This is a genomic window from Bradyrhizobium sp. Ken64 (assembly GCF_055807555.1).
Window position 1 is genome coordinate 56,619 of record NZ_JBVVPA010000009.1, and the last position, 111,577, is coordinate 168,195.

Below are 111,577 nucleotides of genomic sequence, written 5' to 3' on the forward strand. Positions count from 1 at the left end.
CCATTGAAACCCGACTGCCGACCGTCCATCTCGACGATATCGCCGCGGCCGCGGAATTGCTGCTGCGCGCGGCGATGCCGGTCGAGGAAGCGGTCGCGAAAAGCGCTGCGATGCGTTGACGAGGCACCATGGCGCAGTTGTCGGACGATTGTTTTGCCTTCGGCGGACCAATGATGTCGGTCGACGAGGCCGTTGGCCTGATCACGACGCGCGTCAACGCGATTGTCGATCTCGAAACTGTGGCGCTCATCGACGCTGATGGGCGCGTGCTGGCCCGCGATATCGCGGCGCCGCTGCCGTTGCCGCCCTTCACCAATTCCGCTGTTGACGGCTACGCCGTGCGCAGCGCCGATCTTCCGGATAGCGTCGAGCGGGCGCTGCCGCTCGACGGCCGCATCCAGGCCGGCGGTCTGGCACTGGCGCCGATCAAGGCCGGCCACGCCGCGCGCATCTTCACCGGCGCGCCGGTGCCGCCGGATGCCGAAACGGTCTTCATGCAGGAAGATGTCCGCCTCGACGATGCCGGCCGAATTGTGCTGCCGCCGGGGCTGAAGCCGGGCGCGAACGTCCGCCCTGCGGGAGAGGACATTCCCCAGGGCCACATTGCGTTGCGCGCAGGCCAGCGCTTGCTGCCGCAGCATGTCGCGCTCGCGGCGGCGTTCGGCCTTGTCGGGCTCGACGTCGTCAGGCGCATCCGCGTCGCGGTGTTCTCGACCGGTGATGAACTGGCCTCTCCCGGCGAGCCGCGCGCGGCCTCGCAGCTGTTCGACTCGAACCGCTTCATGCTGATGGCGATGCTGCGTCGGCTCGGCTGCGACGTCAGCGATCTCGGCATTTTGCGCGACGAACGTATCTCGCTTGCGAATGGCCTGAAGCAAGTCGCAGGCACGCACGATCTGATCCTCACCACCGGCGGCGTCTCGACCGGAGAGGAGGACCACGTCAAGGCGGCGGTCGAGAGCATCGGCTCGCTGGTGTTGTGGCGGATGGCGATCAAGCCGGGACGGCCCGTGGCGATGGGCATCATCGACGGCACGCCGCTGATCGGATTGCCGGGCAATCCCGTCGCGAGTTTCGTCACCTTCGTGCATGTGGTGCGGCCGACGGTGCTGGCGCTTGCGGGCAGCCTGCCGGAGCAGCCGTTGCCGATCCCGGTGCGCGCGGCATTCACCTACAAGAAGAAGGCGGGCCGACGGGAATATGTTCGCGCCTCCTTGCGGCGCATGCAGGACGGCGCACTCGAGGCAATCAAGTTTCCACGCGAGGGAGCGGGGCTGTTGTCCTCTCTCGTCGACACCGACGGCCTCATCGAGCTCGGTGAGGAGGTCACGCGTGTCGAGCCGGGGCAGAGCGTGGGTTTCTTATCCTATGCCGATCTGCTCTGAGTCTGGATGTTGTGTTGGCGTTGACGTCATCGACCCCTCCCGCCATGTTGCGCCGATGACCAGAACGACGCTCGATCTCACCGGACTGAAATGCCCGTTGCCCGCCCTGAAGACGCGCAAAGCGCTGAAGCCGCTGCAGCCGGGCGATCAGCTCGAAGTGTACTGCACCGATCCCCTGTCGGTGATTGACATTCCAAACCTGATCCGAGAGACCGGCGACACGGTAGAGATCACCGAGCGCAACGACGCGCGCATCGTGTTCTTGATAGAGAAGGCCGATCGCTCGATAGAAAATATCAATGGTGCGCCGCCCACTTAGTCGGCGGTCACTCGGTTGATACCTACCTTTTGTCTATCGACATCGATCTTCACTTCTGCCCCAATCGAGTTCCTCCGCCGAGACGCGGAGGTCGAGTCTTGCCTGCGATATGCGGAGCAAATGGGCCATCGAAAGAAGCCCGGCCGTGGCGTCGGGCATAGCCCCCAAGGTTAGGGGGTTTAACGTCTCGGATGCGCGTGACGATCCTGGCGCGCGTCGATCATTGTGCGGAGCAGCAGGGACAAAGGCTGCGCTGCAACGGCTGAGGAACAGGACCGTCGTGGCAGGCCGCTCAGAAGGGCGGCTTTAGGGGAGGAATGCATGTCTACCATCGAGAGCGCTGGAACACTTTCGGGTGCCGGCGCAGGTTTTCTGGATCGCGAGCGGACCATCGCAACCGCCGGGTTCAATCGCTGGCTGGTGCCGCCGGCCGCGCTGTGCATCCATCTCTGCATCGGCATGGCCTACGGCTTCTCGGTGTTCTGGCTGCCGCTGTCGCGCGCGATCGGAGTGACCGCGCCGAAGGCGTGCGCAGAGATGTCGCTGCTTCAAGAGCTGTTCACGACCAGCTGCGACTGGAAGGTCGCCAGCATGGGATGGATGTACACGCTCTTTTTCGTGCTGCTCGGTATCGCGGCTGCAGTCTGGGGCGGCTGGCTGGAGCGCGTAGGCCCGCGCAAGGCCGGCTTCGTCTCGGCGCTGTGCTGGTGCGGCGGCCTCTTCCTCGGTGCGATCGGGATTTACACCCATCAGCTCTGGCTGTTGTGGCTCGGTTCGGGTGTGATCGGCGGCATCGGTCTCGGCCTTGGCTATATCTCGCCGGTCTCGACGCTCGTGAAGTGGTTCCCGGACCGTCGCGGCATGGCGACCGGCATGGCCATCATGGGCTTCGGCGGCGGCGCCATGATCGGCGCGCCGCTGGCGAACCTCTTGATGAACTACTTCAAGACCCCGACCTCGGTCGGCGTCTGGGAGACCTTCGTCACGATGGGCGTCATCTACTTCGTGTTCATGATGATCGGCGCGTTCCGCTATCGTTTGCCGCCGCCCGGCTGGCAGCCCGAGGGCTGGACCGCGCCGTCGAAGGCCAACGCGATGATCTCAAAGGCCAACGTCCATCTCAACGACGCGCACAAGACGCCGCAATTCTGGCTGATCTGGTGGGTGCTGTGCCTGAACGTCTCGGCCGGCATCGGCGTGATCGGCATGGCCTCGCCGATGCTCCAGGAGATCTTCGCCGGCAAGCTGATCGGCCTGCCTAACGTCGGCTTCAACGCGCTTGATGCGGGACAGAAGGCGCAGATCGCCGCGATCGCCGCGGGCTTCGCCGGATTGCTGTCGCTGTTCAACATCGGCGGCCGCTTCTTCTGGGCATCGCTGTCGGACAAGATCGGGCGCAAGAACACCTATTATACGTTCTTCATCCTCGGCATCGTGCTCTACGCGCTGGCGCCGACTTTTGCGGCGATGGGTTCGAAGCTGCTGTTCGTGCTTGGCTTCGGCATCATCCTGTCGATGTATGGCGGCGGCTTCGCCACCGTGCCGGCCTACCTCGCCGACATGTTCGGAACCCAGTTCGTCGGCGCCATCCATGGCCGGCTGCTGACGGCGTGGTCTACCGCGGGCATCATCGGCCCGGTCGTCGTCAACTACATCCGCGAGTTCCAGCTCGCGGCGGGCGTGCCGCGCGACCAGCTCTACAACACGACGATGTACATCCTGTGTGCGATGCTGATCGCGGGCCTGATCTGCAACTATCTGATCAAGCCGGTCGATTCGAAATGGCACATGAAGGAGGCCGATGTCGCGAAGTTGCAGGCGGCAAGCGCCAGCGCCGCCGCCGCGGGACCACACGGCTCCTACGGCATCGGATTTGGCGGGCTTGACGCCAAGGCGGCGATGTTCTGGGCCTTCGTCGGCGTCCCCCTGCTTTGGGGTGTTTGGAAGACATTGGAGAGCGCGGTCAAGATCTTCTGACCGCCGTCGAGACGGAAGCGGGATGCTCATCAGGCGTCCCGCTTCGTTGGCCTTTCAGACATCATCAAGAATGGGACTTAGGGGATTGAAATGATTCGCAACCGAACTTGCCTTCGAATTTGCCTTGCGGCCGTGTTGGTCGTCGCTGGCCTTCCTGCCGCATCCGCGCAGACGACAACGACACCTGCAGCGCCTGCTGCAACGACCGAAGCCAAGCCTGGCAAGATGAAGCTCACCATGCAGAAGCTGAAAGACATGAAGGCGAAGTGGGCGGCCAACAAGCCGAAGCTCAAGGCCTGTCGCGCCGACGTGAAAGCCAAGGGCCTCGCCGGCGATGACCGCTGGTTCTACATCGAAGAGTGCATGAGCAAGACCTGAGATCAGGTTCCGTCCGACGCTTGCATAAAAGGGGCATGGCGGGCGACCGCCTGCCTCCTAAATCATTCTAGAGACGCTCTAAATTGTCTTGCATCTGGCATGCCAGAGATTAGAGTTGCGTTAAATTTGGCTTGGTCGGCGGGACGCGGGAACCGGTGGTTCCGCTGATCGAGTCAGGAAATGAAGACTGATCGCCTTGGCGGTCCGGTCCAAACTCACCACGCATTTGAAGAGAACGCGACGTCTCCATGAGCAGCAACGACGACGTTCACAAGGTTCGCGAGTTCGAACATCCCGGCCAGGGACGGAAGCGCGCCAAATCCACGCCCAAGGGACGGCAGGTCGACCCCACCGCCGCGCACGAGATCGCGCAGTTGCTCGGCGACAGACCGCGGCGTCGCGACCTCTTGATCGAATATCTGCATCTGATCCAGGACAAGTATCGCCAGATCTCGGCTGCGCATCTCGCCGCGCTCGCAGACGAGATGAAGCTCGCGTTCGCCGAAGTGTTCGAGACCGCAACCTTCTACGCGCATTTCGACGTGGTGAAGGAAGGCGAGCCTAACATCGCCCCGCTGACGATCCGCGTCTGCGATTCGCTGACCTGCGCGATGCTGGGCGGAGAGAAGCTGCTCGCCGATTTGCAAGATGCGTCCGGTCCCGGCATTCGCGTCGTGCGCGCGCCCTGCGTCGGCCGCTGCGATACGGCGCCTGCCGCGGAAGTCGGACACAACTTTGTTGACCACGCGACGGTCGCCAATGTCATGGCGGCGGCGAATGCTGGCGACACCCACGCGCATCTGCCCAAATATATCGGCTATGAGGCCTATGTCGCCGACGGCGGCTACAAGCTGCTCAATCGCCTGCGCTCGGGCGAGCTGCCGACGGACGACCTGCTGAAGGCACTCGACGAGGCCTCGTTGCGCGGTCTCGGCGGCGCCGGCTTCCCGACGGGGCGCAAATGGCGCGCGGTGCTTGGTGAACCCGGCCCGCGGCTGATGGCGATCAACGGCGACGAGGGCGAGCCCGGCACGTTCAAGGATCGCGTCTATCTCGAGAGCGATCCGCACCGCTTCATCGAGGGCATGCTGATCGGTGCGCATGTGGTGCAGGCCTCCGATATCTACATCTACCTGCGCGACGAATATCCGGCCTCACGCGAAATCCTCGAACGCGAGATCGCGAAGCTGCAGCCGGGCGGTCCGACGCTGCACATGCGCCGCGGCGCCGGCGCCTATATCTGCGGCGAGGAATCCTCGCTGCTCGAGAGCATAGAGGGCAAGCGCGGCCTGCCCAGGCACAAGCCGCCTTATCCATTCCAGGTCGGCCTGTTCGGGCGGCCGACGTTGATCAATAACATCGAGACCTTGTGGTGGGTGCGCGATATCGTCGAGAAAGGCGCTGACTGGTGGAAGGGCCACGGCCGCCATGAGCGGCACGGCCTGCGCAGTTTCTCGGTCTCGGGCCGCGTCAAGAATCCGGGCATGAAGCTCGCGCCTGCTGGCATCACCGTGCGCGAACTGATCGACGAATATTGCGGCGGCATGGCCGATGGCCATCAGTTCTACGCGTACCTCCCCGGTGGTGCGTCCGGCGGCATCCTGCCGGCGGCGATGGGCGACATCCCGCTCGATTTCGGCACGCTCGAAAAATACGGCTGCTTCATCGGCTCTGCCGCGATCGTGATCCTGTCGCAAAAGGACAGCGTGCGCGCGGCCGCGTTGAACCTGATGAAGTTCTTCGAGGACGAGAGCTGCGGCCAGTGCACGCCGTGTCGCGTCGGAACCCAGAAGGCCGCGCTGCTGATGCAGCAACCGGTCTGGAACCGCGCTCTCCTGGACGAATTGAGCCAGGCGATGCGCGATGCCTCGATCTGCGGGCTTGGTCAGGCGGCATCGAATCCGCTTGCCACCGTGATCAAATATTTCCCTGACGAGTTCAAGGAAGCGGCCGAATGACCAAGATTACGTTTGAGCTCGACGGCAAGCAGGTCGAGGCCAATGCAGGCGAGACGATCTGGCAGGTCGCAAAACGCCACGGTCGCGAGATTCCGCATCTGTGCTATTCGCCGGCGCCGGACTATCGCCCCGATGGCAATTGCCGCGCCTGCATGGTCGAGATCGAGGGCGAGCGCGTGCTCGCGGCGTCCTGCAAGCGCACGCCATCGGTCGGCATGAAGGTGAAGACCGAGAGTGCGCGCGCGGTTTCCGCGCAAAAAATGGTCATGGAGCTACTGGTCGCCGATCAACCGGCGCGCGAAACCTCGCACGATCCGGACTCCAAATTCTGGCACTGGGCCGAAACCACGGGGGTCACCGAGAGCCGCTTCCCCGCCGCCGAGCGTTGGGCGACCGACGCCAGCCATCCGGCGATGCGCGTCAATCTCGATGCCTGCATCCAGTGCGGCCTGTGCGTGCGCGCCTGCCGCGAGGTCCAGGTCAACGACGTCATCGGCATGGCCTATCGCAGCCACGGCTCGAAGATCGTGTTCGATTTCGACGATCCCATGGGCGAGTCCACCTGCGTCGCCTGCGGCGAATGCGTGCAGGCCTGTCCGACCGGGGCCCTGATGCCGGCCGTAATGCTGGACGAGAAGCAGACCCGCGTCGTCTATGCCGACAAGAAGGTGGATTCGCTCTGCCCGTTCTGCGGCGTCGGTTGCCAGGTGACCTATGAGGTCAAGGACGAGAAGGTGATCTATGCCGAGGGCCGTGACGGCCCGGCCAATCGCAATCGTCTCTGCGTCAAGGGCCGCTTCGGCTTCGACTACATCCACCATCCGCATCGCCTGACCAAGCCGCTGGTGCGGCTGCCGAACGCGAAGAAGGATTCCAACGACCAGGTCGATCCGGCCAATCCGTTCACGCATTTCCGCGAAGCGAGCTGGGAAGAAGCGCTCGAGATCGCGGCCAAGGGCCTCGTCAAGATCCGCGACGAGAAGGGCGTGAAGGCGCTTGCCGGCTTCGGCTCGGCGAAGGGCTCCAACGAGGAGGCCTATCTGTTCCAGAAGCTGGTGCGCACCGGCTTCGGCTCCAACAACGTCGACCATTGTACCCGTCTGTGCCACGCCTCGTCGGTCGCGGCGCTGTTCGAAGGCCTGAGCTCGGGCGCGGTGTCGGCGCCGTTCTCGGCTGCGATGGACGCCGAGGTGATCATCGTGATCGGCGCAAACCCGACCGTGAATCATCCTGTCGCCGCGACCTTCATCAAGAATGCGGTCAAGCAGAACGGCGCAAAGCTGTTCGTCATGGACCCGCGCCGGCAGACGCTGTCGCGCCATGCGACCAAGCATCTGCAGTTCAAGCCGGGCTCCGATGTCGCCATGCTGAACGCGATGATTCACACGATCATCACCGAAGGGCTGACCGACGACCAGTACATCGCCGGCTACACCGAGGGGTTCGAGGACCTCAAGGAGAAGATCAAGGAGTTCACGCCGGAGAAGATGGAGGCGATCTGTGGCGTCCCGGCGCAGACCCTGCGTGAGGTCGCGCGAACCTATGCGCGGGCAAAATCGTCGATCATCTTCTGGGGCATGGGCATCAGCCAGCATGTCCACGGCACCGACAATGCGCGCTGCCTGATTGCGCTGGCGCTGATCACCGGCCAGGTCGGCCGCCCGGGCACCGGCCTGCATCCGCTGCGCGGCCAGAACAACGTTCAGGGCGCTTCCGATGCCGGTCTGATCCCGATGTTCCTGCCGGACTATCAGCCGGTCGGCCGCGACGACATGCGCGGTGCGTTCGAGAAGCTGTGGGGCCAGGATCTCGATCCCGTGCGCGGCCTGACCGTGGTCGAGATCATGAACGCGATCCATGCCGGCGAGATCAAGGGCATGTATATCGAGGGCGAGAACCCCGCGATGTCCGACCCCGATCTCCAACATGCGCGCCAGGCGCTCGCGATGCTCGATCATCTCGTGGTGCAAGATCTCTTCGTCACGGAGACCGCGTTCCACGCCGACGTCATCCTGCCGGCCTCGGCGTTTGCCGAAAAGGAAGGCTCTTTCACCAACACCGATCGCCGCGTGCAGCTCGCGCGCCAGGTGATCAAGCCGCCGGGCGATGCGCGGCAGGATCTCTGGATCATCCAGGAGATCGGCAAGCGCATGGGCCTGCCGTGGAATTATGCCGGGCCCGGCGATGTCTTCACCGAGATGGCAGAACTGATGCCGTCGCTGAAGAACATCACCTGGGAGCGGCTGGTCCGCGAGGGCGCGGTGACCTATCCGGTCGACGGTCCCGACGTGCCCGGCAACGAGATCATCTTCACCACGGGATTTCCGACCGCGAGCGGCCGCGGCAAGATCGTGCCGGCTCACGTCATCCCGCCGGACGAGATCCCCGACGCCGAATATCCGATGGTGCTCTCGACCGGCCGCGTGCTCGAGCACTGGCACACCGGCTCCATGACCCGCCGCGCGCAGGTGCTCGACCAGATCGAGCCCGAGGCGGTCGCGTTCATGTCGCCGAAGGACATGCACAGGAAGAAGCTCGCGCCGGGCGATTTCATCCGGCTCGAGACCCGCCGCGGCGCGGTCGAGGTCAAGGTCCGGTCCGACCGCGACGTTCCCGAGAATATGGTGTTCATGCCGTTCTGCTACGCGGAAGCGGCGGCGAATTTGTTGACAAATCCGGCGCTCGATCCGTTCGGCAAGATCCCGGAGTTCAAGTTCTGCGCGGCCAGGGCCGAGCGCGCCGAAATGCGCGACGCGGCGGAGTAGGACGGCGGGCGGTCGTTAGGCGGCGCGAGGATCCATCCAATATCCGGCGTCGTCCTGGCGAAAGCCAGGACCCATACCGCGTGATCCATCGATTGTGGCTGGTCGCAGTACCGGGCTAGAATTTTCGCTAAACACCCCCCTGGGGTAACGGGTCCTGGCTTTCGCCAGGACGACTCGGAGAGAGAGTGCGCCGTACTCGTCCCTTCGCTCCTAGCAGCGGCGGTGGTAAACATCGTCCATGTCCAAAGCCACCCCAGCCACACGCGCGCTCGCGGCCGCCGGTGTTGCCTTCACCGTCCATACCTACGACTACGATCCCGATGCCGAAAGCATCGGCCTCCAGGCGGCTGCCGCACTCGGCGAGGATCCCGCGCGCGTCTTGAAGACGCTGATGGCGCTGGTCGACGGCAAACCGGTCTGCGTGATCGTCCCGTCGGACCAGGAAGTTTCGATGAAGAAGCTCGCCGCCGCGACAAGCGGCAAGTCGGCGCAGATGATGAAGCCGCCGGAGGCTGAGCGCCTCACGGGGTACAAGGTTGGCGGCATCAGCCCGTTCGGGCAGCGGAAGCCCGTGCGCACCGTGATCGAGAGAAGCGCGCTTGCGCATGACCAAGTGTACGTCAATGGCGGTCAGCGTGGGCTGCAGGTGCGGCTCAGTCCAGGCGATGTGCGGGACGTGTTGGAGGCGATTGCCGCAGAACTGGTCGCCTGAGCGCCGGGCTCTGCTACTGCTTTTGCAACAGCTTTAGCCGACAGCGTAGCGCTTCGCGAATGTGTGTGCGCGCGAGCTGCTCCGCTTTGCTGCCGTCGCGAGCCGCGATGGCGTCGATGATGGCCTGGTGCTCACCGTGGCTGGTCGAGGGGCGGCCGGATACCGTGAACGTGGTTGGACCGAGCAGGGCGATCCAGTCCTGCAATTCCCGTGAAGCGTTATCGAGATAGCGGTTGCGCGCGGCGCGGCAGATCGCTTCGTGGAAGGCGCGGTTGAGCCTTGCCATTTCTCTTGCCATTTCTCCTGCCATCTCGGCCGCGTCGGTCTCGGACGCTTCGACAAAAGCCTGCTCGATATCCCTGAGTGCATCGATCTCGGGCGTCGAGGCGTGCTCGGCGGCAAGTCGGGCGGCGGCGCCCTCCATGATCTCGCGCATGGCGTAGAGTTCGAGCACCTCGGAGATGTCGAGGTTGCGTACGATCAGGCCGCGGCCTCCGGCAGGTTCGACGAACCCGCGTGCGGCAAGCCGCCCCAGAGCTTCCCGCACCGGGGTGCGGCTGACCTTCAGCCGCTGGGCGACCTCTTCCTCGCGTAGGCGGTCGCCCGCGCGGTAGCTGCCGGCCTGCAGCGCCTCGCAGAGCGAGCGGAACACGGCCTCGCCGAGCGCCACGCCCCCGCCGCGCGCGATCGAGCCGCCTGCCTTTTTCGGACGTCTTGCCATCCATCCTCGTGGGCTCGCGCATCCTGCCCATGCAGCGGTGCCACTTGCCGGACGTCTGTATATCTTTGTATACAAAGGTGCGCAATGGCCAACCGTATTGACCGGGGCCGCCGGCGGGCAGAATGTCTCCAACTTCGTCGCATCGGGCAGACGGCATGAGCAGCAAATACGATGTGCTGGTGATCGGCGGCGGCAACGCGGCGCTGTGCGCGGCGATCAGCGCGCGACGCGGTGGGGCGTCGGTGCTGGTGCTCGAAGGCGCGCCAAAATTCTATCGCGGCGGCAACACGCGCCACACCCGCAACATGCGCTGCGCCCATGACGAGGCGACCGAAATCCTCACCGGCCCCTACACCGAGGAAGAGTTCTGGGAGGATCTGCTGCGCGTCACCGGCGGCCAAACCGACGAGGCGCTCGCCCGGCACATGATCCGTGAGTCCAAGGATATCTTGAACTGGATCGTCGAGCAGGGCGTGCGCTGGCAGCCCTCGCTCGGCGGCACGCTGAGCCTCGGTCGCACCAACTCGTTCTTCCTCGGCGGCGGCCGCGCGATGCTGAACGCGCTTTATCTTACCGCCGAGAAGCTCGGCGTCGAAGTCGAATACAACGCCGAGGTCACGGACCTCGTGATCGAGGACGGCATGTTTCTCGCCGCCCGCCTCAAACGGCCGATCAAGGGCAACACCGAGATCCGCGCGACGTCACTGGTCGCCGCCGCCGGCGGGTTCGAGGCCAACATCGAATGGCTGAAGCAATATTGGGGCGAGGCCGCCGACAATTTCCTGATCCGCGGCACGCCCTATAACCGCGGCTCAATCCTGAAGATGCTGCTCGACAAGGGCGTGCAGGAGGTCGGCGATCCCACCCAATGTCATGCGGTCGCGATCGACGCCCGCGCGCCGAAATTCGACGGTGGCATCATCACGCGCCACGACTCCGTCGTGTTCGGCATCGTCGTCAACAAGCACGCGCAGCGTTTCTATGACGAGGGCGAGGACATCTGGCCGAAGCGCTACGCAATCTGGGGCCGGCTGGTCGCCGCGCAGCCCGACCAGATCGCCTACATCATCTTCGATTCCACCGTGGTCACGAGCTTCATGCCGACGCTGTTCCCGCCGATCGCGGGGCAGACCGTGGCTGAACTTGCCGGCAAGCTCGAGCTCGATCCGGCCGCGCTGGAAAAGACCATCACCGAATTCAACGCCGCGGTGCAGCCCGGCACCTTCGACCACACCATTCTGGACGATTGCCGCACCGAAGGCATCACACCGCAGAAGACGCATTGGGCGCGGCGGATCGAGACGCCGCCCTATCTTGCCTATCCGGTGCGGCCCGGCATCACCTTCACCTATCTCGGCACGCGCGTAACCCGGGAAGCGCGCATCTTGATGGCTGACGGCAAGCCGTCGGCCAACATGTTCGCGGCCGGCGAGATCATGGCCGGCAACGTGCTCGGCAAGGGCTATGCCGCCGGCATGGGCATGACCATCGGCAGCGTGTTCGGGCGGATTGCAGGACGGGAAGCGGCGAAACATGCACGGAACTAGAATTCTCGACGAAGCCGACCGGCTGATGACGGTCTGCAATTCGTGCCGTTACTGCGAGGGTCTTTGCGCGGTATTTCCCGCCATGGAGATGCGCCGCGCCTTCTCCGACGGCGACCTCAATTATCTCGCCAATCTCTGCCATGGCTGCGGCGCCTGCTACGTCGACTGCCAGTTCTCGCCGCCGCACGAATTCAACGTCAACGTCCCGCACACGCTGGCGATCGCGCGCGCGGAATCCTATGCGGTCTATGCCTGGCCGCAGGCGCTGTCCGGTGCCTTCGCACGCAACGGTCTCGTCATCAGCATCGTCGCCGCGCTGAGCATGGCCGCCTTCATCCTCGGCTTCGCGGCCCTGAACGACCGCAGCGTGCTGTTTGGCGTGCACACCGGCCCCGGCGCGTTCTACAAGTTGATGCCGCACAACGCGATGGCGGCGTTGTTCAGCGCCGCCTTCCTTTATGCGATCTTCGCGCTGGTGATGAGCGTGCGCGCGTTCTGGCGGGATATCGGCCCGCCCATCGGCGGCCGTGCGGACGGTGGCTCCATCTTTCAGGCGATGCGGGACGCTGGTGAGTTGCGCTATCTCCATGGTGGCGGCGTCGGCTGCTACAATGAGGATGACAAGCCGACCGACCGGCGCAAGCTTTTCCATCACCTGACCTTCTACGGTTTCCTGCTCTGCTTCGCCGCGACCTCGGTCGCCACGCTGTATCACTATCTGCTCGGCCGCGAGGCGCCGTATCCGTGGTGGGATTTGCCAGTGGTGCTCGGCACGCTCGGTGGCCTCGGCCTGATCATCGGCCCGATCGGCCTGTTCGTCGCCAAGATGCGGCGCGATCCGGCGCTGCTCGACGAGCAGCGCTACGGCATGGATGTCGGCTTCATCGCCATGCTGTTCCTGACCGGCTTCACCGGCATGCTGCTTCTGATTCTGCGCGAGACTGCAGCCATGGGGCCGCTGCTGGCGCTGCATTTGGGTGCAGTGTTCGCGCTGTTCATCACCATGCCCTACGGCAAGTTCGTGCACGGCATCTATCGCTTCGCGGCGCTGGTGCGTTACGCGCAGGAGCGCCGCAGTGAAGCCGGCTCCTGAGATTCAGACGGTGCGGAAGCGGCCGTCGCGCAGGAAGGCGATCGTCTGTTCGATCGCGGCGGCGTGACGCGGAAGTCCGGTATGGGACGCCTTGACGACGATATGGTCGGCCATGCCGGCAACCATCGCGCCTTGCACTGAGACCCGTCCGTCATTCGGCTTCGGCAGAACCAAGAGGCCGGCGACGGGATCGATGAAGCGGCTTCCCGCGATCACGCCGACGGGATAGTCCACGGGGGGAAGGGCGTCGGGCCGGGGCGTGGACGTGGTGGTGAGTTCGAGTCCGGCCGGGCCGTAGAATGCGCTGTAGAGGCGAGATCGGCTGAGGAGATCGGCGACCTCGCTGCCGCCGTTTGGCGTGCCCAGCATCACCACGCCGGCAAGCCGGTCCGGACGATATTTTGCGATATAGGCGCGCGTCACCAGACCGCCCATCGAATGCGCGACGAAATGCAGCGCCGCCTTACGCTCGGCGAAGCGGGCGACTTCCAGGTGAATATCGTCCGCGAGCGCCGCGATCGGCTTGCGGCGGCTGGCATAGTCGATGTTGAGCGTTGCGAAGCCACTTGCCCGGAGCGCCCGTTCCAGTCTGGTCAGGGACGCCGAGGTGCGCGCGATGCCGTGAAGCAGAACCACTCCCGGGCATCGCGCCTCGCCTGATTGAGGCGCCTCGTGCATCTCGCTTATGCCACCTCGCGCTCTGGTCCAGACGCCTGCTCGCGAGCCATCGTCGTTGCGGTGACGTAGTCGGTCTTGCCGGTGCCGAGCAGTGGCACCTTGTCCACCACCATGATCGCCGCGGGCACAGTCAACTCAGAGGCGCCGATCGCCTTGGCCTGGCCCTGCATCGCACTGCGCTCGGCGTTCTTTTCAGTTGTCAACAGCACGATGCGCTCGCCCTTACGCGGGTCGGGGATCGACACCGCAACCGATGCGGCCTGCGGCCACAGGGTCGTCGCGATGTTCTCGACCGCGGACAGCGAGACCATTTCGCCGGCGATCTTGGCAAAGCGCTTGGCGCGGCCCTTGATGGTGATGAAGCCGGCCGGGTCGATCGCCACGATGTCGCCGGTGTCGTGCCAGCCCTCGGCGAGCGGTTCGAGCACGCCCGGATTTTCGGCCCTGAGATAACCGAGCATCACGTTCGGTCCGCGCACCGACAGGCGGCCGCCGTCCTCGATGCCGGGGACTGGGTCGAGGCGGCTTTCCATCAGCGGCGACAGGCGTCCGACCGTGCCGGGACGATTGGCCATCGGCGTGTTCATTGCCAGCACCGGCGCCGTCTCGGTGACGCCATAGCCTTCGAGGATGCGGATGCCGTAACGCTCCATGAAGACCTGCCGGGTGCGATCCTTGACCGCCTCGGCGCCGGCGATCACCAGGCGCAGCGTACGGAAGTCATAGGCATGCGCCGAGCGTGCGTAGCCGGTGAGGAACGTGTCGGTGCCGAACAGGATCGTGGCGCCGGTCTGGTAGATCAGCTCGGGCACGATCCTGTAGTGCAGCGGCGAGGGATACATGTAGATCGGAATGCCCGCGAGCAGCGGCATCATCATTCCGCCGGTCAGCCCGAAGGAGTGGAACACCGGCAGCACGTTGAACACCTTGTCATTGGCGTTGGCATCGACCCGCGCCAGCGCCTGTGCGGCGTTCGCAAGGATATTGCGGTGGGAGAGCACCACGCCCTTGGGCGTGCCTTCCGAGCCCGACGTGAACAGCACGACGGCCGGATCGCTCGCCTGGCGGACGACTCGCGGCGCGGTGCCGGCGAGCAGGCCCTTGATCTTGTCGGCCGTGCCGATCGAGGCGCGGACATCCTCGAGATAGACGACGCGAACTTCCGCGGAGATCGCGGCCATCAACTTGTCGAGCTTGCCCTTCTCGATGAAAGCTTTCGACGTCAGCACGGTCTTGACCTGTGCGGCTTTCATGGCGGCGAGCACATTGACCGGGCCAGCCGAGAAGTTGAGCATCGCCGGCACCCGGCCGATGTTTTGCAGCGCCATGAAGACGACGGCAACGCCTGCGGAATTCGGCAGCAGCACGCCGACATTCTCGCCGACAGCGGTGCCGTTCTCCAGCTTTCGGCTCAAGACCTGGGCGCCCAGGATCAGCTTGCGATAGGTCAGCTTGGTGCCGAGCGCGTCCTCGACGATGACCTTGCCGGTGTCGCGGTCGCGATAGGCGTGTCCGAGCGCCTCGAACAGGGTGTGATCGAGCATGGCGTTCTTTACCATGGCGTCGATCATCACGTCCTGAAGTGCCGCGCCGGCGGCATTGCGGCGCGCCTTGCCCTTGAGCGCCGCGTCGACCGGAAGCTTGACCGGCGGCAGGATGGTCACGGTCACTCGCGGAAACCACGAGCGCTTGATCTGGCTGCCGTTGAGATAGCTGAGATGCGAGCGCTGGGCGCCTTCGATGCGGACCGGGACGACGACCGCGTCCGACTTGTCCGCGATCATCGCGGTGCCGTCATAGACCTTCATCAGCGAGCCGGAGACGGTGATGCGTCCTTCGGGGAAAATCACCACCGGCTCTCCGGCGGCGACGAGCTTGATGAGGTCGCGCGCGGCCAGCGGCTTGCTGGGGTCCATGGTGTAGTGCTTGACCACCCGCAGGAACGGCTTGGCCCACCAGGCCTTGGCGATGCCGGTATCAACGGCGAAGCTCGCGTCGATCGGCAGCACGGCGTGCAGCAGCGGGCCGTCGATCAGGCTGACATGGTTGGGCGCGATCAGCATGCGCGTGCCAGCAGGCGGCAGGTTCTCCAGCCCGCGGACCTCGGTGCGGAACAGCGCGCGGAACAGCAGCCCGCCAAAGTCACGCACGCCTTCCTTGCCCCACTTCGTCAGCACGAACCAGACTGCGCCGAAGCTGGCGCCGCCGAGACCGAAGAAGATCCAGCCGATGTGCAATCCGCCGGCCTGCAGCAGCGCGACGAAAAGCGAGCCGGCCACCATGAAGGCGGCCTGCAGCACGTTTCCGGCGGCGATGATGCGGGCGCGCTCGGAGGGGGCGGACCAGGCCTGGACGGCGGCGAAGGACGGCACGACGAACAGCCCGCCGCCGAATGCGAAGGCGACGAAATCGACCAGCATGCGCAGTCCCGCGAACGAGGTTGCGAAGTCGCCCGCGGTGATGTCCTGCCCCTTGGCGGTCACGCCGATCGCCCATGCGAGGTCGATGCCGGCAAACCCCATCATGATGGCGCCGATCGGCACCAGCGCGAGGTTCGGGCGAACGTGGCTCAGATTCGCGGCGAACAGCGAGCCGATGGCAATGCCGATTGCGAAGATCGCGAGACACAACGTCACCACGCCCTCGGTACCACCGATGACCTCCTTGACCAGCGCCGGCAGCAGCGAGAGCACGATGGCGCCCACCAGCCAGAACCAGGAGACGATCACGGTGCCGTCCCACAGCCGGTGGTCGGCGTGCAGCGTCTTCAACAGGCCGAGCGTCGAGGTCCAGGGATTGGCGTTGACCGGCAGATCGGGTGCGGACGGCGTCGTCGCGGGAATGCGGGAGGCGAAGGCCCAGGACAGCAGGGCCAGCACGACCACGGCCGATGCGACCCAGCCCATATGCGCGGAGCCGGCCACGAACTGGCCGCCGGCAACGGTGCCGAGCAGGATAGCCATGAAGGTCGCGCCTTCGACCAGCGCGTTGCCGGTCGCGAGCTCGCCGAGCTCGAGCTGATCCGGCAGCATCGCGTATTTCACGGGACCGAACAGCGCGGCGATGACGCCGAACAGTGCGAGCGCGGCGAACAGCAGCGGCACCGAGTGCAGGAAGAAGCCGGCCGCGGCAAAGCCCGCGGCGAAGATCTCGGCGAATTTTAGCCGCCTTGCGACGACGGATTTGACGTATTTGTCGGCGAGCTGGCCGCCGAGCCCGGACAGGATGAAATAGGGGAAGATGAAGACGGCGCCAGCGACCGTCACCAGCGCATCACCGTGGCCGGTTGCGGCGCTGTAAAGCAGGATGATGACGAGTGCGTTCTTCAGCACGTTGTCGTTCAGCGCCGAGAAGAATTGCGCCCAGAACAGCGGCGCGAAGCGGCGTGACGACATCAAATCCCTGATCATGACTAGTCCTGTTTTGGAAACGCTGTCTGAGCTTGTTTCATTGTCGGGTGGGCCGTCGGGACCGGAAGAGATGCGACGGGCATTTGCGGGTTGACGACGATCGTCCCCGGCCTGCTCTGCGCCTTTGCCTTCCGATCCTGTTGGTCTCCGCGTGGCGACGTTTGGTTCGCAAATGGTTGGTCGCGGCTCTATCACGCCCCGGCAAGGGTGGCGTGCGCGCCTCAGGTGAGATGGGCGAGGCGGCGAAAGGGCGAGAGGCGGCCGAGCAGGCTGATGTGGCGGCCCTCATGACGGGCACGGCCGCGGTTGGCCCGCCACATCCGGAAGGTCGCCCGGCGCTCGGTCAGGACGCCGGCAATGTCGCAGGCATTTGCAATGCGATCGATCGGCCCCGTCGCGAACCGTAGGAAGGCGCGGCCAAATCCGGTCACGAGAGCTGTGGCGTCATCGACGAGGGTGGAGGCGATATCAACAGCGAGGGTTTGCATTTTGCAGGTCTCCGGGTTAAATTGAACATTGTTCAAATGAGTATCCTGAAAATGAACAATGTTCAAGACGAATCGTTGCGGGACCGAAAAAAATCTCGACGGCGGCAGCAGATCGTGGAGATCGCTCGCAGCATTATTGCGACTAAAGGACTGAAATCGTTGAAAGTCCGGGACGTCGCGGACGCCGCCGGCTGCTCGGTTGGAAGTGTCTATAACGAGTTCGGCGACTTCGACGGCGTGATCCTGACCGTGAATCGGGAGACCGTTAATGCGCTGACGGTGCGGCTGCGCCAGGTTCCGGCCGAGGATCCGGTTCGCCAGCTCTACGGGCTGGCTGCGACCTACCTCGAATTCTTCGCGGGGCACGCCAATCTGCTGCGCTCGCTGTTCGAACATCGGATGGAGGACGACCGCCCTTACCCCGATGACATCCTTCAGATGGTGATGGACGCCTTCGCGTTGATGCACGCGCCCCTGGTGCGGCTGCTTCCGAATGCAGACGACGTGCAGATCGCGCTGCTGTCACGCACCCTGTTTTCCGCCGTGCACGGGATCATCTCGCTCGGCCTCGAAGAGCGCATGCTGGCCGTGCCACCGCAGATGCTGCGCCAGCAGGTCGAGCAATTTCTGGATGCGCATCTCGCGGGGCTCGGGATTCTGCCAGTACGATAAAGTGCTGAGCGCTGCTACGCGCTGGCGGCCTTACGCTGCCGCGAGGTGACGACGACGACGTCCGTCGTCCCGTTGTCGACCTGAACAATGTTGCGTCCGTTCTCCTTGGCGCGATAGCAGGCGGCATCCGCACGCCGCATCGCGTCCTCGAGGGTGGTGTTGCCGTCGGTGATGCAGGTAACGCCGATACTGGCCGTCACTGCAAAGCAACGATCATCCCACGCGAAGACAGATAGCTCGAGCGACCGGCGCAGCCGTTCGGCGATATCCACGGCGTCGTACGGCGTGCATTGCGGAAGGATTAAGCCGAATTCGTCACCGCCGAGCCGGGCTACCAGGTCGTGCGGCCGCCGCTCCTGTTGCAGGAGACGCGAGATCTGGCAGAGCAGGCGGTCGCCGGCGAGGTGACCGCAGCTGTCGTTGACCTCCTTGAACTGGTCGAGATCGAGCAGGATCAGGCCCAGCGAACCCGCCGCGGTGTCGTCCAACTCGCTTTGCAGGCGGGCCTCGAAGGCGCGGCGGTTGGACAAGCCGGTCAGCCAGTCGTGCGACGCCTGCCAGGCCAGGCGCTCCTTCTCGGCATGCAGGGCATCCTCGAACGCCTGTCGTTGCAGCACCAATCGCCGCGTGTGCCAGATCAGCAGCAGGATCAGCGTCACGGCCGTGACGACATTGATGCCAGTCAGCGTCATCTTGATGGCGCGCGAACCTTCGCCGAGGACGGTGGAGAACCGGTTGGCGTGCACCGTGAACTGAGTGTTGAGCTCCGAGAGCCGCGACGACAATAATTGCAGGCGGTTGCCGTCCTGAACCGCCCCGTTCCTCAATTCTGACCGGATGACCTCGCCGAACACGCTCAGCTCCAGCAGCATAGGGTCGGTGGCAGCCCACTCGCGGATCGCTTCCTTGAGAAAGCTGACCTGTTTGAAGTAGCGAAACAGCCAGATCAGTCCCGGCACGTCATCGGGATGGTTGCCGCCTTGCAGGAAGCCGATGCGGGCGGCCTCGACGTCCACCGGATCGCGCTCGAGCGCCCAGCGCGCGAATTCGTCGCCGATGGGAACGGCCAGCGAGGCCTGATACTGCGCAAACTGGCTGGCGTCGCCCGAATGCAGATAGAGATTGAGGAAATAGACGGCGTTCTTCTGCGAGCGTGACCACAACGCTTCGCCCGCGACATAGGCGCGGACTGAGGACATCACCTCCAGGCTAAACCCGGCGATCGCCGCCTGCAGCAGAACGACCGTGACGAAAGGCGAGACGAGCTTGATGACGTGAAGGAAGCTGCGTCCCTTTGTCGACGGCGCTGTTCTGCGAAACACTTTGCGTTCCCCAAGTCGCTCAACGACCCCAGCGGAGCGATCCGCTCATAACGCGGATGACCCACGAAAGGTGCTTAACTCGACTTGAAAATGCCAGGAGACTGCATCGCAGGGTGAAGGCGTTGTGAACTGGATGCTTGCAGATCGTCGCAAATGCCGCCGAACCGGAACTGACGCGGCATCGGCGCGCCGATGTCGCGCATTTGCCCCAAGTGGTTTACCTGATGGAGAGATTGCTCTGGCGCTAGACCAGCACCGGCTTGCGCACGCGGCCGGCGTCGCCGAAGACGCGCAAATAACGTTCGATCTCGGAAGGCAGGCCGGTCGCCTTCTCGGGATTGTCGGAAAGCTTGACGGCCGGATGTCCGTCGACCGACGACACCTTGCACACCAGCGAGATCGGATCGAGGTTGAACGAGCCGTCCGGCGTGCAGCCGACGAAATCATTGGTGAGATTGGTGCCCCAGCCGAAGGAGAGCCGTACCCGGCTGGCGAAGTGGTGGTAGGTCTCCTCGATCGAGCCCACGTCCATCGCGTCGGAGAAGACCAGCAGCTTGTCCCTGGGATTGCGGCCCTTCTGCTCCCACCATTTGATGATCTCCTCGCCGGCCTGTATCGGGGGCGCGCTGTCGGGGCGGAAGCCGGTCCAGTCTGCGACCCATTCCGGCGCATCGCGCAGGAACGCCTTGGTGCCGAAAGCGTCGGGGAGCGCGATCAAGAGGTTGCCGCCATAGGTCTGGCGCCACTGGTCGAGGATGCGGTAGGGCGCCCAGCGCAACTCCTCGTCGTCCCTGGCCAGCGCCGCCGCGACCATCGGCAGCTCGTGTGCGTTGGTGCCGATGGCTTCGAGATCGTTGTCCATCGCGAGCAGCACGTTGGAGGTGCCGATGAAGGACGGTCCCAGGCCTTCCTTCACGGCCTCCACGCACCATCGCTGCCAGAGGAAGCCATGGCGGCGACGGGTGCCGAAGTCGGAGAGCCGGAGGCCATCAAGCTTGCGCAGGCGCTCCACCTTGGTCCACAGCTTGGCCTTGGCGCGGGCATAGAGCACGTCGAGCTCGAAGCGGCCGCGGCCCTTTATCGCTGCGCGCGAGCGCAATTCGTTGAGGATGGCGAGCGCAGGAATCTCCCACATCGTGGTATGGCTCCACGGCCCGTGGAAGTGCAGCTCGTACTGGCCTTCGACCTTGCGAAGCTCGTATTCGGGCAGCCGGAATTCGGCGAGCCAGCGGATGAAGTCCGCCGAGAACATGTGGGTCTTGCCGTAGAAAGTATTACCGGCAAGCCAGATCAGCTCTTTCTTGGTGAAGCGGATGGTGCGGGCGTGGTCGAGCTGGGCGCGCAGCTCGCCCTCGTCGATGATCTCGGCGAGCCGGACATGGCGCGATCGGTTAATGACCGAGAATGTCACCTGCTGGTTCGGGTAAGATTCCCGAATCATTTGCAACATCAATAGCTTGTAGAAGTCGGTATCAAGCAGGCTGCGGATGATGGGATCCAGCCGCCAGCTGTGATTGTAGGTCCGGCTCGCAATGTCGGTCACTGTCATGGGGGAATTCTAGCGTGGCCGCCCCGGCGCAACCAGTGGGTTTGACGGGGATCAGGTTTTCGCGGGGACGGGGTGCGAGGCCGTCGCCGCCACGGTCTCGAGCTGGCTTCTGATCCAGCGATGCGCCGGGTCCTTCTGATAGCGCTGGTGCCAGACCATGAACATCGGCAGCTCGGCCAGCGTTCGCGTGCGCGAGGCCAGCGGAATCCGCACATGCGCGAAGCCGTGCATCACGCCGGGCGCCAACAGGCTCGGCATGCTCGCCAGCATCTGCGAGCCACGCAGGAAGGACGGCACGCCGGAGAAGCTCGGCACGGAGATCGCGATGTCGCGGTGGAAGCCGTCGGCTGCAAGCCGGCGATCGAAGTCGAGCCGCTCATTGTCAGTGTAGACCACCGTGATGTGACGCGCCGCGAGATAGGCGCCGCGCGTAGCCGGCGCGGCACGCGCTTTGGAGTCGTAGTAGCAAACGTAATGGTCTTGCAGCAGGCGCTTCTGCACGATGTCCACGCCGGATGGCGGTAGCGGCGTGATCAGCAGGTCGCAGCGGCTTTCCCGCAGCATCGCCGGCGAGGGCGACTGCGAGGGGATCACGCGCAGGTTCAGGCTCGTCACTTGCGCGGCGACATGATCGAAGAACCGCGGCAGCAGCAGGTCGCGCTGGAAGTCGTTCGCGGCGATTGTCAGCGAAAGCTGCGCGCTCGCCGGCTCGAACGTGACGCCACCGGCAAAGCTCCTCATCTCGTCGATCAGCGCTCGCGCCTTTGCGGCGAGCGCCTGGGCGTGCGCCGTAGCCACAATGCCGCGGCCGGATTTGGCAAACAGCGGATCGCCGACGATCCGCCGCAGCTTATTCAGGGCGTGGCTGACCGCGGATTGCGTCAGGCCGAGCCGCGTTGCGGCCGCCGTCACCGAGCCTTCTTCCAGTACGGCTAGGAACAGCTCCAGCGCGTGGCCATCGAGCGCCAAATGATCGATTTTTTTCATGGTATTCATTATAATCGATCTATTTATCTTGAGAATAGCCTGCGTCATCATCTCCCGATAAGCCGTGCGCCCCAACGGGGCGCCAGAGGGAGAGACAACGCCGATGCATGCCCAGGCGCCAGCCTTGCGGGATCCCCGCCTCAACCGCCCCGCGCCGTTCACGCCACCGCTTGGTGACGGTGGCTTCTTCCAGCGCGACCGTTCCATGCATCCGCCGGCGCACGCGCCGGGCTACAAATCCTCGGTGCTGCGCTCGCCGCGCCAGGCGCTGCTGTCGCTTGAGAACTCGGTCTCGGAGATCACGGGGCCGGTGTTCGGGCACAACGACCTCGGCCCCCTCGACAACGATTTGATCCGCAACTACGCCAAGGACGGCGACCCCGTCGGCGAGCGCATCATCGTCCACGGCCGCGTGCTGGACGAGACCGGCCGCGGCGTCCCGAATACGCTGGTCGAGTTCTGGCAAGCCAATGCCGGCGGCCGCTACCGGCACAAGAAAGACACGTATCTGGCGCCGATCGATCCGAATTTTGGCGGTTGCGGCCGCGCGCTGACCGACGACACCGGCTACTATTATTTCCGCACCGTGAAGCCTGGACCCTATCCCTGGCGCAACTACGTCAACAGCTGGCGTCCTGCTCACATCCACTTCTCGGTGTTCGGCTCGGGCTTCGCACAACGCCTGATCACCCAGATGTACTTTGAGGGCGATCCCCTGATCCCGGTCTGCCCGATCCTGACGACGATCCCGGACAAGGATGCGCTGGAGCGCCTCGTCGCGCCGCTCGACCTCAACGCATCGGCTCCGTTCGACTCGCTGGCCTACCGCTTCGACATCATCTTGCGCGGCCGGCGCTCCACTTACTTCGAAAATCGCACCGCAGGGAACTAGGTCCATGCCGCAGCCGCTCAACTACCTCAAGGAAACCGCCTCGCAGACGGCCGGGCCCTACGTGCATATCGGATTGATCCCGGCCATGGCCGGCTTCGACATTTTCGAGAAGAACTTCTCCAACGTGCTGGTGACGCCGAACACGCAAGGCGAACGCATCACGCTGGAGGGCAAGGTGATCGACGGCAGCGGCACGCCGCTGCGCGACGTGCTGCTGGAGATCTGGCAGGCGAACGCGGCCGGCCGCTACAACCATGCGGCCGATCGGTCGGCCGGCGCGCTGGACGAGGAATTTCGTGGCTGGGGCCGCGCCGGCTCCGACTTCGAGAGCGGTCTCGTCACCTTCGAAACCATCAAACCGGGCGCGATCATCGACAAGACGGGCCGCAGAGGCGCTCCGCACATCAATGTCTGGATTGTCGCGCGCGGTATCAACATCGGTCTCAACACGCGCCTTTATTTCTCGGACGAAGAGGCCGCCAACGCCGCCGACCCCGTGCTCAACCTGATCGAGCAGCAGGTCCGGCGCTCGACTCTGATCGCAAGGCGCAGCGAACGCGCCGGAAAGATCGTGTATTCCTTCACGATCAATTTGCAGGGGCCGGAAGAGACGGTGTTCTTCGACGTGTGATCGTCTCAGGTCTCCTCGCCGTGGAGCTGCGCGCGAAAGGCGCGCGGTGACACGCCCGTGGCGGCGGCGTAGACCCGGCTGAAATAGGCGGGGTCCTCGAAGCCCAGCGCATAGGCGATCGTCGAAACCGGCAAATTGGTGTAGACGAGGTTGCGCCGCGCTTCACGGATCAACCGGTTGAGGATCAGGTGAGAGGCGGTGTCGCCGGTTGCTGCCCGCGTCACCCGGTTGAGATGGGTCGGCGTGATCGACAGCGCACCCGCATAGTCCGCGACGCTCCAGCGTTCCAGATGATGCTGTTCCAGCAGCGCTTCGAAGCGGCGGAATAGACCGCTTTCAGCCGTGCCGTTGCCACCGCTCTCGCCGGTGAGCGCGCGGGCCACCAGCCCAATCATGGCCGCCGACAGTGCACGCAGCACATGCGCTCGGCCGAAATCGCGCGCGGCATGTTCGGCAAAGATCTGCTTCATGGTGGTCCGGATCTGCGGCGTGCCGCGCATCACGGCCGAGCGCGATAAGGCACCGCGCAGTCCTTCGGAGGCGAGCAGCGCTTCGTCCAATATTTCCGCGGCGATGGTCAGTACCCAGCCCTGGGTATCAGGAACGAAACGGAAGCCATGGACGTGGCCGACAGGTACGTTGACGATCTGCATCGGCTTCAGCTGCACCACGCGCCCGTCGAGCGTGGCTTCGCCGCCTCCGCGCTCGATCAGCAGCACCTGGTGCAGCCGGGCATGGCGGTGCACGGCCAGCGTCCAGTCGTGCAGCACCGAGCGCGACGCTATCGTCTCGCAATGCACGACATCGGGCAGATCGCCGGACTCGCCGAACAAATTGTAGACCCGGATCGCCGGGGCGGGAGCTGCGCTTCTCATGTTCGAATAGTACAAGATAAAGACGAAAGCCTCCATCGGTCAGCGGCACTGAATCTGCAAGAAAGTGCCGAGGAGGACGCAAAAATGAAAGTCCAGGTCTGTATCATCGGCGGCGGGCCGTCCGGGCTTCTGTTGTCCCAGCTTCTGCACCTCAAGGGCATCGACACGGTCGTGCTGGAAAAATACAGCCGCGACCACGTGCTTGCCCGGATCCGTGCCGGCGTGCTCGAGCACGGCTTCGCCAGGCTGATGCGCGAGGCACAGTGCGGCGAGCGGATGGACCGCGAGGGCGAGATCCACAAGGGATTCGAGATCGCCCATGACAGCAAGCTCTCCCAGATCGACCTTTACAAGCATTCCGGCGGCAATTCGGTGCTGGTCTACGGCCAGACCGAGCTGACGCGCGACCTCTACGAGGCGCGCGACCGCCTCGGCGGCAACGTCGTGCACAATGCCGAGGACGTGACGCCGCATGACCTGACCTCGGACCGGCCGTACGTGACCTATCGTTCGAATGGGGAGACCGTTCGAGTCGATTGCGACTATATTGTCGGCGCCGACGGCTTTCACGGCGTCAGCCGCAAGTCGATCCCGAAGGACGTGCTGCGGGAATACGAAAAGATCTATCCGTTCGGCTGGCTCGGCGTGCTGTCGCGCACGAAACCGGTCTCGCCGGAGCTGATCTATGTGAAGCACGAGCGTGGCTTCGCGCTGTGTTCCTTGCGGTCGCAAGTGCTGAGCCGCTACTACGTCCAGGTGTCGCTCACCGACAAGGTGGAGGACTGGAGCGACGATGCGTTCTGGGCTGAGCTGAAGCGTCGTTTGCCGGACGAGGTAGGCGGCCGCTTGATCACGGGGCCGTCCATCGAGAAGAGCATCGCGCCGTTGCGCAGCTTCGTCGCCGAGCCGATGAGCTACGGCCGCCTGTTTCTCGCCGGCGATGCCGCCCACATCGTGCCGCCGACCGGCGCGCGCGGGCTGAACAGCGCCGCCTCCGACATCTATTATCTCTACCACGCCATGCTCGCGCACTATCAGAACGGCGATGATTCCCGGCTTCAGGGCTATTCCGCAAAGGCGCTGGCGCGGATCTGGAAGGCGCAACGCTTCTCGTGGTGGATGACGATGCTGCTGCATCGCTTCCCCGACCGTTCCGAGTATGAAGACAGACTTCAGCAGACGGAGCTGGAGTATCTGCTGTCGTCCGAGACGGCGCAGCGCCTGCTGGCGGAGAATTATGTGGGGTTGCCGTTCTAGCGTGGAGTGGACCCGAAAAGCGGTGCGACGCTGCGCTACTTTCCTTTTAGGATGTTCACCGGCGTCCAATCCGACGCCGGTGGATTTCTAGCGAGCGCAGTCGCGCGCTTGCCAAAAAGCGCTGACGCCGAATCCATTTCCGCCGTTCGCCCGAACGCATCAGCCGCCTTCGCAAACTCCCTTGCCCGCCAGCACGCCAGCCCTTCCGCATACGCGGCGGCAATTTTCGTCTGCCCGGCACTCTCCGTGCCCTTCTCCGCGAGGGGCTCGAACACCTTGATCGCCTCGCCGCGTCCTATCACTTTGATGGAGTCGAGCTCGCGCCAGGTGAAAGTATTGCCTGTCTGCGCGACAGTCGTTTCTGAGGCCATGATTGCGGTGCCATAATATTTGTTGGCGCCTTCGAGCCGCGACGCGACGTTCACGGTGTCGCTCATCACGGTGTAATTGAAGCGGCGGCGGGAGCCGATATTGCCGACCACGGCCTCGCCGCTGTTGAGCCCGATGCGGTGCGACAGGCCGTGGCCGGCGAAGGCGGCGCTGCCGGCGTTGAGCTCCGCCAGCTTTGTGTGACATTTCAGTGCGGCTTGGACGGCGTGGCGCGCATGCGCGGGATCGTCGGCGGGCGCACCGAACATGGCGACGATGGAATCGCCGATATATTTGTCGACATAGCCGCCATGGCTCTCGATGATGTCGGTCATGGCCGACAGATATTCGTTCATCAGCGTCACCAGCTCGCCCGGCGTCATCGTCTCGGCGATGGAGGAGAAGCCACTCAGGTCGGAGAAGAACATGGTGACGTTGCGCATTTCGCCGCCGAGCGCCGGCATCTTGCCGGAGGCAACCATGGTGTCGATCACTTCGGGGGCGAGATAAAACGCAAAGCTCTTGCGCAGGAATCGCTCGTCACGATCGGCCAGCACGAAACGGTAGCCGATCATCATCGCGAGTGCGGCGAGGCTCGCGAGCGCGGGCTCCGTCAGCGGCAGCGCCAAGGCATAGACGAATGCACCGACGGCCACAGCGGCGTATGCCGCGATGAGGCCGAGCCATGCGATCAGTGCGCCACCCGGTGCGAGCACGCAGGCCGCGCAGGCCACGATCGCCGCCAACACGATGGTGAGAATGCTCCGCAGTGGAAAGCCGAGCTCGGTCACCGCATCGCGTTCGATCAGATTTCGCACGGCGTTGGCATGCACGAAGACGCCCGCGATGTCGCTGCGGGCCTTTTGTGCGGTGCTTGCCGGGGCGGGCTGGGCGCATCGTGGCCCCGGCGTTCCGTCATATCCGCCAGACAGTCGCATCGAGGTGAGCTTGCGATCATCGAAATTCAGGGCGGTGCCGAGCAGCACGACTTTGCCGCCGAAGGCGCGGCGGAAGAAATCGCGGTCGCCTTTTTCGACGCAGGCGCGCAGATCGGCGAAGGAGAATGTCGGGATGTCGCGGCCGAGTCCTCGAAAATTGAGCGCCAGTGTATTCGGCGCCGCGCTCGGAATTGCATAACCGGACAATTCGGTCGCTCCGGACGGTGCAGTCTCGGGTTTTCCAGCGAGCGCGCGCGCGGCGAGCTCGACCGCCATCGCGGGGACCGGCTTGCCGTCGATCGAGAAGCTCAGCGGCATCCGCCGGATCACGTCGTCGGCGTCGGTATGGACGTTGAGGGCGCGGATATTGCTTCTCACCGCCAGTTGCTGCGCGCGGTCGGGCCTTTCCTGATGGTCGTTGCTCAGAATCTCGCCGAGCACCAGCTTGCCGCTGTCGGAAAGCTTCCGCAGGGCGATGAGATAGTCTCGGTCGAATCCCTTCAGTCGCGCGCCAAGCGGCGCATCGCCAAAGGGAATCTCCGACTGCTCGATAGAGCTCGGAAAGATGACGTCGAAGCCGATCACCTTGGCGCCGCCGTCGGTAATGCTGCCGAGCACCCGGCCGATCTCGCGCGTCCAGGTCAGCGTTGGCGACCCCTTGAAGGGAGGCGTGTCGTAGGTCTCCCCGTCGATTGCCACGACCACCACAGGCGACGTGGCGGGATCGCGGCGGTCGACCACGAGCTTGCCGCGTAGTGCCGTGAGGATGTCGAGCGAGAGGCCCTGCAACGTCTGGAACGGCGGAGACGTGACGACGGCGCCTGCAAGAAGCGCAATCAGGATCGCTGGAACGATGTCCCGTCTGCCGATCCGCCGCATCGCCCCGCCGCTAGCTGCCTATTCGAGCCGCAGCAGGCGCCCGACGATCGGTGTCGGCGACGACGTGGCGCTGGGATCGACCTGGAAGGCGTAACGCTTGGTGCCGAGGATGGCGAGATAGCTGCCGCCCGGCGTCAGCGACTTCCCGGCCTTGGCGAAGTCATAGAACTTGCCTCCGACCATCGTCTCGCTCTTGAGCGGCACGCTGATCGTGGGCTCCTTGCCATCGGTGCGTTCGATCACCAGGGTGCTGCCGCTCTTGGCCTGCACCAACGGCGCGACGCCGTAGAGCGTCGGCAGCCTGGCCGGAGCGTTGCCCTTGGCGTCCGACCGCATGGTGCGGAAGGTCGTCGCGGCACTCTGGTTCGCCTCGCGCTCCGACAGTTTTGCCGCGTTGGTATCGCAGGGCACCTTTTCCCGCTTGACCTCGCCGAGTTGCACGGTGCTCTGCTCGGTGCCGACCATGACGACGCCTTCGCTGATGGTCTCGCGCTGGCACGATTTGAGATAGCTGAGCGTAATGGTTGCCTTGGGCCCCAGCTTGATGATCTTGCCCGGCGCCACATAATCCATGAACGCGACACCGGCGACCTTGCCTTGCACGTCCTCGACGATGGCGGCCGGGGTCTCCGCCAAAGCGGGGGCAGCAAGACAGCACGCGCCGACAACAGCGCCGATCAGGCTTTTCATGGGAATTCTCATCCAATTCGACCGATACCTGCCCGGTCCCCATCCAGGCCCGATGCTTAGCAGCGAAACGCCCAGGCAAGTGTGACCGGAATCACTCTCAGATATTGGTGCACTCTATCAGGAAGAGGTTCAAACCGGCGACCGGAGAAAACAGTGCGCCGGCAAGCTGTTGGCCGGATGGATAATTTCATTCGGCTGGGACGGCCTCGACACGGTGGCCCTCAGCTGCACTCTCTATATCCACAATGGGCGCGAGCGTGGCCTCGGTCTTCTGATATGGCGTCGCCTGCTGACCGGCTGCGATCTCGAGCACTTCCTCCCGGCGCGACAGGAAGGCCTCGACACAGGCCGGGTCGAACTGCCGGCCTTGGTTTTCGACCAGATAGTCTCGCGCCACGTTCAGCGGCATCGACTGTTTATACGGCCGTCGCGTCATCAAGCCGTCGACGACCGATGCAGCTCGTGGTTACCGCCCTCTTGAGTGACGGCCAGAATTGGAGCAGGACTTTCCGCAATAAGTTTCAACAATTTCTCATTTATGCGTCGTAATCTCGCGGTCATGGAAAAGCGCAAAGTACGCCGACGGCGCGTCTTCAAAGCCGCAATGATCCAATTTCCCGGAGGCGCCTTCAGTTGCGTGGTGCGTGACCTCTCGGACGTCGGAGCCCTCTTGGAGGTACCAGGTCAAATTGGTATTCCGCACGAGTTCAGTTTGAGCATTCCGACGGCGGAATTGCAGCGGCCGTGTCGAGCCGTGTGGCGTTCGGCCAAGGGCATCGGGATCGCTTTTGTGTCCGAGGAGACAGTTTTGTCGTCGCCGCAAATCTGACTTTCTCGCACGGCTGAAGCATTTCAGGTACAATACTCACTAGGGGTCGGTTGTGGCATCTGTGCTTCTGGTTGAGGATTAATCGCTTATCCGCATGATGATTGCGGACATGCTGGCGGAGCTCGGTCATAGCGTCGCTGGTGAAGCTAAAGATTGCAAAGCGGGCTCTTGTTTACATCTGCATCGGGCATCGATGCAGTTCTGAACCGATCCCAGAATTGCTGAAAGGGACGGGCATTCCGTTTGCGTTTGCTAGCGGATACGGTGCCGACGGGTGCTCAAGGGGTTTAAGAACCCCGTCTTTGAAAAACCATTCCCTCTTGAAGAGCTTTAACGCGGTTGAGCGTCTCTGCTGCGCTAGCAAAGCCCAGCCGTTTGTTGCAGGACGCGGGCCAGCTCTTCCTCCGAGAAACGGCTTTCGGCATGGGAGGGACGACTGGTCGGGGCTCCCCAAGGTCCCCGTGCCCGGCTGGAGGCGTCGGCACGAGGAAGCCGTTGACGCAGGCAGCCCGTCTCCCTGTGTCAGACGCCGAACGAACGCGTTATCTGCTTTGCCATGACGAGAACCGCATCAGTATACTTCCCGTTTGATACTTGATGATCGCATAACGCCAAAAAAAGCAGCGCGAAAGTAGCAATCATGCATGCTTTGAGCATAACGGTCTCTCCCACGAAGAGACTGCCAACCGAGCAGGTCTAGACGATAACTAGCGGAAACGAAGTCGCTGCCGCGACGAGTTGCTGGCTCTCGACATTGGCAATGACCTATTAAGGTCCCGTAAAATCAGAACATCGGGGCTGCCGTCGCGACTCATCTTTATTTGTTCTATTAAGAAAAATCCCAGGTTTTTCATGCGCACACTCGAATATGTCCGCTCGGAAATCGAGCGCATGCGCTCGCAGGTAAGCCGCCAGCGCAAGGAAATCCTCCCGCCGAACGGGCGGGGTTATCTGCTGCTTCGGCTGAGACGCGGCTTCAGCTGATGCTGAGTAAGGTTGACGACCTCTGATTGCCGAATCCCTCAAAGGGGCGGGACTGCAGATCTCTGCAGTCGACCCGGCGAGTGCGCCTCACTAGCTTGCCGCGGCTCACGTTGCGCCACTCGAATAGAAGCTGGCGCTTAGCGGACTTGAAGCCCTTCTGTCACCGGCCAAAACTGGCCTGCTTGCAGATCACTTTTGGACGATTTCAGTTTGCTTTCTGACTATCCCAAGGGCGAGAGCGCGATGCTCGATGTGCCACCGGCGCACTAGGTTGCCATTTGCACAAAGCTTAGCGATTCGCGAAAGAAGGTCATGAAGGCGGGCGAGAATAGTGGCAGCAAAAGCGAACAAAAAATACTCCGCCGAAGCGGGGTTGTTGATGCGATGCTGGTCAATGCTAACCTTTAGCCATGCATTCTTTGACATACGCCCGCTTCTTCGACAGATGGAGCCCCTGCGCAGAAGCCTCCTTCTTGCAAACCTTCTGCCTCGTGAGCCACTCGGGGCTCTGCGTCGCACTCCCTGCAAGCGCAGGCGTGGCGATTGCTGCTGCCAGCGCAGCGGCTGTGATAACGGCAATGTATTTCATAAAATCTCCATAATGTGATGCACCGAGGACCATGTTAGGTTCCCTGATCACGAAGGCAATGTAGAGGGCGCTCAAAATAGCATCAAACTCGCTCGCGTTTTGAATAATGAAGAGGCAGCCCGACGAAGAACCGTGCAAGCGCGCGCGCTACCTCCCGTCTTCTGATTTCGGCGAAGTTCGTTTTCATGCCGACTTCTGGTCGTCCACACAGCCGAAAGTTGGCGAGCTGTCGTCCACCGTCAAGAGGCACGACGCGTCGCCCCAACTTCCGCTTGTGGCCCTGTCCGCTCTCGATGATCAATCGCAGACTATAGGGCGCTCGTGACCTACGTTCGTCGTTAATCAACCCCGCTGAAGGGCACGCGCCCACACGGCGGTGGAAGGTCACGCCACCCGATCAAAGTCCCAAGTTCGGGGATGCCGTACCTTGCAGTACCCACGTCCGGGTGGTTCAAACAATGCAGCGGAGCGCGCGCTGCGCGGTTTTCCGGAAATTCCTTCAAGCGCCGGGGCTGATGTCGATTGCCGCCGTGCGCCGGGTCGAGGCCGCCAATGACGGCATAGAATTGTTCTGAGTTTGTCGCCTGCGTTGCGCATGCGGCACCGGCAATTGAGGAATCAGCTTTGCAGACCGTTAACCGTGCCGCAATACGCGGCGTATGGGTCATTGCCACGCCCTGGAGTTGATTGCAAATACGTCTGAATACTATGACGGATGTTTTTCATGCTGAGCGACGGCAAATATGCGGCCTGGTTCAGGACTCCGCGTGGCCAGGGCACGGGCCTTGTGGACCTGGTCGACGGGCGGATCTCCGGCCGTGACAGCTTCTTCACCTATGGCGGCTCCTATCAAGTCCATGAGCAGGGTTTCACGGCCGTCCTGACCGTTAAACGTCATACCGAGGGCAACCCGAGCGTATTTGGTCCCGATGAGGTCGAGGTCAACCTGACGGGCAAATGCAGCGGCGCGATGGCTACTTGCTCGGGCACAGCGCGAGAGGTGCCAGACGTTCGGTTCGAGTGCACGCTGATCTATAGTCAGGAAGGAGCACTGCCAGCCGATGCCAAGAGCGCGGTCGTCAAGCTCAATCCCGATAAATTGCCCAAGGGGCTCGACAGCCGGTCGCGGTCGCGGGCGCGGGCGCCATTCGCGCCCGGGTGATTGGGGGGCGTCTCCCGGGTGCGAGTCGGTAGGTAAAGCAAAGCCGCTCGGACAGGCGCCCTCGAGTAGCGCCGTAGCGGGCGGGCGGCTTTGCAGTGGTCACAGGCAGTCCTCCGGCAGGATCAGGTTGCGACACGGCAACGCAACCGACAAAGCTGCGACCTTTAATCTGGCCTGGCTTCAGGATCGCTAGGTCAGAATGGCAGCCAAAGACGGCATCCCTGGACGTTCTGCTCTGCCGGAGAATCGACCGCTCGACAAGCTGGCCTGCCTCCGGTCTGATGATGTTTCCAGAAATCGACAGCCGCACCCAATTACTCCGGCAGCTGAGCAAAGAACTCCCCGCTCGTCCTGCTCGCTCGCCCCCGCTGCTTTCGAAAGCGCTGCAAGCGAGCGTAGACCGCCTGACGCGTGCGGCCCAGCTCTTCTCCGATCTCGTCAGCTGTGGCGCCCTCGCCGAACAGCGCGAGCAGTCTCCCCTCTTCGTTCGGCAACCACGGACGCGTTAAGGAGCGATTATTGGTCATCCGCAAAGCCCTGCAACGTTCTAAATGCGCGGCGGCGCCGGTCGGCGCGACGGGTCCGGAGATCGGGAGGGCCGCTCCGTGCGTGGCGGCGCTGGCAAGCGGCCTGGCTCAGGCGCGCGGTTTCCGCGCGTCATCCATGCTGCTAGACGCGCGTAACTTCGCCTGAGAGCAGGCACCAACCAGGTCGATACATCATCGCGATCCATGCCGTCCAAGAATGCCTTGAATCCCTTTAAGAAACATTCATGGCTGATCATCAATGGCACGAAGCCTCCCGATGATCGAAACTGGACCGTGAGACGATACTGCAGGACATTGCACACCGGCAAAGCTCACCCCGGGTTTTCAATCGGCATCACCGCCAAATTCCAGACTCCCGCGCGATCTCCATTGGGTTCCACCGGAAGATGCCCGCCACGCCAGAATCGCGCTCGCTCTTCTGCGAAGCCGTTGAGCGGGTGGCGCATCCGGTGACGAGGCGACTGGGCAGCGACTCCCCTGTAGATGGCGGCAACTGCGTCAGCCCGCTCCGACAAAAGATCGGCAGGCCGTACGCTGGCGACGAAATTTCATGCTCGCGGCGGCGCCGCCGAGACCCCCCAACCAATAGGCGGCCAACCGCTGGCAAAGGATGAGCCTGTCTTCGAGCTGCAGGGTGCGAGCGTCCATGATTATCCTTCCAGCAGATAGTCCGCGAGCTCATAGAGAAAGATCAGCCAACCCAAGGTGCTGAGCGTTATGGCTGCGATGTACGTGATCTGGCGCGCTTTGTCGGACATTGCATCTTTCGATCAGCCCTCCAGCTGTAAGCCTTGATGGGCGGCCCGGCTGCTCAGAAAGCCTTCGCGTTACAATCGCCTTCGCATGAATTTTGCCCGCCGGCGTGCCGACACGGCAGCGCGCACGCCGTAGCCGCACAGGCTACCGGCAACAAATGCGCCGAGCGCGATCGCAACTACCAAATTCAGATCGACCACAATCCGTCCTATGCCAGGTTTTCCCTAACGTCTTGCTGGCTGGAAGCGTTCCTCCATGCTCCTCAGTATCCTCTTGGGCCCTGCGCCCGGGTGCGTATTGGCCGCCCCAAAAGTGCGCGGACGGCGCCGGCCTCACTGTAGCTAGCGCGCATGCATTTGGCCGCAGAGCTTGACTTCCCGAGGCTGGCGCCCCGTAATCAGGTCGGAGTCGATTATGGACAGCCGTATTTTGCTTTCTGCATTTGTTGGCGTTTTATGCTTCGTTTTGATCCTGGCTTCGATCACGACCTACAGGCACATTTCGCATAGGTTGGAGCCGGTCATTTCAAGGCCAAGTTGACGCTCCGACAAACAAAAAGACCGCTCAAAGGCCTCTCTGCTGCTGACTGGGCTGACATCAGGCTGCGCCGACAGCTGATGCTCAGCTATGTCGGCGACAAGCAGCCGTTGAACCAACTCCGCAGAAAGCCAGCATCATCATGCCCAATTGGCAGGTGCGGGGATCGCGCTATGGTAGTGACCGCGACGTTGTCGAAGTGGTACTGAGAAGGCGAATTAGAAGCGGCAGATGCGGGCAACGCAGCAGTTATAAGCGGCTGCGGGACGCCGCTGCCTGCCTGTAGGGCACCTCGGCGCCACGCGTTGCTCCTGTGTTTCCAGGGATTTCGCCGAGGTTACGAAATGCTTCGTGCAAAACTGGAGAACAGGTCCGCGCTTCTCGCTAGTGGACGCGACTTCCTTTGTCACCGGCTTTGCATACGCCGCACCTCACCGGCGGGACGCCTCTTCGCGATCGTGCCTGCGATCGACACACGTAATTCGCACATTCAATCATCAATCTCAAAAGAGACTTCATGATGGTTTGCCGCCTGCGGCTGGCGGAGGAGCACATGACTTACCTCAAACCACCGCGGGACGATGGCTGCTCGGCAGCTGACACACTCGCCGACTTCTATTTCGTCTCGCACAAGGGCGTGCTACAAGGCTCCGCTATCGGCGGCGGCGCCGAAGCGCTCGGCTCCCGTGCTCCGGACCAGGTGCGGACCTCCAGGCACGGGGGCCGGATTGGCGCTGAATTGCCATCGTAATTGGCGCAATGGCGCCCGCTTGTAGTGGCGACCGTGGCTACACGTCTCGGCAAGCAATACCGAAATTGTCACAAACGAGAGCGAACGACTCCTTTGCCTTCGCATCCTCGAAGCAAAAACGGGTTCCGACCTCCGCGCGATCGATCCACCAATCAAGATTCTTGCCTTTGGCGATGCGGGAAGCTTCGCCGCGCAGGAGGTCCAGTTGTCTTCCGGCAGCATGAACGACAAGGCAATTTTCTTTGGGCACTACTATCCTCCCATGGCGATCAGAAAGTCGCGATAAATCCAGGCAAATTGGATAAATAAATTGCGGTGGCGGCCATCTTGACTCTGGCGCAAAGCACTGTGAACACGAACGCTGCAGCAGGTGACTGCTGCGGCCGGCGCGTCAAAATCCGGGTGGAAAGCTCGAAGCCCCCGGTGAACCTCGTACCGGAGATTTCCGGGCTCTGATATGATCCAGTTCACAAACGGCAGCGTGCTCAACATGCGTCGAAGTGCGGGTGTATCAAGCTCCTCGGCGGCTTGACGGCCTTGAAAGGCGATCGCGCTGTGACGCGTCCTCTCGGCATGCAGAGCTGGACGAGGCCGCTGCGTAATACGGTATTTTGTCCCGGTACCAGAGTCGCGCTGCCGATCCATCCGTTGAGCAAACGAGAGAATGTATTTTGGGCGCATCCGAGAGCTTTGAGGCCGCTGTCCAGCCGGCTCTCCGAACCGTCGCGAAACTCTACGCTGCAAGTTGAGGATCGGCAAAGCTCTCATCCGCCTCGGCATCCGGGCCCAGGCCGTCCAGGCTCGCGATCAACTTGTGTCATGACAGCGAATATTGCACCGCATCGTCAGAAGTGGTGATTGACGGCCAAGCTCAAGGAGCGCCCACGTGAACGCCGCGAGCAAGCTCATGCTGACTTTGCGGGGGTAGGAGCCGTTGGTTGCTCACGGAGCCCTTTCGCGTGCGCGCCGAGGCGCGCGACCGTCGTGACGATGGCGGCAATCAGTGCGGTCCAGATGCACACGTCGAACGCGATCAAAAGTAGTTTGCGCATCTTGCTGCTCTCGCCGATGAACGGACCGACGCGGCCGAATATGTTGGCGCGCCGGCTCCGCCATGAGGGCCCCATCGGGGCAAAGCACGGTTTGAGCACGCTAGTTTGTGAGCGTCGACAACCGGACTCTCGGATCAAGCTTGATATCGCGCGGGCAGGTTGATTCTGGAAAGCCGGCCCGCGAAAACTCGGCCCGGCTAGACCACGAGGTCGCAAGCAGCATCAAGATGTTGTTCTACCCGTCGAGCCAAGCATCGATGCGAGGCTTAACAACTAGGAACCTAAACAAAAACGCCGTAGCAAGGACGAAGAATACTGCGGTAGTCGTGTGCATTGCGCTTGCTCCTGCAGGCCCCGTTACTTTTAATAACCCGACGCCTCACGTGTCGGTTGTTGCGGTTCTGGGCCTGTAGTTAAGGCCGCTGCCGTTTGGCTGCTGACCTGACGTTAGGGGCCCAAAACCGAGATCGCAGATAAGCTTTCTGACTCCCGAGTTAGATCCGGAACGGGCCGGGCAGGCGCGTGCTTGGGCAAGTGGTTTCCTCCGCTAACGCGGAAGGGCCTGCCCAGGGCGAGGCGCTGTTTCAGGTCGAGGCAGACATCCAAGAAATGTCCTGATCAGGCATCACAGGGAAAGCTATGGCTGAGCGCGCTGATCTCGCAGCTACGTGGGCGTGTTGATCTCATGAGTCGAATCCTCCAGAAAGGGGCCACCGCTGGAATGTCCGATGTATGCCAGCCGACGTACTGGTGCTTGCGCTGCGACTGAGATGCGTGAATGGAATGCTGCATTCAACGAGGCGCGGACCGTCGAGGCGACGCTTCGATATGCGACCTTCGAAGACGCGAAGGTGGCGACATTGAGGAGCTCGGTCGTATGGAAGAAATAGCAGCACGAGATGCGATGAAATGAATCGACGGCCTTGTAGACATGCCGCCCGTGCTATCGCTTGCGGTTGAATTCGCCGGTAGCTCTCGGTTTATTGTATAAGTGCTTCCAGGTGCGAGCTTTAAGCCTGCACCTGAGCCAGGTTATCCGGTTGATTTAAGCGGATGCGCCTTCTGGTGCCAGGCCCAGGCGGTGCGGATCACGGTCGACAGATCGGAATGTCGCGGCACGAAGTCCAGCACTTTTCGGGCGGCCGAGGGGTCTGCGACGAGATAGGTGGGATCACCGGCGCGGCGCGGCTTGACGACATGCGGCACCTCGCGTCCGGTCTCCTGCCTGATGGCAGTGAGGATCTCGCGCACCGAGAAGCCTGAGCCGGTGCCGAGATTGAAGCTGCCGCCGGCATGCCCCAATTCCAGCAGCTTCAAAGCCGCGACATGGGCAGCAGCGAGATCGGCAACGTGGATGTAGTCGCGGATCGCGGTTCCGTCGGGCGTGTCGTAGTCGTCGCCGAACACGGCGAAGTCGACATGCCCCTGCAGTGCCATCATCGCACGGGGAATAAGATGCGTCTCGTTTTCACGCAATTCGCCGATGCCGCCTGCCGGATCGGCGCCGCTGGCATTGAAATAGCGCAAGCAGAATGCGCCGAAGCCGTAAGCTGCACGGTAGTCGGCGAGCATGCGCTCGATCATCCACTTCGAAGCACCGTATGGGTTGATCGGCGAACAGGGAAAGTCCTCCCGTAGCGCCTTGGAATCGGCACTACCGTAGACTGCGCCGGTCGAGGAGAATACGACGCGGCGGCAGCCGGCGTTGCGCATCGCCTGGAGCAGTGACAGCGTGCCCTGAACGTTGTTGATATAGTATTTCTGCGGGTCGCTCATGGACTCGCCGACAAGGCTCGCCGCCGCGAAATGCATCACCGCCGCGATTTTGTGATCGGCAAAGGTGCGAGCCAGTGTCGCGCCATCGAGCAGATCGCCCGTCACCAGCTCCCCTGTAACGAAGCCGCGATGACCCGTTGTGAGATTGTCATAAACAACGGGCCGATAGCCAGCAGCAAAGAGGGCACGGCAGGCATGCGAGCCAATATAGCCCGCGCCTCCTGTGACGAGAACAGTCGGTCGGTCGGTCATGTATGCTTACCCCAAAACGAGCGCAACGATCATCCAAGCCGCCGTTGCTAGCAGTAGATTCACGCAAAGCACAAGCAGCGCAAGGGAGAGCCACCCAGGTCCTTTGCGGCGCAAGCGGGCGAAGTGGTGCCTCAAGCACGATATGTCGCTCGAAAGGCTCTCGGCACAAGAGGTAGCTTTCGGCGGCATAGCAAGAGACGGAAATTCGAGCGAACTCAAGCAAATGCCTCTCGATTGAAATATGGGATTGGACCGCCTGGCAGCAAACATCCGGAGCATAGAATTATCGCGTCCGCCTGCAAGCAGGTCGGTTCAGAAACGCCTCGAGGATCCAAGACGTCAGGGTTTGTTCGGCTGTATGGAGCGTACAATGCCCATTTTGCTCCTTCTCGGGAACGAGACATTCCGGGGCCGCTCGCCCGCAGGCCCGTCAACTTCTTCCATTGGGGTCACGCGTTCATCGCCCCCGCTTGTTTAACTTCAATTGACCATTTTGCCGCGAAAAGGTCGCGCGATCGCGCCGTCGCAACATTACCTTCAAACCTGCAACCTAGGTTGAGGCCCATAACAGGAAATGGACAGGGCATGCCTCAGATCTGGATGACTTATCAGGAGCTTGGGACACTTTGCGGAGTTAGTGCTGATCAGGCCAGATTGCAGGCTCAGCACCTGCTGCTGGATCGGCGTCGGAGCCGTGATGGAAACACCCGAGTGAAGTTGAATGCTCCCTTGATCGCCCGGTTCCTCGAGACAATGCGCGAAGCCGAGCCTGATCTCGACGACGCGATCGCTGCATTGCGCGATACTCACCAGCAAATGTCAGGAGGTTTCAGGCCGAGAAAGGTGAGTCTCGGCCTAGGAGCCGCCTAGCACGCCGCTCGCTCCTGACATCTTCGATCCGGTATAATCCTTCAACCGGAATTCTGCGCGACTGACAGTGTTCCACAGCGGATCGGGGGCAATGGGTACGGTCGGAGGATGCCATGAAGGAGCCCTGGCATCTTGCCGGTGCGACGTTGTTGCGCTCCGTCTGGTCGCGAGACAATCGCTGGTTGCGAACGGTCAATTGCAGGCCGAGCTCAAGGATGGCAACAACGTGCCGATGAACACGAGTACCGGTAGGCAGGCGGAAGCCGGGTTCGACAGCGGCACGAAGGTTGTAACCTACACGGGCACGTGTTCCGATCTTCATGGGCCCGGCGCGGTCGACAAGAACGCCGGCACTGCCCCCGCATTCAGGTCGGCGTCGAGCCCGATCAAGGGCACGGGGACCTTCAGCGATATGCAGGCTGCGGATCTTCTGGGCGACAAGTTTGACGCGAACATCCACAGCGCGGCCATCGCCGAGCTGCGGACCGATGGCGAAGAAAGTCCCCGTTTGTTCTTGATATCGGTTGATATGGTCCGCGTGGCGGAGGCCGGCGTTAGATGGTCGGGCGGGGCAGAAAAGCAAGAATTGTCTGAGCAAAGAGGACGCCGACGATGCCGCCGGCCGCCCTCTGCAGAACCGCCATGGCTGCGAAGCTGTGATCTGGGATCAGCATTTGTGCAAGCCCGAGTCCAGTTGCGACTGCGAATACGAGACAGCAGGCAGCAGCAATCCGACCTGGCAGCAGAAAGGACAGGAGAAAGCCAAGCAGGCCGTAAACGCTGAAGCGCTCAATGACAATGACCCGATAGGACTCGGCATGGCCGACGATCACGGGCCTTCCTAACAGCCGGGGTAGCGTAGCGTAAGTGATGAGCGCAAGGCAGAGTCCGGCTGCCGTCATGAGATGATTGCGACGCATGTTGTAGCATAACCAATCCGTCGGCGGCATCGCTGCGAAAGGCATGAATATCGTTAAGGCGGTGCAACTACCAGTGCTGTGCAGCCTTTGAGGACTGCGCGGCGAAACTGTGCAAGGCTTTTTCTAAAGCTATCTGTCCCCGATTGGGTCCCGCGCGGCCAGGCCAGCAGTGCTCGTTAATCGGAGTAGGGGGTTGCAGTCGAGCGCTGCGAGGGCGAGCAGGTTGCCGAACTTCCGTGCGCCGGAGGCGACAGCGTTTGAAGTGTCCCCCGTAGCATCGTTGCCCTCCGCTTCGTTAGTCGGTGGGATTGCTCAAATGCATTTAGTGCGAAGATGGCCAGGAGCGCTTGCTGCATGAACAGTCTTTGGTGGGGCGTTGGCCCAAGCTATTGCAACGTGCGGCCCAACGAGACAGACGCCACGCGTGATCCGAGCCATTCAGGCGGCGATTAGAAAGTAACGAAGCCTCCGATTGCCGTGCAGTGGAGCTCGTTCGGAGGTGGCTGTCCACCCAGAGTACTCAGACTTTCTTGGCATTCTTTGGCTTGAACGAAACGCCGAGCCGCAGCGCCATGCGCTTGATCGCTTCAGGTGGTCGTCCGAGCTGTTTTGCTGCATCTTCCAGCGAGATCGAAGACTTCGCCAGCTCCATGAGCCGGCGATCCTCTTTGAATGACCAGGGCCTGCGTGCCATTTTCTCGATTGATCCTCTCGTACACAAGACGAAAGCCGCCAAGCGGATGCTCAACGGCTTGCTTGGTTGGGCTGGGCATTTCGAAAGCCCGGTGAAGAGAGGGATAGGAGATCTGGAAAGTTTCGCAACAAACACCGGGTGTTAAGCTAACTCTTCAACCTTACCGGACGCAGCCGCGAGCCTGCTTGCCTTGCTGCGGGGCGACTGATCGGGTTTGGCCCGGTACTTAACTTTGGTGCGAGATCTGAATTGCGCGGACTTGGCCAAGGCGCTAGTTGCAGGTAATCTGCGCCGCCATCATTTGGGTGTAGACGGTAGAGATTATGTCTGGTGTGTATTTTGGGTTCAGGTGGCTTCACGCAATAGCCAGTATTAACTTTGGTATTTGACGCAGGTTGCAACATGATTGCTCCAGGCAACGCGCCTCCCCGAAGATATTTTGTTGATGCAGTTGGTCGGCGGGTTCTGATTGGCCTGACGATCGAGGAAACACAAGAATTCGAAGGCTTGGATCGGAAACAGGGCGGGCAGGGCACGAGCGATCGGGACGGAGAGACCACGAGTGCGCTCGGGCCCGATGAACAGAGATGGATGGCGCTTTACGAGAAGCATGACAGCGCTTGGCGGAACTGGATCGTTCACGCGGTCTGTGTCTAGTCGTTAAATCTTCATTAACCACAGAAGAGCGATCTTCTTCGAACGCTGATCTCGAACGAGTATTTCATCCATGTTCCAGCTGTTTCTGAGTGCTCGCAGCCAGAATTTCCTTCGCCGTGTCGGTGTGTCCGAATTTCGGGTGCGCTCGGCTGATCGAGACGCCGAAACCGATCAGCATCGGGTCGGAGCGATCATGGCTGCTATCGAGGGTGCTCTGGAGGCGGCGGAACGTGAGCGGGCGGGCCTTGGCCGGCGGGTCGACGATGTGTTAGCCCGAGCGGCGGTTACTCTTGGTAACGGCGACGACGAGTATCTGCATCGGGAGCCGCTCGATAGCCATCATCACGACCTGTTCGACGCCGAGATCGTAAACAGTCAAAAGCGGCTAAAAGAGCTTGGGACTGCGATCGCCCACTTCAGGTTCGTCAAGGTGGCCATGCAGAGCCGGTTCCCGGATTTTCGGCCTTGAGCGCCTTGGCGGCTTCATTAGATCCCAAGCCGTCGCGCGTGTCCTGACGCGGATAAAGCTAACATCAGTGCGGTCGGGCGCGGCTTAACTGGCCTGGGCCGTTGGCGATCATTCCTCCGCCGGTAGCAAATCTCAACAGCGCGCCGGCGACATAACTGATTTGCAGCAGGACAGCAAAGGTTGCAACAGAAGCGCAGGCTTGCCAAAGCGATTGCGGCGAGATCGCGCAAATCGCGACCGCCCCAACAAGAATAACAGGCACGAGGACGAAGACTCGGTACCGCAGACCGAGGACCAGCCCCGTCGAAATACTACCTGCTATCAGCAACATCGTTCAGGGACTCCAAACCGTCCCCTAGCTCTAGTGCCGGCGCTCTAAGATTGGCTGAAGTCGATGCTTCAATTTGTCTTCAACATGAACTTGGACATCAATTTCGGGCCGGCGCGGACGGCAGTTTCGGAAGTCACAGAACCCATTGCAAACGAGCCAACTGCTCAATTGGACGGCTATACCAATGGTGTGTGTTTCCATCCCTCATCAGGTTTGGGGGCCGACCTGGTCTTGTGTCCGTCAGACTACCTCGCGGTTACGATGGAGTTTATGTTTGCTGCATTGGTTGTGGCCGCGTCCAGCGGCGCCATGATCTTGATGAATTCGGTTGACGGAGATTCTGCGACCGAAATCACGTCGTGATCACGCATTCTGAACGAATCTGCCTGGAACCAGCCGTCAGGTTTGCTCATATCGAATTTGTAAACGGCAGGTACCTCAATTGTCGGGAATCCAGCTACATTGAGGCCAACGCTTTCCATCAGTCGCCTGGGCTCAAAACGGTAGACGAAAACTGATTTTGAGTTGGCGCGGCTGCCGTCGAGACCGCCAGCCTTGGCCAAGGCTTCAGCCAGTGACATCTCCGCATTTTCGAAGGTAAAGCGACGATTGTTGGTGCCACCAATGGAACCGGGCGAAGGTGTGGACCCGAAGGCCATGAATACCCGCGGAACGCGGGTCAGGAAAACGACGTCTCCCGGGGATAGCAACACGTCTTCGGAAGGTCGCTGGACCACGCTCGAAACGTACTGCGTGTAAGTCCGGTTTCCCCGCTTGAGAGTGACGGTGACCTCATAGTCCGGAAACTTGGGGCCGCCGGCCTTGGCGATCGCCGCCAGCAAATGCAGTCCACCCGGGTCAATCGGGAAACGCGACGGGGCATTGACCTCTCCGAGCACGCTGACCTGGTTACCTCGTTGTTCGGCGACAGCCACGACGACTTGCGGCTCGATTGCGCGGTCCTTGAGGCGGTCGCGGATGATATTTGACACCGCGCGCGGATTTTGCCCTGCGACCCTGATTGACCCGGCGTAAGGGATGTTGATGCTTCCCGATTGATCAACCTGCTGTCGCGGAATGTCGACGAAATTGCCGGACCTGACGCCGGCTTCACCGGGAATGAAAAGACCTCCCGCCTGTGCCTCAAAGACGGTAACAGTCAGAATGTCGCCCACGCTAATGGGCGCTTCACGATAGTGCCCGCCCGGTACAGAAGCGAAGGAGATGCCTGTCGCATTGGTGATCGCGTTCGACGCTGTGAGGACGACCGGATTGACCGGCATCAGGACATAAGGAAGCGGTGCGGATGGGGCCGTGATGATGGCGGCATTCTCGTGAACGGCAGCGGCATCCGGTGCGTCCATCGGAATGACACCAGCGCAGCCGGTCATCATCACAAGGACAAGGGCCAGCGCCACGGCGTGATGAATGCCGATCTGAATCGATGGTCTACTTGTTTCGCTTGCCACTATCACCTCACGCCATCCGTTTACTGCGCTCAAGCGTAGCAATCATCCTATCGTCGAGTCACTCTCATCGGGTTTTATCGAAAAGAAACGCGCGACTTTGTGGCCTTCCTGCAACTTACTCGTAATCCATTGTCAGCTTTTGTGATCAGAGACTAGGCAACATGTTTGCTTTCTCGCCACAATCGATTTGTGAGCAAAATTTGCCGCACGAGAGACATCTTTGGGACATGATCGGCATCAGAGTTCGCGCGAGTTGCTGCGCGTACATCATCGAGCGACAGCACGCCTCGAACGCAACCGGGCTCGTTCGAGCTCATCTCCGGGTAGGAACCGTCAGCTCCACGCCGGAAAACTGGTGCGAGGGCAATGAACGATCGAAATGTAATATTCTGGAAGATGAACTGACGGGCATGCCAGAGATGGCGTTGATGCCGAGGTTTCGAGAGCAAGTCTGCCTCAATCATCTCCATCGATAAAGATGTCGCAAACCACGAGGACGCGCGGAACGCATCCCGGAGGTCGGCGTTTGATTTCTTGGCCGACCTCGCCGGGCAGGGTCGGTTCAAGCTGATGCTGTTAACTCAACGTTGCCCATCCCGCCAAAGGGAGGCGATAGCCGGGTGGAACCCGGGAGGTAGATAAAACTGTATTATTTGGTTTGAGCTGCGCGAAACAGCTCGCATGTCAAAAAGCCCCCAGGGAGCCCGCAAGAGGCTGACGACGGGGGCGTTAATGTCTACTGCAAATTATGGATTTTCAGCTGACTTTTCCGCGGCTCCGAGCCGTGAGGCTGTCGATGGGCTCGCGGCAATCGCTTCGGCGCTTGACCAGGGGTTCGTCGGGGCGGCCAAGTCACGCGGTCAGTTTCTTGATATCTGCGCGATCGCGCTGGGCTGGGCCGTTCTCGTTGCCGTCGTCCTTCACCCTGAGTTGCAGCTAGCGGCCATCGGAGTCGGTATCGTACTATTTGCCGTGCGCCCGGTGTTGCGACTGGTACTCGGACCCACCGAGCAGACCTGTCCGCTCCGGCGTTCGGCGAATCGTTCCGCCCTCCAATACAGCTAGGACGTACCCGCCCCGCCCGGGAGCTCGCTGTCCGAAGTGGGAAGCTCCAACTCGCCCATCTGGATGGGATAGGAATGTGAAGTCTTGTCCCACACCAGAGGCCGGCCGGAAACGCGGTGGCTTGTATAGATGCGGACAGCGCGCCATGTGGCAAAGAAATTGACGAAATTCCCGACGATGAGCCGTGGCGCCGACATAAGAGCATGGCGCAGATTGTAAATCATGCCGGTGAAGATCATGCGGTTCAGCAACCGCCATATGAGGAAGCCGAACGTCATCCAAAATAGCGTCTTCGCCCAATCTGACGACAGGATGGTGTAAGAAAGTTCGTTATTGGGATCGAGATACCAGCGAAAGGCTTCGAACAAAATCAAATTCGCCATGGCGAAGTAGGCAAGCATGACCGCAGGACTGGTGATCACGCCTTTTCGGTCGCGCGCCAGAAAGTATTTCGTGCCGAACTTGCCCTTCCAGCCGATTTCTTCGGTTCCCTGAAAGACGATCCCCAGCAACCATCGGGCGCGCTGCCGGTACGCTGCTTCCAGCGCGGAGGGAAAGAATTCACGCGTTGCGATCGGAAGGCTCCGGTGGAGGATGCCAGGATTGCCGGTATCGATATCGATGTCGATGGCGTACTTCGCCGGGTAGGCGATGAAGGCGGACTTGAAACCAAGCTCCGAAACGCGAAAGGCGATGTCGTAGTCTTCGGTGAAGGACGTGACGCGGAACGCTTCGCCCTGGTTCTGGTCGACGAGATGAAGCATCGCTTCGCGGCTGAAGCAGGCGGACACGCCCGCGCAGGGGATGACGCCGGAGATGCGTTGCCGGACCTCGAGGTCTTTGGTGTGCATTTCCGCAAACTCGTCCATGTAGATGCCGCCGATCAATGACAGAACGGGGCGAGAGAACGAATAGACCGGCAGCTGAACGAAATCGTAGAGATCGACGAGCTTGTTGAAGAGCTTCAACTCGAGAGGATGAATGAGATCCTCGGAGTCGTGCATGACGACCCCGGCAAACTGGATCGATTTCTCGGCCTCGAACATGAAGATGTCCGAGACAATCTGGTTCAGGCAGTCTGCCTTGCTGGTCGGACCATCCCGGGGTACCAGGACCATATGAATGTTCGGATAGAGGCTCTGCGCCTTTCGGATCTCATCCTGGGTCGGCGGATCGTTGAGATAGACGCCGACGAAATAGTGAGCTTGTTGGTAGCGAAGCAGCCGGGAGTTTGAAGACAGCATGGAAAAAATAACGTCGTGCTCTTTCCAGCATGGGATCATGATCGCGATTGGCCGCTCCGGCAGCTGCTCGAGAAGCTCTACGTCGGGCAAGTCCCTGGTTCTCGTGATGCCGAACAGCCGCCCGGTCCAGTACAGCACATCCACCACGAGATCGTCGAAGCTGGACACAACAATGATGATGCCCGCCACGAGCAGCATGATCTCAACCGAATAAAGATACCACGGAAGATAGGCGGTCAGATTGGCCATGAGTCAGGATGCATGCCGAAGAGGAGCAATTGTTGCTGGTTTCTGGTCCTGGCCAGTCACGAAATACCGGTAGAGGACCTCGACGATTCGGCGGCTGGCGTGCCCGTCGCCATACGGAAATACGGAGCGCGCCATCTTCGTATATTTTGCCGGCGTTTTGTTTAGCTCGTGGAGCGACTTGAAGACTGCTTCGCGAGAGGTCCCCACGAGCTCTACAACGCCCGACGCGACTGCCTCCGGACGTTCGGTGACGTCCCTCAGGACCAGGACCGGTTTGGCGAGGGCCGGAGCCTCTTCCTGCAATCCCCCACTATCCGTCACGACGCACCAGGCATTCTGGATGGCCGCGACCATGGCCCGGTAGCTGAGGGGTTCAACGAGGTGAATCCTAGGGTGACCAGAGAGAACCTCCATGGCCGCCTCGCGGGCGTTCGGGTTCGGATGGACAGGGAAGTAGACGCCAACATCCGGGGTGAGGTCGACAAAAGCTCTCACTGCCGTGAGAGCGTCCCTCAATCTCGTGCCGAAATTTTCTCTGCGGTGCGCAGTAAGCAGTATCATGCGTCTCGCCTGAAACTCCGGCGGGGCAGGCGGCCTGGTGGCGGCGATTTCCAGGAGCGAGTCAATCACCGTATTGCCTGACACGAACACCTTGTCTCTCGGCACGTTCTCATTGATCAGGTTTTGAGCCGCTGCCGAGGTTGGGGCGAAATGTAGCGCTGACGAAACGGCGATTGCGCGCCGATGAAATTCCTCAGGGAAGGGCGCGTCGAGCTCGGGGGTCCGCAATCCGGCTTCAATATGAACGAAGGGTGCCTTTCGGTAAAATGCGGCAACCGAGGCTGCATATGCCGTGGTTGTGTCTCCCTGCGCGATGACACAGTCCGGTTGTTCGCTTTCGAGAATGCGATCCAGTCTGCCGAGAAGTCGACTTGCGGTCTGCGCGGGGCTAAGGGAGGTCCCACGGTGCCGGATTGCAATGTCAGGTATGAGTCCGAATTCGGCCAGTGTCAGATCAAGCAAGTCGCTCTGTTGACCGCTGGTTACGACCCTGACGTTGGCCCATCCTGTGCCGCGCAGGCGCCGGATAACCGGCGCCAGCTTGATGACTTCCGGCCGGGTGCCGATGACGACGAGAAAGGTTCGAACAGGAATAGAACGCGTAAACTCGTCCCGATGCGGGAGATGCATGTCCGAAGCCCCAAAATCGACTCGCCAGTGCGGTCGACACGCCGCACAAGGCCGAATTATCTGTCGGTATTTAGGGGAACCAGCTTAAACGGAGCCCGCCCTTCAGACAAATGATGTTTCGGCAATCATGAAGGGAAAACAAAGCATTGGCAATACAGGGTAAATGTTACCCGAAAAATGAGCACGCCGGAGGGGAGCAGCTGGTGCCAGACGAGCGGGTTATACGGTTGCCGAATCGCGCCATACACTGGCCTCATACCCGTCGATGACTTGGCTCGTGTGGGTAAATTCTTCGAGCTGACGCAGGGGCTCGATAACTTTTCGGGCGATCAGGACTGTGTTGGGCTCGGCGTGCTTTTGCATATGGCCGGCCACATCGATGACCCTGTCGGAAATGGTCTCCAGTGGGGTCGAGTCGTCGAAATAGACGAGACCGGCGTTGACGCCGCAGCGGACAGAATAATCGGCCTTCGAAATCTTCACGTCCCGGTTGAACCCCTTGAGGCTCTTGATCACGTCCTTGCCGGCCTGGCACGCGTCCTCCACGTGAGCAAAGCAGGCCATGACCCCGTCAGGTGTCCAGGCCGTCTTCAAGACACCGCGGGCCCGGAATATGCGCTCCACCAGCTTTCGGTATTCGGCAAAGTCGTACTGAACCGACGCGGGATCCTCGCCGGCTTTCATCTGGGCAGATCCGACGACATCAACCGCCAGAAACGCAACTTCTCGTCCGAATGAATCGAGTTTTTTCTTCGTTTCAGCGAACACCTTCAAAAGGTCTTGCCGGTTTACCGCGTTATCGCTTTCCGCGACTCTCAGTTTGCTCTCCAGCTGCTTGTCGAGGGCGGAGCCCGGTTTCACACCCTCCTTCTCGCGCCACTCCTGCGCAGAGGCTCTAAGCAGGCCGCGGTTGAACGAGTGCTGGCTCCTTTGAGCCAAAGATCCAACCGTGAAAGTAACGAGGATCGCCAGGCCTATCAGAATCCAGTCAGATCGATCGGCGCCGGCAATGTTCGTCGGTATGTAATGATGAAGGAGCGGTGATGCCTTCTTGAGAATAAGGTCGCGCGCGTCCAGCAATGTTGCCGAGAAACTGGCCCCCTTCGGATTGTCAAAAAGAAGAAAAAGCTTGGGAGCGAGCAGCGTAAGCGCGAGGGCGAATGTCGCAATTCCAAGCAATCGCCGTGCTGTGAAAAGAAAACTCACAACGAACGATTTCCGCGCTTCCCTATAGACCACTTAATCATCTCCAGAGCGACCCAGGCGATGCGGGTCCCGCCGGACTATAGCCCGCGTGCGACAGCGGGCGCAATTGCCGGACAGCATCCATCCGGGATGATGCTTTCGAGACTCGCGCAGCTAGCCTGAGAGTTCAGTGAAGTTGCATTGCATGAGGCGTCACCGTCAATCCGGCGTTTGGCTGGCGAAAGTCGGCCGGGGTGGTCGGTGAAGTCGGCGGTGTGGCACCTTGTCGGCGACTTCAGACCGGGACGCCGTCACGGATAAGGGCGCTTTCGTACGATGCGCGTCCCTGTGTGATCTCTCAGTTCGATGCACTCGACGTCCGGACAAGTGTGCAATGAGGCACGCCTCCGTGCGGATCACAAGTGTCAGCTTGCTGAAGGCCTTGAATGGCGCCGGCCATTGATCGGGTGACGGCAAGGCGATCGTGCAGTTCGTTTCAAAGCCGACGTGGAAGACTTCTTCCCGATGGTCGATGCGATTGAGGTCCGCAACACCCAGGCTCGGGGACGGCGGTGCTCAAACAGTCCAGCTCACTTGATACCGGGGATTGCGTCGCGGTAGTCGCGAAGGATTTCAATCCCCATATGGAGATCACCTGGGACTATAGGCCTGCTGTGTAGCTGCTTTACCCGAGCCCTCCATATGGGCCGTGCTCATTTCTGGCTTCGCGGGCACCAGCTTGACGGCTTATGGGCGCAAGTCGAGGCCAGCATTAAGGGCCATCTGATCCGTGATCAAGGTTTGATACTGGGCGGCCTTCGGGCGGCTTTTGCCAGCCTGCAGGCGCGGTATAGCAATTTGGCCCATCAAGGGACGCGGAGGGCCACCCGCTCCTCGGCCGATGCTGGCGGCAAACCGGACATCCCAGTGCGAGCCGTTTGATGGCGCCTAGCCGAGACGAAAGACGCGACGGAAAACCTTTTCGGCGAGAAACGAGACGAAAAACCCAACCCAGCCACCAAGCGCTTTTTCCAGTGTGTCGATCAGGCGCGGGTCTCGATCTGGAACGACGAACTGCGCAAACTCGAGTCCAACGATAATCCCCAGGATAGAGATCGCGACCAGCCTTGGGCGATCAGGGACTGAAAGCCGAAAAAGGAAGCCGAGTACGGCGTAAGCGCAGAACCGTTCAAAAGCTGTGATCAGCTCCGTATCGGTGTTGACAAGAGTTGGCCTCGATGAAAGCCGGGACAGGGTCGCAAAAACAATAAAGGCAAGCCACCCGAGGGTGGCGAGGCGCAACAGGATTCTGGCTGCTCGCATACGACGTGAAACTCCAACGAAGTCGGGGTGCGATAAGGCAGGCGCACTCTGTTGGCCCTAGCCGCAGCCAGGAGGCTCAGGAGCAGGCCCGTGCTGGTAAAGGGGGCAACCTGGCAGTTTACGTTGCACCCGAAAGTGATCGGAGAAGCGAAAGTGGGAAGCACGCGTAAACAGCCCGGCAAGGCTGTATTTGCCTGCATTGTTCGGCCCGGAAGGGGCCGGCGCGCGCAAACCACAAGGCCGGCCGAAGGCTTCTGCTGAACCACCTGAAAAGGTGATTCGCTGTGCTCAATATTGGCCGCGCAGCTTGACATGGACAGGTTCTGACCGATTGTCGAGCGTCCGTGGGAGTTTGGTCGACGCCAGGCTATTGCTTGTCAAGCCACGCGTCGATCCTGGGTTTAAACGCGACAAAGGACAACGAGAAGCAGGCACCAAGCACAAAGCAGATGGATGCTATCGAAATCGCACACTCCTGTTCCGCCTGGGTAGACTCATGTGCTGCCAAGCAGGATTGTTTATTCGAATAACAAGGCAGCCAGGTAGCCGATCGGTTGCCATACCAACCAACCAATCGCGGCAAGCCAGACGACAGTAACGACGACCGCACTTGCACTGAATACCAGAGGGAAGACCAGGTCGGAACGTTTGCGGCTCTCAATCGCCACATCACTTTGATCTGCTGTCTTGTCGAACATTGGGGTTTCTTGACCTTCGACTGCGGCTGTGGCGTTGACGTCCGGCTGCTTACTGGATTGTCTGCAGATGCAAAGTCGCATCTTTTAGCTCAGCCGCCGCTCGATTCGCTGATAGCTCTTTCACCAGAGCTATGTGCTTGTGGGGGACGACCGCTCATTCGAGGCTCCGGACGTGCGGCGACCTCGCCCAGCCGCTGTCCACGGACCCTCTGAACAGGTTCTCAACCATCGTGTTTTCCTCCGGCCGTTCGATACGCGTGCAGAACACGGCGTGCCGCTCGATCTGCTGATACAGCTCTTCGGCGCGCTCTCTCGCCTTGTCGATGGCGGGAGGGAAGCCCAATCTGTCATGGGTGAGCGCTTCATCCCGCAGGCTTTCGTACATGCGAACGATGAAGTGGTCCGAGGGTCTTTGAATGACATCCGCGCGCTCCAGCAAAAGGTGGGCCGCCAGACCTGGGGGCGTTGCTGGCGGCCCATGCCGGACAGTTCAAATCGTGGTCTTCGGGGATCGACCTGGGGGCAAGACCATCCGCGACCGGCGCGACAAGCATTAGCCGGGTGCGCCCCTGGTCTCAAGGACAGGTTCGGATTAACCTCACTTCTCAAGGTTAAGGGAGATCCCGTCTCCGTTAGCGACAAGGCAGGACGCTCAAGGCCGTCTCTGCATCAGTGGCGCGCGCCGCCCGCACGTCGTATCGGCACAAGCCCTCCGGCAAGCAACGCGCGGAGACCAGTTGCGATGGCCAGGTTGAGCTCGATCATTGTTTGCAATCCCCATCTCTGTCGGCAGTATTCTCGATACATCGCCAGCCGGTGCCGTTCCCAAGTACGTGATCGGGCTTGCGGAACGAAACCGCCGATACTGGCCTATCCCTGCAACAGCTGTCCGGAGGGCAAGATGTCCCGCTTCACCACCTGGGTCATTGCCGTAATGTTGGTCTCTACACCTGCGCTGGCGCAGGTCGATCTGCGACAACCAAACGGGCCCGTTGACTTGCGTGTCGATGGACGTCCGAACAAGCGCGAGGGCTTGCCGCCGAGCGCCTCCGATAAAGGTAACAGCAGTCGTCAGAACTCGATTTACCAGAGCGATTGCGCCGAAGTGGATCAGCTCAATCCAAATGCTCGGCCGCGCTATCAGGATAGAGTGCGCCGAGCCTGCGACCAATGAAAAGAAAGACCGCCCGAGGCGCTCTCTGTAGTTGTTGATGAGCAATTGAGATCAGGCAACAAGCGGGCCTGCTTGCGACCATGTCAGGCTGGAAAGCGTACACCATGAAAGCCGGAGAGCATCATCGACGAGGTTGATGGTTCAGGCACAATCAATGTGCCTGACGTATAGCTCGTCACTCCGGCGTATGGATCGTCAGTTGCCGGCAGATTTCCGCAAAACTGAAGCTGGATGCTGAGTTGGAAAGTAATCGCCTGCGACGTTACCGAAGCCGACCAACTTGACCCCGTGATTGGTACCGCTGTTCTTGAACAGGGTAGGAGGAAAGGTCCGAAGGCGTAGTGATCACCGGACGGGCTCAAGATACCTCTCACCAAGCCAGGCGTCGGGTTGAGGTTTGTCGCCAAGCTAAATTCAATCCGGTCCGGAGTGTGCCCTGCTCCAGTTGTCGCGTCGAAGTGGGCTCGTGATTCTACCGAAGGGTCCCTTGAGAGTGCTTGAGAACCCGACGCCTGAGAACGCAATTTACAACCGCACTCTCTGACAGGTCCTTTTCATGGGACCCCTGATCGGTTCTTCAGCCCGATTTCGCTATCGACATCCCGATTGCCCCTGCGAGGATCGAAACGCATCCAGCCAGGATCAGCCAATGACCGGTCTGCAGTTCTGCGAAGTAGCTCATAAATGCGCCCACGAAGACAAAAGACCATTCGGCTCTATGGTTGCGGGCGAGTCAATCCGGCACGGAAGCAATGACTGCCACTCCGTGCTGCTTGATTTCTCAGTTGGTTGCACTGCGATCATCGAATCGGCCAAGGTCTCGCCTGGCAGTGGTGCCCGCGTCGGAGGGATTCGCGTTGCTGGTCATGGTGGCACCAGTGCGAGGCATTCACGATCCTTCTCATGTTTGCGCAATGCTGGTTCATTCTCCGGCACGGCCCGGTAACTCTGTTCCATGGCTTCCAGGCTCCGGGCGGCCAAAACAGAAGTTGACCCTTTTGGGGACGGATCCATACGCATGTCGTTTGGAAGCCGACCCACAGGGCTTCTCGGCTCATATTTGGTGCCGAGCGTAAGTCAGACTGTGGGGAACCTGGTTGAGCAGGCACGGGCGCTCAATCCAGGCATGCGGCGCTCAGGAAGACCGGGCGGCGGTGATGACCAACCCATCCGACAAGGCCCTCGTCCAACCTGACGGCGAATCCTTCAAAGAGGTGGCGCCCCTAACGGGGCGGGAGCAGGACGATGACGCCGGAGTGAAGGTGCAGGAACGTGCTGGCGCACAACAGCCAGTGCAGCGTCGTCCTGCCTTAACCATGCTCGGGGCAGAGAGCCGGCGCCTAAATTCATGTTGCGCCGCACAGGCAACGAGCCTAAGCTTAAAATTGCTAACAAAAAGTTATTGGGACGTTTGTCAAAAGCCGATTTTTGTGGTTCATCTCCCTGATTAATTTGCCGTTAGAATTTGGTGAAGTTTGATGTCGATTGGTTCGGATATTCGCGAGAAAGAAGCGCGTCAGGTCGACCAGGCGCATGTCCAAAAGGGAACAATCTGGTCGTCGGACTTTATTCCCTACGCATTGTCTACCTCGGACGCGCTCATCATCATTCTGGCGAGCATTGGTGGTGGAATAGTCTACCATCTTGCAGCGGGCAGCCCCGTACCGAGCCTGCTGCCGTGCTGTGCGGTCGGCCTCATGGCTGCATTCATCTATATCCTGCGTATGAGCGGGATCGGCTATTATGACCTGCCCGACAGCGCCAAGCCCGGGGTCGAGATCACGGAAATCCTCGTTTGCTGGTTCAGCACCGGAATCCTGCTGGCGTTCTTTGCCTTCATCCTGAAAATCGGCGGAGATTATTCGCGCGGCGCCTTCTTCGCTTTTTATCTGGTGACTCCGATCGGTCTCCTGGCTGTCCGCAAGGCGACCAAGACCAATTTGGCGTCGGCTGTTGCGAAGGGGGGAATCAGACGCAGGGATGCAGTCCTTGTCGGTGATCAGAGAGAGCTTCTTGCCCTTGCCCCGAGAGATCGCCTCGCGCTGTTCGGGGCAACGGACGTCAAAGAGTTCTTGTTGAGCAGCGAGCCCGATTGCGACAAGCGGCTGGCTGCCGACGAAGGCGTTTTTGGCCAGGTCGGGGCCTTTGTTCGTCGCAACAACTGCCGGGAGGTGCTTCTGGTGCTCCCCTGGAACGATGACGCGCGAATTGAATTTGCGCGGGAGAAAGTCAAGAACTTACCGGTTTCCTCGCGGTTGCTGCCGGATTTGCACGTTCGATCGCTGTCCAATTTCGTGTCGTCGGCGCGTCAACGGGTGCTCGCCGTCGAAATCCAGCGTGCGCCGCTGAGCGCGGTCGAGCGGGTCGTCAAGCGTGCGATGGACATCCTGGTTGCTGGACCGGCTCTGGCTGCACTGCTTCCGATTTTTGTTCTCACGGCGATTGCCATCAAACTGGACAGTAAAGGGCCGGTCATTTTCCGTCAGCGTCGAAAAGGCTTCAACGGCAAAGAATTCGTAATGCTGAAATTCCGCACTATGAAAGTGCAGGAGGATGGTCCAGTCGTGGTTCAAGCCAGTCGGGAGGATCCGCGGGTGACGCCGATCGGGCGCTTCCTGCGGGCCGCCAGCATCGACGAACTCCCGCAATTGCTCAACGTTCTTACGGGTGAGATGTCTCTGATCGGTCCCAGACCTCATGCGCTTGCCCATGACAGCTATTTCGAGAGAATCCTCGAAGACTATGCCTTCCGGCATCATGTCAAGCCGGGGCTGACGGGGTGGGCGCAGTGCAATGGCTCTCGGGGCGCCACGCCCACCGTGGAGGCCATCGCCGAGCGCGTAAAACTCGATCTTTGGTACGTCAACAACTGGAGCCTTTGGCTCGATGTCCAGATCCTGATCAAGACCTTTTTCGAGGTTGCCCGAAAGCGGAATGCCTATTAGCGCGAGAATTGCGTGCGGATCGCAACTGCAGGATTGCTTTCCCGCGGTGACATCAATTCGCCAATAAATTATTCTTAGCTTCTTTCTTTCAATGGCTTGCACTTATTCCATGCCGCGAAGTACCAACTTTGCGGGGACGGAAATAAATCGCGCTTGGAAAAATGTGAAAAAATGGAACATCATTCAACATATCGAATCATGATGTGCCGAGTTCACGCAGCGGAAGCTGCTACGCTACGACGGACGGATGAAGAAGCCCAATCTGGAAAGCATGTCGCTGGATGAGCTCTGGCAGCTACACGAGGAGCTCAATGAGCTCTTGTCGGTACGGCTGAACGCCGAGAAGCGAGCTCTTGAGAAGCGGTTGGCGCAGCTTCGTCGTGAGAATGAGGCCGCCAATCCGCCCGTCGCTCCCTCTTCGCGCGAACGACGGCCTTATCCTCAGGTTCACCCCAAGTATCGCAATCTGAGTGCTCCCTACGAGACATGGTCGGGTCGGGGAAAGCAGCCGAAATGGCTCACGGCCGCCCTACGGGCCGGCCGCTCGATCGACGACTTCCTGATCTCAGGCCGCCGCTAATTCGGATCTGGAATTGATCGCGCCGTTGCAGCGCTCCATTCAGCAAGGAGGAGGCCCCAGGTGAAACTCGTTATGGCCCTGATCATCGGCCTTGCCTTGCCTCAGCTCGCGCAGGCATCGACGGAAGATTTCAGCCGCGCGAAGCTCCGGCTCGCCGATGCGGCAAGTGAAGCTTGCACGGCCAATTGCGACAATCAGAACGCTGCATGCAAGCGGGTCTGTCCGACCACCCTCGGCGCTCCATGCTTCGCGTCCTGTGACAGCCAGGCGCAGGTCTGTCGCCAGAGTTGCCAACCCAGGTAAGATCTACCGGGACCCCTGCTCGGTTATTCGGAGCTACGGCAGTCTCGAAGCCAATCTGACCGTGCACTTTTGCGCCTCGTCAGAAAGCTTCTGTGCAGCCCTGCCGTCCCGAGAGGACCGGCTTGAGGCAGGATCAGTCTGGTTCATTCCCGGCACGCTGAAACCCGCCGCCCGGGATCCCGGGGCCGGAACGGCTTTTACGTTGGGTTAACCATGATGATTTACCAGTTGTTTACGCTCGAATTCCCGCGCGTGCGCATTTTTATGTTCGGAGCTTGCTTTGCCGATGTCTCGTGGCCCCCTCACGGGTTCTGTGGTTTGCCTGCTCGCAAGCCTCGTCGCCGGCTGTGGCGCCCCGGGAATCATCAGTCCGACGCTGAACGTTCAGCCCAGGTTATCAGGCCAGCCAGTATCCTTCGAGGCGAACGCCCAGGATCTGATGCCGACGGGTGCCATTGCGCTTCCGTCACCCTCATCCAGGGCAGTCGCCACCGTTGAGGGTGGCGATGGCCGGATGATCGGCTCGGCAGCGGCCAAGTCGAGCTCGGTGGCTGCCAATGGCAATGTCGTCCTCAATCTGGCCAACGTTCCCTTGCAGCAGGCAGCCAAGACGGTTTTGGGAGATCTCCTCGGCGTCAACTATGTAGTCGACCCCCGGGTCGACGGGGTTGTTTCGGTCCAGACCAGTAACCCGGTCTCCAAAGCGGATGCCCTCGAGATTTTCCAGACGGCCATTGCGCCGATCGGCGCAGTGTTGGTGCAGAACCGTGGCATTTACCGGATCGCTCCGGCCGACCAGTCTGCGACCGGGGCTGTAAGCACTGTCCGCGATGCTACCAACAGTGCGGTTACCGGCAGTGGCGTTCGCATCGTCCAGCTGAAATACGTCGCCGCCACGGAAGTGGCGCGCGTGCTCGAACCGATGGTGCCAAAGGGAGCTATTGTGCAGGCCGACGATGGGCGCAACATCATCGCGCTGAAGGGCTCACAGGCCGAAATCGACAGCATGCTCGACTCGGTTTCGATCTTTGACGTTGATGTGATGAAGGGCATGTCATTCGCAGTCGTACCTGTCAGGGCAGCTCAGCCTGAAAGGATGGTCGACGAGCTGAAAGCGGTATTTGCCTCTGACAAGGAGGGCCCCCTGAAGGGGAGGGTGCGGTTCATCGCCAACACGAGGCTCGGTGCAATCCTCGTCGTGACCTCGAATCCAGGTTACATCCCGCGCGCGCAATCATGGATCAGGCGGCTTGATGCCCGCGCCAGCGGCACAGAACCGCAACTTCACGTCTATCAAGTCCAGAACCGGACAGCCGGTGAACTCGCCGGAATCCTTCAGTCCATGTTCTCGCAAGAGATGAAGGTCGTGCGCCCGACAAGCCGCAGCGTCGCGCCGAAATCGAAGCAGATCTCCTTCGGAAGCGATGCGAGCAAATCCTCGGCGACCGGCATCGGCGCTTCGGACCTCACCATGCAAGCAGGATTGGGGAAAGCGGCAGACACAATGGTGGCATCGCGCTCTTCAAACGGCGATCCCGACGGAGCGTTGGCTGACATGGTGGACAACAACACGGCATCCAGCACGGGCGCTGAGCCAGTGATGAAGATTGTTGCTGACGACACCAAGAATTCGCTACTGATCATGGCCAATGAGCGCGACTACCAACGCGTGCTGCGCGTCGTGCAGGGTCTTGACGTGGTGGCGAGCCAGGTCTTGATCGAGGCTGTGATCGCGGAGGTGACCCTTAATGATGATCTTCAGTTTGGGCTGCAGTGGCAATTTGCGAAGAATGGAACTCCGACCGCAACATTCTCCAATGCTCTTACCGGCGGCGTGGCAGCCGCGTTCCCCGGTTTCAACTATGCCATCAACACTGCGAACATAGCGGCGACCCTGAGCGCGCTGAACGCCCTGACTCATGTCAATATCATCTCCACACCGTCTCTGATGGTGCTAGACAACAAGACGGCGCGCCTTCAAATCGGCGATCAGGTTCCGATCACGACGCAGACTGCGACGAGCACGGTTACCGCCCAGACAGCAATCGTGAACTCCATCACGATGCAAGATACGGGCGTGATCCTCTCAGTGACCCCGCGCATCAATGAGAGCGGGCGGGTACAGCTCGATATCGAGCAGGAAGTCAGTAGTGTCGTCAGGACAACGACGTCGAATATCAATTCTCCCACCATTCAGCAGCGACGGGTCAAGACGACGGTTGTCGTGAGCGACGGTGAGGTCCTGGCGCTGGGCGGCATGATCCAGGACAGCGCCAGCAAAAGCAGCAACCAGTTGCCGATCCTGGGAGACATTCCGGGGGTTGGTGCGTTGTTTGCAAACAAGAAGGACGCGGTTGCGAAAACCGAGCTCGTCATCTTGATCACGCCGAAGGTTGTTCGCGACGGGACCGAAAGCCGGCTGGTCACCGAAGAATATCGCCGCAAGATGAATGTCTATATGCCGCACGCCACAACGCGCCAGCGGGCGCCCCTCAATACCGCGCAGCGCCTGGTGACGCCGTGATACGAGGCGGTCGCCTGGTCTCCCGGTTGGTTAGCGTTTGCGCATTGCCGTATCTATTGGCCGGTTGCGTGACCAGCCAGCCTTACGTGATTGATCCGCCGCCACCCTATATGCTGTTGCCCGTCGATGAATCCATGTCCTGCAACGCGATCGCGGGCTCGTTCCGCTTCTCGGTCAAGCGCGCTGCTCGCCTCGAATACTGGCTCGCGGCAGGATCGCTGGCGGGCTATGATTCCGACCGGTTTCCGCTCGATGCACCAAAGCAGTTGACTGACGAACGCCGGCGGCTGGATGCTCTGACCGATCTTCAGCGTACGAAAGGATGTACGGTGCTCGAGCCTGGTCCCGCTGTAGCCGAAGAGAGAGAGCGGCTGGAAGAATCGGCGAGAAACTCCAGGTCTCAGGCCGTTCTTCGGTCAAAGGGTTGAACGTCCTGTGTCGGCTTTATAGCTTGAAGCAGGTCTGGACCGGGCCGCTGTTCGTCAGTTGGCTTGCGGCGGCGGCTGAGATTATGTCGCCACGTCGCCATTCGCGGATGAGGTAGGGTTGAGTGGAGGCTACTCCAACTGACACCAGAGCTTCCCGAATGTACCGTGACCCGTCGATTGCGCGGATGTCGACCCGAACAGTGAAGCTCCCGGGCAGGGTCGGGCGTCTGGCTTCGGCCTGCCCCGGATTGAGGCCCATCAGCAGGCGCAAGGCTGGTGTCATCACCTCTGGCACAGGCTCTACCCGGCCCGATAGAGTAGTTGTGTAGCGGATTGCGGAACGGAGCAATGCGGGCGACATGCCGTCGATCTGATCCAGCTCCAGGATGGTCGAAAAGCCCAAGCGTTTTACGTCGTTCGGCGCGTTCGTTGGTGCGGTCTGATTGCCGGTGAGCGGGGTTTGACTAGCGGTCTCTTTGTGCTGGAGTGACTTCCGGAAATTGACGACGTTCTGCGCAATTCTGCCTCCGAGCGACTTGTCCCCTGCTACCGCCACAAAGAAACGCTCCAGGGTCGGCAGCCCGGCGGCATTGATGTCAATCTTGCCAACCTCCTCCTCGACCACTATTTCGGCCTGCTCGCCTCCCGGCATTCGGCATTTCTTTGGAAAGCCGGTATCCGGCGTCGGCGAGAGCATGCTTGCGATGGAAAAATTCACGGCGCTTTCTGCAGCTGCAGCCGATGAGAGCACCGAGCCATCGGCCAGCGCGGTCCTGGCGCGATAACGAGCGCCAACGATCACGGCCGCGCCGAGCAGTGTGAGGAGACCAAGACCCCAGATCACCGTAATCAACGCGAAGCCGCGGCGCCCGCAGGAGCCGAAGGGATGGCTGTTCGGGACTTCGCGACGATGCCGCATGCGGCGACATGCAGGCGCAATCGACATGGACCGTCCTTGCAAGGATTGACCTCGTTCGCCGCATCGATTGCGAGTTCGTATATGAAAATGGCAAATAAAGTATGAAAAGCCTTAATTAACAAAATCGTTCTAGCGTGTGGATGGCCGGATGTCAGGATCTCCGAAAACCCATGCTCGCCCATGCACAGACATTTATATGCGAGGAGTCGCCGCCGACGGGTTTGGTCAATGTTCCCAAGCCAAAGGAGGACGGCTTCGCCGATGCGTTCTCAGCGCTTCTGGTGCGCGAAGGCCTTGTCGATGCAGGAGCGATTGCCCGGGCGAGGCGCGCTTCGGAAGCCGCTTCCGAGCGCCTGGATATCGTCATGGTGAAGCTCGGCCTGCTTTCGGAGGCTGATCTCTGTGGTGCATATGCTGCTTATTGCGGGCTCAAGGTCGTGCGATCGTCCGATGTCCCGCCGCAGCCGGTGCTGGCAGATCGCCTGAAGCTCCCTTTCCTGAAGACCAGTCGCACATTGCCGATATCGACTTCCAACGGGGCTCTACTGCTAGCAACTGTCGATCCGTTCAACGAGGAGGCGCACAGAGCGATCGGCTACATGCTTGGCCGGAAGGTGGATCTCGCTGTCATCGCTCCCGCGGACATTGAGCGCGCATTTCGCAAGCTCTACCAGGATACTGGTGCGCAAGCATCCGGCGACGATCAGGGCATTGTTGCCGCCGGCGTAGCGGACGGAAACGAGATTGACGTCGAACGCTTGCGTGACATCGCCAATGAAGCGCCGATCATCCGTCTGGTGAACCAGATCATCGCAGGTGCAGTCGAGCGTGGAGCGTCCGACGTCCACATCGAGCCGGGACGGGACACAGTTCTGGTTCGAATCAGGCTTGATGGATTTCTACAACAAGAGCGCGTTGTGCCATCGACGCTCAAGGCGGCACTGACGACACGCATCAAGATCATGGCAAGGCTGGACATAGCCGAGCGTCGATTGCCCCAGGATGGGCGTATCAAGACCGCAGTCCGCGGAACCGAGATTGACGTGCGCGTCTCGACGCTGCCGACGGCGTTCGGCGAGAGCCTTGTCCTCAGAATTCTCGATCGGACCAGGGTCGAACTGGATTTTTCCAAGCTCGGTCTCGATCAAGACATTCAGGCGGGGCTTCATCGTCTCATGTCGCTGCCAAGCGGCATCATTCTGGTCACGGGCCCGACAGGAAGTGGCAAGACGACAACGCTATACACTGCGTTGAACGAGCTAAATCGCCCGGAATCGAAGCTCTTTACTGTTGAAGATCCGATTGAATATCAACTCGGTGGCATCAATCAGATCCAGGTCCAGCCACTGATCGGGCTGGATTTCCCCGCCGCCCTTCGCTCGATCCTGCGCCAGGATCCGGACATCATTATGATCGGTGAAATCCGTGATCTCGAGACCGCCCGCATAGCCGTTCAGGCGTCGCTGACCGGTCATCTTGTATTTTCCACGCTCCACACCAACAGTGCCATCGCCGCGATCACCCGCCTGATGGACATTGGCATTGAACGTTATCTGCTCGCCTCGACGCTCACCGGTGTGATGGCTCAGCGTCTTGTACGCAGGTTATGCCCGCACTGCGCGTGTCCAGCCGCCTATCGCGCCGAGATTACGTCGCGCCTGAAATGGCCAGTTCCGGAAGGTCTTGCAATTGACTGGTCGGGTGCACGTGAGGCCGTCGGTTGCGACGCCTGTCACGGCACCGGTTATCTCGGGCGAACGAGCGTTGCCGAGCTTCTGGTTGTTGACGACGACATGCGGGAAGCAGTTGGCAGACGGAACAACGATCGACGGACCATGATCTCTCTCGCGCGACGTGCGGGTTTTCACACCCTCTACGAGGCCGGCCTCATCAAAGTCTCTCTGGGTGAGACGACGATTGAGGAAGTGCTCAGGGTCTCGCGATCGAGTTAGGAGCATCGCGTGTCCACTTTCCAGTATCGTGCTTATACCAGGCAAGGCGTCGTTACCTCGGGCACGATCGTCGCCGACGAGCTGGATGCGGCGGTCGAGGCGCTCTACAGCGCCGGCCTCACGCCAGTGGAGACAGTGCTTCGCGCGGACAGCCGTTCACATTCGACTACCCCGCTGATTGAACCCGGCAATGCTGGCTTGCGTGGGCGGGGCTCCAGGCGCGTCGGACTGAAGGAGCTGTCTGCATTTACCACTGAGCTTGCGTCACTCGTGAGTTCCGGCATTCCGGTCGATGCTTCATTTCGAGTGCTCGCCGGCGCTGGCGCATCACCGAGGCGGATTGCCCTCGCGAACGGAATACTGAAGGATATCCTGGCCGGCCTGCAGCTGTCTGAGGCGATGGGGCGGAGGCCAGAGGTTTTCCCGCCTGACTACATTGCAATCCTGGCAGGCGGAGAGGCCGGAGGACAGACGGCACAGGCGCTCATGCTGATCGCAGAAATGCTGGCTCGGCGGGTTGAGATCAGAAACAAAATCCGCGGATCTCTGGTCTATCCTGCAATTCTGTTGCTGATGTCGCTGATGTCGATTGCCGTGATCGTCTTCGTGCTCATTCCGAATCTCACGCCGATTTTCTCTGACTCAGGTCTGCCCCTGCCCGGCATTCTGGCAGTCCTTGCCGATCTGCCGGATAGTTGGGCCCGGCTTCTGCTTTGGTGCGTACTGGCGGCGATCGCTGGTTGGATCGCCTGTCGCAGAATAGTCAGTGACGAACAGACGATGAAGAGGCTCGATCATCTCAAATGTCGCCTCCCTGTCGTTGGATCTCTCATCCAGCGACGTGAGGCGAGCCAGTTCGCTCGCTCGGCCGGCAGCCTCGTGGAAGCCCGGGTACCACTCATGGCCGCGCTGCAAACGGCACGCTCATTGGTGAACAATCGATATCTGAGCGCCCGTTACAGCGAGGCAATCAGTCAGGTGCCCGAGGGCAAGGCGCTGAGTCAGGTGCTCGGTGGATCGGGGTTGATTCCTCCAGCAATGATACGCCTTATCGCAGTGGGCGAGGAGACCGGCCAGCTTGCAAAAATGCTCGTCCGCGTCGCTTCCAGCCTGGAAAGTGAAGTTCAGGGCAAGATCGAGCAACTTGTCGGGCTTCTGACTCCGCTACTTACCGTCGGGATCGGGGGACTGGTGGGAGCCCTGATCCTGCAGGTGATGAGCGCAGTTCTGTCCATCAACAATCTGGCGTATCAATGAGGAGGATCGCTTCAGCTTCTGGCGGTTTCTCGCTGATAGAGACACTCGTTGTGCTTTCGATCATAGCGCTTGTCTCGGCCTCTGTCATGGCAGCGAAGCCAAGAACAGCGGCTGCGCGGATTAACGCCGAAGCTCGCTCGATTGCAGCGACTCTCCAGCTGGCCCGCAGCAGGGCCCGGGCTCGAAACGCTGAAATTGTCGTTGGCGTCGATACGCAGAACGGCCGCTTCGGAGCCATCGACGCGATGCGCCAGTTGCCTGCGGGTATGGAGCTGGCCCTGACCGTCGCGGTGACTGAACGACATGGTGCAGTCGGGGGCGTGCGGTTCTATCCAGATGGCCGTTCCAGCGGTGGAGAGATCCTGCTCACTTATCGGGGGCGGACGGAGCGCGTCGTTGTCAACTGGTTCACCGGCGACTCGAGAATCGAGTGATGTCCGCTCGCACTTCTACATACAGTTTGCCCGCTCATGGCAGGCGCCTCGCACCCCAAAGCGGCTTCACGCTGATAGAAGTGCTGATCGCCTTCGTTGTGCTTGCCGTTGGCCTCGGCACTCTGGTGGTTGGAATCACGACGGCTTTGCGGGCTGATGCCAAAGTGCATAACAAGCAGGCCCTTGATCAGATCGCTGAATCCAGGCTTGAGATGGTTGGCCGCGCCGCCCCGTTCAAGAGCGGTCGTCGCGAGGGGCGGATCGGGCGATACCGCTGGCGCGAGATCGTGACGCCCGTTCAGCCCGGTAAACTCCGAACGCCGGATGGAGCCGCTCCAGCGGAAACCCTGTTGACGATGTTATGGGTTGAGATTGTCGTCCAGGATGAGGCAGGAGCAGAAGCCAGGCTGGCCGCTCTCAAGCTTGCCCCAGGACAGCAGCAATGACCCGACTTCGGCCTAAGAGGCTTCGCAGATCGTGTCAGCACGAGTCCCAGCGCGGGCTTACCTTGATCGAGCTTCTGGTGTCGCTGGCGATCCTGACGATCCTCTCGGGCTTTATCGTCGGAGGATTGTCTATGGCTATTCGTGCCTTTGATGCCGACCGACGCAATAGTATCGAAGCGGCGACCAATGCGGCGCGAGAGAGCCTCCGCAGCCTGATCGCTTCGGCCACGCCTGCACCCGGTGCGAAGCAGGCCGGCAGCTTTCTGTTTGATGGACAACAAGAAGAATTGCGCCTCGTGGTTCTGAGTGAGGGGCGCACCTTGCAAGGGGGCTTGCAGGACGTCCGCATTCGTCGCCGTAACGATGAACTGATAGTCGAGGTATTCGGATTGTTGAAAGAAAGCGAGGCTCGCAAGTCGCCGGTTTCCTCGACGACGATCGTCAGGGGCCTGCGCGACATACGTTTTCGCTATTTCGGGGTCGCTGGCAGGGAAGGCGATGCAGTGTGGCGCGACGACTGGATCAAGGCCGCGCGGTTGCCTGCGCTGGTCGAAATAAGCATGAATTTCAGGGACACGGGACGCAACGGTCCCGCCATGATCGTGGCGCTTCGCAACGAAGGGATGCCGGGCGGCTCGTGACCCACGCCCGCGTTACGCCTCGTAAACAATTGGTAAATATACTCGACAGATCGATGTTCGGACTTGCAGGGAAATCAGGCCGATGACCGACGTCTCGGTGAGCAGATTGCAGACCCCGCGTGCGCTTGCGGAGGGGTGGCGGCAATTCACCCATTGGTGGATGGATGAGTTGCGTGAGTGCATGCCAGCCGCCTGGCGTCACGCGTTGCAGGCTCGAAGTGAAAGGCGACTATTCGTCTGGACGGAGGACGATACCGTCGTGTGTCACCTGGTGGCTCCGCCTGGCGTTCGGGAATGCCGCTTCCAGGCAAGTCGTCTGAATCGCCTGCAGCTGGATGAGTGGATCAAGGAATGTGGATGCGCCGGCGATGCCGTACAGGTCGGTGTCGTACTGCAGTCCGATCTTTTCTTCCAGCGCGAGTTCAGGCTGCCTCGATCAGAGCTCGACGCGCTGAAACGGATTCTCGCGCAAGAAGTCGTTCACCGCACGCCGTTTCAGCTTACCGAGATCTGGCATGGTGTGACGCCGGACAAGCCTTCGAATGACGGCGTGGCGGGCTTTCGCCACTGGATCATTCCGAGGGATCGGGCCGGGTCCGAGATTGCCCGGCTGGGTTTTCAGGTATCCGAGATCGACTTCATTGCGGTCAAGCCGGCGACTGATACTCCAATCGCCGTTGTGACCCTCGGAGAAAGCCGGCAGGAGGATCCAGCCTGGGTGTTGCGAGCGACCCGCATCCTTGCGCTCGCTCTGCTGGTTATGACGATGACCGGTATGCTCGCATTCGAGTGGTGGCAGTCAAGGCGAGCGGCGGGGCTCGAGGAAGAACTTTACCAAGCAAAGCAGGGCGTACAACTTGGGCAACAGGGTGCAGGATCGCCTGCGCAACTTGTGGCGCTCAAAGCTGTGCCGGGCAGCCTCGCGGCCTGGGACGAACTGTCTCGTGTCATTCCGGACCATACATTCCTGACGGAAGTCCGGGTTGCCGGGGGCACCATCACGTTATCTGGTGTGTCGTCTGATGCTGCCCGACTGGTGCGGATTCTGGACGGTTCCCGGCTTTTCACGGGAGCAACTCTGGTCGGGCCGATCACGCCGGATGCCAACGAGCAGCGGGACCGGTTTCGCATGAGCCTGAAGCTCCGGAAGGGTGCGGGCCGGATTGCGATGCCGGCGGAGAGGCCACAATCATGACTGGCGCACTACTCCGGCGGCGGCTGATTTTCTTCGGCATGAACTGTGCGATCGTATCGGCTGTATTCTTTGCGATTATGGGCCCAATCGCCTCTCATTTCGCCGAGCGAAACGATGACATCTTGGATAGCGCAGCGCAGCTCGCACAGATCCGGCATGTCGCAGATGAGGCGTCCAGGATCGCCAAGTCCTCTCCATCGGATACTGACCCGTATCTGCCGGGAGCCGAGGAGCGTGTCGCGAGTGCAGACCTTCAGGCCAATCTGCAGGCCGTGGCCGGCGCGAAGGGTTTGGCGGTGCAGGCTGTCCGCGGCCTGGCGGGGCGTCGGGCGGGACAGTGGCGAGCAGTTGCGGTCGGGCTGGAAGTCGAGGGCGCGGCTGCGGCCGTGCGGGAGCTTATTGCCGCGATCGAGACGCAGACGCCGTTCCTGTTTGTCACAGACCTGTCGCTACGAACGCTCGCCGACGGAGACGATATGCGTATGCGCGCAAGCCTGACGGTTGAAGGAGCACTGCGTAGCTCGCCTGCTTCGACCGCCGGACCGCTGTTGACCGAGAACCGGCACGAGAGCGATGCCAAGGCAGCCAACAAATGACCGAGCTGGTTTCCCAAAACACTCGGTGGCAACATTGGCAATCAGCCCTGAGGTCCCGTCTTGAACTGGCGTCCGCGGGTGTTCGCCGGCGTCTGCCGGGTCAAATCCCCAGCCGCCGCGAGCTGAAGTCTTTGGCGCCTCTCAGGCGAGGATTGCTGGTCGGCCTTTCCGTGCTGACAGGGCTCGCTGCCGTTGGGCCGATCCTGGCCATCGTGTCGTTGGAGCTGGCGATCGCCAACCAGTCGGCGTCAGGCGGTGGTAACCGAGCATCGGCGGGTCGGGAGAGCCGGAGTGGCGGAACCTACGAGAACATCCTGCAGCGTCCGCTCTTTTCCAGGAGCCGCCAGCTTCTGGCTGTGGCCGCGCCTCCTGCCGTTGTCCCATCGACATCGACGCGAGCGATGCTCGACCCCAGCGTCGCGCTCAGAGGTGTCTTCATCAACGGCGAGCAAGCCAAGGCGTTTCTGACCTTTTCGGAGAACCCGGTGGGGTTCTGGATCGCATTGAATGAGCAATGGTTGGGCTGGCGGCTCTCCGAAATCAGGCCGAACCAGATTGTGCTCGAGGCTGATGGTGAACGGCAGACCTTGCAGCTGACTGTCCTGGCGAAATGATCGCAGCGCTGCGCAAAACAGCGACGCGGACCGGACACTACCTGGCGCGTGCTCTGGCTTGCCGCGAGCCCTATCGAGACCAGGTAATTGTCGCTTGGCTCCTTGTTGCTGGATTAATCGGGATTCTCACGTCCGGGTCGGCCAATCAGACGTGGGCCATTTATCTGTTGCTGAGCGTGATGCTCGGATCACTTTTGGCAGCTATCTGCGCCATCGACGCCCGTTTTGGCATCATCCCGGATAGACTTGTCGGAGCGCTGGCTGTCTGCGGCTTCGCGGCAGTGTGGCTCCTGGATCTGGGCGAGATAATGTACCGGCTTGCGGAAGTCGTGATCGTGCTGATCGCGATCACGGCTTTCCGCTCGATCTATCGTTGGGTCCGTGGCTACGACGGGTTTGGCTTTGGCGACGTCAAATTTCTCGCTGCCGCTACATTATGGATCGGCTTTGGTTCGCTGCCGGCCCTGCTTTTGATCGCTGTCGTCTCGGCGCTTGCCAGCGCGTTTTTGCTCAGGTCTGCGCGATACGAAGTCGAGGGGCGGCATGCCATTCCGTTTGGCCCCCATCTCGCCGTTGGGCTGTGGCTGGCGTGGGTATTCGATCCGATGGCAACCCTTCCTGGATAAACAAGCAAGCGGCGCCGGGCCTCTAGCCCGAAGGCTTGTTGGCAGATCGAACGAACTGAATCGTCGCGACGACGGCAATGCCGATGCAGCCGGCTACGATCTTCTCGGACGCGTCCATCAGGGTGCCGTGCCGATCGGGAGTTAGTGTTTGAAGCAGTTCAAAAACCACAGCGATGCCGGCTACGATCGAGCATGTCACAAGCGGACGCCGTGGGTAAGCCAGTGCGAACAGGATGCCTAGCATCGAGAAGGCAATCACGTGCTCCAGGTGCGCCCACGTCGCCATGTTCGCCCCGAACAAGAACGGCTTTATTTTTCCGTAGACGACATAGATGAATTGGACCTTGGTCAGCGTCGCATAGCCAATCAGGGACACCATTCCCCAGGCAGCAATTGCAAGCGTCGTCGTGACGATCGATCTGTTCATGCTCCTTTTATGCAGGGCAAAGGGCCAAACGTCGATAACTTTTAGCGATGAGTGCCTCTGGCAGCGCGGCACCTTGCATTGGTCAGTGCATCTTAACAATCGTCTCGCTGGAAGCTTAACCACATCTCAGGCGAGAAGTACTTGCCTGGCCCATGACCAGGATAGACTGATCACCGTCGCGCTTTTAGTGGTGGCCGAACAGAGGGAGGAGATCCATGAAAGCCAGGACGTTCACACTAACCACCGTTGCAGTATTGGCCACGTTCGCGCCTTCCATGGTCGAAGCGAACGACAGGGCGGGACCTTATCGCAAGCTTCATTGGCGCAACGCGTACGGTTACGATGCCCGCCTTTCCAGGATTGTACCTCCTGTTGTGACGGTCGTGACACCAGATCTCTCCCACCCTGTCGGACGTTACGCCAACAACAGGCTGGACGACGGCTACGACTATCCCTTCGGATACGGCGAATACGCGGTTTATGGTAAGTGGGCGCGAGACGCCTATGGACGACCCGACGTGGTCCGGTGTCGTCTGGTCTGGTTTGACGGGCCGCGATTGCGTACTCTCAACCGCTGCGATTGATCGGGTCGAGAGCTGACGGATTGGTTTGCGGCGTTAGCCGGCGGGCGTGAGCTCGCAACGAGCATCGATCAAGATTCGGCGTGAATGAAGATCACTTCCCGTTGCCATGCATTCGTTTGAGCTCACTCCGCTTGGGCCTCTTGGTTGCCAGGGTAGAGCTTTCCTTCCGTACGGCCTTGCGAAGCGCGAGAACCTCTGCATAGCGCAGGCATAGAGACTTCTCGACCGGGTCGAGCACAATGCTCTTGGATATGTTGATGCGCTGCAAGTCGATTACTCCCGCAACCATTCAGGTTGGCTTCTGACCTTACGAGCTATGGTGCGGATTATAGGCTGGCCTGATCGCGCGACAAACAGAGTCGCCGGTTAAGCTTGATGGCCGATCTGGCACATCTACCAGTGCCGTTAACTCGCCGAAAAGCTTAACGCCTGCCTTGCGCGGAGCCTGGCATTTTCACCGGGTTACTACGCCCGTATTCAGGCTGGCTCGAAGTTACCGGTTCTATTAACCCGATGAACACGGGACGCGATGAGGATACCCCGAAATACGAGCGTATCTGTTTGGGGGCATCATGACCGTCGACACGCGTAAATCTTCAGCGCCACGTCGCTTCAAAAATCTTCGTCATGCCAAGCCGCGATCGGCGGCGGCCGGCTATACGTTGCTGGAGTTGCTCGTTGTGATGGGCATTCTCGCGGCTTTGACTGCCATGGCGACACCGCAAGTCATGGGGTATTTCGGGAAAGCAAAGACGCAATCCGCTCAGCTTCAGATCGAGAACATCAACACGGCTCTCGAGATGTACTATGTGGAGAATGGTTCATATCCGAGCCCGGGCGCGGGACTCCGGGCGCTGGTTGAAGCGACTCCGGAAGCTCCTCGCTGGAATGGCCCCTATTTGAAGAACGCCAGAACCTTGCAGGATCCGTGGGGACGGCCCTATCAGTATTCCGTCACTGAGCAGGGCGATTACAATGTCTACTCGCTCGGGCCGACCGGAAAGGGAACCAAGAAGGCGGGTCCAACGGTGAGCACGAATCGCGCTTGGGCAGACAACGGGTGAGACGGCTGATGTCCCTTCATCTTCCGAAGGGGTGTCGGGTGTGGCAAGTCTGAAGAAGCTGGCATTCGATGTAGCGACGTAGGTCGCGAGCTTCGGGAAACAGTCGATCGGGACGCAGCCGTTAAACTCCGTGCTTGATGCACGGGATAGTTCATTTCCGTTTTGCACTCTAGCCTATGCGCCTCCAAGCCAAAAACCCGGCCCTAAGGTCTCGTTCAGAACTTTCGAGACGCAGGCTGCGGCGAGCGACGGGAATGTGTCTGACGAAAAACGTGCTCGCGCGTTCGGCTGAGAGGGTTTTGTGCGATGCTAAGGGGAGACGAAAAGTACTTTCCCGGAAGGCATTACGTTGCACTTCCGTTCAGCATCACGCACCTGATCGTCTACCCGTACTAGGCTATCCTCCGTGCATCGGATTTCGAGCCGGGGTACCGCCCGGCAAGCCACCTTAAGCTTTCGAATTGGAGCGGGCCCGCCTGTTTGACAGGTGCCACGTGACCGCGCCGCGGAGCTTTGATCGATCCGCTCGCGCTTGTTCTGCTTCGACTTCTTCCCTCAGCTTGAGTACTTCCTGGTGAATGCGGCCAAGAGCTTCGGATGGCGGCTGGCTGTCTGAAGTCCTGGTTTGCTTTTTGCCCATGGCAGTGCAATAGCGCAGCTCGCGGAACAAACAACACAACTCGGTTTTTAACCTAACCGGTCAACCTTACCGCGTGATGCCCCTTCGTCTGACGAGGCTTTGTCAGCAAGCCCACCGACGCGCTAGCTGGTGCCGCTAAGTCCGGGAGTTCTGTCGGTGCTGCCTGGATGGCAATTCGATGCGGTCGCTTCAACGGAGTGCCACAATATGTCGAGGAGCGTGAGCTTCCTGGCTGGTGGATCAGAGCATGCGCATCGCTCCGTCCTTTTGTGTCTGCTGGATAGCCATGCACCTTGTTTACGTCGGACCTGAAATCTCCATAAGAGCCGAAGCCTCCAGGCAAACTATAAAAGTTGAACAGCAGTTTCAACGCAGTTGAAGCAGGTCTGGATTAAGATGGATAGGCTTGGAAACGGAGATACCGCGATGAATTATCCGCCTGATCATGGTCTGCCACTCGTTCAGTTGAAGGAGCGCCGTCGAGAGCTTGTTGTGGCGCTACGAAACCGCGTGGGTGAGATCGACGACGACGAAATGAGGCAGATCGCGGTCCTTCAACAGGCAATCTCTGCCTTCGAAGATGTGATCGCCGACCTGGATTGCGAGCAGAGCGAGGCTGTCTGGGACAGTGCCGATCGGTCCGTTCGCTCACTCCCTGCATTCGGACGACGCAGCATCGTTCATTCGCCAGCATAAAAACCGATGGCGCAAGCGCTTTCAGGGGCCACCTGCCGCATGATGATGTGATCTGCGAATTGCGGGTTAGTTTTATCGTTAAGCCCGGAAATGGGCATGGTGCGTATTGTTATCACGAGGCGATGCGGCGGCTCGAGGTCTTCACCGGAGGCGGCGGCCGACAGAAGTGGGGCGGACACAAAACTCGCATTGGGCCTGAACTCCGATTTCGATCCCGCCAGTTTCGAAATAGAATAATCTGATTGAGCTTTTCGACCGGAGCGATCCCGAACAAAACCGTAGTAACCCTTGTAGCGCCTTCGGAAAGCCGGCCGCTCATGCTACCGATCTGGTTGCAGGTTCGATTCTGGCCGTGTCTCCTACCGCGGTGTAGGCGGCGGCCGGTGGACGCGTTCGGCTGCAAGAGCCGGGTGATCGGTGGCGGTGATACGGTTTACCGGCTTGGTGGAGTGCAGTTTCGTCCGATGCTGCGACGGGAAGGTCATTAGGCGAGCAACTTCGTTGTCGGCCTCGTCGAGGAAGCTGGCAAGCTTTGGCAGCTTGGGGTGGAGTTGATGGGCGACTTAGCTCTATTGCGAAATTGCGGCTTTATTGTCGTCCTGGCTGCCCTGCACTAGGTCGTCGACCCAGCGGGTAGAACGCCCTGCACATACGGAGGCGGAGAAGTAGAGGAGCCCTTGCGCAGCCGGGGATGCGCAGCTTAACCGCCCGGGTCTCTCAGATCCGGTCGCGGTGACCGTTGCGCTGGCCAGGGCGTTCGGGTTCTTCTCGCCGTAGGTCTTCCCGTCTGGCCCCACTTCCGGTTCCATCGGACCCTGGGCGGCAGCCGATCACTCGCGCAGCAGATCGGTGTCGGGGGCCTTCTCTCGCAGCGTGGCCAGGTTCTGTCGTCGGCGAAGGGGAATAGTAGGGAAATATCCCCTTGCACCGCGCATTCTTTCCGGGTGTCGCTCCGGCGAGCCCCCGCCTGTGAGTCGAAAAGGCACCGCTCGCAGTGCCTACCTCATGCCGCGGAACGGGAGTGCACAATCCTCCACGCGGATGAGCGTTTCGGCCGTTCACCGTGCCGCTTGCGACACGGTCCGGCTGAGGCGGACTGCCTGTGCGCGCACAGGATATCCGCATTCCGGATCCCGCGAGATCGTCAACGGATCGATTTCCGAGAACCATTGCTGGATGGACCTTCGCGCAGGCCGGCCGGGTCTCTTGCCCCGAGCCTGCCGCCTGACCTCGCCGGCCACCCACTCGAAGAAATGTGCTGCGGTCTCGCAGCCGGCGGCAGACGAGCCGCTGACAATCTCGGCGAATGTCTCGAGCATGATGTGTGCGACCACTCCCGGGGCGAAGTCGGAAGCGACCTCCGTTAGCCGTTCCAACTGAGCGGAATTAATGGCATGCGCGCTCGCGAGCAGCTTGCCAATGAAAACGCCATGGCCGTTCCGCCAGTCGCGCCAGAGGGCGTCGTCGTAGGCGCTCGCGAAGCAATCCCGGGGCAACCGATCGACGTGAATTTGATCCGCTTTGATGGCCTCGGACAAACGCCGGAGCATCCTCTCGATGTCGGCCACCTCCAACAATTGCTTCCTCATCTTCTTTCCTCTTTGTAAAGCGACGATGGCGACCGCCGCTTGCAAGGCCGGAGGCCTCGCTTCTCGTGCCAAAGCTACCCATCCCGAGGGAAAGCCTCAAACGAGTTTGGGAAGCTAAGGTGAGTTAGCTGCTCCATTTCTGCTTCTCCACAGATCTATTTGCGATGTCGCTTTGGAAGCGAACGCGGAGGCAAAGCAGGGTGTCGATCATGGCCTTGGAGCATCGTTAACGTGCCCCTAAATAAGCGTTGTTAAGGCGGGCATGCTCGTGCTCCGGGCCCGAGCTTCTTCATCGCCGAAGGCACCTCCAGACGCACGGCCAGAACGCCCAAAGCGTCGAAAGCAGCCTCGCCGTCTCGCGCCAAGAGCATCGAAATCTCCGTTTCGAAGTGGCGGACGGCATCCATAAGTTGTGCGAAGCGATACTCCATGATCTCGGCATTTGGTGGTTCTGAGATCCAGCTTCATCTGCCTCCGGCTGTGCCTCAGTGCGATCGGCGCGTCAGATCGACTATTGGATCCGCGCAATGAAAGCTGGTCGAAGGCGGTCACATGGATGTGGAGAGGTGGATTTCTGTTTATGGCATAGCGTTACGAGTTCAATGATGGCAGCAGCAATAGGACGGTCGCGAGCCGATTATGCTAAAGATGACCGGGCATTCATCTTGGATGCTCCAAAGCTGACGGAGCCGTCGCAGAGGGCTGAATCTCGCTGAGGTCACAAACAAAGAGACCCTGAGGTCCTGGGAGGCGACGAACGGGTCTTTCCGCCGACGGGACGCTTTTCGGCTTGGCGCGGCCGCCGTGAACGTTTTTACACGTAGGCCCGCTCACGTGAACGATCCTGCACCGCCGTGAACGATTCTACACGGTGAGCGGCCATAAGCGATTTTACACCGCGCCCCTCGCCATAAGCGAATTTCCACCGCCGTAAACGAAATTACACCCGGGGCTTCACGCGCCGGCAGCGCAGCAATTCGGTCGACGCCTTGGCGTAGACCACTGCCAGCTCCTGCTCGAGGGCAACCGTTCAGCACCAACAGCGCCCGCACCGCCGCGACAGGATCGCCGCCGCAGGCCTCGATGGCCTGGCCGACGGCGGCCTCCAGCTCGGCAGCTTCGTCGACGGCGGGTTGCTGCTCGGCGGATATGCGACCCGACCGGTCGCCGTCCGCATCTTATGGGACGGAAGCGGACAAACCCACCTCCGAGCCATTTTTAGGAGACGCGTTCGGCATTGCCGATGGGTGGGTCTTGTTCTTTATTCGTGCTAGGGTCAATTGGAGTGCGTATGGCCGCACGACGTTGTGCAGACTGGCGTTTCCCGACACCGAAACAGGCGCGCCGAGGAGACCGCCGCCTGGCCGAGGCGCAGCGCCGCCGCGCCGGCGTCACCGACGAGGACGCGTGTTGGGCGGCGGTGCTGGCAGATCCTAGGGCGGAGACCCGCCGGCCGCGCGCCGATCGCACGCTCGCCGATATCAGGTCGACTGAGCTTGCGGGTTGAATGCTTGAAATGCTTCCGGACGGTGACGCTGACGCACGTGGAGGCGCTCCAGCGCTACGACCCCGCTCACTCTGGAAGGAGATCGCCCTTAGGCTCCTCGCCGACGGCTGCATGCACCGCACGGGGCGTCACGAGGAGGACGGGTGCTGGCCTGATCTCAGGTGATCGGTTTTGAGTGTTGGCGATTGCCAACCTTTGCTTCGCCGAGGCCGATCTCGCTCCAAATATCGCCGAGCGGCAACACGCGTTATGTAAAGGGAACGCGAATTAGCTTCCTTTCAGAGTGATGCCGCCGGCGCTCATCCCTATCGCAGGGTGCGTGAGGATCCATACAAGGCTTAACATAGCGTGCGATAGCCGAGAAGACGACCTTAGCTTCCCATGGGATCACTCGCTCAGCCACCGCATGCCGTCTTCACACAGCCAAGCGCAGCCCGGCGTCGATCCAGAGGATCACGTCGGTCCTGGTAATGCCCTCGCGGCTCTCTGGCACGCCAATGATGACTGCTTCCGGGCGCGAGAACGATGGGGCGAAGCTCCACTTGTGGATCCGGCGCTGACGGATCCGCATGTCGATCTCGTCGCTGCGCGGCTGCCACGGTCTGCAGGCGCTCCAGCAGCCGCACAACGTGTTCATCGATGCGCGGCGCGGTCGCGAGCAATTTCTCGAGTTCACATCGGCGCGACCCAGCTTCGGCGCCTGCGCCTGCGCCTGCGTCGGCATCCGCGACCGCCCGGCCACCGCCAGGCGGCGCCTGTAGGCGCGCTGCGCGGCTTCGCCGGCGAGGATGCCGAGCACGATGCGCCCGGCGGCGATCAAGTATGCGCTCATTTTCTCACTCCTCGTCAGTGACGATGCCGTCGATCGGGATCTCCTCGCCGGCGTGCTTGCCGAGCACCCACAGCCGCCGCGGCGTCCGGATCCAGCGGCGGTGCCTATCGAACCAGGTGACGGCGCCGCTGCGTCCGATATCGCCGTCGTTGAACTCGGGGTGCCTAGTCACCACGCCTTCGACGATGAGCACGAATTCCTTGCCGCGTGGGCGCACGAGGACCGACCACTCGTCGAGGCGAGGCGCGCGCATCAGCTCGAGCGGCGACGGCTCCTCGCCGCAGGCGTAGGACTCGATGTCCCGTGCGAGATCCTGTTTTGCTCCCTGCATGTCAGTGCCTCATCGCGCACGTGTCGCGGGCCTCGAGCGTGCCTTCGACGATCGACTTCAAGGCCCTCATCGAGAACTTGCGCCGTCGCCAGACCTTGCCGATGTTCGAGAGCTCGTCGGGACCGAGCGGCGGCTCGCCGATGCGGGCCTCGTCGTCCCGCGCGATCTCTGCCATGACGTTCGCAGCGAGGAGCGGCAAATGTTGAAGGCTCGGTGAAGGCATTCGGATCAGCCTGAATCGGTCGCGCAGCATTCCGGGCAACAGGGCCGCATCGTTGGCTGTAGACATGAAGCTCACCATGCTGAGATCAACCTCAGCATCAAGGCTCTGATCACGGTAGTTTTTCGCCGAAAATCGGTCGGTCAGGGAGAGCAGGGCGTGGGCTAGAAATCCGTTCTGGCTCTCCTTGCATTTGTCGATCTCGTCGATCAGCACGACAGGATTGGCCGTCATCGAGGCGAGAACTGCGCGCACCGGTACAGACGGCGTCGTGTTGCTCCAGCCCTTGGATGTTCCCGAGAATTGGCCATCAGCGACCGCCCCGTCGAAGCGGTATAGGTGCAAAGGTCGCTCGGAGACGAGCTCCGAGAGCCGGTTCAACAGCTTGGTCTTCCCCGAGCCGCTGGCGCCGACCAGACAAATCGATTTCGTCCGGAACGGCTGGTCATCCCGCAGATCCCGCAGCAGCATGTCGATCGCCTGGACAGCGTGCGGAAACTCGCGATGGAGGGCGCGCCGGATCGCCTGCACGTCGCGCACGATGACCAGCGGCAGGGCCGCGTCGATGAGGGGCCTGTACGCCGTCTGATAGTTGTTCAGAGGCGTCGACTTGGCCTTCGGCATCACCACCAGCGTCGGGCCAGGATCGACGCGTTGCTGCACCGTCGGCGTTCGGTCATATCGATCGAACACTGCATCGACGTGGACGTCCGGCCAGCACTCCGCTTCCGGATCAGCGAGCCGGAACATCGACGCCTTCGCGGTGATGAAGTCACCGTCGGCGGCCCGCCACCACGTCCTCAGGCGGCGGCGCACAACCTCGTCGTCATCATCCTCGAGTTCGGTGTTGTCGAGGAGGTACTGCAGCGGCGGCAACACGGGCCAGAACGAGGCGGGCCGACGCGGGTCACACGTCAGCATGCTCCAGGCCAGCGCCAGCCCGCCCGTCGCGGGCTTGCCCACCGCGTACAGCGCCTCGACGGCTGCGCGGACCTCCCGCTGCAGCGCCTTGCGGTCGTGGGCGTGCTCGAGCATCGCCTGCAGCAGCGCGCTGTCGAGCACGCCTTCGCAACTGTGATGCAGCGCGCCGAATGCGTCGTCCCACCTTCCGTGGGTCAGCAGCTGCAGGGCGGGGTGGGTGTTCGGAGGCTTCATCGGCAGTCCTCCTCGCGCTGCGCCGGCGCGCTCTCGGCCCGGTCCTCCTCGATCAGGCGCAGGAGTTCGGCGAGGTCGGCGGCGGGCGTAGACGAATCCTTCGTATTCATGCTCTATACCCTTGGCCATCGTGCTTCGTACGGATGCCATTGTATGCACACAGACTGTACATTTTCAAGGATTCGCTGGGAACATGGTGAAGGACTCGAAAACGCCGAAACCGAAACGCGACCGGAAAAAGCCGACCCGCAAGAAGTCGGAGGCCGCCGATAGCATCAGGTCCGACCGCCTGATGATGCGGATGCACGAGGACCTGGTGCTTCTGCTGGACGCGCGGTCGAAAGAGGCCGGCGAGAGCCGGTCGCGCTACATCGAGAAATTGCTGCTCGCTTTTCTGAGGCTCGACCCGCGAAACCCGAAAATGGATCCTTGGGGGAGGATCGATGCCGAGGCGCCACCGCCGCTCCAGAAGTCAGACGCCATCCGTTTCGGCGAGCGCTGGGCCCGCTGGGTGGACATGAACGAGCGATTGCTCGGGTTCCGGGTGCCGCAGGAATGGCTTGATGACGAGCGCGGCTACAATCTATGGGCCGAGCGGGCGGTGCCCGAGCCAGACGAGAAGTAGGGCTGACAATTCGACTCTCGGAATATCAAAGATTCGAATTGTCGCCGAGAAAGCCAACAACGACGGGCCTTCCCGCCACCCAACGGTGGCAACTTCGCCGATGCGACCGCGTCCGGTCGCATCGTCTGGCGCCTTAGCTTCCCATCCAATGATGGCAACTATTACGCTAACTGGCTGACTTTCCTCATCTATTTGGAGGCGTCCGCGTTGACATTCTGCCGGAGCGGCCCGTAGGATTCGCATCCACCACCTGCGGACCTCGATGCGCCACACGCCGACAGCCATGACCGACGCCGCCGCGACACCCGTGCGCGTGCTCACGCCGTGCATCCACGCGCAACTGGAAGACCTCCCGGATCGAGAGCAGCAGTTCTACCTGGACGCCCGCCAGCAGGTCCGGCGGCTGGAGAAGGATCGAAATAAGGCCGCGGCTCGCCGGGTGCGTGATGACCTCGCCATCGAATCGTTGGCGGACGCGATGGTTGACCTCGGCGATTTCGATCCCGCGGTTTTCCTCGATCTACGGATCGCCGATATCGCGGCCGCTGCCGAGGTCAAGGTCGGCCAGGCCGCGCGCCTTCGCCGCGACGCCTACTGGCTCGCCCGCGACAATCTCGAAGCCCAGCGGCTGCGTGGGCTCAACCAGCGGACGCCGGCCGAGGAGATCGAGCTCGCCCGGCGCAATTCCGAAAGCACCTACGAGCGTGACCTGCGCATCGCGACCGACGCCCTCACGTCCGGTCTCGTCAAGACCAAGCACCTCAAGCCGGCGGAGAGGCCCTACAGCCCGCGGCAGGCGACAATCATTCGGGAGCACTGCAGGCGGGAGGAGTACCTGCGCCGTATGGCAGACGAGCCGCGCGCTCAGTCCCACGTCGTCACCAGCCGCTGCGACGCTGACGGCGTTGTCATCACCCGCCACCAGAGCGCCAGCGACCGTTTCGACAAGCACGGCCGCGGCTACCTCGGCGAGGCCGGATACGTAGGCGGCTCGTCAACGCAGGAGAACGGCGGCACGTGCTGGCAGGGCGCGTTCGTCGAGAAGGGCAAGCGCTCGGCGACGAGCGTCATGACCCAGCGCTACCTGGCCGCGACGCATAAGGGCCCGGGCAAGCGCCGCAAGGGGATCACAAACAAGAAGGTTCTCCAGCGCATCCAGTATCTGGATGGCATCGGCAAGACGCCGAAGGAGATCGCCGTCGAAATCGGCGAGAGCGTCAGCCGCATCAAGGGCGCGCTTCACGCGCTACAGAACGACACCCGGCACTGGACCGGCGACAACAACGACCGGCGTCACGTGCACCTGAAGAAGTGGGCCAGTCTGGACCAGATCCACGGCAACACCCGCACCGATTGCCGCGAAATCATCCGCGGCGACAAGGACCGAATCTTCGAGTCGGTGCAGGAATTCCATGATTACCTGAACAGCTTGTTGGTGCCCCCGCAGCAGTACACATACGTCTGGGACGACCGGTATCCTGAGCGCGTGACCAGGCCCCACCTCCTGTGGTGGTTACCGGCGGGCAAAGGCGTCTGGTACGACGATCCGACAAGCATGTCGATGTTCGAAGGCGCCGCCGCCGCGCTGACGATCATGGCTGGATGCGATATCGGCGGCTTGGCGAACGTCGGCGACGTCAAGCAGCCCACTTCGCCGCGCGTGGTCGCCCGGGATTGGCAGACCGAGAAGCTGCCGACGCTCTCCGAGCTCTGCAGGATTCTGAATGTCGACCTGAAGCAGAACCTGGTCGTCACCATGCGCCAGCAGAGCGTCGCCCAGATGGTCGCGGCCGGCGTCTCGGAGAGCCAGTCGGGCGCCTTCTATTCGATGGCCGGCAAGCGCGGGTTCGAGCTCTGTCTCCTGTGGGAGGGGATCGGGGAACTTCGCGTCGGCGCTCAGCTTGACCGCCGGGTGCTTGGCGAGCAGATCGCCGACCGTTTGTTGCAAGACCGCATCATGCTCGACGAACTGAGCAAGCTGCGCGCCTCGGCACGCGACGCCGCCGAGAACAGCATCCGCGTAGCCGCAAAGAAGGTGGCCGAGTCCTTCGGCAAAGGGCGCCGGGCTTCGAGCCGCGGTTACGACCTGCGCGCCGCCGAGGCCGAGGTTGCCGAGAAGGTGGCCACGGCGGTCCAGAGCGCCCCAGCCGATCTGGGGTCCGCCGAGCTCAAGAAGAAACTGATCAGCGCCGCTCAGAGCGCCGGCCAGGTCTACTGCAACCGGACGCAGGTCCAGCGCAGCGTGCGGCGGATCGCCGATGCCATTCTTGAGATCTCCAAGTGCGCCGTGCCTGACGAGAAGTCCGTGTGCGAGCTGATCGGAATGGACCCCCGCACCATCCGCAAGCACTGGGACGCGGCGGTCGCGCTGAACGGCGCCAACGCCATCGTGGCGCACATCATGGATGCTCCGACGACCGTTCCGGAGTCCGGAAACCAGGCCAACACCTCCCCTGCGGCACCCGCTGCAAAATGCTCCGGTGTGTGGGGGGTAACTACCTATGGCAGCCCCCAGGCCCAGTCCAGCCAGCCCGCCGATGAGCCCAGCGAGGCCGTTCCGGCGGATGCCGGCGAGGCCCTGACCCTCAGCAGGGTGATCCGGCCGACCATGCTGCCGCTGCTCAACGCCCTCCGGCCGTGGAATCCGGCTCACAGCAGCCAGCAGACCGGCCGAGTCATGCTCGAATTCTGCCGGCCCGGTGCCCAGCTGTATCGTTCGACGCTCGGAATCCGGGAGCAAGCACTCGGTCGGCAGAAGGGGCGTGAGCATGCGGCCAGCCGCGCCGCGGTGGTGGAGCCGGCCTAGCTCCGCCGGTCATCCGGTCGCCGCCTGCAGGCCTTCCGGGCGCCATGCGGCGCGCCGCCGGTCTCGGCCTGCGGAGCCCCGTCAGCCAGCCAGCACCACCGGATTCTTGCGCTTTGCAGCCGGCCCCCGTACCCCTACAGCCGTATCGACCGTGTCTGCACGATGTACAACAGGAGGAGAGGCATGAGGGCCGCAGAGATCGACAGGGTGGTCGCCGCCATCGACGAGACCCGGCGCACCGAGAATTTCCGGAATCCGGACGACCGGCCGGATGCGACGGTTTTCAAGATGAGGGGCCGCGTCCCGCCGGAGGTCATCAGGGCCCAGACGCGCTGCCGTACGGCCGCATGGCGCGTCCGGATGGATCGTCGCAAGGCGCCGGACAGCCGCGAACTCGCGATGAGCCTGCTGTATGCGCTGATCACCACTCGACTGTCCGAGATGACGTGGACCGACAAGGACCTCGTGGCCAGAGCCTTGATGGACCTGCAGGCGCGCGGGTACGACGTGAACGAAGCGAAGGCCACCTTGCGAAGGATCCGGAATCGATACGTTGATCCTGCTGACCGCGCCGGCGAGCCCAGCGAGTCCTGCGCAGCGCCGATCCGCCTCGCCACCGAGCCCGAGGACGACTTGCCGTTCTGACCGACTGTCAACAAATGAGCGGGTTGACGTTGTCCGCCACAAGATTCAGAATCGGGCACCGATGGCCGGTTGACCAGGTTGTTAGGTGAAGTGTGGAGACCTGATTCTGCAAAGAAGCCGGTGAGAGTACCGATGACTAGCGATCCGATTGATCAAGGCTGCGAAAACTTGCGGGATCGGCTTATGAGTCAGCTCCGTCGCCGCATTTCTTGATCATGGGACTATCCAAACTGTCGGAGCGCCATCCTTTCGTGGCCATGGTGTCCTGCAAGGTCTGATCCGAAGGCCGATGGCCAAGAGTACCAGTAGCAAGGAAACAGCATGAGAGGTGTTAGAGCTATCTCGATCGACCCCGCGAAGGAGAGGATAGCTGTCCTCCAGATCAGCCCGGAGACGCGGTTGTTGCGCCGTTTCTTTGGCGTCGCGCCATCGGTCGCGCTTCGACTGACGAAAGGCGACGTGTTGCTCACGGCAGGTCTGGAAGACGGGAAGGCGTTCACGATCGGCGGATCGCGACCGATAATCGGACCCGCTCTAATTGTGGGACCGCGCATCGGACCAGGCGAACGAGGGCAGGCGCGCACAAACTTGGACGACGTGGTCACGATGCTGCGCTGGTTCGGTTGAAGCGCGGTTTGCTTTCGGCCTGCACCTCCTACCAGCACTTAAGCCAGTACGCGCAACGAAGGTGGCTGGCTGGCGATGGAACGCGAACTTGACAAAAAGAAAGCGCAATCGCTCATGGCCGTGACAGTCGGTTTGACCACGCTCGTTGTCAGCTTTGCAATGCTGCTCACAAGGTGAGCCAGAGATCGATCCTGCTCCTCAGCGCCAGGAACGACACTTTAGGCTCGGCAACTTCAAACCGATGCCACGGAGGTGAGCTGCGCGTGCTGATGACGCTCAAGGCCTCGGAGCGAAAGAGGCGGCAGAGATGCTCGGCATCGGCAGGCCGACGGTGCGCTCTCACTTGCTCCGCCTTCACGCCCTCGAGCGCCTTCGCGACCTCCACGTAGGAGTGGCTGATGATCTTTCCATTGCGGCTGTAGAGCGCGACCCGACCACGCCGGATTTCCGCGACCATGTGCGGAAACCATCGAATTTGTCCTCGAAGACCCAATCGGGATCGTCGAACGGCGCATCCGTCAACGTGGCCAGCATGGGCTGCAGGCGATATGGCAGGGTCGATTTTCGGGCGATGGTAGGGTCTTTCTACTCGGCCGGCAGAGGCCGAAACGAGGAGGACGGAAGGCGAATCCGCGCAGTATCACCAGCCGCGACCATCCCGCCGGCCCGTACCACGCCCAACACCCCGGATTTGAACGGAGGGCCCGTTTCCGCCGACGAGAGCACCTGTTGCTTAAGGCCGAGCTGGAAGTCGGTCGATCAGAACGCAAGGCGTCCGGAGGCCGGTCAGTTCTACGATTACGGTGCATCCGAGCTCGATGGGCGACCCGAGCGGCATCCCTGAAGGTGGTGATGTTCTCGCCCAGGTCACCTGCTGCGGCTTCGAAGCCAACTTCAAGAGGATGCTAAGAGCTCGGCCGGAATCATGGGCCTGCCGGAGATTTGGAAGGCGGGGTTGGCGGCGGGTGAGACAGCGGTGCCGGACAAACTCGCCTGCGTGGGCATCGCCATCGACGCCATGGCCTTCCACCAGCACGATCTGCTCCGGGCGGCTTGCCGAAGTGGTGACCGCGATCGGCGGCGACCCCGACCACCGCGCCGTCCAGCAAGAGCGCGTGCCCCGACGGCATCAGGCCGCCCGGGCGTGCGAGCGCCGCTTCTGGCGGAGGTAGCGGGTGATCTCCGGAAGAGCCATCGCGTTCAGGACCCGGTCCGGTGGCACGCCGCCGTTGGGCGCCATTTCGAGCCCCAATGCATGTGGTCAAGCTCGGGAATCGAGTGGGCGTAAGGCCGAACTACGGGTCGTTAACGCTGTGGCGTGTAGGTTTTGGGACCATGAATTACACGGACGGTTCATTCGCCGATGTGAAGTCGATCAGTCAGCAGGCCATGTGTCGGTACTGGGCCCGCACGGCCGGCGATCTGCCATTCCCTTCGTCCGATCAGTTCAGGCCTGAAGCGAGGCTGCACGACCCAAAACAACTCATCATCTGGAGCGTTGAGCGCCGGGGAGACGGGCAGACATTTCGCGCGCTTTACCAGGGTGCGAGCGTTGGAGAGGTCTTCAATTCGAGCTGGGCCGGGAAATCGATGGAAGAGGTTCTTCCACCAGCCTTGAAGGAGTTCGGTCTAGCCGCCGCCGAGCAGTGCGTGACGAGCGGCTGCGCGATCTACAGCGTGTTTTCGACCTACAACAGCGGCGGCCATACGATCGATTGTGAGCGCTTGCTCCTGCCTTTGGGAAGCGATGGCCGTGTCGAGCAATTGGTTGGCTCCCTTCAACTGATCAGCATGGCCGGATCGTTCAACCGGGAGACAGTCATCCGACACTTCGAATGGAAAACCGAGGTATCCTGCGCAATCCGCATCTACGCTTCAGCCGGTCCCCAGCAATCATCACAATCGAAGAGTGAAAAGCGGGAAGCGGCTCGCTCTCAGGCGAGCGCGCTTGAGGAATCGGGCGGAATTGGGCGCGGCTCGTCAGGACGGCTAGAAGCAGCCGCGTGCGGGAAGTCGGCCACGCTCGATCGGGGGCGCGCTGCGCCAGATCAAGAACGACAGGGCCTGGCGCGTCGGGCCTGCCTGGCATCCAGAAAGCCGCCGGGTCGCAACACCAAACTTCGCCCGGATTCATCAGGCCTTCGGCGTCTGGTGTGTGCTCCACGAGTGTCAAAGGGGCGTCGCTGCGGCCACGGCGGTGGTGAACTTGCAGGCTTGCCTCGAATTCGCTTATCCACGTGCGCCGAACCGCATTAACCATAGGTTCAACGGCTTATGGGCTGCTCTGGACTCTCGCTCAAGACTATCCAGATGAACGATGAGGCGGCGCGGTGCCGGCTTATGGAAAAGGCTGTTTTTATGAATGAAACGAAACTGGTTGCAATCTGCAACAGGCGCCGGCATGTCGTGGACGAAATCTTTGGCGTCACCGATCTGATCGAGGCGGCGAAAACTGTGGATCGCAACTGTGGCGCCGACTCACTCCTGCCGCGCTATGAGATTGTGGATTTCGACGCCCTTCGGGAAGACCGCGACGACGGATACTTTTTCTATTCCGTGCCCGCCGATTTCGATATCGAGGATGGCAGCGACCCATCGCATGCTCGGGGTGCCGAGTTCGTCGGGACAGTCAAAGCGTTTTATCAATTATAAGTCTCGCACCGAGCCCCGCCCGGCGCCGCCGCGGAGGTACATCAACGTTTTCACTCTGGCTCAATCCGGCGCAACGACGCTATCGGCCGCTCCTGGCGCCAAGCGGACGTCGGGTTGGGACGTTTGATTTGCCTTCTCCGTCCTTGCTGTGCTCTCAGTCCGCCTATCAAGAAGCATATTGACCTCTCCAAACGAGCGGTCCAGCTGACCCCACATATGGCCGTTGCCCAGCGCCGTATCGTTGATGCGCTCGCTCAAAGCCGTCCTGGTCTTCGACAGGAGCGTGTTGATTGTCGTGAGGATCGCGAGGCGGCCTCACGCCCCTCCCGCCGACGGACTTGCCCGTTCAAAAGCTGAGAGACTGCCGTGATAATCTGCGCTGGAGCGAATGGCTTCCGGGTCAAGACGCTCTTGGGTACGCCTCTGGCGGACCACTCCGCACCGGCGCCTCCTGTTATATAGATCACCGGTGACGAAGCATCGATATCCCTGGTGCGTTTGGCTATCTCCCAACCGTCGATTTCGCCAAGGCATTGATGTCAGCGACCAAAGCGAGAGGATCCTTCAACAGTGAGACTGCAGCGCTGCCGACGGCAACAACTTCGAATCAAAAGCGCACATGCCCTTTGTACAGAAGGGCTTCGGTCAAGCAGGAATGTGTTTGGTCGAACTGAGGTTCAATGCATGGGTTGCGGCAGCGTTACTGCGACACTCGGCAAGCACAGCAATCAGGCCCAAAAAGCTTCGGTGCATGGCTCACCACGCCACGGGCAAGTGTAGTTCGCTTCTGCAGCGCGACGAAACCAACAGGAACGTCGCCGACTGCAGCGGTTGGTGCCAAATCGGGCCCGAGCAACGGCTGACACAGCCAGTTGGACCACTAGTCCGAAGCTGGGGTGACCGCCTCTCCCGCTGACCCCGCGTTCGCCAGCGTCGAAATGAATCATAGAGCTCGAAGAATGGTGGACGGAATGAGCGCATCTGAAAAGTTTGTCCTCGACAAAGCGACCCGGATCGTCGCGACGGCTACCCGAAGCCGCTATGACCAGGTTTCGATCCTGCTGCACTGGTCGACCGCTGGGGGCTTCATCGGCGAGGACGGCAAGACCCGCGGCCGGCCGGTCGGCGTCACGGTCGACACCAAACGCGGCGCCCTGATTGTCGCCGACGATCTGTCGAACACGATCTGGCGCGTGACCGTGGCGACTGGTCAGCAGTCGAATTCGCGCTGAGCTTACGGTGCCCCGCGGGTAGCGGTCAGCACTGCAGCAAACCACCCGGCATGGAATCGTCCTGGTGAAGGCCATTGGATTCCGGATATCGGAGGCGCACTTCGACAAGACGTTCAGCGTGAACGTGCGTGGGACCCTGTTCACGGTGCAGAAGGCTCTGCCGCTCATGGGAGAGGGATCATCGATTGTGCTGAACGCTTCCATCACCGGGATTAAGGGCATTCCGGCATTCAGCGTGTACGCGGCGACAAAGGCGGCAATCAGGTCGTTCGCTCGCGGCTGGAGCGTCGACCTGAGAGACCGCAAGATCCGGGTGAAAGTCGTGAGCCCGGGAACGGTGCCGACCCCGGCCTTCGACGGCTTCGGCATGTCGTACCAACAGATAGACGGATTTCTGAAGGCGCAGAGCGATGCAGCGCCGTCCGGACGGGTCGGGCAGCCTACGAGATCGCCGAAGCCGTCCCGTTTCTGCCATGCGACCAAAGCTCGTTCGTCAACGGTGCCGAGTTGTTCGTCGATGGCAGCCTCGCACAGGTTTGACACCGATTTTGCGGGCACCCGCTGTGGAAGGATTCTCCTGCGAAAAGGCGGCGAAGTCCGCTGGAATCGAAGGACATGCATCTCGGCCGTATCGACCAGTCTGGTCTCGATGGCGGTCTGAGGCAGGCAGCGGTCGAGTCGTCGATGAGGACGAAGAGCCGCTTGATGCCGGCCTTTCCGATGAGACGCTTGTACGCTTCTCGAAATCTCGCGACCGCGCCGCCGCGCTCCGACCAAGCGAGGCTCGAGAATGACGGCGAGCAGGTCGAGTTCGGCGAGGTGCCCGGCCTGAATCTCGAGTTCGACATCGACGAGCCGAACTAATTGCCATCATTGGTCTGTCAAAAGTGGGTGCTGTCCGCCATCGCACAGTCGCGCGCAAAAGTATCGTATAGATTACAAAAAGGCCCGAGCTAGGATTTTTGTATCGTATACGTGACACCCGCATCGGTGCGGGAGGGAAGCTAAGCCGACTTAGCTTCCCTCTATCGCACTCTATCTTGAGCCTCAGCTACACTGCGATCTGCCAGAGCGTCACGCGTGATGCCGTCACGCGTGCAGCCATTTTGGCGACTCCCCCCGTTACTCCGGCGAAATTCCACGCTGTGTCTATGATGTTTGTCCACATTCGCCGCAATCCAATTGCGGCCTGCCGGCGTGACGCGGAATGTCTCGCCGCCGGTGCACTCGACGAGTGCGAGCCTCACGAGCTTGTTGACGGCGCGCCCGTGCACGCGCTCGATGTCGCCGCCCGGGCGCGCCAGCACGAACCACGGACCCCCGCGGGCGCTCACCTCACGCAGCGCGCAGCCGCGCGACATGGCGACCAGCAGGTGGAGCGGGCCGGGAGTCAGCATTCCGCCATGCCGGTCAGGCAAGCCTGCAGCTGCGCTTCGTTGAAAGCGACCCAGGGCCCGCGCGAGTGCAGCACGGCGACATGGCGCTTCATTTTGCCGTCGGGGCGCAGCTCGCCGAGCAGACTGCGTTCACCGCACAGGTAATCGGAATGCGGAACGGCGACGTAGCGCACTCGAGCCCTGGGTGCCGCGCGCGCGCCCCGCAGCGCGTCCGCGCAGGCATTCATTTCGGCCTCGTCCTTGGCAGTCCATGGCCCCGGCGAGAAGAACACGGCCGCTTCCTCCAACCAGCCTTCGTCGTTGCGGCGCAGGATCGCGCGTCGATCTCCGGCGCCGTAGCGGCAGAGCCGTGTGGTGGTGTAGTCCATCACCATTGCGAGCTCCTCAAAAGGGGATGTCGTCGGGCCCGAAGGACTGCGGCTGCGGCTTTGGCTTCGGAGCCTCCTGCCGCGGCACAAATGTCGGCCGAGGCCGCCCCGTAGTTTGAGCGACCGGCCGGCGCGGCGGCGGAGGGATGTAGCGCGTCGGTGGCGTCGGCGACGGCTCGATGATCGTCGGCTGCGGGCGCGGCGGCGGTGGCAGCGGCCCGCTCATGAGGCGCCGGCCCTCCTCGTCGTACTCGATCTGGTCGAGATCCACCGTCTGCAACACCGGCGCCGGCGGGGGCGCGGCTGCGGGCTTCGGCTCGGCCGGCTTCGGGAAGCGGGAGCTGGGCGGCGGAAAGCGATATTTCGTCATGTGGATTCCTTTCTTACACGCCCAACATCGAGCGCTGGCAGTCGACCCACGCTTCATACGCAGCCGATTGCTGTTCCTGCTCAGCGCGCTGGACTGCCAGCGCGAGCGCGTTGACCCGAGCTTCGACCGCGTCCCGCACGGCGCTCGCGGCGGCGTGCACACGCGGCACGCGGACGGTATTCACCCATCGAAGGTGCGCATCCATGCGCGCTGTCAGCTTCGCGTGCAGCGCGTCGATCTCCTCACCAGCGAGATCACGGTCGAAGCAATCCCGCAGATCGGCGGGACCGACGCCGAGCCATCTGGCTGCGTCCCGGCGCCACTTGGAACCTGCGCACTCGCGGAACGTGCTCACGGTGAGCTGCCAGTGTGCCGTGTTCAGGCGCCGACGACTCACGACAGGCTCTCCATCACCTGCGCGCGGCCGGCGCCGAGCCCGCAGCGGTAGGCGATGATCAGCGAGGACACGCATTCTTCGGGAACGTCGCGGCTCAGGAAAATGATGCGGCCGCCGGCGTCGCGGATCGTGATGAAGCCGCGGCCGCTCCGGGCGCAGACGCTGCGGCGGACCGTGTAGGCATCCGCTTCCGAGCCGATCTCGATCACCCGCTCGGTGACGACCAGGGCGGGGCGGCTGGCGACCCGGGCCTGCCGGCCGAGCCGGCGCAGTTCGACTACGTTGGTCTCTTCCGTCATCACACAATCTCCCTGACGATATTTTCGTTGCAGCGCGGGCATATCCTGTTGCCGACGCCCCAGGACGCGAACATGTGTCGGCCGACAAGGCGCCGGCGCAGCTGCACGTCCGGCGCCGTGAGACCGAGCTTGTACGCCTCGGTCTGAAGTGCCGCTGCGGAGCGGCCGAGCGCGGCTACCATGACGGAAATGTTGGGGCGCGGCTTGCCGAGGTACATCTCGGCGAGGCGGCGGCGGTCGGCCTCGGTCCACGTTCTGTTGCCGCCGGTCGCGCCGCGCAAGGGCTGCTGCAAGGTCGGGGTTCGCATCAGCATCACGGCTACCTCGCGATCAGCTGACGGCGCAGCGCGGTGATCTGCACGCCGCGCTCGGCGCAGGCGTCGCGTTCGGCGTCGAGTAGGTCGATCAAGGCGGCGTCGACGTCCCGCGTCGCTTTCGCCCTGCCGTGCAGCCACTGATAAAGGGTATCGCAGCTGATCTGCAGTGCGCCGGCCAGGCGCTTGCGCCAGCAGGCGCCGTACAGCGCCTGGCCGACATGCTCCAGCCGGCCGGCGGTGTCCTTCGGGAAAGACTTGATGCTCACTGCGAGTCCTCGTCTGCGGCGAACGCGGCATCGCCGGCGTACGTACGATGGCTCCATACACGATATGTACGGTCTTGGCTTTTGTCAAATCGGTTCGAATCCTTGCACGCCCCTTGCCTCTTGCCGGCCGCGGGTGTTGCCTGCCGACATCAGAGGAGGACACACCATGCGAGCCTTAATTTCTGCCATCATCTCCGCGCTTAAAAGCGCGTTCGCCTGCGGTCTGGCGGTGCTTTCCGCGCCATTCCGCATGTTCGGCGGCGGAGGCGGGCAGGGCATGCCGCCGGAGATCCCGATGCCGCAGCCGTACGTCGACAAGCCGGCGCCGCGGGACATGACGGCGGTCTACGACGAGATCGCGCGGATCCTGATGACCTGGGCGGCCGACAGCATCATCGCGGACGAGCCGGTGCCGGTGCCGCCGAAGCTGCCGCGGGAGTTTAGAGAGTGGTTGCCGGGTCTTTCTCGCGACGAGTGCGACAAGCTCATGGAAGCCGACAAGATGGCTGTTTCCGCGCACTTCAGGGGGCTTTCGCAATTCCCGGTGTTCGGAAAGTGATGCCGCTGCGGGCCGTCGTATGGCCCCCGGAGGCTCCGATCGAGGAGTCTCCGGGGTTTGCCGCTATCGCGAAGCTCGAGCGCGACGGGCGTCCTGCCGCTTGAAGACGAACGTCAGGTCGGCGATGCGCCGCTCGAGATCGGCGTTCGTTGCCCTCGCGTCGTTGAGGTCGAGGTGGGCGCGGAAGCGCAACGCCTCGGAGCAGTCGAGCGCGGCGCGGAGCTGCTCGACGGTCCAGTCCGACCAGCTGCGGCGCTGGGCCTTTGTAGTTCTCGACGCCGGCAGCGAGCGCGCCGGCGATCGAGAGCGCGCCACCGACGGCGCCGACGGTGAAGGCGGTAGGGTCGAAGTTCGTGTGGGATCCGCCGTTGGTCATGGTCGTAGTCTCCTGGTCTCTGGGCCGACACCTGCTGTCCGGCTCGATGTGCACGCTGGATAGACTATGTGTTGACGATGGCAATAAAGCATGCGATTAATAATTTTACGTGCTGCGAGTCCTTGCAATTTTACGGACCGGCCAGATTTTCCGAATCCTGAGGGGGAGAGGCACCCAATGAGCGAGGTAACGAAGGCGCTGACCGACCTTCCGCCGAGCGAGTTCGGGCCGCACGGTCGTGTCGGCTTGGACGACACCATGTTCTCTGCCCCGATCCCGACCGTCTGCAGCACGCGTGCTGAACTGCACCGCGCGGCGCTGGCGCTCGAAGCCCTGAAGATCGTGGAGTTCGAGACCCCGGCGATCCAGCGCGCGATCACGGCGGTCCGCGGCGCGTTCGCCGATCTCGACGAGCATGCCGGGGACGTCATCGCCCAGGGCGTCGCGGAGCAGATCGCCGGGGCGGGGCTGCACTGATGAAGATTTCAGACGAGCGCGTTTACAAGGCGCTGCAGGCCTGCGGGGGGCATCCCGGCTGGGCCGCCAAAAAGCTGGGATGCGCGTCGGGGGTGATCAACGACGCGATCTTCCGTCTGGTCGCGGCGCACCCGGCCGGGCCCTCGGTCGACGAATCCTTCGAGGCGCGAAAGCACGCCGCGCTCATGGAGCGGTCGAACCTGGAGATCGTACGATGAGAACCTTCTACACCGGGGACTCACATTTCGGGCATGAATCCATCGTCCGCCTCGCGAATCGGATCGACCCGTCGACTGGATTTCAGTTCGCCGACATCAATAGGCACGATGCCTACCTAATTGACCTATTCAACGCGACGGTCTCGAAACACGACCGCGTGATCCACGTTGGCGATTTCGCGCATCGTTGCGACCCCAAGCGGGTGCGCGCGATCTTCTCGCGGCTGAACGGACAGAAATTTTTGGTCATCGGCAACCACGATGACAAGGCCACTCTCGAACTCGGTTGGGCGGCCCCGCCGCAGCACATTCTCAACGTCACCGACGAGGGACAACGAATCGTCGCGGCCCACTACGGATTGAGAACGTGGCACGGAATTCGTCGCGGTGCGCTGCACATCTATGGCCACAGCCACGGCAGGCTGCCCGGCAACTCGCTGTCGTGCGACGTCGGCGTCGATCGCTGGGATCTCCGGCCGGTGACGCTCGCCGAGATCCGCATGCGGCTCGCGCAGTCGCCGGCGCCCGTCGACGGCGAGATCGCCGACCCCGAACCCGATGATGGAGTGCAGCCATGAAACTCCTGACCACACCCGCCGTCCGACCCGGCCGCTGCTTCGTCGTCGATGACGGCGTGCTCGTGGTCGACGACGGCGACATCGCCGATCTGGTCCGGGTAGACGGCGACGATGCCGGCACCGAGATCTACGTGCATCCGATCGACGCGCCGGCGTTCATCGCGCGGTGGTTCGAATGCGGAGAGAGCAAGGGAGCTGAATTGAGCGAGTTCAAGATGATGAGGTGTGAACTTTTCTTCCGCCCCGAAGGGTCCAAGGAATCTATCAGCTTTGGATCCTGCGACCCGAAGGACGTGCTGATGACGACGACGTTCGAGATCGGGGCAGGACCATCGCGCAGAGCTTCAGGCCAGGTGACGACGTGTCCATGAAGATGGCGGCGAACGAGCTGGCGGCCCTTGCGATTTGTCGACGGGATCCACTGAAGATCACTGAGCACGGCGTCGACGAGCACGGCCGCTGGTACGTGAAGGCGGAGTCGCAGGACTGATGCCCGTCCTACTCGCCATCCTCTGCGCCTTCATGGCCGTCCTGATGATCGCCGGCCTCGCGCAGGACGACGCCCGGCGGGCGCAGTGCGCGGAATGGCGCACTGAGAAGCACGAAACCTGCACCCCATGGCGCGGCGTCAGCCCGTCGTCGTGGTTCTTCCCGTTGACCAACACCACCGAGACCGAGACGCGCGTCTGCGTCCGCAAGGAAAGAAGCTGAGCATGCCGGCCACCTTCAACACCACCGAGCGCGTGGCCCTGGCCGCCAGCCTGCTTGTCTTCGCCGCCGTCGCGATGTTCGGCCTGATCCACGCTGCTCCGAACCGGGACGTGTTCCCGCCGAACGAGATCATCGGCACGGTCGCCCTCTACTGGTGGGCGGCACTGCTGATCTTGGGCGTCATGCTGATCATCGACTGGCGGCGGAAGCAGAGGGCGGCGAGACCGTGGAAGTGGGAGCCAGTCGGCCAAGCGCTAACTCGGCTTCCCTATGCCATTGGTCCGCTGGCTGAGATGAGCTTGCTGCCTGTCGCCCCAATCGACGAGTTCCAGCAGCACGTGACAGCCGCCCTGGCCGTGATGCTGCGGCATCCCGAACTCACCGTCGACGCCGGCACGCTGCGCCTGCTGGCGCGCAAGCCGCCGGGGTGCGGCAAGGCGGCCGGTGCCAGAAGGGGTGGGCGGGATGACCGAGGCGGAGATAGAAGACATCATCGAACAGGACATCGTGGTTCTTCGGGAGAAGGCGCGCACGATTGCGAAGCATCGCGGTCTCGGCGTCTACAACAGCTACGCGCTCACACTGCAGCGCATGGGCGGCGTGCTGACGCGGCCCATATTCAATGCTGCCGTCGTCGAATTGAGTAGCCAAGGCTTCTTCGAGCGTCCCGAAAGCGAGCGTGCCAGCGTGGGCAACACGATCGTGTCGTGCTGCCCCGCCATCCCGAAGAGTTCGTGATGGCCTGGAGTTGCGATTGGCTGGACCGTATGCAGGAGCAGGACGACGCCGAGTTGCTCTGGGCGAGGCACTTCGGATCCGTTCTCGAGGTGGCGCGGCGATGTGTACGGTCCGAGCTACAGGCTGCGTGATGCTGCCGGCGAGCGCAGGTTCGCGAGCGCAGATTGGTGCTGTCTGCTGAGGGGCGCGCCGCTGCTGTCGCTCGCGACGGACAGTTGCCCCTCTAGTCCTCCGCCAGTCCCTTGAACGACGGGTGCCTGAGGTACCCGTCCGCCGTGATGTCGCGGTACTCGACATGGGCGACGAGGGTCGGCTCGACGGCGCGGATGTGCTTCTTCGCGAACAGCTTCGTCTTCGGCGGCGGCAGGGCATCCAGGCGCCGCCGCAGTTCGGCCGAGACCCTCATTGAGAATCCCGTGCCGACTTTGCCCATGTAGGTTCAGCTTGGTGCCCTCGCGGCGGGCGACGTGCAGCGCCGCGATGCCGCCCATGACCGGCACGTAGCCGACGACGGGAAGGTCTCGCGCTTGCTAGTCTTGATCTTCTGCCAGCTGTCGGACCGGTCGCCCGACCGGTACGGCGCATCCGCCCGCTTCGAGAGGATCCCTTCCCAATTCAGCTTCTCGGCGCGGGCGAACATCGCCGCGCCGTCATCCATGTGTTCGCTGAAGATCAGCGGGGGTTCGGCCTTGGCCAGCAGCTGCTGTTGCAGTCGCTTGCGTTCGCGCAGCGCGACCCTGCGCAAGTCATGACCGTCCAGGTGCAGCAGGTCAAGGCGTAGAACAACATCCTGTCTTGGCGCTTGGCCGAGAGGTCGGCCTGCAGCGCGGAGAAGTCAGTGCGCTGGTTGACCACCACGACGATCTCGCCGTCGAGCACAGCCTGGTCGGCGGGAAGCTCAGCCAACGCGGCCGCCGTGAACTTCGCCGTCCAGTTCAGACCCGATCGCGTGTAGATGCGGGTCCCGGACCGGCCGACATGAGCCTGGGCAGGGTAGCCGTCGAACTTGATCTCATGGATCCAGCGGTCGCCAGTCGGCGCCCGTGGCTTCAGGGTGGCCAGCTGCGCGGCGATGAATCCGAGCATGGCCGACGGGGCGGCGCCCTCGACTTTACGCAATATTGGGAGGGCGAGCCTCCTGCCGAATTAGAGATAATGGAGCGACCCGCCTCCCGAAGTTCCGCGTCGAAGGCCAAGAAGCCCGTCCGGAAGCCCAAGGCCAACACCGTGTTCGTGGTGCACGGTCGGGACGAGGCCCTGAGGAAGAGCATGTTCGACTTCCTTCGCGTGCTCGGCCTGGCGCTGGCGGATGACTTCGACAGCAAAGGCCGGTTGTAGCGTCAACAATGTCGGCGCCGACTGGACGCCCGCCGGCAGCTTCGTGCCGACAGAGCCGAAGTCAGCGAAGAAAGCGAAGCGCCGGGGCTGAACCTCGGAATGTCCACTATACTGGACATTTTCGCCGAGATCGCCGATTTTGCCCGCTATACCGGACATTCTTCCGCGCACAGTATATTAGGTGTTTTTGCCTGATCGCACCGAAACGCCCAATATACTGTGCGTTTTTTGGCACGGGATGTGAAGCTAACTCTGCAAGATGCTGTTGATTCACGGCGCCGTGAATCGGATCGCGCTTGCATTAACTATCTTGTGGATTTACAGTCTACCGAATGAAAGTAGGCGATTTCGCCTGCGTAGGAGGTGCTGCATGCGCTACCATTTCACCGAGGCCGCCACCGGCGAGACGATCGTGGACGGCAACGTCTACGCGCTCGAAGCCGCACTCGCAGCGCGCGGCATGACGATCGAGGATCTCGTCGATGCGGCCGCAGATGGTCAGATCGCCGGCTCGGTCACGGGCCGCGGCGGCGCCTTCATCATCTGGTACCCGCGCCCAGCCGTCGACAGGAATCTCGACATGTACATCGACGCTGTCCAACAGCGGATCGCCGTCGATCGCAAGGCGAGGGGTCTCCCCGACCGAGACCTGCCCGGCACCATCGAGGCCCGCGACTACCTGGAGAAGCTGCACGGCGATGGCGTGCCAGTCCACGAGGCCGCCGTTCTGACCGCGGACGAATTCCTCTAGCGCTACCGACATCGACCACACGCCCGGCTGCCTGAAGGCATACGGGCGCGGGGCCGTACAGACGATGTGCCCGCAGGAGATCAAGATGCAGATGTCATTATCAATCTTCCTTGCTCCGTCGACGCGGCCTTGGCCCGATACCTCAAGGAGTCCGGTCGTGACCATATCCGTCGCCTCGTGGAGGACAGTGCGCAGCGCGAGTTTCTCCAGAGGGAGCTCTATGACCACGACTGCCCGGTTGAACAGGCGGCTGCTCTCATGTCCGACGAATTCATCCTTAGAACCTAGACGACATCGACCTCACGCCCGGCTGCCGAAAGGCACACCGGGCTTGGGGGCGTGAGAGACGCCGTGGTGGCGTCGCAGAGGAGGGTTTCGATGACGAAGTTGGCAAGTGCCGTGCTGGACGGCGACGAGATTGTGATCCGCGTGCCGGTGAGCGCTGTCATCGAGCGCGCGCACAACCTGCAGGTCACCGACGCCGCTGTGTTCACGACAGAACTGGTCGATGATCTGAACGATGGTCTGGTCGAAATGTTCGCGGATCTCGCTCGCACCATGGTCGATGACAACGGCAGCGATGGTGCGTTCATCGAGGGCAAGGCGGCGCTAGGACTGCGCTGACGGCGGCAACATCGACCTCACGCCCGGCTGCCGAAAGGCATACCGGGCTCGGGGCCGTAGAGAGAGCGCTGCCGTCGCGGTGCCGAGAGGAGGGAATGATGTCCAAGCCCAACGCCGTACAGGCGCGCGCCGGCCGAGATCCTCGCTTCACCGTCAGTAAGCCCGTCCGCAAGGGCGTTCTGCACCATGCGGTCACGCTCACCGACAAATCCGACGCCTACTACAACGGCCTGGATTTCACGGCGATCACCCGCGGCCGCGCGCTGCGCGCTGCCTGGTCGCACGCGCAGCGCATTCTCGAGGCGCGAGGCATCGTTCGACTACCGCGGCTACTCGGTGGTCTAGATGAATCTTGAGGCGATCTCACCCCACATCTCCAACCCTCGTCTCCCCAATCTGCTGCATGACGCAGTGGCCAAGCTCGAGGCCGGCATCGCCGCGGGCCTCGTTCGCAACCAGGACTTTACGAAGGCCAAAGAGGTCATCAACAGATCCGTCGAGGAGGCAGCTAAGGGGTTTCTCGAGACAGACCCTAAGAACGACGACCGCGACCAGCGCTGGCGGAGCCGCGCCTACGACGCCGACGCGTTGATCGCCAGCTTCGACGTTCACAACCTGCCGGTCGTGCTGAGACGTGCGCAAAAGCACGACGGCCTGAAGGAATACTCCGACTTCATCGCGGGCGCGCTTATGCCGCTGCACGCGCTGCTCCAGGCGGCGAAGCCCTTGGTGGTGAAGCGCGGCGATGCCAGTCACCCGCCGCCCAAGACCGCCGAGCAGATCGCTCGCGAGGCGGCTCAGATGACGTGCCAGTGCTGTGGCAAGCGCTTCCTGGCGAACCTGGGCACCATGGCCCACCATGGCTACGAGCGGCCCGGGGAGGGCTGGCAGACCGAATCCTGCTCCGGCGCCAAGGAACTGCCGTTCGAGGTCTCCCGCGACTCCCTGGGCAGAATGATCGCCTCTATGAGGTCTTGGGTGGAGCGCATCGAGGACGTCCGAGGGCTGTCGAGCGAGAGGGCAGCCCGATGGCCGTGAATTGCGTCGATCGCACCAAGGAGATCCATGCGTTCGGCCGCCTCCCGGAGGTGCTGGTCATGGTGACCCGCCCGACCTTCGAAGCCATCAAGGAAAGCCGCCCCGACGACTTCATGAGCTACGCCCGCCGCAGCTTCGACGCCATCAAGGCGGCCGAGCTCTCCGACCTTGACCGCCAAATCGAGTTCTGCCGCCGGCGGATCGACGCTCAGCAGGTCCGCTATAACGGCTGGAAGCAGACGCACCGCTGGGACGCAGGGGTCAAGGGATGGAGGGCGATCTAATTCCCAAGAAGAAGCTCTCACCGCGCGCGGAGCGGATCATACATGCGTCCGCCGCGCTGTACGGCGAGCGCGGTCATGGCCGAATGGCCGAAGCCATCGGGATCAGCAAACAGATGATGAGTTTCATCGTCAACGGCGACCGCGTGGTGAGTGACGAGGTCGAGGGCAAGGTCGCGGAAGCGCTCGTGCGCGAGGCCGAGCGCCTGCGCAAGACCGCCGACAGGCTCGAAGACATCGCCATCAAGATGCGGGAAAAACTGGTGGGCTGAGAATGTCGCTCCGCCGCCACAATTCGGCGGCATGATGCAGTCGGTCGCATCCGACGGCACTACCATACGTTTCCGCGTTCGCGCGGGTAGGTTATTCGGCAGCCTCCGCCAGCCCGGCGGAGGCTTTCGTTTTGTAGCGGCCGTAACGATTTTGCAGAATCCAACCCGCCGTATCACGATTTTGCAGCAGCAATCACGATTCTGCAGCATCGGAACCGCTATTCGGCAGCCTCCGGCAGCACGGCCGTGGTTTTCTTTTTGTAGCGTGCCTCGCCGCCATGGTCGCACGGTCGAGCAGCATGGGGTCGGGCTCGATCGCGCGCTGCGCCCACGTCTCGCACCACTGCACCCACGGCCGCATCATCTCGCGCTTCCGGCCGATCTGCGGGTCGCTGCTGTAAAATTGGCCGGTGACGTCTTTGGGCTCGACGCCTCCCATGTGATCGAGGATCAGCGCCGCCTCGCCCAGCTTGAAGCCCCGGTCGCGCTCGCCGTAGGTCGCGAAGGCGTACCTGACGCGGTGCGGAGCGAACGAGATCCCCGGCATGGCCCGGAGGTAATCGTTGAACAATCCACTGTCGGCGTGCGGGCGGTCCGATCGGTTGGTCTTGCCGGCCCGGAAAAGCTAGCCCGCGGATCCTTCGAAGTCGGCAGGCGGTCGAGCCGCTCGGCGGCGGAGGCTGCGAAGCCGAGGCACGGCACCAGGTGCGAGCGGCGGCCGCGCTTCGTGCCGAACTTGCGGAAGTAGGGCGGAACGCATCAGGCCACTTCGTCGTCGGCCTCCTCGTAGGTCCTGAAGCGCCAGCGCGAGGCGCCTGTGACGGCGCGTCGGCGCTGCGCGGTGCCGATCAGCAGCTGCGGGCCGAAGCCGATCTGCTCCGGCAGGCAGTCGAGCCTGGCGATGGCCAGCGCCCGGCCGATCTCGATCTCCGGCGGCGCGTCGCCGGCCGCGTCGTCCGGATCGAACGCCTCCTCGCCGACCTCAACGCGGGTGCGGGAGGGGCCGCGAGCTTGAACATGACGCCGGTCCTGGTCGCCTCCGCGAGCCAGGACCAGAAACGCTTGACCACACGCACCATCCCCTCCGACATGGCCTCCGGCGCCGCGCCCGTGCACGGCGGCGATCGCCGTCGCCATCTCACGGGTGATGGTCGCCACTATGCGCCCGCGGAACCGGCCGAGCTCGGCGGGCTGCAGCTTGCCACGGTAGTCGCGGTGTGTGTCGAGCCGGTTGCTCCGCTTCACCTCGGCCAGGAAGGGGTACACTTCCTCTGCTAGGCGATCAGGCCCGATCGCGCGAAATAGACACTAAGCGTTTGAATCCTACTATGTGAAGCCACGTCGGTCTGATCCGACAACTGACGAATGTCGCTTCGTCATGCGATCGCCGCGTTCGCGCGGTAGGCCATAAAGAAGGCCCTCGCGTCTGGAAGATTCCCGCGTTCGGCGCGGGTAGCCGTGTCGGGCTGGCGATGCCCAACTTAAACCCTGTGCAGCTCTCGAGGAATACGGCGTTCGTCTCCGGGGCCGGCAGCCGCGGAACAAACCCAGGGTGCGGCGGGGCTCTGGACGCCGATCTTGCGAAGGTCTGAGAATAGCCATCGGTATCCGACGCACAATTGTTCTGGAATTGTTACCGATCGGTCGCTCGCTATGTTTATCTCACGCCGAGCCTTCCATTATCCATCGTTGCCATCCACGATCAATGGGATCAGAACCTTGGGATTGCGCGTCGGAGGTTCGCACCCAGTGCTGAATCGCATTTGACCGAAACCTCTAGAATGCTGTCGCGGGACGATCAGGTGCTGCGGCTCTGGTGGGCGCTGACTACGGCCTCTCGGGTTGTCGCTGACCAAGCGCTTGCGTTGAGCTAAGGTACGATCATGGTTCTGGCACTTACATTGATTGCTTTGGCATGTAATCCGGGAGATCGGTTGCTAGATCTCTCTGCCAAACTGCCACGAGCCGTCAAGACCGTCGATGTTCTGATTTCTGTGGAGCCATTTTACGCCCGGTTGTATCTCTACCAGCCTGGTTTTCCCGACAGCTCGCAAAGTTGCTGCCGCAACCAGCCCAACTCGGTGCTCAAACTTCCGGTCATTGACGGACGCTTCTGCATCAAGCAGAGCCAGTCGCAGATGAAATGGAAGTTGCAGATCATCGGTCGGCCCGACGAGGAAATCTAGGCTAGTGTGCCTGTTCTTTTCGCTCTAGTCTCCACCAATTGGTAAAAGGGAATTGATTTCGGAGGGCTTATGCAGAGTGCAATCGAGTTGATCGTTGAGGGGTATGCACGTCTGAAAGACCGCGAGTCGCTCGAGCACCTGAGAATGCACCGGAAGCGCCTGGCCGTCGACCTGAAGGCAAGGGCGGGCTTTGACAACCGGCCTTCAATCGCCCAGCTGGAAGAGGACATAGCAACTATTGAGGCGGGGCTCAGAACGCTTTCCGGCCCAGTCGCCGGGTAGATCGGCTAAGGCCTGCCGCAGACGGGACCAGCGAGAGGGCCGCCCGAAGGGAAGGTGGGGGTGGCGCGAGACCAGGCGTAAGGCGTCCTGCCGCGGATGGGAGCATGCACCTGACGCTGCATTTCGCGCCGCGGAAAAGTGCTGCGCCAAGCTTGCGCACGGTCCAGGTACACTCCGTCCCGCTTGCCGTCATCCAGGGCCAAGCTGTCAAGAGTGGTGGATGGAGCAAATTGCCCAGCCGCAGCTTCTTTGATCAGCACCGCGTAAATCGGGAGTGCCGCCCGGCACCATAATCCCAAGGGCGCAAGTCCATGCAGCGTCCCGGACTGTCGGCTGCGGGAATTAACAGGGCAAACCGCAAAAAGACACAACCGAGGCTCTGCCCTACGAGATCCAGAAGGCTTCAATAACCGGCGCCTGTGGCGGGTTTTCCCGAAGAGGTGTAACGGGAATTCCGGGCTCGGGTCTCAGGAATTTGGAAGCGCCGATCGGGCGGAGTGCCGGTGCCTCCGCGGTTAAGCGTTTGGCTGGCAAACCCGTCGCGCAGGATGAGCTGCTAATTGAATTGGCTGTTCGTGATGGTTCCCGAACCAAGGTCGGGGCGTCGGGGATGAAACTGGCTTGTCCAGAGGTTTAGGGCAACACTCGTCCGTTGGCCCGCATTTGAGTTCTTAGACCATCTCATTGGATATGGTCTCGGCGAAGGAGGCCGAACATGGCTCCGCTGCAGCGTCGCATCGGCGGTAACAACGGCTTTTTCTGCATTGCATCAAAGGCTTGATCGCGGCGATGGCGAAACGCGCGAGCCGATGATGCTGAACGGGGGGCCGAAATCTAATGTTTGAGTCTACTGCCGCTGTCTCGTGGGCAACAGTTCACCCCGTTAACTTTCATAAACCTTCTGCTTGCAGAGGGGCCGATGAATTGATACCACCAAAAAACAATTTAAAAGCAAGGGATTCTCTTTATGTCGTTTTGGTCAAAGGGCCGCTGGGCCGCTCTCACGGTCGCTGCCGTTGTGGGTCTCGGGATGAGCGCAGCCAGCGCTTCGGTCACGCTCTTCAACACAGGTATCAATGGGCCAAACGACGGGGCGATTGATCCGAACTACTCCGTGGTCGGCGGTGGCGCTGCGGTTACCTACTATAACCCCGCGTATATTGCCGATAGCGCCGGATCCCGTTGGGTGTCCGTGGATGGCGGCGGTGGTGCGGGCAACAGCACGGTGACGTTCACGACGACGTTCACGGCAGACAGCACCGCAACGGTTTCCGGCTTCTGGGGCGCCGATAATTTCGGTACGATTTACCTCAACGGTGTTCCGATCGCGTCTCTGTTCGGCACTGTTTACGAGAACTTCAACCAGCTCCACGCTTTCTCATTTAACCCGCTGTTTGGTGCAAACACGCTCACAGTTGAGCTCACCGACACAGGCCCGCCCACTGCCTTCCGCATCGACGGTTTCGCCAGCGCTGTTCCCGAGCCCTCCACCTGGGCCATGATGATCCTTGGCTTCGCTGGCGTCGGCTTCATGGCCTATCGCCGCCGCAACCAGGCGTCGGCCCTCACCGCGGCCTGATAGCCAGCTACATCAATCTGCACAAAGACCGCCTTCGGGCGGTCTTTTTTTGTGCCGGTCGGAAAAGTCATTGCAAGGGTGATGGCCATGCTCGCCGTGGCCTCTGGGCACCGTGTCAGATTCGCAGCAATAGGTGAGCTTGCAGAGCGATCAGAGGTGTTGGGAAAAGTTGGAACCTCGCCTCGGGAGACTGCGGATCGGGCGTCCTAAACACCCTGCACCGCTCAATAAGCATTCTAATCGAAATTTAATGAACTCAGGAACAAGTGGCAATGTCGGCTCTTAAGCCTGCGATCCGGCGCGCTGTGCGCCGCGTCACGATGGAGACTGACATGAGGTTAATACTATCGGGAATTGCGGCTCTTGCCCTGACCGCAGCAATTCAGCCCGCCCAGGCAATGGTGGTGGGTAGCTTAGGGGGCGGCACCGGTCCCTATCTTAGCCTGAGCAGCGCCGGGTTGGATGGTGGAACGGTTGCCACTCTGAGCGGAGGCACGGTCTACACAGCCGATAAGCCGTTCGCTGACATCCCAAAGGGCGGGGTCTACGGTGGGACATTCCTCGCGGCCGGTCCGACCTCCAGTGAGCCTGCGGTGCTTACCTTTCAAAACCCGGTCAACTATCTGAGCTTCCTCTGGGGCTCTCCGGACACCTACAACCTACTCACAGTGACATCCGCGAAGGGGACCTACGATTTCACAGCCAGCAGCCTGAAGTTCGCGGTAACCGATGGAAATCAGGCATTCTCTCAGTATGTCCAGTTCAGTGCGACCCCGGGAGACCAGATCCTCTCGGTCAGCTTCAACAACAGTCCCGCGCAAGACGCTTTCGAAACGGCGAACTTCAGCGTGTCTGCGGTCCCTGAAGCGTCTACCTGGGCGATGATGATCACCGGCTTCTTCGGTATCGGTTTCCTGGCGTATCGGGGTCGGCGTCAGAGCGGCGCCGGGTTCCGGGTCGCCTAAATTCCCAATTTGAAAAAGGTGGGGCCGCGCTGCGCGGCCCCTAACGTCTGTTAAACCTCAGAGAACCAAAGGTTTTGAAGTCGCTGCCATCTCAATTAAGCTCAGGCTTTTCCAATTGTGCTTTTGAGGCGTTGTATCATGCACACACGCTCCAAACGATACATCCGGCGTCACCGGGCCAAGGAAAGAGCATTGCGTCACCGTCCTCCTCCCGACGGATCCGATCGTCTCGCTCTTCAAATCAAGCGAGCGATGGATCGGGCGATGCCCTTCTCAACATCATCGACTTGGTGGTTTCCGGCGAGTCGTTCTACGGGCAGCTTCGCGAGCGAGCGGGTTTCCGGATAGCACCCGAAGCGGCCGTCGTAGCTTGCCGAGCTCTCTCCTTGAGCTTCCAGTCGCCGATGGCAGGTCTGCCTTGAACTGAGCCAGCTGCAAATGAACTGCGATTTGCAGTCATCCGGAGGACGGACGATTCTGCCTCGCTGCTTCCCCAAGCTACAAGAGCACCCCGCAGGAATCTCCTGGGTGGGTATGGCGTCCTGCTAGCCCTTTCCGAACGTCTGGCGACTCGAAACTTCAACCGCGCCGGTCACGTCCAAACTTAAATTAAATGCCCGAATCTGAGCAATTAACTATTCGTTAATTAGATATTGCGTTTTCTAAAACATCTATTAAAGTAGACGCGCCGAGGTCGAATTTTGCGAAAAGGGGTTTTTCATGAAAAAGAGCTTATATGCCGCGGCTTTTGCCGCGATCGTCGGGCTTTCAGGCAGCGCGAATGCGGCCACGATCGCCTTCACAAACTACGGTCAATCTGACGGGATCACAGCAAACCTTGCTCAACCCCTTGTTGCTGGTCCGGCGGTTAATTGGACGGGTCAGCCCACCGGTGGCTGCGGTTTGAGCAACTGCGGCTGGGATCCTTTCGGCACTTCAGACACCACACATCATTGGATCGACATCGGCAATTCGGGGTCCTTGACCTTCAGCCTGCTGGATTTGGCCAGCAGCATCAAAAACAATATCTTGTACGTCGTTTGGGGCTCGCCGAATGGCGATAATGCGATCACGTTGAGCAACGGCTCTACGATGACCCTGGCCGATTTCCCCAATGTCAATCAGCAGAACAATCCAGCCGGATATCTGTTCGGACTGAATGTTGCGGGCGCGTCTACCATCACCTTCGGTACTACTGAGACTGCGTTCGAGTTCGCCTTCACCTCACCGGTCCCTGAGGCGTCCACCTGGGCCATGATGATGCTTGGCTTCGCTGGCCTCGGCTTTATGGCCTATCGCCGCCGTAACCAGGCGTCAGCTCTCACCGCGGCCTGATCGCCAGCTACATGAGTATGCAGAAAGACCGCCTCCGGGCGGTCTTTTTTTGTGCCGCGGTCTTTTGGTACCGATCGGATTGATGAATAGCAGAATTATGACCGCGTACAACGGTCGTGCGGGGAAGCTTCCATGCTCCCAGTCGCGTGATATCGGTTTCACGAAGCGACCCGGATGTTCATGTTGGCGCCAGCGCAGAATGCGCGGCACCTGACGATTAAGGTTGACGCACCAATTGGGATGCAATCGAACGTCGCGCCAGTTAGGACAAGGCATGCCTGAGAGAGTGCGCCTCGTTGCCTATGTTGCGGCTATCACCGTTGCCACGGCGGGGTGGCTGTTCTTCTTATATGAAGTGGCCGAACACCTTGTCAGCGGGTAGTGCAGCTTCATCTGGGAAGGCGGTCGCTGCGAACGTGCCTTGCTTACCGCGCCGAAGGTCATCCAAGCCATAAGCTCTGATTGACGGGCGGCGTTCCCCGGCTACACTCCTTTCCTTTCATTGAAAGATAGCGCCATGTTTTTCTCACGCGCCAATACTCCAGCAAAGAAGCCAAAATTGACGCTCAGGGCATTCTCGAAGATGCTGCGGGCGGAGGCCCAGAAGAGCGATACGCCGACGATCGCTCCTGCTCCAGTCCCAATCCTCGCAAAGAAGATCGTCTCCGCAATGCGGAACTGCGAGCAAGAAGACTCTACGGGTGCAGCAAACTGATCTCGGCCACACCGTGCCTCCACCCAATTGATTTCAGTACTACCTGTAAGAGGGCACGTTTTTCATGCTCCGGGTCGTTATCACTTTGGTGGTCATTTGGATTGCGATCAATCTCCTGTTTGTGGTGTTGGTCATTCCGCCGCGCAAGCCCGAGTCCAAATCTGATCCGTTATACCCTGTTGAGAGTGATAGAGCCCTCGGGCAACGCCGCTCGCAACAGGATCATCCTCGGACGCCGTGGCAAACCGCGATCTCCCTCGTCTCGGGTGCATGCTTCTCACTCGTCCCTGTCTTCGTTGCGGCGATTGACATGATCAGGCGATTTTTCGGGAAGAACAGGCGCTAAAAATCTCAAAGAAAGGCCGCGGCGACGTTTCCAAGATGGAAGTGGCTAGCGTTTGAAGTCGCGCCGTTCGTTCCTCCTCTCGCCTGCAGTAGCAACGGCGAACCGTAATCTTACCGTATCGAATAAGCGGCTGCTTTGGGCAACCGAAGAGGGCCAATCGGTGCGGAAACGGAAAAGACCGCCCAGAGGGCGGTCTTTCTGATCTCAACCAGTTTGTCCAAGCGCCTAAGCAGGGAGCGAGGCGCTATGAGCTCGGCGGCGGTAGCCCAAGAAGCTTAGGCCTACAAAGCCCAAGATCATGAGGGCCCATGTAGAGGGCTCAGGGATTGCCGTAATAGCGATATTGTCGAGGCCGCTCGCGTGGTCGCCGTCAATACGCGTCGCCGAGAAGACCAGGTTCTGGCCGGCGACGGCCATGAAGCTCCACGTCGACGAAGCCCATGACAAACCTGGATCGATGGTCTTTGAGAGACCATTATAGCTTACAGTGAACGGGTCCGCACCGGTCCCCGGGCGCGCAACGCTGTCGAATGCGACGGTGTAGCTCTGGCCAGCCACGAGGGTGCCGGTACCGATGGTGATGACGCCGAGGTTCGAGCTGGAGTAACTCTGAAGAAAGGCGGCATTCGTGCCCGGACCCGGTGCTGCCGGGAAGCCCCACGCCTGAGCGTTATTCTGGACTCCCGAGGTGCCCAAGAAACCGACGCCGGGAACCGATACCGAATTTCCCGAGGGCTGAGAGTACCCAGCGCTATCGGCGGCGTAGGAATACTGGCCGGCGCTCACGTTCGAATTCTCGAAATCGACGACGAGCACGGAAGCGGTAGCGGCGCTTGATACCATCGCAAGAGCGGCGGCGGCCACAAAGAGAGCTTTCATAAATTCCTCAACGTTAACGAATCGATGTGATGTGTTGCCGGTGTTGCATGTTGTCCCTGCCCTATCAAGACCGGGTCTCCCCGGGGCACCATCTTTGCTCTTGGCTGACAGCGCCGTGATCGAGAAGGCCTTTTGCTCAGCCAAGAAATATCCTGCGGTCCTTGGCTGTTGCTGCGGTCCTCCTGACAGAGCTCCCCGACACTTGCATGCCGCCTCTGAGCAACTCCAAGCTGAAAGATCACAGGCCAAGCCGCGGCGACCAAGAAGCTAAACTCGAGCTGACGCGGCAAGGTCACCGGCACCTTGTTCTCGCTCTCTCTCCGCGCTGCGGAAATCGGCCAGGAGGCGATCGCTGCAGCCGGGAGCGCCAAACCCTGGAGCTGAGCGCGGTGACCGCTAATGCTCACCTACGCTATTGGCCAGAACTGTACGGAGATGGACAGGAACTCAGGAGCGCTGGGCCGAATGAGGAAAGCCGGCGAGCCCCGAGACCGACATGCGATCGCAGGGATGGTTCGGCTCAAATATGTTTGACGACAGCGATTCTACGGCATAAATAAGCGATAGCGACGTCGATCAACACCCGTCGCGATGCTTAGAACCCGAGCAAAAATGAAATGCTAACGAGCTGCGCAAGGGATGCGCCTCGGAGCTTGCTGGTTTCTGGGCTTTTTCATCACCCAAAACTCCTGCTCTGTGCGCGCATGCCGCCGATGGAGTGGAGATGGTAAAGCAGGATGTGTCCCATCGGGGACCCGTCTCGAAGACCGAGACTTACGAGGTAGGCTACGGCAAGCCGCCCAAGGAAACCCGTTTCGGTGCACGACCCCAGCCTCAGCGAGCTGGGCGAGCTCCCGCGAGCGCATCCCAGCACGCGGGAACAGACATTGCTGAGCTGCTCGATCGACCGATCGAGATCAGACGCAATGGCAAGCGCCACAAGGTGCATCCTCACGAAGCGATGCTGGAGGCCCTGTTCCTAGGTGCCATGGCCGGCAAAATTGGTGCGCTGAAACAGTTCCTAGCGGAATGCATGCGAGCAGGCTTGCTGGAGCCGTCGCTCGCCCTTGCCTGCGGGGCGGTGGAGGCTCCGCGTGACGTACCCCTCGATCTCGCAGGCTACATAATCGGCAAAGAGGGGCTACCGCCCTGGAGAGACCAAGTCGTCAAGCGCTATCGCGCTGAATATGAGGCTGATCTCACCAGAATCGCTGAATTGAAAAGGGAGGCGCTGGCGAAAGCCCGGGCTGATGGCGAAAATGTCTACTAAATCGGATGATAGTGACGCGGTCTCTGCACCGGGGCGCACCCCTCCGCCGGTCGAAAGTCGTTTCAAAAAAGGACAGTCCGGCAATGCGCGCGGTCGGCCCAAAGGCGCTGTCAGCGTGCACGCCCGCACCAAAAAGTTTGCACACAAGACGCTCACGGCTCGCGTGTCAGGCAAACAACAAAGACTTAGCCGACTTCAGCTCGTTATCCTCAAGCTTCAAGCGCTGGCGGCCGAAGGAAAGCCTGCTGCCGCGGCGCTGATGAGCAAGGTACGAGATCGCGCGGCACCAGCGCTAATTCCCGACTCAGGGATTCTCCTTGTTCCGCCCGCGGTGTCACTGGATGAATTTATCGCGCGCGAGCTCGAGCGAACCAAAGACGCTATTGAGCCCGGCACGGCCATCAACCTTGAGGCCGAAGAGTTCATAAGAGCCGCGCGCGGCGAGCCTACGGCCTTGGGCGAGGCCTTACTTCAATTTCACAGGAAGTACGGGGGCTAGCCAAGATGCCTGAGCAGACTTCCGCAAGCCTGTACGAGCTGTTTGATGAACTAGACGTCCGATACTGGGAGAGGCTGATCAAAAGCGGCACCAACCCGAACAAAGAGCAGCTTGCCGCCCTAATAGAGGCCAATGCGGCGAAGCCGCTGCCAGCGTGGCTCAATCCCCTTATCCTGAAGGGGCTGAAGGGGGAGCTGAAAGGCAAACCGGGGCGACCGAAAAAATCCATGTTGGACGACGTCCGGTTTGAGGTCGCTGTTGCCGAATACAAGCGTCTGCTGAAGGCGTTAGCAGTCCGGGAGGAGGGGAGCGTGAAAGGCGCGAAGAAGCGTGCACGCTCGACGGTCATTGAGCCCCGGCATCAACGTGCAGCGAAAATGGCCATCAAGAGCTGGGGCCTGCGAATGGATTGGCGGTCTTTCCTGAACAAGATCTCTTCAAAGAAATAGCCTACCGATTGTTCTGAATGCGATGAGGGGTAATCCTTCTTAGAAGCTCCCGTGTAACAACCAAGGAGCCCCTCTCAGATGAGTCATCAACAACCGAAGCGTCAACTCTCAATCGTGTACCAGGCTATCACCGACCTCAAACCTCGCGCCAACAATGCCCGGACGCACTCCAAAAAGCAAATTCAACAAATTGCAGCTGCAATCAAAAGGTTCGGATTTACAAATCCGGTGCTAACGGACGAAAGCAACAGCGTCATCGCCGGTCATGGCCGGATAGAAGCCGCCAAATTGCTCGGTCTCAGGGAAGTCCCGGTGGTTCGGCTATCCGATATGACGGAGCCGGAAATCCGAGCGTACGTTATTGCAGATAATAAGCTGGCCGAAAATGCTGGTTGGGACAAGAACCTACTCGGGATCGAATTCAAGTATCTCTCGGAGCTCGAGATCGATTTCGACGTAACGGTTACAGGCTTTGAAGTCCCTGAGATCGACATTCTGATCGGCACTGCAGCTCACATCTCGCCGGATGGCGACACAGACGAGTTTGTCGAAGCGGGTTTGGGGCCCGCCATCACTCAACCAGGTGACCTTTGGCAAATCGGCGAGCACCGTCTGCTCTGCGGGGACTCAACCAAGGCCGAAATCTACCGGGCCTTGCTCGGCGACAAACGTGCTCAGATGATCTTCTCTGATCCGCCCTACAATGTGCCGATCGAGGGGAATGTCTCAGGGAAGGGCGAAATCGTTCACGCTGAGTTCGCCATGGCGTCGGGCGAAATGTCCAAGGCAGACTTTACGAGCTTCCTTGCTTCGGTTTTCCGCAACCTTGCCGACAATGCCGTCGATGGCGCGATCCATTTCCAATGCATAGACTGGCGGCATATTGAGGAAATGCTCGCTGCCGCAAACGGCGTTTACAGCGAACTCAAAAACGTTTGCGTATGGGCGAAAAACAATGCCGGTATGGGATCGTTCTACCGCTCTCAGCATGAGCTTGTTTGTGTCTTCAAATCCGGCTCCGCACCACACGTCAACAATATCGATCTTGGTCGTTTCGGTCGCAACCGAACGAACGTGTGGAACTATCCCGGCGTAAGCGCTTTTGGTGAAGGCCGTTCGGACCTTCAATTGCATCCGACGGTCAAGCCGGTTGCTATGGTTGAAGACGCGATCCTCGACTGTTCGCGGCGTAAGGGAATCATCCTTGATCCGTTTTTGGGATCGGGAACGACTTTGATCGCAGCGGAGCGGACAGGACGTATCGGGTGCGGCATTGAGATCGATCCGCACTACTGCGATGTCGCGCTACGCCGTCTCAAGGCGGTATGCGGATTGGACGCAATAATGGAAGCCACCGGCGAAAGCTTCGAAGACGTCGAGACCCGAAGGGAAGCGGAAAACGCCCGCGGATTGGAGCAAGCCGCTGAATAGCCTCACGACGGCCGGCACCCATCTCGCGTGCCGGCCCGTCTGTGCGCAATCTGCACATTCGCTCCGGGATTCGGCCGAACTGCCCCCGCTTGATAATGGCGGTGGCGTTTTTGCGATCACCAAGCATGAAGTTCTGTCGGCATATGCTGATGCCAAGCCCATGCAAAGGCAGCAAAGGGCTGCGCAAAAACTTTCTAAGATGCGAGGACATGTCGCTCATCATCTGATTGCTCGGTCGGTTGCTAGAGAGTCTCGGTCCTCGGGTCGCTCTTCCCCACCCTCGTTGCCGGCAGTCACTCTCAGGCGCTTGAGCCCTCGTCGCTGTCGTGCTCGAGCTGCTTTCTCATAGCGATGCAGACCTGAGACCTGCTTCATTTGGTGGGGTTCTGTGCAATCCATTAGATCGACGAGCATCCTGAACCGAACCTGGCGGATGTCAGCCAGCCAATGTCGGGCTCGCGCAAGATCCTCGGCTGCATCCGCCTGCGACGGGTCTGCCGCTTCAGCTGTGAGCGTCATCCTCAACACCTTCAGCCTCGGGCTTTCGCCATCCCGCCCGCCCGATAATCCATGTCGATATGCGTTGCGGCTCGATCGTGCTTTGCCCGTGATTGTTCTGGGGCCGGTGCTCTTCGTCGCATTTACCCGATTGGCTTCGATTTGTCGTTTGGATGCCATTTGCCTCACCTCATCGTCGCGCCGCCACTCCGGGCGTGTCCCTCCGTGCCGCAACGTGATCAAAGTTCTAAGGTGAAAAATAGCAAGAATCTTGCTCCAGAAAGGACTGGCAATCTTTAGCGACTGGAGCGTTACTGAGTCGGCCGGGCACGATCCCGGCGCCGGTATCTGACCTCGCGGACGCGGGGCTTAAGGCAGTGCGGCGGACAACGTCGCAATCGCCTTCAGCGTCGTGTAAACAGGAGATACCGTTGCGTACCATTGTGACTGAATCTGTGGCAGGTCCACGGAGCACCATCGTCAAATCTAACCCCAACGACCGCCGCCATTTTATCGGTGGCTCCGACGCGCGCGTTATTATGGGCGACGACCCGGATGCGCTCGTTAGGCTGTGGCAGCAGAAGCGTGGGGAGGTCTCACCGGAAGACCTCACCGGTAATCTCATCGTTCAGCTCGGTACTGTGACTGAGGTGCTCAATCGGGCCTGGTATCAGCGATGCTCTGGCCAAACCATCAAGGACATCCAGAAGCGCGTCCGTCATCCCGTGCATAAATGGATGGGCGCGACACTGGACGGCGTCGTCGAACAGACGGGGGCGGTCTTCGAAGCAAAGTTCATGCTGCCGTGGTCGTTCAGCGAGGAAGCTGCGGCGGAAAAGCATATGGCGCAGCTGCAGCACAACATGTGGGTGACGGCCGCGCGGAACGCCGTACTCTCGATTATCACCGGAGGTGGCAAGTGGGTCGAGATCACGGTTCACGCTGATCCGCTCTATCAACATCTCCTGCTCACGGCGGAAAAGAAATTCTGGCGTTGCGTTCAGAGCGGGGAGCCGCCCATTCTTTTCAACATCGAGACGCCCCGTCCGAGGCTTGAGGCCGTCAAGGTCGTCGACATGTCCGGCTCGAACCTGTGGGCAGATCTCGCAGCCGTTTACCTTCGGACCCGAGAAGCCCATGGTGAGCACGAAGCAGCCAAGGCGGATCTGAAAAAGCTCGTACCGGAGGATGCGAGGGAGGCGGCCGGTCATGGCATCAGGGCCAAACGCTCCAAGTCAGGCGCTGTCAGTTTTGAGGGCCAAGCTGTCGCAGAGGTGGCCCATGCACCAATCCAGTGAGCGCATCGGGACCATCGCTGCGGCCCTTGCGCGGGCCCAGGCCGAGTTGATGAACCCCGAGAAGACGCTGACCGCGGTCATTCGGTCACCATTCCCTCGGGAGGATGATCGGACATTTCGCTATGCCTCGCTCGCAAGCGGCCTCGACATCGTCCGCAAGACCCTGAGCCAGCAGGAAATCGCCACCATCCAGACCACCCGTATTGAGCAGCCTACGGGACATATCCATCTCACGACCCTATTGGCCCATGCATCCGGCGAGTGGATCTCGTCGGACTGGCCGGTCTGTGCCTCCAAGGAGGTCGAGGCCCCGCACCGGATGGGGGCGGCGCTGACCTACGCGCGGCGCTATGCCCTGTTCGCCCTGGTTGGAATTGCGGGAGAGGACGATCTGGACGCGCCCGACACCCAGGCAGGACCTTCAGTGGCGGCCGAGCCACAAACCGCCTCAGGGACGAAAGGAAAGCCTCCCAAGAGCGTCTTGAACCGACCCCCGGTCCTGCCTCCTGAGCGCTCGGCGGAATTGCTGAACCGGCTACTGGCCGAGCTCGCCACCCAGGTGGACGGGGAGGGCCCGGGCGGCCTCCTTGCTTGGGCCAAAGCAACCCTCCCCCTCAAGAACAGGCTTCGGGAAGCGGATGCGAGAGCTTTGGAGGCCGCTTATGCGGGCAGGCTTGCGGAGCCAACCAGTGCGGGAGCTGAGCTCGAGCCCTATCTGCCTGCCACCGAACCACCTCACCGTTTTGCGGATCCAGGCGGCAGCCTTGCTTTTCCCAAGGAGCCGCCTCGGAAACGAAGCAAGGGGCATCTCGCTTTCGTCCGGGGATTGCCCTGTCTCATTTGTAAGCGGACGCCGGTCGATGCGCACCATCTCAAATTCGCGCAACCGCGTGCGCTCGGGCGCAAGGTCAGCGACGAGTTTACCGTTCCTTTGTGTCGGCCCCACCATCAGGCTCTGCACCGAGAAGGTAATGAAAAGGCGTGGTGGGCCGACATGCAGGTCGATCCGGTGCCTGCTGCGAGGGATCTCTGGGCCGCCAGCCCGGTTCATGCAATCGGGAACGCATCGCCGTCATACTCAGAACCACGGAGTGCACTGGAGACACCGGCAAGATGAACGCACCGTTCCAAATTGTACCACGCCAGAATTACGTTGTGCCAGAGGAGCTGGAAGTCCTGCGACCTGATCCTCTACTGTTGCCTGGAGAAAGCCGCGAACAGTACGACGCGCTCCAGCGCATCGTTCTCGGCGATATCGCGCCGAGATCCGCCATCGAGTGCTTGCTGGCGTTCGACGTAGCAGAGCTGTCCTGGGAAATTCGCCGCTACCGTTCGCTGCGTCACAAGCTGCTCGAGGCCTTTCGGCATCGAGCGGTCCAAAGGGCGTTGAGCCAAATTGATCTTGTCGGCATCGACGACCGCACAAAGGAGGTCGCAAGAGCGCATATCGCAAAGAATGTGCTGGACTGGCGAGTCAATCCTAAAGCTACGGGTGAAATCGACCGTCGCCTCCTGGCATACGGCTTCGATCAAACATCCATCAGTATGGAAGTCTATTTGCAAGTCCGCGAGCAGTACGCCTTCTTTGAGGGGTTGATCAATTCAGCCTCTCTCCATCGATTCAACCTGCTCCGCGAAATTACTCGGGGGCGATTTGCTAAGACAGCAAATCTGGCGCGGTGATAGGAAGGCTGCAGGCAAAGTACGCAGGTCGAGATCAGGCGCAACGTGATCCTGTGCCGTCGACGAGCAGAAGAGCGGGCATATCCATGGTCTGTTCGGCCGCACTGCGACATATCTCCCACGTTCGCGGAGCGCGATGCGGCGACCAGCACGTGGAGCGCCAATTCGAGTTGAGCGGAGCGAAAGCTGCGTCAAGAAGCACCAATCGCTCATGATCGATCCGCGCCGTTTGCCAGAACCAGCGCGCACTCTTTTGCGGTGCGCCACGCCAGCAAAAGCAAGTGGCATGGTGAGAACCTTTCCTCGGTTAACCGAGGATCGAGAAACTCGCCCGAATGCCTTGCGAAGGCTCATCTTCCGCGGCACAATCAGAAATTGATTAACGCGCGAGACTTTTTATGAGGCGGCCGAGCATTGCGGAAACTCTA

General features: G+C 61.3%; 112 protein-coding genes and 6 pseudogenes (2 of these 118 only partly in view). 73 read left to right on the top strand and 45 right to left on the bottom strand.

The features are described 5' to 3' along the window. From mobB to ybaK, 8 genes are all read left to right on the top strand, one after another. Positions 1-119, top strand: partial view of a molybdopterin-guanine dinucleotide biosynthesis protein B gene (gene mobB / locus AC0L2F_RS17060; protein WP_007606511.1) — the final stretch only. The gene continues 409 nt to the left of window position 1, outside the view; 119 of the gene's 528 nt are visible here — the last part of the coding sequence; the start codon falls outside the window, past its left edge; its stop codon occupies positions 117-119. 9 nt (positions 120-128) lie between these two features. Further along, positions 129-1,385 (top strand): molybdopterin molybdotransferase MoeA, encoded by a 1,257-nt coding sequence (locus tag AC0L2F_RS17065; protein WP_473249143.1) that lies wholly within the window; start codon positions 129-131, stop codon positions 1,383-1,385. Between the two features lie 55 nt (positions 1,386-1,440). After that, positions 1,441-1,704: a sulfurtransferase TusA family protein gene (locus AC0L2F_RS17070; RefSeq protein WP_473249144.1), complete on the top strand. Its 264-nt coding sequence runs from the start codon at positions 1,441-1,443 to the stop codon at positions 1,702-1,704. Positions 1,705-2,025: 321 nt separating this feature from the next. Beyond that, on the top strand, positions 2,026-3,681 hold the full coding sequence (locus tag AC0L2F_RS17075) for an OFA family MFS transporter (RefSeq protein ID WP_473249145.1): 1,656 nt from the start codon (positions 2,026-2,028) through the stop codon (positions 3,679-3,681). Between the two features lie 90 nt (positions 3,682-3,771). Next, on the top strand, positions 3,772-4,059 hold the full coding sequence (locus AC0L2F_RS17080) for a hypothetical protein (RefSeq protein WP_473249146.1): 288 nt from the start codon (positions 3,772-3,774) through the stop codon (positions 4,057-4,059). A gap of 248 nt (positions 4,060-4,307) precedes the next feature. Further along, on the top strand, positions 4,308-6,017 hold the full coding sequence (locus tag AC0L2F_RS17085; RefSeq protein ID WP_473249147.1) for an NADH-ubiquinone oxidoreductase-F iron-sulfur binding region domain-containing protein: 1,710 nt from the start codon (positions 4,308-4,310) through the stop codon (positions 6,015-6,017). Then, positions 6,014-8,782 (top strand): formate dehydrogenase subunit alpha, encoded by a 2,769-nt coding sequence (gene fdhF, locus AC0L2F_RS17090; RefSeq protein WP_063993721.1) that lies wholly within the window; start codon positions 6,014-6,016, stop codon positions 8,780-8,782. Before AC0L2F_RS17085 ends, fdhF begins: the two co-directional genes overlap by 4 nt. 238 nt (positions 8,783-9,020) lie before the next feature. Next, positions 9,021-9,494: a Cys-tRNA(Pro) deacylase gene (gene ybaK, locus AC0L2F_RS17095; protein WP_473249148.1), complete on the top strand. Its 474-nt coding sequence runs from the start codon at positions 9,021-9,023 to the stop codon at positions 9,492-9,494. A 13-nt stretch (positions 9,495-9,507) separates the two neighbouring features. Here ybaK and AC0L2F_RS17100 read toward each other — a convergent pair whose 3' ends face one another. Beyond that, positions 9,508-10,215, bottom strand: coding sequence for a GntR family transcriptional regulator (locus AC0L2F_RS17100; RefSeq protein WP_473249149.1), 708 nt, complete (start codon positions 10,213-10,215; stop codon positions 9,508-9,510). Positions 10,216-10,370: 155 nt separating this feature from the next. Between AC0L2F_RS17100 and tcuA the strand changes: the two genes are divergently transcribed. Then, complete coding sequence (tcuA, locus tag AC0L2F_RS17105) at positions 10,371-11,762, top strand: FAD-dependent tricarballylate dehydrogenase TcuA (protein WP_473249150.1); 1,392 nt, start codon at positions 10,371-10,373, stop codon at positions 11,760-11,762. Continuing rightward, positions 11,749-12,855 carry a tricarballylate utilization 4Fe-4S protein TcuB gene (gene tcuB, locus AC0L2F_RS17110; protein WP_473249151.1) on the top strand — a complete coding sequence of 369 codons (1,107 nt, stop codon included), beginning with the start codon at positions 11,749-11,751 and terminating at the stop codon, positions 12,853-12,855. Before tcuA ends, tcuB begins: the two co-directional genes overlap by 14 nt. 3 nt (positions 12,856-12,858) lie before the next feature. On the opposite strand, the gene AC0L2F_RS17115 is transcribed toward tcuB, so the two are convergent. The 3 genes from AC0L2F_RS17115 to AC0L2F_RS17125 form a co-directional block, all read right to left on the bottom strand. Beyond that, entirely contained in the window at positions 12,859-13,533 is a 675-nt protein-coding gene (locus AC0L2F_RS17115) for an esterase/lipase family protein (protein WP_473249152.1), read from the bottom strand. Between the two features lie 5 nt (positions 13,534-13,538). Continuing rightward, entirely contained in the window at positions 13,539-16,943 is a 3,405-nt protein-coding gene (locus tag AC0L2F_RS17120; protein ID WP_473249153.1) for an acyl-[ACP]--phospholipid O-acyltransferase, read from the bottom strand. 221 nt (positions 16,944-17,164) lie between these two features. Next, the gene (locus AC0L2F_RS17125; protein ID WP_063993716.1) at positions 17,165-17,431 is read right to left on the bottom strand and encodes a hypothetical protein; all 267 of its coding nucleotides are present in this window, start codon (positions 17,429-17,431) and stop codon (positions 17,165-17,167) included. 51 nt (positions 17,432-17,482) lie between these two features. Here AC0L2F_RS17125 and AC0L2F_RS17130 point away from each other — a divergent pair, with 51 nt between their 5' ends. Continuing rightward, the gene (locus AC0L2F_RS17130; RefSeq protein ID WP_084777376.1) at positions 17,483-18,103 is read left to right on the top strand and encodes a TetR/AcrR family transcriptional regulator; all 621 of its coding nucleotides are present in this window, start codon (positions 17,483-17,485) and stop codon (positions 18,101-18,103) included. A gap of 14 nt (positions 18,104-18,117) precedes the next feature. Here the strand turns inward: AC0L2F_RS17130 and AC0L2F_RS17135 are convergent, their stop codons facing one another. From AC0L2F_RS17135 to AC0L2F_RS17145, 3 genes are all read right to left on the bottom strand, one after another. Further along, on the bottom strand, positions 18,118-19,425 hold the full coding sequence (locus tag AC0L2F_RS17135; protein ID WP_473249154.1) for a GGDEF domain-containing protein: 1,308 nt from the start codon (positions 19,423-19,425) through the stop codon (positions 18,118-18,120). 244 nt (positions 19,426-19,669) lie between these two features. Next, complete coding sequence (pncB, locus tag AC0L2F_RS17140) at positions 19,670-20,974, bottom strand: nicotinate phosphoribosyltransferase (protein ID WP_473249155.1); 1,305 nt, start codon at positions 20,972-20,974, stop codon at positions 19,670-19,672. 51 nt (positions 20,975-21,025) lie between these two features. Continuing rightward, the gene (locus tag AC0L2F_RS17145) at positions 21,026-21,970 is read right to left on the bottom strand and encodes a LysR family transcriptional regulator (protein ID WP_473249156.1); all 945 of its coding nucleotides are present in this window, start codon (positions 21,968-21,970) and stop codon (positions 21,026-21,028) included. 94 nt (positions 21,971-22,064) lie between these two features. Between AC0L2F_RS17145 and pcaH the strand changes: the two genes are divergently transcribed. Beyond that, positions 22,065-22,853, top strand: coding sequence for a protocatechuate 3,4-dioxygenase subunit beta (pcaH, locus tag AC0L2F_RS17150; RefSeq protein ID WP_473249157.1), 789 nt, complete (start codon positions 22,065-22,067; stop codon positions 22,851-22,853). Positions 22,854-22,857: 4 nt separating this feature from the next. Continuing rightward, entirely contained in the window at positions 22,858-23,484 is a 627-nt protein-coding gene (pcaG, locus tag AC0L2F_RS17155) for a protocatechuate 3,4-dioxygenase subunit alpha (RefSeq protein ID WP_473249158.1), read from the top strand. A gap of 5 nt (positions 23,485-23,489) precedes the next feature. Here the strand turns inward: pcaG and AC0L2F_RS17160 are convergent, their stop codons facing one another. After that, positions 23,490-24,395, bottom strand: coding sequence for a helix-turn-helix domain-containing protein (locus tag AC0L2F_RS17160; RefSeq protein ID WP_007606553.1), 906 nt, complete (start codon positions 24,393-24,395; stop codon positions 23,490-23,492). Between the two features lie 48 nt (positions 24,396-24,443). Here AC0L2F_RS17160 and pobA point away from each other — a divergent pair, with 48 nt between their 5' ends. Further along, the gene (gene pobA / locus AC0L2F_RS17165) at positions 24,444-25,616 is read left to right on the top strand and encodes a 4-hydroxybenzoate 3-monooxygenase (RefSeq protein WP_473249159.1); all 1,173 of its coding nucleotides are present in this window, start codon (positions 24,444-24,446) and stop codon (positions 25,614-25,616) included. A gap of 35 nt (positions 25,617-25,651) precedes the next feature. On the opposite strand, the gene AC0L2F_RS17170 is transcribed toward pobA, so the two are convergent. The 3 genes from AC0L2F_RS17170 to AC0L2F_RS17180 all read right to left on the bottom strand — a co-directional run bounded on the left by AC0L2F_RS17170 (position 25,652) and on the right by AC0L2F_RS17180 (position 28,901). Continuing rightward, positions 25,652-27,802, bottom strand: a complete 2,151-nt coding sequence (locus AC0L2F_RS17170) for a CHASE2 domain-containing protein (protein ID WP_473249160.1) — start codon at positions 27,800-27,802, stop codon at positions 25,652-25,654. An 18-nt stretch (positions 27,803-27,820) separates the two neighbouring features. After that, the gene (locus AC0L2F_RS17175) at positions 27,821-28,492 is read right to left on the bottom strand and encodes a hypothetical protein (RefSeq protein ID WP_473249162.1); all 672 of its coding nucleotides are present in this window, start codon (positions 28,490-28,492) and stop codon (positions 27,821-27,823) included. Positions 28,493-28,679: 187 nt separating this feature from the next. Beyond that, positions 28,680-28,901: a hypothetical protein gene (locus tag AC0L2F_RS17180; RefSeq protein ID WP_473249163.1), complete on the bottom strand. Its 222-nt coding sequence runs from the start codon at positions 28,899-28,901 to the stop codon at positions 28,680-28,682. 150 nt (positions 28,902-29,051) lie between these two features. On the opposite strand from AC0L2F_RS17180, the gene AC0L2F_RS17185 reads away from it, so the two are divergent. Further along, the gene (locus tag AC0L2F_RS17185) at positions 29,052-29,321 is read left to right on the top strand and encodes a PilZ domain-containing protein (RefSeq protein ID WP_473249279.1); all 270 of its coding nucleotides are present in this window, start codon (positions 29,052-29,054) and stop codon (positions 29,319-29,321) included. A 1,381-nt stretch (positions 29,322-30,702) separates the two neighbouring features. On the opposite strand, the gene AC0L2F_RS17190 is transcribed toward AC0L2F_RS17185, so the two are convergent. Next, positions 30,703-31,032, bottom strand: a complete 330-nt coding sequence (locus tag AC0L2F_RS17190) for a hypothetical protein (protein ID WP_473249164.1) — start codon at positions 31,030-31,032, stop codon at positions 30,703-30,705. Positions 31,033-31,618: 586 nt separating this feature from the next. Here AC0L2F_RS17190 and AC0L2F_RS17195 point away from each other — a divergent pair. Further along, positions 31,619-32,056, top strand: a complete 438-nt coding sequence (locus AC0L2F_RS17195; protein ID WP_473249165.1) for a hypothetical protein — start codon at positions 31,619-31,621, stop codon at positions 32,054-32,056. A 2,394-nt stretch (positions 32,057-34,450) separates the two neighbouring features. Continuing rightward, a complete protein-coding gene (locus tag AC0L2F_RS17200; RefSeq protein ID WP_156526836.1) occupies positions 34,451-34,648 on the top strand; it encodes a hypothetical protein in 198 nt (65 codons plus the stop codon). 37 nt (positions 34,649-34,685) lie between these two features. Here the strand turns inward: AC0L2F_RS17200 and AC0L2F_RS17205 are convergent, their stop codons facing one another. Both AC0L2F_RS17205 and galE read right to left on the bottom strand, forming a co-directional pair. After that, the gene (locus AC0L2F_RS17205) at positions 34,686-34,898 is read right to left on the bottom strand and encodes a hypothetical protein (RefSeq protein WP_084462212.1); all 213 of its coding nucleotides are present in this window, start codon (positions 34,896-34,898) and stop codon (positions 34,686-34,688) included. Between the two features lie 1,834 nt (positions 34,899-36,732). Then, entirely contained in the window at positions 36,733-37,728 is a 996-nt protein-coding gene (gene galE, locus AC0L2F_RS17210) for a UDP-glucose 4-epimerase GalE (protein WP_063993704.1), read from the bottom strand. 585 nt (positions 37,729-38,313) lie between these two features. On the opposite strand from galE, the gene AC0L2F_RS17215 reads away from it, so the two are divergent. Then, the gene (locus AC0L2F_RS17215; RefSeq protein ID WP_473249166.1) at positions 38,314-38,598 is read left to right on the top strand and encodes a hypothetical protein; all 285 of its coding nucleotides are present in this window, start codon (positions 38,314-38,316) and stop codon (positions 38,596-38,598) included. Positions 38,599-39,152: 554 nt separating this feature from the next. Here the strand turns inward: AC0L2F_RS17215 and AC0L2F_RS17220 are convergent. Together AC0L2F_RS17220 and AC0L2F_RS17225 are read right to left on the bottom strand one after the other, a co-directional pair. Then, positions 39,153-39,431, bottom strand: a complete 279-nt coding sequence (locus tag AC0L2F_RS17220; RefSeq protein WP_473249167.1) for a VanZ family protein — start codon at positions 39,429-39,431, stop codon at positions 39,153-39,155. A gap of 607 nt (positions 39,432-40,038) precedes the next feature. Next, the gene (locus AC0L2F_RS17225) at positions 40,039-40,254 is read right to left on the bottom strand and encodes a hypothetical protein (RefSeq protein ID WP_156526834.1); all 216 of its coding nucleotides are present in this window, start codon (positions 40,252-40,254) and stop codon (positions 40,039-40,041) included. A gap of 685 nt (positions 40,255-40,939) precedes the next feature. Here AC0L2F_RS17225 and AC0L2F_RS17230 point away from each other — a divergent pair. Continuing rightward, positions 40,940-41,338: a hypothetical protein gene (locus tag AC0L2F_RS17230; protein ID WP_027516158.1), complete on the top strand. Its 399-nt coding sequence runs from the start codon at positions 40,940-40,942 to the stop codon at positions 41,336-41,338. Positions 41,339-41,402: 64 nt separating this feature from the next. Here the strand turns inward: AC0L2F_RS17230 and AC0L2F_RS17235 are convergent, their stop codons facing one another. The 8 genes from AC0L2F_RS17235 to AC0L2F_RS17270 all read right to left on the bottom strand — a co-directional run bounded on the left by AC0L2F_RS17235 (position 41,403) and on the right by AC0L2F_RS17270 (position 50,532). Next, the gene (locus AC0L2F_RS17235; RefSeq protein ID WP_156526833.1) at positions 41,403-41,669 is read right to left on the bottom strand and encodes a hypothetical protein; all 267 of its coding nucleotides are present in this window, start codon (positions 41,667-41,669) and stop codon (positions 41,403-41,405) included. A gap of 245 nt (positions 41,670-41,914) precedes the next feature. Beyond that, positions 41,915-43,138: a polysaccharide biosynthesis/export family protein gene (locus AC0L2F_RS17240; protein ID WP_473249168.1), complete on the bottom strand. Its 1,224-nt coding sequence runs from the start codon at positions 43,136-43,138 to the stop codon at positions 41,915-41,917. A gap of 1,061 nt (positions 43,139-44,199) precedes the next feature. Next, positions 44,200-45,696 (bottom strand): glycosyl transferase family protein, encoded by a 1,497-nt coding sequence (locus tag AC0L2F_RS17245; protein WP_063993700.1) that lies wholly within the window; start codon positions 45,694-45,696, stop codon positions 44,200-44,202. Between the two features lie 3 nt (positions 45,697-45,699). Then, positions 45,700-46,887, bottom strand: coding sequence for a non-hydrolyzing UDP-N-acetylglucosamine 2-epimerase (gene wecB / locus AC0L2F_RS17250; RefSeq protein WP_063993699.1), 1,188 nt, complete (start codon positions 46,885-46,887; stop codon positions 45,700-45,702). A 219-nt stretch (positions 46,888-47,106) separates the two neighbouring features. Then, entirely contained in the window at positions 47,107-48,126 is a 1,020-nt protein-coding gene (locus tag AC0L2F_RS17255; protein WP_473249169.1) for a hypothetical protein, read from the bottom strand. An 894-nt stretch (positions 48,127-49,020) separates the two neighbouring features. Then, entirely contained in the window at positions 49,021-49,395 is a 375-nt protein-coding gene (locus AC0L2F_RS17260; protein WP_027516161.1) for a VanZ family protein, read from the bottom strand. Between the two features lie 518 nt (positions 49,396-49,913). After that, positions 49,914-50,093, bottom strand: coding sequence for a hypothetical protein (locus AC0L2F_RS17265; RefSeq protein WP_063993697.1), 180 nt, complete (start codon positions 50,091-50,093; stop codon positions 49,914-49,916). Between the two features lie 154 nt (positions 50,094-50,247). Next, the gene (locus tag AC0L2F_RS17270; RefSeq protein WP_063993696.1) at positions 50,248-50,532 is read right to left on the bottom strand and encodes a hypothetical protein; all 285 of its coding nucleotides are present in this window, start codon (positions 50,530-50,532) and stop codon (positions 50,248-50,250) included. 462 nt (positions 50,533-50,994) lie between these two features. Between AC0L2F_RS17270 and AC0L2F_RS17275 the strand changes: the two genes are divergently transcribed. The 5 genes from AC0L2F_RS17275 to AC0L2F_RS17295 all read left to right on the top strand — a co-directional run bounded on the left by AC0L2F_RS17275 (position 50,995) and on the right by AC0L2F_RS17295 (position 58,047). After that, a complete protein-coding gene (locus AC0L2F_RS17275; RefSeq protein WP_156526831.1) occupies positions 50,995-51,267 on the top strand; it encodes a hypothetical protein in 273 nt (90 codons plus the stop codon). 1,478 nt (positions 51,268-52,745) lie between these two features. Further along, the gene (locus tag AC0L2F_RS17280; protein WP_473249170.1) at positions 52,746-54,212 is read left to right on the top strand and encodes an undecaprenyl-phosphate glucose phosphotransferase; all 1,467 of its coding nucleotides are present in this window, start codon (positions 52,746-52,748) and stop codon (positions 54,210-54,212) included. Positions 54,213-54,459: 247 nt separating this feature from the next. After that, positions 54,460-54,792, top strand: coding sequence for an H-NS histone family protein (locus tag AC0L2F_RS17285; protein ID WP_027516165.1), 333 nt, complete (start codon positions 54,460-54,462; stop codon positions 54,790-54,792). Positions 54,793-55,609: 817 nt separating this feature from the next. After that, a complete protein-coding gene (gene gspD / locus AC0L2F_RS17290; protein ID WP_473249171.1) occupies positions 55,610-57,619 on the top strand; it encodes a type II secretion system secretin GspD in 2,010 nt (669 codons plus the stop codon). Positions 57,620-57,687: 68 nt separating this feature from the next. Next, positions 57,688-58,047 (top strand): hypothetical protein, encoded by a 360-nt coding sequence (locus tag AC0L2F_RS17295; RefSeq protein ID WP_473249172.1) that lies wholly within the window; start codon positions 57,688-57,690, stop codon positions 58,045-58,047. Positions 58,048-58,063: 16 nt separating this feature from the next. Here the strand turns inward: AC0L2F_RS17295 and AC0L2F_RS17300 are convergent, their stop codons facing one another. Further along, positions 58,064-58,993 carry a hypothetical protein gene (locus AC0L2F_RS17300; protein WP_473249173.1) on the bottom strand — a complete coding sequence of 310 codons (930 nt, stop codon included), beginning with the start codon at positions 58,991-58,993 and terminating at the stop codon, positions 58,064-58,066. A 143-nt stretch (positions 58,994-59,136) separates the two neighbouring features. On the opposite strand from AC0L2F_RS17300, the gene AC0L2F_RS17305 reads away from it, so the two are divergent. The 9 genes from AC0L2F_RS17305 to AC0L2F_RS17345 all read left to right on the top strand — a co-directional run bounded on the left by AC0L2F_RS17305 (position 59,137) and on the right by AC0L2F_RS17345 (position 66,727). Continuing rightward, the gene (locus tag AC0L2F_RS17305) at positions 59,137-60,918 is read left to right on the top strand and encodes a GspE/PulE family protein (protein WP_473249174.1); all 1,782 of its coding nucleotides are present in this window, start codon (positions 59,137-59,139) and stop codon (positions 60,916-60,918) included. 9 nt (positions 60,919-60,927) lie between these two features. Further along, complete coding sequence (locus AC0L2F_RS17310) at positions 60,928-62,175, top strand: type II secretion system F family protein (RefSeq protein ID WP_473249175.1); 1,248 nt, start codon at positions 60,928-60,930, stop codon at positions 62,173-62,175. Then, positions 62,172-62,609, top strand: coding sequence for a GspH/FimT family pseudopilin (locus AC0L2F_RS17315; protein WP_473249176.1), 438 nt, complete (start codon positions 62,172-62,174; stop codon positions 62,607-62,609). The genes AC0L2F_RS17310 and AC0L2F_RS17315 overlap by 4 nt, the downstream gene beginning before the upstream one ends. Continuing rightward, positions 62,609-63,055, top strand: a complete 447-nt coding sequence (locus AC0L2F_RS17320; RefSeq protein WP_473249177.1) for a type IV pilus modification PilV family protein — start codon at positions 62,609-62,611, stop codon at positions 63,053-63,055. Before AC0L2F_RS17315 ends, AC0L2F_RS17320 begins: the two co-directional genes overlap by 1 nt. Beyond that, on the top strand, positions 63,052-63,696 hold the full coding sequence (locus AC0L2F_RS17325) for a prepilin-type N-terminal cleavage/methylation domain-containing protein (protein WP_473249178.1): 645 nt from the start codon (positions 63,052-63,054) through the stop codon (positions 63,694-63,696). The genes AC0L2F_RS17320 and AC0L2F_RS17325 overlap by 4 nt, the downstream gene beginning before the upstream one ends. A gap of 82 nt (positions 63,697-63,778) precedes the next feature. Then, positions 63,779-64,891, top strand: coding sequence for a PilN domain-containing protein (locus AC0L2F_RS17330; RefSeq protein ID WP_473249179.1), 1,113 nt, complete (start codon positions 63,779-63,781; stop codon positions 64,889-64,891). Further along, a complete protein-coding gene (gspM, locus tag AC0L2F_RS17335; RefSeq protein WP_473249180.1) occupies positions 64,888-65,487 on the top strand; it encodes a type II secretion system protein GspM in 600 nt (199 codons plus the stop codon). Before AC0L2F_RS17330 ends, gspM begins: the two co-directional genes overlap by 4 nt. Next, positions 65,484-66,101, top strand: coding sequence for a hypothetical protein (locus tag AC0L2F_RS17340; RefSeq protein WP_473249181.1), 618 nt, complete (start codon positions 65,484-65,486; stop codon positions 66,099-66,101). The genes gspM and AC0L2F_RS17340 overlap by 4 nt, the downstream gene beginning before the upstream one ends. Beyond that, a complete protein-coding gene (locus AC0L2F_RS17345) occupies positions 66,098-66,727 on the top strand; it encodes a prepilin peptidase (RefSeq protein ID WP_473249182.1) in 630 nt (209 codons plus the stop codon). Before AC0L2F_RS17340 ends, AC0L2F_RS17345 begins: the two co-directional genes overlap by 4 nt. A gap of 22 nt (positions 66,728-66,749) precedes the next feature. On the opposite strand, the gene AC0L2F_RS17350 is transcribed toward AC0L2F_RS17345, so the two are convergent. Beyond that, positions 66,750-67,154, bottom strand: coding sequence for a VanZ family protein (locus AC0L2F_RS17350; protein WP_473249183.1), 405 nt, complete (start codon positions 67,152-67,154; stop codon positions 66,750-66,752). A 215-nt stretch (positions 67,155-67,369) separates the two neighbouring features. Between AC0L2F_RS17350 and AC0L2F_RS17355 the strand changes: the two genes are divergently transcribed. From AC0L2F_RS17355 to AC0L2F_RS17365, 3 genes are all read left to right on the top strand, one after another. After that, positions 67,370-67,738 (top strand): hypothetical protein, encoded by a 369-nt coding sequence (locus tag AC0L2F_RS17355; protein ID WP_156526826.1) that lies wholly within the window; start codon positions 67,370-67,372, stop codon positions 67,736-67,738. A 572-nt stretch (positions 67,739-68,310) separates the two neighbouring features. Beyond that, positions 68,311-68,802 carry a type II secretion system major pseudopilin GspG gene (gene gspG, locus AC0L2F_RS17360; protein WP_063993684.1) on the top strand — a complete coding sequence of 164 codons (492 nt, stop codon included), beginning with the start codon at positions 68,311-68,313 and terminating at the stop codon, positions 68,800-68,802. A gap of 1,066 nt (positions 68,803-69,868) precedes the next feature. After that, entirely contained in the window at positions 69,869-70,138 is a 270-nt protein-coding gene (locus AC0L2F_RS17365) for a hypothetical protein (RefSeq protein ID WP_245313457.1), read from the top strand. Between the two features lie 1,058 nt (positions 70,139-71,196). On the opposite strand, the gene AC0L2F_RS17370 is transcribed toward AC0L2F_RS17365, so the two are convergent. The 4 genes from AC0L2F_RS17370 to AC0L2F_RS17385 all read right to left on the bottom strand — a co-directional run bounded on the left by AC0L2F_RS17370 (position 71,197) and on the right by AC0L2F_RS17385 (position 75,772). Continuing rightward, positions 71,197-71,727: a hypothetical protein gene (locus AC0L2F_RS17370; RefSeq protein WP_156526824.1), complete on the bottom strand. Its 531-nt coding sequence runs from the start codon at positions 71,725-71,727 to the stop codon at positions 71,197-71,199. A gap of 1,922 nt (positions 71,728-73,649) precedes the next feature. Further along, positions 73,650-74,066: a hypothetical protein gene (locus AC0L2F_RS17375; protein ID WP_063993680.1), complete on the bottom strand. Its 417-nt coding sequence runs from the start codon at positions 74,064-74,066 to the stop codon at positions 73,650-73,652. A gap of 4 nt (positions 74,067-74,070) precedes the next feature. Continuing rightward, positions 74,071-74,397: a hypothetical protein gene (locus AC0L2F_RS17380; protein ID WP_063993679.1), complete on the bottom strand. Its 327-nt coding sequence runs from the start codon at positions 74,395-74,397 to the stop codon at positions 74,071-74,073. A 1-nt stretch (position 74,398) separates the two neighbouring features. Next, on the bottom strand, positions 74,399-75,772 hold the full coding sequence (locus AC0L2F_RS17385) for an AAA family ATPase (protein WP_473249184.1): 1,374 nt from the start codon (positions 75,770-75,772) through the stop codon (positions 74,399-74,401). Between the two features lie 121 nt (positions 75,773-75,893). On the opposite strand from AC0L2F_RS17385, the gene AC0L2F_RS17390 reads away from it, so the two are divergent. The 3 genes from AC0L2F_RS17390 (at position 75,894) to AC0L2F_RS17400 (ending at position 79,848) form a co-directional block, all read left to right on the top strand. Next, positions 75,894-76,397 carry a hypothetical protein gene (locus AC0L2F_RS17390; protein WP_156526823.1) on the top strand — a complete coding sequence of 168 codons (504 nt, stop codon included), beginning with the start codon at positions 75,894-75,896 and terminating at the stop codon, positions 76,395-76,397. A gap of 283 nt (positions 76,398-76,680) precedes the next feature. Next, on the top strand, positions 76,681-79,203 hold the full coding sequence (locus tag AC0L2F_RS17395) for a hypothetical protein (protein WP_473249185.1): 2,523 nt from the start codon (positions 76,681-76,683) through the stop codon (positions 79,201-79,203). A gap of 183 nt (positions 79,204-79,386) precedes the next feature. After that, positions 79,387-79,848 (top strand): hypothetical protein, encoded by a 462-nt coding sequence (locus AC0L2F_RS17400; RefSeq protein WP_473249186.1) that lies wholly within the window; start codon positions 79,387-79,389, stop codon positions 79,846-79,848. Positions 79,849-80,815: 967 nt separating this feature from the next. On the opposite strand, the pseudogene AC0L2F_RS17405 reads toward AC0L2F_RS17400, so the two are convergent. Both AC0L2F_RS17405 and AC0L2F_RS17410 read right to left on the bottom strand, forming a co-directional pair. After that, positions 80,816-81,048: pseudogene (locus AC0L2F_RS17405) on the bottom strand (ATP-dependent DNA ligase); the annotation flags it as partial. A gap of 556 nt (positions 81,049-81,604) precedes the next feature. Then, positions 81,605-81,771, bottom strand: a pseudogene (locus tag AC0L2F_RS17410) (DNA polymerase/3'-5' exonuclease PolX); the annotation flags it as partial. A 39-nt stretch (positions 81,772-81,810) separates the two neighbouring features. Between AC0L2F_RS17410 and AC0L2F_RS17415 the strand changes: the two are divergent. The 5 genes and pseudogenes from AC0L2F_RS17415 to AC0L2F_RS17435 all read left to right on the top strand — a co-directional run bounded on the left by AC0L2F_RS17415 (position 81,811) and on the right by AC0L2F_RS17435 (position 85,223). Then, a complete protein-coding gene (locus AC0L2F_RS17415) occupies positions 81,811-82,731 on the top strand; it encodes a PAS domain-containing protein (RefSeq protein ID WP_156526821.1) in 921 nt (306 codons plus the stop codon). Positions 82,732-82,785: 54 nt separating this feature from the next. Continuing rightward, positions 82,786-83,127 carry a hypothetical protein gene (locus tag AC0L2F_RS17420; protein ID WP_156526820.1) on the top strand — a complete coding sequence of 114 codons (342 nt, stop codon included), beginning with the start codon at positions 82,786-82,788 and terminating at the stop codon, positions 83,125-83,127. A 1,082-nt stretch (positions 83,128-84,209) separates the two neighbouring features. Further along, positions 84,210-84,359 (top strand): annotated as a pseudogene (locus AC0L2F_RS17425) (sorbosone dehydrogenase family protein); the annotation flags it as partial. A gap of 85 nt (positions 84,360-84,444) precedes the next feature. Beyond that, positions 84,445-84,899, top strand: a pseudogene (locus tag AC0L2F_RS17430) (SDR family oxidoreductase); the annotation flags it as partial. 189 nt (positions 84,900-85,088) lie between these two features. Then, positions 85,089-85,223 (top strand): hypothetical protein, encoded by a 135-nt coding sequence (locus AC0L2F_RS17435; protein WP_256375655.1) that lies wholly within the window; start codon positions 85,089-85,091, stop codon positions 85,221-85,223. Between the two features lie 526 nt (positions 85,224-85,749). Here AC0L2F_RS17435 and AC0L2F_RS17440 read toward each other — a convergent pair. Genes AC0L2F_RS17440 through AC0L2F_RS17465 form a run of 6 tightly spaced genes read right to left on the bottom strand, consistent with a single transcriptional unit; the run spans position 85,750 to position 87,773 of the window. Beyond that, complete coding sequence (locus tag AC0L2F_RS17440; protein ID WP_063993667.1) at positions 85,750-86,130, bottom strand: hypothetical protein; 381 nt, start codon at positions 86,128-86,130, stop codon at positions 85,750-85,752. A 10-nt stretch (positions 86,131-86,140) separates the two neighbouring features. Further along, a complete protein-coding gene (locus AC0L2F_RS17445; RefSeq protein WP_063993666.1) occupies positions 86,141-86,494 on the bottom strand; it encodes a hypothetical protein in 354 nt (117 codons plus the stop codon). 13 nt (positions 86,495-86,507) lie between these two features. Then, on the bottom strand, positions 86,508-86,891 hold the full coding sequence (locus tag AC0L2F_RS17450; RefSeq protein ID WP_473249187.1) for a hypothetical protein: 384 nt from the start codon (positions 86,889-86,891) through the stop codon (positions 86,508-86,510). Then, positions 86,888-87,190 (bottom strand): hypothetical protein, encoded by a 303-nt coding sequence (locus AC0L2F_RS17455; protein WP_473249188.1) that lies wholly within the window; start codon positions 87,188-87,190, stop codon positions 86,888-86,890. Before AC0L2F_RS17455 ends, AC0L2F_RS17450 begins: the two co-directional genes overlap by 4 nt. Beyond that, entirely contained in the window at positions 87,190-87,504 is a 315-nt protein-coding gene (locus tag AC0L2F_RS17460) for a hypothetical protein (protein WP_063993663.1), read from the bottom strand. Before AC0L2F_RS17460 ends, AC0L2F_RS17455 begins: the two co-directional genes overlap by 1 nt. Before the next feature lie 5 nt (positions 87,505-87,509). Further along, on the bottom strand, positions 87,510-87,773 hold the full coding sequence (locus tag AC0L2F_RS17465; RefSeq protein WP_063993662.1) for a hypothetical protein: 264 nt from the start codon (positions 87,771-87,773) through the stop codon (positions 87,510-87,512). A 166-nt stretch (positions 87,774-87,939) separates the two neighbouring features. On the opposite strand from AC0L2F_RS17465, the gene AC0L2F_RS17470 reads away from it, so the two are divergent. Next, complete coding sequence (locus AC0L2F_RS17470) at positions 87,940-88,332, top strand: hypothetical protein (protein WP_473249189.1); 393 nt, start codon at positions 87,940-87,942, stop codon at positions 88,330-88,332. Positions 88,333-88,395: 63 nt separating this feature from the next. On the opposite strand, the gene AC0L2F_RS17475 is transcribed toward AC0L2F_RS17470, so the two are convergent. Then, positions 88,396-88,647 (bottom strand): hypothetical protein, encoded by a 252-nt coding sequence (locus tag AC0L2F_RS17475; protein WP_473249191.1) that lies wholly within the window; start codon positions 88,645-88,647, stop codon positions 88,396-88,398. Positions 88,648-88,885: 238 nt separating this feature from the next. On the opposite strand from AC0L2F_RS17475, the gene AC0L2F_RS17480 reads away from it, so the two are divergent. From AC0L2F_RS17480 to AC0L2F_RS17510, 7 genes are all read left to right on the top strand, one after another. Beyond that, positions 88,886-89,185: a hypothetical protein gene (locus AC0L2F_RS17480; protein ID WP_063993659.1), complete on the top strand. Its 300-nt coding sequence runs from the start codon at positions 88,886-88,888 to the stop codon at positions 89,183-89,185. After that, positions 89,185-89,403, top strand: coding sequence for a hypothetical protein (locus AC0L2F_RS17485; RefSeq protein ID WP_063993658.1), 219 nt, complete (start codon positions 89,185-89,187; stop codon positions 89,401-89,403). Before AC0L2F_RS17480 ends, AC0L2F_RS17485 begins: the two co-directional genes overlap by 1 nt. Continuing rightward, complete coding sequence (locus tag AC0L2F_RS17490) at positions 89,400-89,981, top strand: metallophosphoesterase (protein WP_473249192.1); 582 nt, start codon at positions 89,400-89,402, stop codon at positions 89,979-89,981. The genes AC0L2F_RS17485 and AC0L2F_RS17490 overlap by 4 nt, the downstream gene beginning before the upstream one ends. Then, a complete protein-coding gene (locus AC0L2F_RS17495; RefSeq protein ID WP_473249194.1) occupies positions 89,978-90,352 on the top strand; it encodes a hypothetical protein in 375 nt (124 codons plus the stop codon). Before AC0L2F_RS17490 ends, AC0L2F_RS17495 begins: the two co-directional genes overlap by 4 nt. Then, complete coding sequence (locus tag AC0L2F_RS17500) at positions 90,349-90,471, top strand: hypothetical protein (RefSeq protein ID WP_256375654.1); 123 nt, start codon at positions 90,349-90,351, stop codon at positions 90,469-90,471. The genes AC0L2F_RS17495 and AC0L2F_RS17500 overlap by 4 nt, the downstream gene beginning before the upstream one ends. Further along, on the top strand, positions 90,471-90,692 hold the full coding sequence (locus AC0L2F_RS17505; RefSeq protein ID WP_473249195.1) for a hypothetical protein: 222 nt from the start codon (positions 90,471-90,473) through the stop codon (positions 90,690-90,692). Before AC0L2F_RS17500 ends, AC0L2F_RS17505 begins: the two co-directional genes overlap by 1 nt. A gap of 465 nt (positions 90,693-91,157) precedes the next feature. Continuing rightward, the gene (locus tag AC0L2F_RS17510; protein ID WP_473249196.1) at positions 91,158-91,430 is read left to right on the top strand and encodes a hypothetical protein; all 273 of its coding nucleotides are present in this window, start codon (positions 91,158-91,160) and stop codon (positions 91,428-91,430) included. A gap of 223 nt (positions 91,431-91,653) precedes the next feature. Here the strand turns inward: AC0L2F_RS17510 and AC0L2F_RS17515 are convergent, their stop codons facing one another. Genes AC0L2F_RS17515 through AC0L2F_RS17525 form a run of 3 tightly spaced genes read right to left on the bottom strand, consistent with a single transcriptional unit; the run spans position 91,654 to position 92,549 of the window. Further along, a complete protein-coding gene (locus AC0L2F_RS17515; protein ID WP_245313450.1) occupies positions 91,654-91,836 on the bottom strand; it encodes an ATP dependent DNA ligase in 183 nt (60 codons plus the stop codon). 33 nt (positions 91,837-91,869) lie between these two features. Next, positions 91,870-92,175: a DNA ligase-like domain-containing protein gene (locus tag AC0L2F_RS17520; RefSeq protein WP_256375652.1), complete on the bottom strand. Its 306-nt coding sequence runs from the start codon at positions 92,173-92,175 to the stop codon at positions 91,870-91,872. Next, positions 92,103-92,549, bottom strand: a complete 447-nt coding sequence (locus tag AC0L2F_RS17525) for an ATP-dependent DNA ligase (RefSeq protein WP_473249197.1) — start codon at positions 92,547-92,549, stop codon at positions 92,103-92,105. The genes AC0L2F_RS17520 and AC0L2F_RS17525 overlap by 73 nt, the downstream gene beginning before the upstream one ends. Before the next feature lie 36 nt (positions 92,550-92,585). On the opposite strand from AC0L2F_RS17525, the gene AC0L2F_RS17530 reads away from it, so the two are divergent. From AC0L2F_RS17530 to AC0L2F_RS17560, 7 genes are all read left to right on the top strand, one after another. Then, positions 92,586-92,768, top strand: a complete 183-nt coding sequence (locus AC0L2F_RS17530; protein ID WP_063993653.1) for a hypothetical protein — start codon at positions 92,586-92,588, stop codon at positions 92,766-92,768. 370 nt (positions 92,769-93,138) lie between these two features. Continuing rightward, on the top strand, positions 93,139-93,519 hold the full coding sequence (locus AC0L2F_RS17535) for a hypothetical protein (protein WP_063993652.1): 381 nt from the start codon (positions 93,139-93,141) through the stop codon (positions 93,517-93,519). 378 nt (positions 93,520-93,897) lie between these two features. Beyond that, positions 93,898-94,143, top strand: a complete 246-nt coding sequence (locus AC0L2F_RS17540) for a hypothetical protein (protein ID WP_063993651.1) — start codon at positions 93,898-93,900, stop codon at positions 94,141-94,143. Positions 94,144-94,238: 95 nt separating this feature from the next. Beyond that, positions 94,239-94,499: a hypothetical protein gene (locus tag AC0L2F_RS17545; protein WP_156526818.1), complete on the top strand. Its 261-nt coding sequence runs from the start codon at positions 94,239-94,241 to the stop codon at positions 94,497-94,499. Continuing rightward, positions 94,489-95,181 carry a hypothetical protein gene (locus tag AC0L2F_RS17550; RefSeq protein ID WP_473249198.1) on the top strand — a complete coding sequence of 231 codons (693 nt, stop codon included), beginning with the start codon at positions 94,489-94,491 and terminating at the stop codon, positions 95,179-95,181. The genes AC0L2F_RS17545 and AC0L2F_RS17550 overlap by 11 nt, the downstream gene beginning before the upstream one ends. Further along, positions 95,172-95,465, top strand: a complete 294-nt coding sequence (locus AC0L2F_RS17555) for a hypothetical protein (protein WP_473249199.1) — start codon at positions 95,172-95,174, stop codon at positions 95,463-95,465. The genes AC0L2F_RS17550 and AC0L2F_RS17555 overlap by 10 nt, the downstream gene beginning before the upstream one ends. Before the next feature lie 83 nt (positions 95,466-95,548). Next, on the top strand, positions 95,549-95,734 hold the full coding sequence (locus tag AC0L2F_RS17560; protein ID WP_156526817.1) for a hypothetical protein: 186 nt from the start codon (positions 95,549-95,551) through the stop codon (positions 95,732-95,734). A 193-nt stretch (positions 95,735-95,927) separates the two neighbouring features. Here the strand turns inward: AC0L2F_RS17560 and AC0L2F_RS17565 are convergent, their stop codons facing one another. Both AC0L2F_RS17565 and AC0L2F_RS17570 read right to left on the bottom strand, forming a co-directional pair. Beyond that, a complete protein-coding gene (locus tag AC0L2F_RS17565; RefSeq protein WP_473249200.1) occupies positions 95,928-96,305 on the bottom strand; it encodes a hypothetical protein in 378 nt (125 codons plus the stop codon). A gap of 188 nt (positions 96,306-96,493) precedes the next feature. Next, positions 96,494-97,000: a hypothetical protein gene (locus AC0L2F_RS17570; protein ID WP_473249201.1), complete on the bottom strand. Its 507-nt coding sequence runs from the start codon at positions 96,998-97,000 to the stop codon at positions 96,494-96,496. 617 nt (positions 97,001-97,617) lie between these two features. Between AC0L2F_RS17570 and AC0L2F_RS17575 the strand changes: the two genes are divergently transcribed. From AC0L2F_RS17575 to AC0L2F_RS17600, 6 genes and pseudogenes are all read left to right on the top strand, one after another. Then, positions 97,618-97,920 carry a hypothetical protein gene (locus AC0L2F_RS17575; protein ID WP_473249202.1) on the top strand — a complete coding sequence of 101 codons (303 nt, stop codon included), beginning with the start codon at positions 97,618-97,620 and terminating at the stop codon, positions 97,918-97,920. Positions 97,921-97,989: 69 nt separating this feature from the next. Continuing rightward, positions 97,990-98,202, top strand: coding sequence for a hypothetical protein (locus AC0L2F_RS17580; RefSeq protein WP_473249203.1), 213 nt, complete (start codon positions 97,990-97,992; stop codon positions 98,200-98,202). A gap of 1,465 nt (positions 98,203-99,667) precedes the next feature. Next, positions 99,668-99,781 (top strand): annotated as a pseudogene (locus AC0L2F_RS17585) (PEPxxWA-CTERM sorting domain-containing protein); the annotation flags it as partial. Between the two features lie 272 nt (positions 99,782-100,053). Continuing rightward, the gene (locus AC0L2F_RS17590) at positions 100,054-100,746 is read left to right on the top strand and encodes an Npun_F0296 family exosortase-dependent surface protein (protein ID WP_473249204.1); all 693 of its coding nucleotides are present in this window, start codon (positions 100,054-100,056) and stop codon (positions 100,744-100,746) included. Positions 100,747-101,970: 1,224 nt separating this feature from the next. Continuing rightward, positions 101,971-102,081 (top strand): annotated as a pseudogene (locus AC0L2F_RS17595) (PEP-CTERM sorting domain-containing protein); the annotation flags it as partial. Positions 102,082-102,598: 517 nt separating this feature from the next. Continuing rightward, positions 102,599-102,796 (top strand): hypothetical protein, encoded by a 198-nt coding sequence (locus AC0L2F_RS17600; RefSeq protein ID WP_473249205.1) that lies wholly within the window; start codon positions 102,599-102,601, stop codon positions 102,794-102,796. A gap of 571 nt (positions 102,797-103,367) precedes the next feature. Here the strand turns inward: AC0L2F_RS17600 and AC0L2F_RS17605 are convergent. Continuing rightward, on the bottom strand, positions 103,368-104,165 hold the full coding sequence (locus AC0L2F_RS17605; protein ID WP_473249207.1) for a PEP-CTERM sorting domain-containing protein: 798 nt from the start codon (positions 104,163-104,165) through the stop codon (positions 103,368-103,370). 580 nt (positions 104,166-104,745) lie between these two features. On the opposite strand from AC0L2F_RS17605, the gene AC0L2F_RS17610 reads away from it, so the two are divergent. The 8 genes from AC0L2F_RS17610 to AC0L2F_RS17645 form a co-directional block, all read left to right on the top strand. Beyond that, a complete protein-coding gene (locus AC0L2F_RS17610) occupies positions 104,746-105,291 on the top strand; it encodes a DUF5681 domain-containing protein (protein ID WP_473249208.1) in 546 nt (181 codons plus the stop codon). Beyond that, positions 105,281-105,790, top strand: coding sequence for a DUF5681 domain-containing protein (locus AC0L2F_RS17615; RefSeq protein ID WP_473249210.1), 510 nt, complete (start codon positions 105,281-105,283; stop codon positions 105,788-105,790). Before AC0L2F_RS17610 ends, AC0L2F_RS17615 begins: the two co-directional genes overlap by 11 nt. A 5-nt stretch (positions 105,791-105,795) precedes the next feature. Beyond that, positions 105,796-106,239, top strand: coding sequence for a hypothetical protein (locus tag AC0L2F_RS17620; RefSeq protein WP_473249212.1), 444 nt, complete (start codon positions 105,796-105,798; stop codon positions 106,237-106,239). 78 nt (positions 106,240-106,317) lie between these two features. Beyond that, a complete protein-coding gene (locus AC0L2F_RS17625) occupies positions 106,318-107,670 on the top strand; it encodes a site-specific DNA-methyltransferase (protein WP_473249213.1) in 1,353 nt (450 codons plus the stop codon). Positions 107,671-108,608: 938 nt separating this feature from the next. Further along, a complete protein-coding gene (locus AC0L2F_RS17630) occupies positions 108,609-109,466 on the top strand; it encodes a YqaJ viral recombinase family protein (RefSeq protein ID WP_473249280.1) in 858 nt (285 codons plus the stop codon). After that, the gene (locus tag AC0L2F_RS17635) at positions 109,450-110,583 is read left to right on the top strand and encodes an ERF family protein (RefSeq protein WP_473249215.1); all 1,134 of its coding nucleotides are present in this window, start codon (positions 109,450-109,452) and stop codon (positions 110,581-110,583) included. The genes AC0L2F_RS17630 and AC0L2F_RS17635 overlap by 17 nt, the downstream gene beginning before the upstream one ends. After that, positions 110,580-111,149 carry a hypothetical protein gene (locus AC0L2F_RS17640; RefSeq protein ID WP_473249217.1) on the top strand — a complete coding sequence of 190 codons (570 nt, stop codon included), beginning with the start codon at positions 110,580-110,582 and terminating at the stop codon, positions 111,147-111,149. The genes AC0L2F_RS17635 and AC0L2F_RS17640 overlap by 4 nt, the downstream gene beginning before the upstream one ends. A gap of 398 nt (positions 111,150-111,547) precedes the next feature. Next, a protein-coding gene (locus tag AC0L2F_RS17645) for a class I SAM-dependent methyltransferase (protein WP_473249218.1) crosses the window boundary here: on the top strand, positions 111,548-111,577 show its 5' end (the start). It continues 711 nt past the right edge of the window; 30 of the gene's 741 nt are visible here — the first part of the coding sequence; its start codon is at positions 111,548-111,550; its stop codon lies beyond the right edge, outside the window.

What these genes read in the sequence shown, in the direction of transcription:
- AC0L2F_RS17445 (WP_063993666.1), bottom strand. Translation starts at nt 86,494, where the DNA reads ATGACGAAATATCGCTTTCCGCCGCCCAGCTCCCGCTTCCCGAAGCCG.
- AC0L2F_RS17065 (WP_473249143.1), top strand. Translation starts at nt 129, where the DNA reads ATGGCGCAGTTGTCGGACGATTGTTTTGCCTTCGGCGGACCAATGATG.
- fdhF (WP_063993721.1), top strand. Translation starts at nt 6,014, where the DNA reads ATGACCAAGATTACGTTTGAGCTCGACGGCAAGCAGGTCGAGGCCAAT.
- AC0L2F_RS17245 (WP_063993700.1), bottom strand. Translation starts at nt 45,696, where the DNA reads ATGGCCAATCTGACCGCCTATCTTCCGTGGTATCTTTATTCGGTTGAG.
- AC0L2F_RS17145 (WP_473249156.1), bottom strand. Translation starts at nt 21,970, where the DNA reads ATGAATACCATGAAAAAAATCGATCATTTGGCGCTCGATGGCCACGCG.
- AC0L2F_RS17590 (WP_473249204.1), top strand. Translation starts at nt 100,054, where the DNA reads ATGTCGGCTCTTAAGCCTGCGATCCGGCGCGCTGTGCGCCGCGTCACG.
- AC0L2F_RS17195 (WP_473249165.1), top strand. Translation starts at nt 31,619, where the DNA reads ATGCTGAGCGACGGCAAATATGCGGCCTGGTTCAGGACTCCGCGTGGC.
- ybaK (WP_473249148.1), top strand. Translation starts at nt 9,021, where the DNA reads ATGTCCAAAGCCACCCCAGCCACACGCGCGCTCGCGGCCGCCGGTGTT.
- AC0L2F_RS17515 (WP_245313450.1), bottom strand. Translation starts at nt 91,836, where the DNA reads ATGAGGGTCTCGGCCGAACTGCGGCGGCGCCTGGATGCCCTGCCGCCG.
- AC0L2F_RS17400 (WP_473249186.1), top strand. Translation starts at nt 79,387, where the DNA reads ATGAGGGCCGCAGAGATCGACAGGGTGGTCGCCGCCATCGACGAGACC.
- AC0L2F_RS17305 (WP_473249174.1), top strand. Translation starts at nt 59,137, where the DNA reads ATGCTCGCCCATGCACAGACATTTATATGCGAGGAGTCGCCGCCGACG.
- AC0L2F_RS17215 (WP_473249166.1), top strand. Translation starts at nt 38,314, where the DNA reads ATGCCTCAGATCTGGATGACTTATCAGGAGCTTGGGACACTTTGCGGA.
- AC0L2F_RS17285 (WP_027516165.1), top strand. Translation starts at nt 54,460, where the DNA reads ATGAAGAAGCCCAATCTGGAAAGCATGTCGCTGGATGAGCTCTGGCAG.
- AC0L2F_RS17580 (WP_473249203.1), top strand. Translation starts at nt 97,990, where the DNA reads ATGCAGAGTGCAATCGAGTTGATCGTTGAGGGGTATGCACGTCTGAAA.
- AC0L2F_RS17070 (WP_473249144.1), top strand. Translation starts at nt 1,441, where the DNA reads ATGACCAGAACGACGCTCGATCTCACCGGACTGAAATGCCCGTTGCCC.
- AC0L2F_RS17555 (WP_473249199.1), top strand. Translation starts at nt 95,172, where the DNA reads ATGGCCGTGAATTGCGTCGATCGCACCAAGGAGATCCATGCGTTCGGC.
- AC0L2F_RS17600 (WP_473249205.1), top strand. Translation starts at nt 102,599, where the DNA reads ATGTTTTTCTCACGCGCCAATACTCCAGCAAAGAAGCCAAAATTGACG.
- AC0L2F_RS17470 (WP_473249189.1), top strand. Translation starts at nt 87,940, where the DNA reads ATGCGAGCCTTAATTTCTGCCATCATCTCCGCGCTTAAAAGCGCGTTC.
- AC0L2F_RS17350 (WP_473249183.1), bottom strand. Translation starts at nt 67,154, where the DNA reads ATGAACAGATCGATCGTCACGACGACGCTTGCAATTGCTGCCTGGGGA.
- AC0L2F_RS17550 (WP_473249198.1), top strand. Translation starts at nt 94,489, where the DNA reads ATGAATCTTGAGGCGATCTCACCCCACATCTCCAACCCTCGTCTCCCC.
- AC0L2F_RS17180 (WP_473249163.1), bottom strand. Translation starts at nt 28,901, where the DNA reads ATGCCGCTGAACGTGGCGCGAGACTATCTGGTCGAAAACCAAGGCCGG.
- pncB (WP_473249155.1), bottom strand. Translation starts at nt 20,974, where the DNA reads ATGACAGTGACCGACATTGCGAGCCGGACCTACAATCACAGCTGGCGG.
- AC0L2F_RS17380 (WP_063993679.1), bottom strand. Translation starts at nt 74,397, where the DNA reads ATGCAGGGAGCAAAACAGGATCTCGCACGGGACATCGAGTCCTACGCC.
- AC0L2F_RS17545 (WP_156526818.1), top strand. Translation starts at nt 94,239, where the DNA reads ATGATGTCCAAGCCCAACGCCGTACAGGCGCGCGCCGGCCGAGATCCT.
- AC0L2F_RS17175 (WP_473249162.1), bottom strand. Translation starts at nt 28,492, where the DNA reads ATGAAAAGCCTGATCGGCGCTGTTGTCGGCGCGTGCTGTCTTGCTGCC.
- AC0L2F_RS17260 (WP_027516161.1), bottom strand. Translation starts at nt 49,395, where the DNA reads ATGCGAGCAGCCAGAATCCTGTTGCGCCTCGCCACCCTCGGGTGGCTT.
- AC0L2F_RS17505 (WP_473249195.1), top strand. Translation starts at nt 90,471, where the DNA reads ATGCCCGTCCTACTCGCCATCCTCTGCGCCTTCATGGCCGTCCTGATG.
- wecB (WP_063993699.1), bottom strand. Translation starts at nt 46,887, where the DNA reads ATGCATCTCCCGCATCGGGACGAGTTTACGCGTTCTATTCCTGTTCGA.
- AC0L2F_RS17265 (WP_063993697.1), bottom strand. Translation starts at nt 50,093, where the DNA reads ATGTTCGACAAGACAGCAGATCAAAGTGATGTGGCGATTGAGAGCCGC.
- AC0L2F_RS17370 (WP_156526824.1), bottom strand. Translation starts at nt 71,727, where the DNA reads ATGAGGAAGCAATTGTTGGAGGTGGCCGACATCGAGAGGATGCTCCGG.
- AC0L2F_RS17300 (WP_473249173.1), bottom strand. Translation starts at nt 58,993, where the DNA reads ATGTCGATTGCGCCTGCATGTCGCCGCATGCGGCATCGTCGCGAAGTC.
- AC0L2F_RS17375 (WP_063993680.1), bottom strand. Translation starts at nt 74,066, where the DNA reads ATGAGCGCATACTTGATCGCCGCCGGGCGCATCGTGCTCGGCATCCTC.
- AC0L2F_RS17365 (WP_245313457.1), top strand. Translation starts at nt 69,869, where the DNA reads ATGAATTATCCGCCTGATCATGGTCTGCCACTCGTTCAGTTGAAGGAG.
- AC0L2F_RS17325 (WP_473249178.1), top strand. Translation starts at nt 63,052, where the DNA reads ATGACCCGACTTCGGCCTAAGAGGCTTCGCAGATCGTGTCAGCACGAG.
- AC0L2F_RS17120 (WP_473249153.1), bottom strand. Translation starts at nt 16,943, where the DNA reads ATGATCAGGGATTTGATGTCGTCACGCCGCTTCGCGCCGCTGTTCTGG.
- pobA (WP_473249159.1), top strand. Translation starts at nt 24,444, where the DNA reads ATGAAAGTCCAGGTCTGTATCATCGGCGGCGGGCCGTCCGGGCTTCTG.
- AC0L2F_RS17130 (WP_084777376.1), top strand. Translation starts at nt 17,483, where the DNA reads ATGAACAATGTTCAAGACGAATCGTTGCGGGACCGAAAAAAATCTCGA.
- tcuA (WP_473249150.1), top strand. Translation starts at nt 10,371, where the DNA reads ATGAGCAGCAAATACGATGTGCTGGTGATCGGCGGCGGCAACGCGGCG.
- AC0L2F_RS17490 (WP_473249192.1), top strand. Translation starts at nt 89,400, where the DNA reads ATGAGAACCTTCTACACCGGGGACTCACATTTCGGGCATGAATCCATC.
- AC0L2F_RS17420 (WP_156526820.1), top strand. Translation starts at nt 82,786, where the DNA reads ATGAACGATGAGGCGGCGCGGTGCCGGCTTATGGAAAAGGCTGTTTTT.
- AC0L2F_RS17355 (WP_156526826.1), top strand. Translation starts at nt 67,370, where the DNA reads ATGAAAGCCAGGACGTTCACACTAACCACCGTTGCAGTATTGGCCACG.
- AC0L2F_RS17280 (WP_473249170.1), top strand. Translation starts at nt 52,746, where the DNA reads ATGTCGATTGGTTCGGATATTCGCGAGAAAGAAGCGCGTCAGGTCGAC.
- AC0L2F_RS17480 (WP_063993659.1), top strand. Translation starts at nt 88,886, where the DNA reads ATGAGCGAGGTAACGAAGGCGCTGACCGACCTTCCGCCGAGCGAGTTC.
- AC0L2F_RS17540 (WP_063993651.1), top strand. Translation starts at nt 93,898, where the DNA reads ATGACGAAGTTGGCAAGTGCCGTGCTGGACGGCGACGAGATTGTGATC.
- AC0L2F_RS17315 (WP_473249176.1), top strand. Translation starts at nt 62,172, where the DNA reads ATGAGGAGGATCGCTTCAGCTTCTGGCGGTTTCTCGCTGATAGAGACA.
- AC0L2F_RS17230 (WP_027516158.1), top strand. Translation starts at nt 40,940, where the DNA reads ATGTTCCAGCTGTTTCTGAGTGCTCGCAGCCAGAATTTCCTTCGCCGT.
- AC0L2F_RS17085 (WP_473249147.1), top strand. Translation starts at nt 4,308, where the DNA reads ATGAGCAGCAACGACGACGTTCACAAGGTTCGCGAGTTCGAACATCCC.
- AC0L2F_RS17615 (WP_473249210.1), top strand. Translation starts at nt 105,281, where the DNA reads ATGTCTACTAAATCGGATGATAGTGACGCGGTCTCTGCACCGGGGCGC.
- galE (WP_063993704.1), bottom strand. Translation starts at nt 37,728, where the DNA reads ATGACCGACCGACCGACTGTTCTCGTCACAGGAGGCGCGGGCTATATT.
- AC0L2F_RS17080 (WP_473249146.1), top strand. Translation starts at nt 3,772, where the DNA reads ATGATTCGCAACCGAACTTGCCTTCGAATTTGCCTTGCGGCCGTGTTG.
- AC0L2F_RS17625 (WP_473249213.1), top strand. Translation starts at nt 106,318, where the DNA reads ATGAGTCATCAACAACCGAAGCGTCAACTCTCAATCGTGTACCAGGCT.
- AC0L2F_RS17115 (WP_473249152.1), bottom strand. Translation starts at nt 13,533, where the DNA reads ATGCACGAGGCGCCTCAATCAGGCGAGGCGCGATGCCCGGGAGTGGTT.
- AC0L2F_RS17440 (WP_063993667.1), bottom strand. Translation starts at nt 86,130, where the DNA reads ATGGTGATGGACTACACCACCACACGGCTCTGCCGCTACGGCGCCGGA.
- AC0L2F_RS17510 (WP_473249196.1), top strand. Translation starts at nt 91,158, where the DNA reads ATGACCGAGGCGGAGATAGAAGACATCATCGAACAGGACATCGTGGTT.
- gspG (WP_063993684.1), top strand. Translation starts at nt 68,311, where the DNA reads ATGACCGTCGACACGCGTAAATCTTCAGCGCCACGTCGCTTCAAAAAT.
- gspM (WP_473249180.1), top strand. Translation starts at nt 64,888, where the DNA reads ATGACTGGCGCACTACTCCGGCGGCGGCTGATTTTCTTCGGCATGAAC.
- AC0L2F_RS17275 (WP_156526831.1), top strand. Translation starts at nt 50,995, where the DNA reads ATGTCCCGCTTCACCACCTGGGTCATTGCCGTAATGTTGGTCTCTACA.
- AC0L2F_RS17200 (WP_156526836.1), top strand. Translation starts at nt 34,451, where the DNA reads ATGACTTACCTCAAACCACCGCGGGACGATGGCTGCTCGGCAGCTGAC.
- AC0L2F_RS17635 (WP_473249215.1), top strand. Translation starts at nt 109,450, where the DNA reads ATGCACCAATCCAGTGAGCGCATCGGGACCATCGCTGCGGCCCTTGCG.
- AC0L2F_RS17170 (WP_473249160.1), bottom strand. Translation starts at nt 27,802, where the DNA reads ATGCGGCGGATCGGCAGACGGGACATCGTTCCAGCGATCCTGATTGCG.
- AC0L2F_RS17530 (WP_063993653.1), top strand. Translation starts at nt 92,586, where the DNA reads ATGGAGCGACCCGCCTCCCGAAGTTCCGCGTCGAAGGCCAAGAAGCCC.
- pcaH (WP_473249157.1), top strand. Translation starts at nt 22,065, where the DNA reads ATGCATGCCCAGGCGCCAGCCTTGCGGGATCCCCGCCTCAACCGCCCC.
- AC0L2F_RS17340 (WP_473249181.1), top strand. Translation starts at nt 65,484, where the DNA reads ATGACCGAGCTGGTTTCCCAAAACACTCGGTGGCAACATTGGCAATCA.
- pcaG (WP_473249158.1), top strand. Translation starts at nt 22,858, where the DNA reads ATGCCGCAGCCGCTCAACTACCTCAAGGAAACCGCCTCGCAGACGGCC.
- AC0L2F_RS17330 (WP_473249179.1), top strand. Translation starts at nt 63,779, where the DNA reads ATGACCGACGTCTCGGTGAGCAGATTGCAGACCCCGCGTGCGCTTGCG.
- AC0L2F_RS17235 (WP_156526833.1), bottom strand. Translation starts at nt 41,669, where the DNA reads ATGTTGCTGATAGCAGGTAGTATTTCGACGGGGCTGGTCCTCGGTCTG.
- AC0L2F_RS17500 (WP_256375654.1), top strand. Translation starts at nt 90,349, where the DNA reads ATGAAGATGGCGGCGAACGAGCTGGCGGCCCTTGCGATTTGTCGACGG.
- AC0L2F_RS17560 (WP_156526817.1), top strand. Translation starts at nt 95,549, where the DNA reads ATGGCCGAAGCCATCGGGATCAGCAAACAGATGATGAGTTTCATCGTC.
- AC0L2F_RS17395 (WP_473249185.1), top strand. Translation starts at nt 76,681, where the DNA reads ATGACCGACGCCGCCGCGACACCCGTGCGCGTGCTCACGCCGTGCATC.
- AC0L2F_RS17575 (WP_473249202.1), top strand. Translation starts at nt 97,618, where the DNA reads ATGGTTCTGGCACTTACATTGATTGCTTTGGCATGTAATCCGGGAGAT.
- AC0L2F_RS17535 (WP_063993652.1), top strand. Translation starts at nt 93,139, where the DNA reads ATGCGCTACCATTTCACCGAGGCCGCCACCGGCGAGACGATCGTGGAC.
- AC0L2F_RS17385 (WP_473249184.1), bottom strand. Translation starts at nt 75,772, where the DNA reads ATGAAGCCTCCGAACACCCACCCCGCCCTGCAGCTGCTGACCCACGGA.
- AC0L2F_RS17125 (WP_063993716.1), bottom strand. Translation starts at nt 17,431, where the DNA reads ATGCAAACCCTCGCTGTTGATATCGCCTCCACCCTCGTCGATGACGCC.
- AC0L2F_RS17620 (WP_473249212.1), top strand. Translation starts at nt 105,796, where the DNA reads ATGCCTGAGCAGACTTCCGCAAGCCTGTACGAGCTGTTTGATGAACTA.
- AC0L2F_RS17185 (WP_473249279.1), top strand. Translation starts at nt 29,052, where the DNA reads ATGGAAAAGCGCAAAGTACGCCGACGGCGCGTCTTCAAAGCCGCAATG.
- AC0L2F_RS17100 (WP_473249149.1), bottom strand. Translation starts at nt 10,215, where the DNA reads ATGGCAAGACGTCCGAAAAAGGCAGGCGGCTCGATCGCGCGCGGCGGG.
- AC0L2F_RS17640 (WP_473249217.1), top strand. Translation starts at nt 110,580, where the DNA reads ATGAACGCACCGTTCCAAATTGTACCACGCCAGAATTACGTTGTGCCA.
- AC0L2F_RS17455 (WP_473249188.1), bottom strand. Translation starts at nt 87,190, where the DNA reads ATGACGGAAGAGACCAACGTAGTCGAACTGCGCCGGCTCGGCCGGCAG.
- AC0L2F_RS17610 (WP_473249208.1), top strand. Translation starts at nt 104,746, where the DNA reads ATGGTAAAGCAGGATGTGTCCCATCGGGGACCCGTCTCGAAGACCGAG.
- tcuB (WP_473249151.1), top strand. Translation starts at nt 11,749, where the DNA reads ATGCACGGAACTAGAATTCTCGACGAAGCCGACCGGCTGATGACGGTC.
- AC0L2F_RS17485 (WP_063993658.1), top strand. Translation starts at nt 89,185, where the DNA reads ATGAAGATTTCAGACGAGCGCGTTTACAAGGCGCTGCAGGCCTGCGGG.
- AC0L2F_RS17415 (WP_156526821.1), top strand. Translation starts at nt 81,811, where the DNA reads ATGAATTACACGGACGGTTCATTCGCCGATGTGAAGTCGATCAGTCAG.
- AC0L2F_RS17160 (WP_007606553.1), bottom strand. Translation starts at nt 24,395, where the DNA reads ATGGAGGCTTTCGTCTTTATCTTGTACTATTCGAACATGAGAAGCGCA.
- AC0L2F_RS17320 (WP_473249177.1), top strand. Translation starts at nt 62,609, where the DNA reads ATGTCCGCTCGCACTTCTACATACAGTTTGCCCGCTCATGGCAGGCGC.
- AC0L2F_RS17460 (WP_063993663.1), bottom strand. Translation starts at nt 87,504, where the DNA reads ATGCTGATGCGAACCCCGACCTTGCAGCAGCCCTTGCGCGGCGCGACC.
- gspD (WP_473249171.1), top strand. Translation starts at nt 55,610, where the DNA reads ATGATCGGCTCGGCAGCGGCCAAGTCGAGCTCGGTGGCTGCCAATGGC.
- AC0L2F_RS17075 (WP_473249145.1), top strand. Translation starts at nt 2,026, where the DNA reads ATGTCTACCATCGAGAGCGCTGGAACACTTTCGGGTGCCGGCGCAGGT.
- AC0L2F_RS17495 (WP_473249194.1), top strand. Translation starts at nt 89,978, where the DNA reads ATGAAACTCCTGACCACACCCGCCGTCCGACCCGGCCGCTGCTTCGTC.
- AC0L2F_RS17345 (WP_473249182.1), top strand. Translation starts at nt 66,098, where the DNA reads ATGATCGCAGCGCTGCGCAAAACAGCGACGCGGACCGGACACTACCTG.